Annotated in this window: 103 protein-coding genes and 1 other RNA gene (2 of these 104 running past the window's edge); 42 read left to right on the forward strand and 62 right to left on the reverse strand. The window is 59.3% G+C overall.

What is annotated here, in order from left to right; genetic code table 11:
• From smpB to B6S08_RS06135, 3 genes are all read left to right on the forward strand, one after another.
• A protein-coding gene (smpB, locus tag B6S08_RS06125) for an SsrA-binding protein SmpB (RefSeq protein WP_094199849.1) crosses the window boundary here: on the forward strand, positions 1–411 show its 3' portion. Its footprint begins 75 nt before the window's first position; 411 of the gene's 486 nt are visible here — the last part of the coding sequence; the start codon falls outside the window, past its left edge; its stop codon occupies positions 409–411.
• A gap of 49 nt (positions 412–460) precedes the next feature.
• Positions 461–821, forward strand: a transfer-messenger RNA (tmRNA) gene (ssrA, locus tag B6S08_RS06130).
• A gap of 160 nt (positions 822–981) precedes the next feature.
• Positions 982–2553 (forward strand): sensor domain-containing diguanylate cyclase, encoded by a 1572-nt coding sequence (locus B6S08_RS06135; protein WP_094199850.1) that lies wholly within the window; start codon positions 982–984, stop codon positions 2551–2553.
• Here B6S08_RS06135 and B6S08_RS06140 read toward each other — a convergent pair.
• Positions 2550–5174 carry an EAL domain-containing protein gene (locus B6S08_RS06140; protein WP_094199851.1) on the reverse strand — a complete coding sequence of 875 codons (2625 nt, stop codon included), beginning with the start codon at positions 5172–5174 and terminating at the stop codon, positions 2550–2552. The genes B6S08_RS06135 and B6S08_RS06140 overlap by 4 nt on opposite strands.
• Positions 5175–5568: 394 nt before the next feature.
• On the opposite strand from B6S08_RS06140, the gene B6S08_RS06145 reads away from it, so the two are divergent.
• Positions 5569–6168 carry a Yip1 family protein gene (locus B6S08_RS06145; RefSeq protein WP_094199852.1) on the forward strand — a complete coding sequence of 200 codons (600 nt, stop codon included), beginning with the start codon at positions 5569–5571 and terminating at the stop codon, positions 6166–6168.
• Between the two features lie 53 nt (positions 6169–6221).
• Here B6S08_RS06145 and purF read toward each other — a convergent pair whose 3' ends face one another.
• The 7 genes from purF to lrp form a co-directional block, all read right to left on the reverse strand.
• A complete protein-coding gene (gene purF / locus B6S08_RS06150) occupies positions 6222–7742 on the reverse strand; it encodes an amidophosphoribosyltransferase (protein ID WP_094199853.1) in 1521 nt (506 codons plus the stop codon).
• A 20-nt stretch (positions 7743–7762) separates the two neighbouring features.
• Positions 7763–8251, reverse strand: a complete 489-nt coding sequence (locus tag B6S08_RS06155; protein ID WP_094200564.1) for a CvpA family protein — start codon at positions 8249–8251, stop codon at positions 7763–7765.
• Positions 8252–8531: 280 nt separating this feature from the next.
• On the reverse strand, positions 8532–9830 hold the full coding sequence (gene serS, locus B6S08_RS06160; protein ID WP_094199854.1) for a serine--tRNA ligase: 1299 nt from the start codon (positions 9828–9830) through the stop codon (positions 8532–8534).
• Positions 9831–9941: 111 nt separating this feature from the next.
• A complete protein-coding gene (locus B6S08_RS06165; RefSeq protein ID WP_094199855.1) occupies positions 9942–11273 on the reverse strand; it encodes a replication-associated recombination protein A in 1332 nt (443 codons plus the stop codon).
• 9 nt (positions 11274–11282) lie between these two features.
• Positions 11283–11891 carry an outer membrane lipoprotein periplasmic chaperone LolA gene (gene lolA / locus B6S08_RS06170; protein WP_094199856.1) on the reverse strand — a complete coding sequence of 203 codons (609 nt, stop codon included), beginning with the start codon at positions 11889–11891 and terminating at the stop codon, positions 11283–11285.
• A gap of 3 nt (positions 11892–11894) precedes the next feature.
• Positions 11895–14456: a DNA translocase FtsK 4TM domain-containing protein gene (locus tag B6S08_RS06175; protein WP_094199857.1), complete on the reverse strand. Its 2562-nt coding sequence runs from the start codon at positions 14454–14456 to the stop codon at positions 11895–11897.
• Positions 14457–14619: 163 nt separating this feature from the next.
• A complete protein-coding gene (gene lrp, locus B6S08_RS06180; RefSeq protein ID WP_019935522.1) occupies positions 14620–15123 on the reverse strand; it encodes a leucine-responsive transcriptional regulator Lrp in 504 nt (167 codons plus the stop codon).
• A gap of 602 nt (positions 15124–15725) precedes the next feature.
• Here lrp and trxB point away from each other — a divergent pair.
• Positions 15726–16685: a thioredoxin-disulfide reductase gene (gene trxB / locus B6S08_RS06185; RefSeq protein WP_094199858.1), complete on the forward strand. Its 960-nt coding sequence runs from the start codon at positions 15726–15728 to the stop codon at positions 16683–16685.
• Positions 16686–16761: 76 nt separating this feature from the next.
• Here trxB and dauA read toward each other — a convergent pair whose 3' ends face one another.
• Positions 16762–18504 (reverse strand): C4-dicarboxylic acid transporter DauA, encoded by a 1743-nt coding sequence (gene dauA / locus B6S08_RS06190; protein WP_094199859.1) that lies wholly within the window; start codon positions 18502–18504, stop codon positions 16762–16764.
• Positions 18505–18611: 107 nt separating this feature from the next.
• Between dauA and B6S08_RS06195 the strand changes: the two genes are divergently transcribed.
• From B6S08_RS06195 to infA, 4 genes are all read left to right on the forward strand, one after another.
• Positions 18612–18782, forward strand: a complete 171-nt coding sequence (locus tag B6S08_RS06195; RefSeq protein WP_094199860.1) for a CopG family transcriptional regulator — start codon at positions 18612–18614, stop codon at positions 18780–18782.
• A 9-nt stretch (positions 18783–18791) separates the two neighbouring features.
• Entirely contained in the window at positions 18792–19496 is a 705-nt protein-coding gene (aat, locus tag B6S08_RS06200) for a leucyl/phenylalanyl-tRNA--protein transferase (protein WP_211284160.1), read from the forward strand.
• Positions 19493–20197, forward strand: coding sequence for an arginyltransferase (locus B6S08_RS06205; RefSeq protein WP_094199862.1), 705 nt, complete (start codon positions 19493–19495; stop codon positions 20195–20197). Before aat ends, B6S08_RS06205 begins: the two co-directional genes overlap by 4 nt.
• A gap of 75 nt (positions 20198–20272) precedes the next feature.
• A complete protein-coding gene (infA, locus tag B6S08_RS06210) occupies positions 20273–20491 on the forward strand; it encodes a translation initiation factor IF-1 (RefSeq protein ID WP_014291892.1) in 219 nt (72 codons plus the stop codon).
• Between the two features lie 150 nt (positions 20492–20641).
• Here infA and clpA read toward each other — a convergent pair whose 3' ends face one another.
• Both clpA and clpS read right to left on the reverse strand, forming a co-directional pair.
• On the reverse strand, positions 20642–22897 hold the full coding sequence (gene clpA / locus B6S08_RS06215; protein ID WP_094199863.1) for an ATP-dependent Clp protease ATP-binding subunit ClpA: 2256 nt from the start codon (positions 22895–22897) through the stop codon (positions 20642–20644).
• Positions 22898–22946: 49 nt separating this feature from the next.
• Positions 22947–23264 (reverse strand): ATP-dependent Clp protease adapter ClpS, encoded by a 318-nt coding sequence (gene clpS, locus B6S08_RS06220; protein WP_094199864.1) that lies wholly within the window; start codon positions 23262–23264, stop codon positions 22947–22949.
• 413 nt (positions 23265–23677) lie between these two features.
• Between clpS and cspD the strand changes: the two genes are divergently transcribed.
• Entirely contained in the window at positions 23678–23893 is a 216-nt protein-coding gene (cspD, locus tag B6S08_RS06225; RefSeq protein ID WP_094199865.1) for a cold shock domain-containing protein CspD, read from the forward strand.
• A gap of 70 nt (positions 23894–23963) precedes the next feature.
• Here the strand turns inward: cspD and B6S08_RS06230 are convergent, their stop codons facing one another.
• The gene (locus tag B6S08_RS06230) at positions 23964–24557 is read right to left on the reverse strand and encodes a YqaA family protein (protein WP_094199866.1); all 594 of its coding nucleotides are present in this window, start codon (positions 24555–24557) and stop codon (positions 23964–23966) included.
• Positions 24558–24662: 105 nt separating this feature from the next.
• Between B6S08_RS06230 and glnD the strand changes: the two genes are divergently transcribed.
• The 3 genes from glnD (at position 24663) to dbpA (ending at position 29900) form a co-directional block, all read left to right on the forward strand.
• Positions 24663–27293 (forward strand): bifunctional uridylyltransferase/uridylyl-removing protein GlnD, encoded by a 2631-nt coding sequence (gene glnD, locus B6S08_RS06235; protein ID WP_094199867.1) that lies wholly within the window; start codon positions 24663–24665, stop codon positions 27291–27293.
• Between the two features lie 49 nt (positions 27294–27342).
• The gene (gene dapD / locus B6S08_RS06240) at positions 27343–28374 is read left to right on the forward strand and encodes a 2,3,4,5-tetrahydropyridine-2,6-dicarboxylate N-succinyltransferase (protein WP_094199868.1); all 1032 of its coding nucleotides are present in this window, start codon (positions 27343–27345) and stop codon (positions 28372–28374) included.
• Between the two features lie 146 nt (positions 28375–28520).
• The gene (gene dbpA, locus B6S08_RS06245) at positions 28521–29900 is read left to right on the forward strand and encodes an ATP-dependent RNA helicase DbpA (protein ID WP_094199869.1); all 1380 of its coding nucleotides are present in this window, start codon (positions 28521–28523) and stop codon (positions 29898–29900) included.
• 41 nt (positions 29901–29941) lie between these two features.
• On the opposite strand, the gene B6S08_RS06250 is transcribed toward dbpA, so the two are convergent.
• On the reverse strand, positions 29942–30208 hold the full coding sequence (locus B6S08_RS06250; protein ID WP_094199870.1) for a DUF3081 domain-containing protein: 267 nt from the start codon (positions 30206–30208) through the stop codon (positions 29942–29944).
• Between the two features lie 14 nt (positions 30209–30222).
• Positions 30223–32169, reverse strand: coding sequence for an SLC13 family permease (locus B6S08_RS06255; protein WP_245849820.1), 1947 nt, complete (start codon positions 32167–32169; stop codon positions 30223–30225).
• Between the two features lie 212 nt (positions 32170–32381).
• Between B6S08_RS06255 and B6S08_RS06260 the strand changes: the two genes are divergently transcribed.
• A complete protein-coding gene (locus B6S08_RS06260) occupies positions 32382–33218 on the forward strand; it encodes a CvfB family protein (protein WP_094199872.1) in 837 nt (278 codons plus the stop codon).
• 58 nt (positions 33219–33276) lie between these two features.
• On the opposite strand, the gene B6S08_RS06265 is transcribed toward B6S08_RS06260, so the two are convergent.
• The 4 genes from B6S08_RS06265 to B6S08_RS06280 are packed head-to-tail and all read right to left on the reverse strand — an operon-like array spanning position 33277 to position 35756.
• Positions 33277–33717, reverse strand: a complete 441-nt coding sequence (locus B6S08_RS06265) for a flavodoxin (protein ID WP_094199873.1) — start codon at positions 33715–33717, stop codon at positions 33277–33279.
• Between the two features lie 11 nt (positions 33718–33728).
• The gene (gene glsB, locus B6S08_RS06270; RefSeq protein WP_370462309.1) at positions 33729–34646 is read right to left on the reverse strand and encodes a glutaminase B; all 918 of its coding nucleotides are present in this window, start codon (positions 34644–34646) and stop codon (positions 33729–33731) included.
• A 4-nt stretch (positions 34647–34650) separates the two neighbouring features.
• On the reverse strand, positions 34651–35424 hold the full coding sequence (gene truC / locus B6S08_RS06275; protein ID WP_094199875.1) for a tRNA pseudouridine(65) synthase TruC: 774 nt from the start codon (positions 35422–35424) through the stop codon (positions 34651–34653).
• On the reverse strand, positions 35421–35756 hold the full coding sequence (locus tag B6S08_RS06280) for a YqcC family protein (RefSeq protein ID WP_094199876.1): 336 nt from the start codon (positions 35754–35756) through the stop codon (positions 35421–35423). The genes truC and B6S08_RS06280 overlap by 4 nt, the downstream gene beginning before the upstream one ends.
• A gap of 86 nt (positions 35757–35842) precedes the next feature.
• Between B6S08_RS06280 and B6S08_RS06285 the strand changes: the two genes are divergently transcribed.
• The 5 genes from B6S08_RS06285 to B6S08_RS06305 all read left to right on the forward strand — a co-directional run bounded on the left by B6S08_RS06285 (position 35843) and on the right by B6S08_RS06305 (position 38655).
• On the forward strand, positions 35843–36877 hold the full coding sequence (locus B6S08_RS06285; protein WP_094199877.1) for a DUF3549 family protein: 1035 nt from the start codon (positions 35843–35845) through the stop codon (positions 36875–36877).
• A complete protein-coding gene (locus B6S08_RS06290; protein WP_094199878.1) occupies positions 36870–37178 on the forward strand; it encodes a DUF3301 domain-containing protein in 309 nt (102 codons plus the stop codon). Before B6S08_RS06285 ends, B6S08_RS06290 begins: the two co-directional genes overlap by 8 nt.
• 180 nt (positions 37179–37358) lie before the next feature.
• Positions 37359–37586: a DUF2789 domain-containing protein gene (locus B6S08_RS06295; protein ID WP_094199879.1), complete on the forward strand. Its 228-nt coding sequence runs from the start codon at positions 37359–37361 to the stop codon at positions 37584–37586.
• Between the two features lie 14 nt (positions 37587–37600).
• Positions 37601–37882: a hypothetical protein gene (locus B6S08_RS06300; protein WP_094199880.1), complete on the forward strand. Its 282-nt coding sequence runs from the start codon at positions 37601–37603 to the stop codon at positions 37880–37882.
• Complete coding sequence (locus B6S08_RS06305) at positions 37882–38655, forward strand: Zn-ribbon-containing protein (RefSeq protein ID WP_094199881.1); 774 nt, start codon at positions 37882–37884, stop codon at positions 38653–38655. Before B6S08_RS06300 ends, B6S08_RS06305 begins: the two co-directional genes overlap by 1 nt.
• Here the strand turns inward: B6S08_RS06305 and B6S08_RS06310 are convergent.
• Positions 38645–39181 (reverse strand): SecY-interacting protein Syd, encoded by a 537-nt coding sequence (locus B6S08_RS06310; RefSeq protein ID WP_094199882.1) that lies wholly within the window; start codon positions 39179–39181, stop codon positions 38645–38647. The two genes, B6S08_RS06305 and B6S08_RS06310, sit on opposite strands and share 11 nt — an antisense overlap.
• Before the next feature lie 114 nt (positions 39182–39295).
• Here B6S08_RS06310 and queF point away from each other — a divergent pair, with 114 nt between their 5' ends.
• From queF to B6S08_RS06340, 6 genes are all read left to right on the forward strand, one after another.
• Entirely contained in the window at positions 39296–40147 is an 852-nt protein-coding gene (queF, locus tag B6S08_RS06315; protein WP_094199883.1) for an NADPH-dependent 7-cyano-7-deazaguanine reductase QueF, read from the forward strand.
• Between the two features lie 82 nt (positions 40148–40229).
• Entirely contained in the window at positions 40230–42476 is a 2247-nt protein-coding gene (locus B6S08_RS06320; RefSeq protein WP_094199884.1) for a tetratricopeptide repeat protein, read from the forward strand.
• A gap of 36 nt (positions 42477–42512) precedes the next feature.
• Positions 42513–44012 carry a GGDEF domain-containing protein gene (locus tag B6S08_RS06325; RefSeq protein WP_240919647.1) on the forward strand — a complete coding sequence of 500 codons (1500 nt, stop codon included), beginning with the start codon at positions 42513–42515 and terminating at the stop codon, positions 44010–44012.
• 28 nt (positions 44013–44040) lie between these two features.
• Positions 44041–45396, forward strand: coding sequence for a nucleotide 5'-monophosphate nucleosidase PpnN (gene ppnN, locus B6S08_RS06330; RefSeq protein WP_094199885.1), 1356 nt, complete (start codon positions 44041–44043; stop codon positions 45394–45396).
• A gap of 1 nt (position 45397) precedes the next feature.
• Positions 45398–46171, forward strand: a complete 774-nt coding sequence (gene xni, locus B6S08_RS06335) for a flap endonuclease Xni (RefSeq protein ID WP_094199886.1) — start codon at positions 45398–45400, stop codon at positions 46169–46171.
• Positions 46172–46262: 91 nt separating this feature from the next.
• Positions 46263–47270, forward strand: a complete 1008-nt coding sequence (locus B6S08_RS06340) for an isocitrate dehydrogenase (RefSeq protein WP_094199887.1) — start codon at positions 46263–46265, stop codon at positions 47268–47270.
• Between the two features lie 345 nt (positions 47271–47615).
• Here B6S08_RS06340 and rlmM read toward each other — a convergent pair whose 3' ends face one another.
• Genes rlmM through B6S08_RS06360 form a run of 4 tightly spaced genes read right to left on the reverse strand, consistent with a single transcriptional unit; the run spans position 47616 to position 50599 of the window.
• Positions 47616–48707, reverse strand: a complete 1092-nt coding sequence (rlmM, locus tag B6S08_RS06345) for a 23S rRNA (cytidine(2498)-2'-O)-methyltransferase RlmM (RefSeq protein WP_094199888.1) — start codon at positions 48705–48707, stop codon at positions 47616–47618.
• A complete protein-coding gene (locus tag B6S08_RS06350) occupies positions 48704–49090 on the reverse strand; it encodes a DUF423 domain-containing protein (RefSeq protein WP_094199889.1) in 387 nt (128 codons plus the stop codon). Before B6S08_RS06350 ends, rlmM begins: the two co-directional genes overlap by 4 nt.
• Positions 49080–49691 (reverse strand): alpha/beta fold hydrolase, encoded by a 612-nt coding sequence (locus B6S08_RS06355; protein WP_094199890.1) that lies wholly within the window; start codon positions 49689–49691, stop codon positions 49080–49082. The genes B6S08_RS06350 and B6S08_RS06355 overlap by 11 nt, the downstream gene beginning before the upstream one ends.
• Positions 49688–50599 carry a transcriptional regulator GcvA gene (locus B6S08_RS06360; protein ID WP_094199891.1) on the reverse strand — a complete coding sequence of 304 codons (912 nt, stop codon included), beginning with the start codon at positions 50597–50599 and terminating at the stop codon, positions 49688–49690. The genes B6S08_RS06355 and B6S08_RS06360 overlap by 4 nt, the downstream gene beginning before the upstream one ends.
• A gap of 152 nt (positions 50600–50751) precedes the next feature.
• On the opposite strand from B6S08_RS06360, the gene B6S08_RS06365 reads away from it, so the two are divergent.
• Positions 50752–51360, forward strand: coding sequence for a DUF2726 domain-containing protein (locus B6S08_RS06365; RefSeq protein ID WP_094199892.1), 609 nt, complete (start codon positions 50752–50754; stop codon positions 51358–51360).
• Between the two features lie 86 nt (positions 51361–51446).
• Here the strand turns inward: B6S08_RS06365 and B6S08_RS06370 are convergent, their stop codons facing one another.
• From B6S08_RS06370 to B6S08_RS06395, 6 genes are all read right to left on the reverse strand, one after another.
• Positions 51447–52178 (reverse strand): 3'-5' exonuclease, encoded by a 732-nt coding sequence (locus B6S08_RS06370; RefSeq protein WP_094199893.1) that lies wholly within the window; start codon positions 52176–52178, stop codon positions 51447–51449.
• Between the two features lie 7 nt (positions 52179–52185).
• Positions 52186–54057 carry a DUF294 nucleotidyltransferase-like domain-containing protein gene (locus B6S08_RS06375; RefSeq protein WP_094199894.1) on the reverse strand — a complete coding sequence of 624 codons (1872 nt, stop codon included), beginning with the start codon at positions 54055–54057 and terminating at the stop codon, positions 52186–52188.
• A 64-nt stretch (positions 54058–54121) separates the two neighbouring features.
• Positions 54122–55759, reverse strand: a complete 1638-nt coding sequence (locus B6S08_RS06380) for a BCCT family transporter (protein ID WP_094199895.1) — start codon at positions 55757–55759, stop codon at positions 54122–54124.
• A gap of 263 nt (positions 55760–56022) precedes the next feature.
• Positions 56023–57489 carry an aldehyde dehydrogenase family protein gene (locus tag B6S08_RS06385; RefSeq protein ID WP_094199896.1) on the reverse strand — a complete coding sequence of 489 codons (1467 nt, stop codon included), beginning with the start codon at positions 57487–57489 and terminating at the stop codon, positions 56023–56025.
• The gene (locus tag B6S08_RS06390; RefSeq protein WP_094199897.1) at positions 57482–58576 is read right to left on the reverse strand and encodes an aromatic ring-hydroxylating oxygenase subunit alpha; all 1095 of its coding nucleotides are present in this window, start codon (positions 58574–58576) and stop codon (positions 57482–57484) included. Before B6S08_RS06390 ends, B6S08_RS06385 begins: the two co-directional genes overlap by 8 nt.
• Before the next feature lie 329 nt (positions 58577–58905).
• Entirely contained in the window at positions 58906–61419 is a 2514-nt protein-coding gene (locus B6S08_RS06395) for a CoA transferase (protein ID WP_094199898.1), read from the reverse strand.
• Between the two features lie 550 nt (positions 61420–61969).
• Here B6S08_RS06395 and B6S08_RS06400 point away from each other — a divergent pair.
• The 4 genes from B6S08_RS06400 (at position 61970) to gcvA (ending at position 67453) form a co-directional block, all read left to right on the forward strand.
• Positions 61970–63532 carry a BCCT family transporter gene (locus B6S08_RS06400; RefSeq protein ID WP_211284161.1) on the forward strand — a complete coding sequence of 521 codons (1563 nt, stop codon included), beginning with the start codon at positions 61970–61972 and terminating at the stop codon, positions 63530–63532.
• A 94-nt stretch (positions 63533–63626) separates the two neighbouring features.
• Positions 63627–64784 (forward strand): iron-containing alcohol dehydrogenase, encoded by a 1158-nt coding sequence (locus B6S08_RS06405; RefSeq protein ID WP_094199900.1) that lies wholly within the window; start codon positions 63627–63629, stop codon positions 64782–64784.
• 58 nt (positions 64785–64842) lie between these two features.
• Entirely contained in the window at positions 64843–66339 is a 1497-nt protein-coding gene (locus B6S08_RS06410) for a CoA-acylating methylmalonate-semialdehyde dehydrogenase (protein ID WP_094199901.1), read from the forward strand.
• A gap of 190 nt (positions 66340–66529) precedes the next feature.
• Positions 66530–67453 (forward strand): transcriptional regulator GcvA, encoded by a 924-nt coding sequence (gene gcvA / locus B6S08_RS06415; protein WP_094199902.1) that lies wholly within the window; start codon positions 66530–66532, stop codon positions 67451–67453.
• A 10-nt stretch (positions 67454–67463) separates the two neighbouring features.
• On the opposite strand, the gene B6S08_RS06420 is transcribed toward gcvA, so the two are convergent.
• The 9 genes from B6S08_RS06420 to B6S08_RS06460 all read right to left on the reverse strand — a co-directional run bounded on the left by B6S08_RS06420 (position 67464) and on the right by B6S08_RS06460 (position 79332).
• Positions 67464–68801, reverse strand: a complete 1338-nt coding sequence (locus B6S08_RS06420; protein ID WP_094199903.1) for an MFS transporter — start codon at positions 68799–68801, stop codon at positions 67464–67466.
• Between the two features lie 168 nt (positions 68802–68969).
• Positions 68970–71048 carry a BCCT family transporter gene (locus tag B6S08_RS06425; protein ID WP_094199904.1) on the reverse strand — a complete coding sequence of 693 codons (2079 nt, stop codon included), beginning with the start codon at positions 71046–71048 and terminating at the stop codon, positions 68970–68972.
• 122 nt (positions 71049–71170) lie between these two features.
• The gene (locus B6S08_RS06430; RefSeq protein WP_245849821.1) at positions 71171–72931 is read right to left on the reverse strand and encodes a BCCT family transporter; all 1761 of its coding nucleotides are present in this window, start codon (positions 72929–72931) and stop codon (positions 71171–71173) included.
• 4 nt (positions 72932–72935) lie between these two features.
• On the reverse strand, positions 72936–74042 hold the full coding sequence (locus B6S08_RS06435; protein WP_094199906.1) for a mandelate racemase/muconate lactonizing enzyme family protein: 1107 nt from the start codon (positions 74040–74042) through the stop codon (positions 72936–72938).
• 24 nt (positions 74043–74066) lie between these two features.
• The gene (locus tag B6S08_RS06440) at positions 74067–75014 is read right to left on the reverse strand and encodes a PDR/VanB family oxidoreductase (RefSeq protein ID WP_094199907.1); all 948 of its coding nucleotides are present in this window, start codon (positions 75012–75014) and stop codon (positions 74067–74069) included.
• A 76-nt stretch (positions 75015–75090) separates the two neighbouring features.
• Complete coding sequence (locus B6S08_RS06445) at positions 75091–75954, reverse strand: HpcH/HpaI aldolase/citrate lyase family protein (protein WP_094199908.1); 864 nt, start codon at positions 75952–75954, stop codon at positions 75091–75093.
• A complete protein-coding gene (locus B6S08_RS06450; protein ID WP_094199909.1) occupies positions 75951–77327 on the reverse strand; it encodes an MmgE/PrpD family protein in 1377 nt (458 codons plus the stop codon). Before B6S08_RS06450 ends, B6S08_RS06445 begins: the two co-directional genes overlap by 4 nt.
• A 12-nt stretch (positions 77328–77339) precedes the next feature.
• Positions 77340–78182: an HTD2 family dehydratase gene (locus B6S08_RS06455; protein WP_094199910.1), complete on the reverse strand. Its 843-nt coding sequence runs from the start codon at positions 78180–78182 to the stop codon at positions 77340–77342.
• Complete coding sequence (locus B6S08_RS06460) at positions 78175–79332, reverse strand: CaiB/BaiF CoA transferase family protein (protein WP_094199911.1); 1158 nt, start codon at positions 79330–79332, stop codon at positions 78175–78177. Before B6S08_RS06460 ends, B6S08_RS06455 begins: the two co-directional genes overlap by 8 nt.
• A 322-nt stretch (positions 79333–79654) precedes the next feature.
• Here B6S08_RS06460 and B6S08_RS06465 point away from each other — a divergent pair, with 322 nt between their 5' ends.
• Positions 79655–80560: a LysR substrate-binding domain-containing protein gene (locus tag B6S08_RS06465; protein ID WP_094199912.1), complete on the forward strand. Its 906-nt coding sequence runs from the start codon at positions 79655–79657 to the stop codon at positions 80558–80560.
• Here B6S08_RS06465 and B6S08_RS06470 read toward each other — a convergent pair.
• On the reverse strand, positions 80557–81444 hold the full coding sequence (locus B6S08_RS06470; protein WP_211284162.1) for a LysR family transcriptional regulator: 888 nt from the start codon (positions 81442–81444) through the stop codon (positions 80557–80559). The two genes, B6S08_RS06465 and B6S08_RS06470, sit on opposite strands and share 4 nt — an antisense overlap.
• A gap of 90 nt (positions 81445–81534) precedes the next feature.
• Here B6S08_RS06470 and B6S08_RS06475 point away from each other — a divergent pair, with 90 nt between their 5' ends.
• The 3 genes from B6S08_RS06475 (at position 81535) to B6S08_RS18460 (ending at position 84209) form a co-directional block, all read left to right on the forward strand.
• Positions 81535–82881, forward strand: a complete 1347-nt coding sequence (locus B6S08_RS06475; RefSeq protein WP_094199914.1) for an aldehyde dehydrogenase family protein — start codon at positions 81535–81537, stop codon at positions 82879–82881.
• A 9-nt stretch (positions 82882–82890) separates the two neighbouring features.
• Positions 82891–83637: a 2OG-Fe(II) oxygenase gene (locus tag B6S08_RS06480; RefSeq protein ID WP_094199915.1), complete on the forward strand. Its 747-nt coding sequence runs from the start codon at positions 82891–82893 to the stop codon at positions 83635–83637.
• Between the two features lie 212 nt (positions 83638–83849).
• Positions 83850–84209 carry a hypothetical protein gene (locus B6S08_RS18460; RefSeq protein ID WP_211284163.1) on the forward strand — a complete coding sequence of 120 codons (360 nt, stop codon included), beginning with the start codon at positions 83850–83852 and terminating at the stop codon, positions 84207–84209.
• A 106-nt stretch (positions 84210–84315) separates the two neighbouring features.
• Here the strand turns inward: B6S08_RS18460 and B6S08_RS06490 are convergent, their stop codons facing one another.
• From B6S08_RS06490 to B6S08_RS06505, 4 genes are all read right to left on the reverse strand, one after another.
• A complete protein-coding gene (locus B6S08_RS06490; RefSeq protein WP_094199916.1) occupies positions 84316–85659 on the reverse strand; it encodes an MATE family efflux transporter in 1344 nt (447 codons plus the stop codon).
• Positions 85660–85791: 132 nt separating this feature from the next.
• Entirely contained in the window at positions 85792–86037 is a 246-nt protein-coding gene (locus tag B6S08_RS06495) for a hypothetical protein (protein ID WP_094199917.1), read from the reverse strand.
• Between the two features lie 448 nt (positions 86038–86485).
• On the reverse strand, positions 86486–87514 hold the full coding sequence (locus B6S08_RS06500) for an ankyrin repeat domain-containing protein (RefSeq protein ID WP_169716365.1): 1029 nt from the start codon (positions 87512–87514) through the stop codon (positions 86486–86488).
• Between the two features lie 73 nt (positions 87515–87587).
• A complete protein-coding gene (locus B6S08_RS06505) occupies positions 87588–88547 on the reverse strand; it encodes an NAD(P)H-dependent oxidoreductase (RefSeq protein ID WP_094199919.1) in 960 nt (319 codons plus the stop codon).
• Positions 88548–88685: 138 nt separating this feature from the next.
• Between B6S08_RS06505 and B6S08_RS06510 the strand changes: the two genes are divergently transcribed.
• Positions 88686–89597: a LysR family transcriptional regulator gene (locus B6S08_RS06510; RefSeq protein ID WP_094199920.1), complete on the forward strand. Its 912-nt coding sequence runs from the start codon at positions 88686–88688 to the stop codon at positions 89595–89597.
• Between the two features lie 43 nt (positions 89598–89640).
• Here the strand turns inward: B6S08_RS06510 and B6S08_RS06515 are convergent, their stop codons facing one another.
• Complete coding sequence (locus B6S08_RS06515) at positions 89641–90798, reverse strand: iron-containing alcohol dehydrogenase (RefSeq protein WP_094199921.1); 1158 nt, start codon at positions 90796–90798, stop codon at positions 89641–89643.
• A gap of 156 nt (positions 90799–90954) precedes the next feature.
• On the opposite strand from B6S08_RS06515, the gene B6S08_RS06520 reads away from it, so the two are divergent.
• Positions 90955–91836, forward strand: a complete 882-nt coding sequence (locus tag B6S08_RS06520) for an AraC family transcriptional regulator (protein WP_094199922.1) — start codon at positions 90955–90957, stop codon at positions 91834–91836.
• Between the two features lie 241 nt (positions 91837–92077).
• Here B6S08_RS06520 and B6S08_RS06525 read toward each other — a convergent pair whose 3' ends face one another.
• From B6S08_RS06525 to B6S08_RS06545, 5 genes are all read right to left on the reverse strand, one after another.
• The gene (locus B6S08_RS06525) at positions 92078–93283 is read right to left on the reverse strand and encodes an MFS transporter (RefSeq protein ID WP_094199923.1); all 1206 of its coding nucleotides are present in this window, start codon (positions 93281–93283) and stop codon (positions 92078–92080) included.
• Positions 93284–93559: 276 nt separating this feature from the next.
• The gene (locus B6S08_RS06530) at positions 93560–93937 is read right to left on the reverse strand and encodes a nuclear transport factor 2 family protein (protein WP_094199924.1); all 378 of its coding nucleotides are present in this window, start codon (positions 93935–93937) and stop codon (positions 93560–93562) included.
• A gap of 80 nt (positions 93938–94017) precedes the next feature.
• Positions 94018–95445 (reverse strand): efflux transporter outer membrane subunit, encoded by a 1428-nt coding sequence (locus B6S08_RS06535; protein WP_169716366.1) that lies wholly within the window; start codon positions 95443–95445, stop codon positions 94018–94020.
• On the reverse strand, positions 95438–98623 hold the full coding sequence (locus B6S08_RS06540; protein WP_094199926.1) for an efflux RND transporter permease subunit: 3186 nt from the start codon (positions 98621–98623) through the stop codon (positions 95438–95440). Before B6S08_RS06540 ends, B6S08_RS06535 begins: the two co-directional genes overlap by 8 nt.
• 16 nt (positions 98624–98639) lie before the next feature.
• Positions 98640–99797, reverse strand: coding sequence for an efflux RND transporter periplasmic adaptor subunit (locus B6S08_RS06545; RefSeq protein WP_094199927.1), 1158 nt, complete (start codon positions 99795–99797; stop codon positions 98640–98642).
• 417 nt (positions 99798–100214) lie between these two features.
• Between B6S08_RS06545 and B6S08_RS06550 the strand changes: the two genes are divergently transcribed.
• Positions 100215–100871, forward strand: coding sequence for a nitroreductase family protein (locus tag B6S08_RS06550; protein ID WP_094199928.1), 657 nt, complete (start codon positions 100215–100217; stop codon positions 100869–100871).
• Between the two features lie 50 nt (positions 100872–100921).
• Here the strand turns inward: B6S08_RS06550 and B6S08_RS06555 are convergent, their stop codons facing one another.
• Genes B6S08_RS06555 through B6S08_RS06570 form a run of 4 tightly spaced genes read right to left on the reverse strand, consistent with a single transcriptional unit; the run spans position 100922 to position 102956 of the window.
• Positions 100922–101314 carry a GFA family protein gene (locus tag B6S08_RS06555; RefSeq protein ID WP_169716367.1) on the reverse strand — a complete coding sequence of 131 codons (393 nt, stop codon included), beginning with the start codon at positions 101312–101314 and terminating at the stop codon, positions 100922–100924.
• Between the two features lie 58 nt (positions 101315–101372).
• Positions 101373–101930 carry a carboxymuconolactone decarboxylase family protein gene (locus B6S08_RS06560; RefSeq protein WP_094199930.1) on the reverse strand — a complete coding sequence of 186 codons (558 nt, stop codon included), beginning with the start codon at positions 101928–101930 and terminating at the stop codon, positions 101373–101375.
• Between the two features lie 56 nt (positions 101931–101986).
• Positions 101987–102352 (reverse strand): cupin domain-containing protein, encoded by a 366-nt coding sequence (locus B6S08_RS06565; RefSeq protein WP_094199931.1) that lies wholly within the window; start codon positions 102350–102352, stop codon positions 101987–101989.
• A 19-nt stretch (positions 102353–102371) separates the two neighbouring features.
• Positions 102372–102956 (reverse strand): NAD(P)H-dependent oxidoreductase, encoded by a 585-nt coding sequence (locus B6S08_RS06570; RefSeq protein WP_094199932.1) that lies wholly within the window; start codon positions 102954–102956, stop codon positions 102372–102374.
• A 203-nt stretch (positions 102957–103159) separates the two neighbouring features.
• Between B6S08_RS06570 and B6S08_RS06575 the strand changes: the two genes are divergently transcribed.
• Positions 103160–103432 (forward strand): winged helix-turn-helix transcriptional regulator, encoded by a 273-nt coding sequence (locus tag B6S08_RS06575; RefSeq protein ID WP_211284164.1) that lies wholly within the window; start codon positions 103160–103162, stop codon positions 103430–103432.
• Between the two features lie 73 nt (positions 103433–103505).
• Here the strand turns inward: B6S08_RS06575 and B6S08_RS06580 are convergent, their stop codons facing one another.
• From B6S08_RS06580 to B6S08_RS06605, 6 genes are all read right to left on the reverse strand, one after another.
• Positions 103506–103817 (reverse strand): putative quinol monooxygenase, encoded by a 312-nt coding sequence (locus B6S08_RS06580; protein ID WP_094199934.1) that lies wholly within the window; start codon positions 103815–103817, stop codon positions 103506–103508.
• A gap of 70 nt (positions 103818–103887) precedes the next feature.
• Complete coding sequence (locus B6S08_RS06585; RefSeq protein ID WP_094199935.1) at positions 103888–104970, reverse strand: alkene reductase; 1083 nt, start codon at positions 104968–104970, stop codon at positions 103888–103890.
• Between the two features lie 138 nt (positions 104971–105108).
• Positions 105109–106083, reverse strand: a complete 975-nt coding sequence (locus tag B6S08_RS06590; RefSeq protein WP_141202178.1) for an alcohol dehydrogenase catalytic domain-containing protein — start codon at positions 106081–106083, stop codon at positions 105109–105111.
• A gap of 5 nt (positions 106084–106088) precedes the next feature.
• The gene (dkgB, locus tag B6S08_RS06595) at positions 106089–106892 is read right to left on the reverse strand and encodes a 2,5-didehydrogluconate reductase DkgB (RefSeq protein ID WP_094199937.1); all 804 of its coding nucleotides are present in this window, start codon (positions 106890–106892) and stop codon (positions 106089–106091) included.
• A 15-nt stretch (positions 106893–106907) separates the two neighbouring features.
• Positions 106908–107825: a TIGR03571 family LLM class oxidoreductase gene (locus B6S08_RS06600; RefSeq protein WP_094199938.1), complete on the reverse strand. Its 918-nt coding sequence runs from the start codon at positions 107823–107825 to the stop codon at positions 106908–106910.
• 51 nt (positions 107826–107876) lie between these two features.
• Complete coding sequence (locus tag B6S08_RS06605; protein ID WP_094199939.1) at positions 107877–109052, reverse strand: MFS transporter; 1176 nt, start codon at positions 109050–109052, stop codon at positions 107877–107879.
• 91 nt (positions 109053–109143) lie between these two features.
• On the opposite strand from B6S08_RS06605, the gene B6S08_RS06610 reads away from it, so the two are divergent.
• Positions 109144–110034 carry a LysR family transcriptional regulator gene (locus B6S08_RS06610; protein WP_094199940.1) on the forward strand — a complete coding sequence of 297 codons (891 nt, stop codon included), beginning with the start codon at positions 109144–109146 and terminating at the stop codon, positions 110032–110034.
• 24 nt (positions 110035–110058) lie between these two features.
• Here B6S08_RS06610 and B6S08_RS06615 read toward each other — a convergent pair whose 3' ends face one another.
• From B6S08_RS06615 to B6S08_RS06620, 3 genes are read right to left on the reverse strand one after another with little or no spacing between them, the layout of a single operon-like run.
• Positions 110059–111048, reverse strand: a complete 990-nt coding sequence (locus tag B6S08_RS06615) for an alcohol dehydrogenase catalytic domain-containing protein (RefSeq protein WP_094199941.1) — start codon at positions 111046–111048, stop codon at positions 110059–110061.
• Positions 111002–111211 carry a hypothetical protein gene (locus tag B6S08_RS18395; protein ID WP_169716368.1) on the reverse strand — a complete coding sequence of 70 codons (210 nt, stop codon included), beginning with the start codon at positions 111209–111211 and terminating at the stop codon, positions 111002–111004. Before B6S08_RS18395 ends, B6S08_RS06615 begins: the two co-directional genes overlap by 47 nt.
• Positions 111195–112115, reverse strand: coding sequence for a LysR family transcriptional regulator (locus B6S08_RS06620; protein WP_094200566.1), 921 nt, complete (start codon positions 112113–112115; stop codon positions 111195–111197). Before B6S08_RS06620 ends, B6S08_RS18395 begins: the two co-directional genes overlap by 17 nt.
• Positions 112116–112258: 143 nt before the next feature.
• Here B6S08_RS06620 and B6S08_RS06625 point away from each other — a divergent pair, with 143 nt between their 5' ends.
• From B6S08_RS06625 to yghU, 3 genes are all read left to right on the forward strand, one after another.
• Complete coding sequence (locus B6S08_RS06625) at positions 112259–113008, forward strand: type 1 glutamine amidotransferase domain-containing protein (RefSeq protein ID WP_094199942.1); 750 nt, start codon at positions 112259–112261, stop codon at positions 113006–113008.
• 298 nt (positions 113009–113306) lie between these two features.
• Complete coding sequence (locus tag B6S08_RS06630) at positions 113307–113981, forward strand: NAD(P)H-dependent oxidoreductase (protein WP_094199943.1); 675 nt, start codon at positions 113307–113309, stop codon at positions 113979–113981.
• 20 nt (positions 113982–114001) lie between these two features.
• Positions 114002–114294, forward strand: partial view of a glutathione-dependent disulfide-bond oxidoreductase gene (gene yghU / locus B6S08_RS06635; RefSeq protein ID WP_211284165.1) — the beginning only. The gene runs 550 nt beyond the window's last position; the window shows 293 of its 843 coding nt (coding positions 1–293); the start codon lies at positions 114002–114004; its stop codon lies off the right edge, out of view.

Here is a 114294-nt window from a genome sequence, read left to right on the forward strand (position 1 = left end):
TCCATCGAGGAAAAATTCGAGGCCGGACTCGAGCTGCAGGGATGGGAAGTTAAAGCGCTGCGCGCCGGCAAGGCCAACATCGGCGAGGCTTACGTGTTCATGAGAAATGGCGAGGCGTTCCTGTTTGCCGCCACCATTAACCCTCTCAACATGGCCTCTACCCATGTGGTCTGCGATCCGTTACGCACCCGTAAGCTGCTGCTGCACAAACGCCAGCTGGACCGCCTGACCGGCCTGATTGAACGGGAAGGCTACACCCTGGTGCCGCTGTCTTTGTATTGGTCCAAGTCCTGGGTCAAGGCCGAGATTGGCCTGGTTAAGGGTAAAAAAGCCCACGACAAGCGCCAGGACATGAAGGAGCGCGACTGGCAACGGGAAAAGGCCCGTATGATGAAACACAAGGGCCGCTAAGCAGGGCTTGTGTTTCGGCAGTAATTGCAATAAGATCAAAGTTCAACTTGGGGCTGATTCAGGATTCGACGAGATTCTCGAACTCCAAGGTGCATGCCGAGGTGCGATAGGCCTCGTTAAACAATCGCAAAAAAATAGTCGCAAACGACGAAAACTACGCACTGGCAGCTTAATAACCTGCGCAGAGCCCTTCTGCCCTAACTTGCCTGTGACTTAGGGAATCGGAAGGTCATCCTTCACAGGATCGCGTGGATGCCGTGCCTGACGGTTGAAGCGTTAAAACCAATTCAGGATAGTCTGTCTGTGGCGTGTCAGTCCGCAGCAGCTGGCGAATTTAATGACTGACTAAGCATGTAGTACCGACGACGTAGGTTTTTCGGACGCGGGTTCAACTCCCGCCAGCTCCACCAATCGATTGGAAGGCCCCTTAATGGGGCCTTTTTGTTGGCCAGTGTCCTGCCAGTGCCATCTAACCTCCTGTGTCCGGCATGGTTTTTTGAGTCCGGTTCCAGTAACATTCCAGAAAATTGACTTACGGGTTTATTTGCCCTTCCCTCAGGTTCTGCTGTCATGTCATCCAGTTCACTGCCCCGGCTCAATCTTCGCAACCTGATGCTGGCCATGGCGGTTTTCAGCGTCATCATCACCCTGTGCAACAGCTTGTACGCCACCTATGACGTGCAGCGCTCTCTGCTTATCAACAATACCCTGGAAGCCAACCGGGTGTATGCCGCCAAGCTGGCAGAAGTCACCGAAAGCGTTATCGCCGCCACCCGCCAGCAGCTGGCCTACAGTGCCGGGCAACTGGTCACCAGAATGGACGATGAGGCGGCGCTGCTCGCAGAGACGGCAAGGCTTCACCAGCAGAGTGATACCTTCAATTCGGTGGTGGTGGTCAATGCCAAGGGTGTCATTATCGCGACCTCGCCCCAGACCCTCAAGGTCAAGGGGGTTAGACTCACATCTGCGAGTGCTCGGCAGTCGCTTAAAGCCAAAACACCGCTGATCACCGATCCCTTTGTGTCCCCGGCCGGCAACTACATCATCAGCATGTCACACCCGGTGTTTGCCACCAATGGCGACTACCTGGGTTATGTGGCTGGCACCATCTATCTGGAACAAAGCAATATTCTGGGCCGAATACTGGGCCAGCATTATTATCAGGACGGTTCCTACCTGTATGTGGTGGACCGCCACAAGACCCTGATTTATCACCCCAACCCCGACCGCATTGGCGAACGCATTCGCGATAACAGCGCAATAGACGATGTGCTGCAGGGACATGAATATGCCCATCCCGTGATCAATTCCCGAGGGGTGAACATGCTGGCCGGGTTCGCCCCGGTCCCCAGCACCGGCTGGGGCATAGTGGCACAGCGCCCCAAGGCCGCGACGCTGGCCGGTATCAACGAGCACCTGTTGCGGGTAGTGTTGAAAAGCATTCCGCTGTCATTACTGACCCTGATCGGCATCTGGCTGTCGGCACTGTTTATTTCCCGCCCGCTCTGGCAACTGGCCACCTCCACCGGCCTGATGAGCAGACAGGACGCACAGGCCGACATTTCCGGTGTACGCTCCTGGTATTACGAGGCGGCCCAGCTCAAGCGTGCCATTCTGCGTGGCATAGGACGGCTGAACGATCGTATTGACCAGCTGCATACCGACAGTCACACCGATGCTCTCACCGGTCTGCTCAATCGCCGAGGCATGGAGCAACTGCTGGATAGCTACACCCAGCAACAGACGCCCTTTTCGGTCATTACCCTGGATATCGATTATTTCAAACAGGTCAACGATACCCACGGTCATGATGCCGGAGATCGGGTACTGAGCAGCCTGGCCTCGGTCATGAAAGAGCAGGCCCGCCGGGAAGACGCCCTGTGCCGAAGCGGCGGTGAAGAGTTTATGATTTTCCTGCCCCAAACTTCGGCAGACAATGCCCGTGAGGTTGCAGAGCGATTACGCCAGGGCGTGGCATCCAACCCCATGCCGGTCGTGGGCCACATAACCCTGTCGCTGGGTGTGGCACACTGGGCCGGTAACGACGAGAGCACTAAAACGGTGCTCAACAGGGCCGACCAGGCCCTGTACCGGGCCAAACGAGAAGGGCGTAACCGGGTGGCCATGGCCACCGCGGATTAGCCGTAACGGGGACTTTGCATCAGGGCCTGTAACCGCTCGGCAGGCTCGGGCCGCGACAGCAGGTAACCCTGATAACGATGACAGCCCAGCTGATACAGCTGAGTACGCTGAGCATCCGTTTCCACCCCTTCCGCAATCACTTCCAATCCCAGACTTTGCGCCATGCCGATAATGGCCTTGATGATGCCAAGGCTGTTGTCGTCATGAGGCAGGGCTTGCACAAAGGACTGATCGATCTTGAGCTGGTCCAAGGGAAGCCGCTGTAGATAAAGCAACGAGGAATAACCGGTGCCGAAGTCGTCGATGGCAAAGCGCACGCCGTGGGCCTTGAGCGCCTGCATGCGGTCAATGGCCCCGGGCATGTCGTCAAGCAGCATCGACTCGGTAATTTCCAGCTTGATACAGCCCGGATCCACGCCGGTCTGCGTAAACACCTGAAGCACCTCTTCGACGAAGCCGGCCTGATACAGGCGCGAGGCCCCGATATTTACCGACAGGGTGAAACTGCCGAATTCACTCAGCTGTGCCCAGCGCGCCATTTGCCGGCAGGCACTCTGCAGCACCATGTGATCGATACGGTTCATCAGGCCGCTGCCTTCGGCCACGTCAATAAAGGCACCGGGTGCCAGCGTACCTTGCTCCGGGTGCAGCCAGCGTGCCAGGGCCTCGGCGCCGATAATGCGCCCACGATGATCAAACTGGGGCTGATACCAGGCCACGAACTCTCCCGCATCCAGGCCACGCTGAATGTCTTCTTCCAGTCGCAGCCGCCGAGCCACCCGCTCCTGCATGCCCCGGTCAAAGAAGCACAGCTTGCCCTTGCCTTCCGACTTGGCCTGGTACATGGCCAGCTCCGCCTGTTGCACCTGTTCGTCCGGTGAGGCGTGCTGCCCTTCAAGCAGCACCATGCCCAGGCTGGCGCCACAACGCAACGCATGTTCTTCATGAGCATAAGGCTGCTCCAGCGCCGACAGCAGGGTGTATCCCAGTTGCTCCAGGTGAGCCGCGGCCTGGCGCTTGTCCGCCGGCAGGCCGGTGCTCAGCACCACAAACTCGTCACCGCCCAGCCGCGCCACCAGGTCGCCGGGGTGCATCAGGTTGCTGAGGCGCAGGGCCGCCTGCTGCAATACCTGATCCCCCACCGACAGCCCCCAGAGATCATTGATGTGCTTGAACTTGTCGAGATCGATAAAGATCAGGCCGCTCAAGTCCCGCGGCACGTCGATAAGCTCCGCCAGACGCTGATACAGAAAGCGTCGGTTGGGCAGGCCGGTCACCCCGTCATAAAAGGCCAGGTGATTGATGCGCTCCGCATCCTTTTTACGCTGGGAAATATCGTTGATGGACGCCACATAATGGCTAACCTCTCCCTGTACGTCGCGCACTGCACTGATCGACAGCCACTGGGGATAAACATGCCCCGACTTGCGCCGGTTGAGTATTTCCCCCTGCCAGTGGCCATGGTCGTGAATATGGCGCCACATCTGCCGGTAGAATGCACCGTCGTGCTGGCCGGAGCCCAGCATCGCCGGCGTATTGCCAATGACCTCCTCCACCCCGTAACCGGTGATCTCGGTAAAGGCCCGGTTTACCCGCAAAATACGGGTCTGGGCATCGGTGATCATCATGCCCTCAAAACTATCAAAAGCCACCGCCGCGATACGCAGTTCGGTTTCATTGCGCTCCCGTTGAGTGATGTCGCGGGTCAGCACCACCGCAGCAGGCCCTTCGTTCAGGGGCGCCTCCATGGCCTGAGCCCGGCTTTCAAATACTCGCCGGTCGTCTCCCTCGCCCAGCTCATACACCAGCCGCTGACAGCCCTGTTGCGTCAAGGTACGCCGAATAAAGTCCTGGAAACGCCTGGCCAGTGCCGGCTCAAACAGCTGGGGTAAAAGCTTGCCAATCACGTTGTTGGCCACGGGGTAAGGCTGTGCCGAGGATGAAGCCATCACCTCCAGACATCGGCCCTGCTCGTTCATCACGAACATCAGATCCGGCAAGGCGCCGGTAATGGCGCGCAGGCGGGCTTCGCTGTGCTCAAGCAACGCCTGCTCCCGCTGGCGTTGCTCGGCATCGTGCAAAATCAGGGTAAGGATAAGGGTCAGCGGTACGACCACCGCCAGATAGGGCCAGATATACTCAGGCATCAGTTCCCGCTGCACCGGCGTCATCAGGGCCGCGATCAGCAGCAGGCTGGCGGCATGCAATACCAGCACCGCCGGCAGCAAGTGCCACAGGTTGATGCGCAGCCAGCCCCGGCCAACTCCGTGACGAAAGGCCAGTCCCAGGACCAGGGCAAATCCGATATTGAGTACTCCGCTAAAGGCACCGGCTCCGCCGATCCAGAGTCGGCACAGGGCCGCCATCAGCGCCGCCAGGGCGCCAGACAAGGGACCGCCGAACACCCCGGCCACAAAGATCACGCCGCTGCGGGCGTCGAGCAACACGCCGGGCGCCACGGTAAAGGGCAGCAGCATGCAAACGATGGCCGCCAGACCAAACCAGAATCCTGTGGTCACTATGGCCAGGCGCGGATGGTGACGGCCCTTGCGCGCATTCAGGGTCAGCAACCAGCCCATGGCCAGCAACACCACGGCCTGTTGAATCACGATATTAAGCATTTACATTCATATTCAAATACAGCATCGGTCGGCCATATGTAGCAGGCAGAGCAAAAGGCAAAACCGGCATTGCCATTTTCAAGCCGGAAGGCGAACTCGCAGTTTATCAGATTACGGCGTTAATACAGCAACTTAGCCGCCATCCTTCTCACATAATAAGAACCTGGGCAAGATTAGCAGCATCATCGCCGGCAATCAAAACGTCCCTTTTGAAATACCAGCAGCTATTGCCACCGTCGACATCAGAAAAATCGATCCTGTGGTTTATACGTAGAAAAACTTGACGCTGGCCCTGGGCTGGCCAATAACTAATCAGAGGCGGGACGGCGCCGGCCGTTTCAACTCAACACTCGCTGTCAGCCATTTGGCTACGGAACTTTTGGGGGAATGAGCCATGATTTTGAACCACATCTGGGGTCTGTATGCCCACCCCAAGGATGAGTGGCATACCATAGATGATCACCATGAAAGCCTCAGTTACAGCCTGACCCACCTGATTTTCATCGCCCTGATCCCGTCGGTATGTACCTTTATTTCGGCCACTCTCATCGGCTGGCATTTTGGTACCCAGAACACCATCATGATGACCACCCAAAGTGCGCTGATCATGTCGGTGGGCATGTACTTCACCCTGATTGGCGGGGTCTTTGCCCTGGCCTACCTGACCTTCTGGATGGCCAAGACCTTTGGTGCCAACCCGACCTTCACCCAAAGCATGGAGCTAGCCGCCTACACCGCCACCCCGCTGTTTATGACCGGCCTGGCGGTCCTTTATCCGGAGCCGGTGTTCCTGATGATGGTGGGCCTGGCGGGCCTGGCCTATTCGGTCTACCTGCTGTATTCCGGCGTGCCGATTATCATGCACATTCCCGAAGAGCGCGGCTTTATTTACGCAAGCTCGGTGGTAACCTGCGGCCTTATTCTGCTGGTGTGCATCATGGTTGGCTCTGTGATTGTATGGAGCTGGGGGCTGGGACCCATCTATACCAACTAAGGCAAAATGACGAGCATAAAAAAGCCGGGGCATCCCCGGCTTTTTTTGAGGCCTTAAGACTGGCCTTCGTTGTACATTTCCAGGTGACTGTTATCGATGCTGTCCTTTTGTTTGGCCGCATCGTTGCGCTGGGAATTAAGGGCGTCCAGATATTCCTGGTTAACGTCCTTGGTTACGTACTCACCGGTAAATACCGAGGTTTCAAACCGGCGCAACTCCGGGTTGAAATGACGCACCGCGTCTTCCAGATCTTCCAGCTCCTGGAAAATAAGGCCGTCGGCACCGATGAGCTTGCAAATTTCTTCCGACTCACGACCATAGGCGATCAGCTCATTGGCCGAAGGCATGTCGATGCCATAAACGTTCGGGAAACGAATTTCCGGAGCGGCAGAAGCGAAATACACCTTTTTGGCACCGGCGTCCCGAGCCATCTCGATGATCTGCTCGGAGGTGGTGCCGCGCACGATGGAGTCATCCACCAGCAGTACGTTCTTGCCGGCAAATTCCGACGGAATGGCATTGAGCTTGCGGCGCACCGACTGCCGGCGCTGCTGCTGGCCGGGCATGATGAAGGTACGGCCGATATAGCGGTTCTTCACAAAACCCTGGCGGTAAGGCAGCTGCAGGTTATGCGCGATTTCCAACGCGATGTCGCAGGAGGTTTCGGGAATGGGAATAACCACGTCGATATTGAGATCTTCCCATTCACGGGCAATCTTGGCGCCCAGCTTCTGGCCCATACGCACACGGGCGGCATAAACAGAAACCTTGTCGATAAAGGAATCCGGACGGGCGAAATAGACGTATTCAAAAATGCAGGAATGATGCTGGGGCTCGGCGGCGCACTGCTGGGTAAAGAGTTCACCCTGCTCGGTGACGTATACCGCCTCACCCGGGGCCACGTCGCGGATCAGGGTAAAGCCAACCGCATCCAGGGCCACGCTCTCGGACGCCACCATGTATTCGGTGTTGCCGTCTTCGGCATCGCGCTTGCCCAGCACCAACGGGCGAATGCCGTTGGGATCCCGAAACGCCAGCATGCCGTGGCCGATGATCACCGCCACCGCCGCGTAGGCGCCACGCACCTTCTCATGCACTTTGGCCACGGCGGCAAACACGTGTTCCGGCTCCAGGTGCAGCTTCTGAGTCTGCTGATCCAGCTCGTGAGCCAGCACATTGATCAGCACTTCCGAGTCGGAGGTGGTGTTGATGTGGCGGCGAGCCACGCGAAACTGCTCTTCCTTCACCTCATCGGCGTTGGTCAGGTTGCCGTTGTGGGCCAGGGCAATACCAAAGGGCGAGTTCACATAAAATGGCTGGGCCTGGGCAACACTGCTGCTGCCGGCGGTGGGATAGCGGACGTGGCCGATGCCGACGTTACCGATGAGACGCTCCATGTGGCGTTCTTCAAACACGTCCCGCACCAGGCCGTTGGCCTTGCGCTGACGAAAGGTGTCACCGGAGATGGTGACGATGCCGGCGGCATCCTGTCCTCTGTGCTGAAGTACCGTAAGCGCATCGTACAGCGCCTGGTTGACCGGGGTCGTACCTTGAATACCGACAATCCCACACATGTCCAAATTTCCTCGAATTACTATAGCTTGGGGGGTAAAAAGCTGGATGAATTCTGCAGCATATTAAAGAACCACTGGATCACGATACCAAACTCGGGGATGAGCACCGACTGTTTCCACCACAGGCTTTGGGGAAAGGCGGTCAGGGTATCGATAAACAGCAGCAGCGCGGCGACGATAAACACGCCACGCACGGCGCCAAAACAGACGCCCAGCACCCGGTCGGTGCCCGACAGGCCGGTACGGGTGACCAGCTCGCCGACGATGTAGTTGACCAGGGCGCCCAGGATCAGGGTAAGCACAAACAGAATGGCAATGGCGGCGCCATTGCGGAACAGCGGATCGGTAATGTCGAGAAACACCGCCAGATCGGCGTAAAAACGGCTGGCGATAAAGAAGGCGGCCACCCAGGTGGCAAGGGACATGGCTTCCTTGACGAAGCCCCGGACCAGGCTGATGAGGGCCGACAGGCCGATAACGCCGAGTATTACGTAGTCTATCCAAATCATCATGTTAGTGCCGAAGCCCTCCTGATTGCCGCGCATTCTATCAAACCCACCCGGTAAAAGGCGACGAAAATGCGGATAAACTTCATTCAAGATGAAACTATCGCGGGCAAGGAGCGACGTCTGCAGACGCAGGTCGGCACCTATCGCGTCCAGCCCGGGAGGTAAGACGGCGACGTGGGAATGCGCGGCCGGTTGCGTATCCCTGCGGGCTAACGTGGCGAGCGGCAGCCAATAAAAAAGCCGGGGCAATACCCCGGCCTTGCTGCCTTCACGGTGCCTCTCAGCCGATAAACTCCAGGCCACCCATGTAGGGCTTGAGCACCTCGGGCACACGAATGCGGCCGTCTGCCTGCTGGTAATTTTCCAGCACCGCCACCAGGGTGCGGCCCACCGCCAGGCCGGAGCCGTTCAGGGTATGCAGCAGCTGGGGCTTGCCGTCGGCGCCGCGTACCCGGGCCTGCATGCGGCGGGCCTGGAAGTCGCCGCAGTTGGACACGGAGGAGATTTCCCGGTAGGTGTCTTGGGCCGGCAGCCACACTTCCAGATCGTAGGTCTTGGTGGCGCCAAAGCCCATGTCGCCGGTGCACAGGGCCATCACCCGATAGGGCAGCTCCAGGCGCTGCAGCACCTTCTCGGCGTGGCCAACCATCTCTTCCAGCGCGTCCCAGGAAGTGTCGGGGTGCACCAGCTGCACCATTTCCACCTTGTCGAACTGGTGCATGCGAATAAGCCCGCGGGTATCGCGGCCGTAGGAGCCGGCCTCGGAGCGGAAGCAGGGGGTGTGGGCGGTGAGTCGCATCGGCAACTGGGCCGGGTCAAAGATCTCGTCCCGGCCGATGTTGGTCAGGGGCACTTCGGAAGTGGGGATCAGCGAGAACCGACGCACCTTGCCTTCCTCATCACCCTCGCCCTCGATGGCGGTGTGGAACAGATCGGCGGAGAACTTGGGCAGCTGGCCGGTGCCGTACAGGCTGTCGCTGTTCACCAGGTAGGGTACGTAACATTCGGTGTAACCGTGCTCGCTGGTGTGCAGATCCAGCATAAACTGGGCCAGGGCCCGGTGCATGCGGGCGATTTGCCCCTGCATGATCACAAAACGGGAGCCGGACAGCTTGACCGCACCTTCAAAGTCGAGGCCGGCCAGGGCCTCGCCCAGGGCCACGTGATCCTTGGGCTCAAAGCCCAGTTCGGTAGGCTCGCCCCAGCTGCGCACGGTGACGTTGTCGTTCTCGTCCTTGCCCACCGGTACCGACTCGTGAGGCAGGTTGGGAATGGCGGCGCAAAAGGCCTGAATGTCGTTCAGCAGCTGATCCAGCTCCACCTTGCAGCCATCGAGCTCGTCATTGATGGCGGTGACCGCCGCCTTTAGCGGGGCAATGTCTTCGCCGTTACGGGCGGCCTGGCCAATGGCCTTGGAGCGGGCATTACGCTCCGCCTGCAGCTCCTGAGTGCGGGCCTGCAGGGTTTTGCGGCGCTCTTCCAGGCCGTTGAACAGGGCGGTGTCGAGGGTGAAACCACGGCTAGCCAGCCGCGCGGCCGTGTCGTCAATGTCGCTGCGCAGGTATTTGGGATCCAGCATGAGTTACCTTAAATTCGTGTGATGCGTTTTCACGCGGGCTCTTGAAATCGGTTCGGGCCACAGTTTATCAGCATCCTCGCCGGCGGGCCAAGGCAAGCGGGGCCGGTTCGGCTACCGCTTGTTGCCGGCCTGCTCGTCAAGCTTGCTGAGGTAGTCGAGCTTGGCCTGTATTTTCTTCTCAAAGCCCCGCTCATTGGGCTCATAGTAGCGCCGCCCAATCATGGCCTCGGGCAGATAGGTCTCGCCGGCGGCATAGGCACCGGGCTCGTTGTGGGCGTAGCGATATTCGGTGCCGTGGCCCAGCTCCTTCATCAGTTTGGTGGGGGCGTTGCGCAGGTGCACCGGCACCTCAAAATCGGGCAGCTCGCGGGCATCCTTCAGCGCCGCCTTCCAGGCGGTGTAGAGGGCGTTGCTCTTGGGGGCACAGGCGAGATAGACAATGGCCAGGGCAATGGCCCGCTCCCCTTCCGCCGGGCCCACCCGGGTAAAGCAGTCCCAGGCCGCCAGCGCCACGTCCATGGCCCTGGGGTCGGCCAGGCCGATGTCTTCCGAGGCAATGGCCAGCAGCCGGCGGGCAATATAGAGGGGATCGCAGCCGGCGGTCACCATGCGCGCATACCAGTACAGGCCGGCATCGGGGTTGGAGCCGCGAATGGACTTGTGAATGGCGGAGATTAAATCGTAATAGAGATCGCCCTGGTTATCGAAGCGGGCCAGCCGCTCGCCGGTCACCTCCGCCAGCAGCGCCTTGTCGATGCGGCGCACGCCGTTGTGCTCCTCGGCCATGTCCGCCAGCAGCTCGAGGTAGTTGAGCGCCTTGCGGCCGTCGCCGTCCACCAGCTCGGCCAGCGCCCGCTGCACCCCCTCGGCCAGCTCAATGCCCTGCCCCGCCAGGCCGCGCTGGTCGTTGAGGGCCTGATTAATCATGGCTTCCACATCCGCGGTTTCGAGGCGCTTGAGCAGGTAGACCCGGGCCCGGGACAACAGGGCGTTGTTCAGTTCAAATGAAGGGTTTTCGGTAGTGGCGCCGATAAAAGTGACGGTGCCATCCTCGATATGGGGCAGAAAGGCATCCTGCTGGGACTTGTTGAAGCGGTGCACCTCGTCCACAAACAGAATGGTGCGCCGCCCGGCCAGCTTGTGCTCCCGGGCCCGCTCGATGGCGGCACGAATGTCCTTGACTCCGGAGGTGACCGCCGATACCCGCTCCACCTGGGCATCGCAGTAATGGGCCGCCAGCTCCGCCAGGGTGGTTTTGCCGGTGCCCGGCGGCCCCCACAAAATCATGGAATGGCAGTGACCGCCTTCCAGCGCCCGGCGCAGCGGCTTGCCCGGCCCCAAAATATGCTGCTGGCCCAGATAGTGCTCGATGCGCTCGGGGCGCATGCGCGCCGCCAGCGGGCGAAAGTCGTCCTGCTCGAAGTCCAGGCTCAGGGTACTCATGACCTTTCCTTACCGCTGATCGTCCACCATCACGCCGGGCGGCGGGGTGAAGCGAAAGGCACTGGCAGCAAGCGTGGGGCTGGTGTTGAACCGGCTCAGGGTAAACTCGCTGCGCTGGCCGCCCGACTCCACCACGGTAAAGCGCGACAGCCGGCCCTGATTGTCAAAGCGCAGGGTAAAGCGCTGTATCAGCTCAGCCGGATCCTTGCTGGTCACCACAAAACTGCTGCCCTGCTGGCTGACCTTGTAGCCCTGCCAGCGCGAGCGATCGGCCCCCGAAATCAGCAGAAACGGCGTATTCTTCACCGCCTGAGCCAGGGGCAGTATGCTCACCTGCTCCACAAAGGGGTCGTACATCCACACATCGGTGCCGTCGGACACGATCAGGCTCTCGTCGGGCGAGGTGGTGTGCCAGCGAAAGCGGTCGGGCCGGGCCAGCTGCATGCTGCCCTCGGCCCGTTGCATGGGGGCACCGCTTTCGTCATAGACCTGCTGGCTGAAGTCGGCGGAAAACCGCCCCAGGGCCGACAGCCTCTGCTGCAGATCGCTCGCCGCATCGGCCAGCACCTGGGTGCTGCTGGCCCACAACATCAGTCCTGCCGTGATCAGTTTTTTCATGGTTTATCCTCTCGCCGGCGGTGGCGCCAGCACTTCCCGTTGACCGTTGCTGCCCGCCGGGCTGACGATGCCCTGGGCTTCCATCTGATCGATGATACGGGCAGCCCTGTTGTAGCCTATCTTGAACTTGCGCTGCACACTGGAGGTAGAGCCACGGCGCGACTCTACGACAAAAGCCACCGCATGGTCGAACAGCTCGTCGAGCTCACCGTCGGCCCCTTCCGGCGCCTCGCCCGGCAACAGACCGTCGGTGCCGACGTCGCCGCTGAGAATGTCCTCGATGTAATCGGGCTCGCCCCGCTCCTTCCAGGCCGCCACCACCTTGTGCACCTCGTGATCGTCCACAAAGGCGCCATGCACCCGGGTGGGGTTGCTGTCGCCGGCGGGCAGGTAGAGCATGTCGCCCATGCCCAGCAGCGATTCGGCGCCCTGCTGGTCGAGAATGGTGCGGGAGTCGATTTTGCTCGACACCTGGAACGACATGCGGGTGGGGATGTTGGCCTTGATCAGGCCGGTGATCACGTCCACCGACGGCCGCTGGGTCGCCAGGATCAGGTGAATGCCGGCGGCCCGGGCCTTCTGGGCGATACGGGCGATCAGCTCTTCCACCTTCTTGCCGACGATCATCATCATGTCGGCGAATTCGTCGATTACCACCACGATATGGGGCAGCTTTTCCAGCGCCGGCGGACAGGTGTCCATCGACTGGGTGGGCTGCCACAGCGGATCCCGCAGCGGCTCGCCGGCGTCGATGGCCTCCTGCACCTTGGCGTTGAAGCCCTTGAGGTTGCGCACCCCCATGGCCGACATCAGCTTGTAACGGCGCTCCATCTCGCCCACGCACCAGCGCAGGGCGTTGGCCGCCTCCTTCATGTCGGTGACCACCTCGGTGAGCAGGTGGGGAATGCCCTCATACACCGACAACTCCAGCATTTTGGGGTCGATCATGATAAAGCGCACCTCTTCCGGGGTGGCCTTGAACAGCATCGACAGGATCATCACGTTGACCCCTACCGATTTGCCCGAGCCGGTGGTACCGGCCACCAGCACGTGGGGCATCTTGGCCAGGTTCACCACCACCGGATCGCCGGCAATGTCCTGCCCCAGCACCATGGTCAGCGGGTGCTGGCTGTGATGGAACAGCTCGGTGTCGATCACCTCGCGCAGGTACACGGTCTCGCGCCGGGTATTGGGCAGCTCCAGCCCCACGTAGGGCTTGCCGGGAATGACTTCCACCACCCGCACGCTGATGGCGGACAGGGAGCGGGCCAGATCCCGGGCCAGGTTGGTGATCTTGCTCACCTTGACCCCGGGCGCCAGATCCAGCTCGAAGCGGGTGATCACCGGGCCTGGATAGACCCCCACCACATTGGCCTGCACGTTGTAGTCGGCAAGCTTGGCTTCCACCAGTCGGGCAATGCGTTCCAGCTCGGCCTCACTCACCGCGTGCTGACGTGGCTTGGGCGGGTCCAGCAGGGTCACTTCCGGCACCGGGCTGAGCTGGCTGGCGGGGGCCTTGCGGGCCGGTGGCGCCGCCGGGCGCACAGGCTCGGCCGCCGCCGGCGCGTCGTCTTCGTCCTCGTTCAGCCAGGGCAGATCCAAGGCCTCACCCGGGTCTTCATCATCCTCATCCAGGCTCCAGCCGTTGGCTTCGGCCAGCGTGGCCACCGGCGGCTCATCGTCGTCATCCAAGGCACTCATAACCGGCTCCTGCCTGCGCGGTGGCAGCTTTTTCTGCGGGGCCAGCCGGGGCTCCGCATGGTGTGACGCCGGTGCCAGCAGCGGATCCTCATCGTCCGGCTCAGAGTCGTCTTCCTGCTCGGACTGGCCAAGGCGATCGCGGAAACGACGCCAGCCGGCAAAGCCGGCTTCCCGGGCCGGCGGCTCGGCCACCGGAGCCGGCTTGCTGACGGCTGCCGTAGCGGGCTCGCCGCCGCGACGGCGGCTCTGCCAATCGGCAATGCGCGCCGGCAGGCTCGACAGCCAGCTCGGCGCTTCCAGCACCATGGCGCCGAGGCGCTCCACGATCAGCAGCCAGGACCAGCCGGTAAAAAAGGTGACACCGGTGGAAAAACAGCACAGCAGCATCAGGGTGGTACCCAGGCTGCCAAACACCGGATTCAGGGCCCCGGCCAGCATGTCGCCAATCAGGCCGCCGGCAGAAAAGTAGTAAATGTCGCCAATGTTCATGCTGGCCAGCGCCAGCAGGCTCAGCAGCACCATCAGAAACCCGATGATGCGCAGGCTCAGGGTCAGGTAGCAGATATCGATCAGCCCCTTGGGCCGCCACAGCGTTACCCAGCCCACAAACACCATGAAGGGCGGCAGCAGGTAGGCAGAAAAGCCAAAGGCGAACAGCAGTATGTCGGCCAGCCAGGCCCCGGCCGGGCCGGCAGCATTGCGGATGTCACCGCCCCAGGCGGTTTGTGACCAGCCCGGATCGGATGGGTGATAAGACACCAGCGACAGCATCATGAACACGGCCAGTACAATGATGGCTATCAGACCGGCCTCAAAGAGACGCTGCAAACCAGACATGGGAGTAAACAGCTTTTTCTCCGCCAAACGTCCGCTCCTCGTTATTATGATTGTGCTCAGGTTATCAGGATAGGGCGACGAAAAAAGTCGCCACCATACAACGACAAACGAGCGGCCTGGGCCGCTCGCTGGGTGTGGTGTTCGAGTCCCGCCGGCATAAAAATACCAGAGCCGGGCACAATAGCACAGCTTAACGGGTGTTGATCACCAGTCGGTTGCTCTGCTTGACCTCTTCCATCACCACATAGGTTCGCGTGTCGTTCACACCGGGCAGTCGCAGCAGGGTCTCCCCCAGCAGCTTGCGGTAGGCAGACATGTCAGCCACCCGGGTTTTCAGCAGGTAGTCAAAATCCCCCGACACCAGGTGACACTCCTGGATTTCTTCCAGCTTCTGCACCGCGTCATTGAACTCGTCAAACACGTCCGGGGTGCCCCGGTTCAGGGTGATTTCCACGAACACCAGCAGTGAGGCGTCAAGAAACTGCGGGTTGAGAATGGCGGTATAGCCTTCGATGTATCCCTGCCGCTCCAGCCGACGTACCCGCTCCAGGCAGGGTGTGGGGCTCAGGCCCACCCGCTTGGACAACTCCACATTGGAGATACGGCCATCCTGTTGCAGTTCGTTAAGTATGTTGCGGTCGATGCGATCAAGCTCCTTGAGGGGGCGATTGTTCGCATCCAATACTTCATCCATCCTTTGGCTCATTTCGCTAGATTCCACTTTTGGTTCCGGACTAGTCACCCCCGCCTCTGTTCGAATCGGGAGTGGTTCAGGCAATATTGTCTTGACCGGGACGAACCCCGATTCGGTGACGGCTGCGATAAGGAAAATAAAAATATGAAATTATTGATTACATATACAAAAAGCAGCAAACAGAAGCTTAACATGATAAACCGCAAACAGGTAGCACATATGTTTGTCATTAAGGTAAAAAAAGCGTCAAACTCCAGTTTGCAGAAATACTGTCAGCTAATTGCCCTGAAACGACCCATTTTTAGTTTCATCTAAAGCAGCGCCACAGATCCCTCTAAAAAACTCGTGCACCTGCGGCTTGGCCAGGTGTATACCCCGGACATGGCCGCCCCTGGACAGCATTTTCTCTGGCAAGACGACGGAGGCAGCCGCACTTAAATTGATTGCAGTTATATTGCATAAGAATTCGTTATAACACTTTTCTCCGTGTATCGCCCTGCACGACGGAGAATCAATGCCGTCACGCTTTATTCCCCAAGGCCTATCCCCTACAATCGAAAGCCATATTTTCGTCGCCTACTTTCCCAAGCTTGGAGAAACACATGAGTCAAGCCAAACACGCCAAACTGCTAATTCTGGGCTCAGGCCCCGCCGGTTATACCGCCGCCGTTTATGCCGCCCGGGCCAACCTCAGCCCGGTGCTGGTCACCGGCATTCAGCAGGGCGGCCAGCTGACCACTACCACCGAAGTGGAAAACTGGCCCGGCGATGCAGAAGGCCTGACCGGTCCGGCGCTGATGGAGCGAATGAAGGAGCATGCCGAGCGCTTTGAAACCGAGATTGTGTTCGACCATATCAACAGTGTGGAGCTGAGCCAGCGCCCCTTCCGCCTGCGGGGCGACAGCGGCGAGTACACCTGTGACGCCCTGATCATTGCGACCGGAGCCTCGGCCAAGTACCTGGGGCTGCCGTCGGAAGAAGCCTTTCAGGGTCGCGGCGTGTCGGCCTGCGCCACCTGCGACGGCTTTTTCTACCGTAACCAGAAGGTCGCCGTGGTAGGCGGCGGCAACACCGCCGTGGAAGAGGCCCTGTACCTGTCCAACATCGCTTCCGAAGTGCACCTGATTCACCGTCGCGACCAGTTCCGCTCCGAGAAGATCCTGATCGACCGGCTGATGGACAAGGTCAACAACGGCAATATCGTGCTGCACACCGACCGTACCCTGGACGAAGTGCTGGGTGACGACATGGGCGTAACCGGCGTACGGCTGAAGGACACCAGATCCGACGCCATCGAGCAGCTGGACGTGGCCGGGGTCTTTATCGCCATCGGCCACCAGCCCAACACCGGCATTTTTGCCGAGCAGCTGGAAATGGAGAACGGCTACCTCAAGGTGCAGTCCGGCCTGCACGGCAATGCCACCCAGACCAGCATCGAAGGCGTGTTCGCCGCCGGCGACGTCATGGATCATGTGTACCGTCAGGCCATTACTTCCGCCGGCACCGGCTGCATGGCCGCCCTCGACGCCGAGCGCTACCTGGACGCCCAGGCCCAGCTGTAACACCGAACGCGGTCATCGCGGCTGCCTTTGGCTGAAAGATAAAAACGGCGCTGTCTGCACAGCGCCGTTTTTTTGCTCAGGCGGTGCGAGCCGGTGCCGGGCGGTGTTGCCGCACATGGTCCAGCGCCTGCGGCAGGGTAGGATAAAAGGACAGCTCGCCATTCGCCGAAGCCAGGCCGGCGCGGACCAGGACTTGCCACGGCTGAAACGGCAGATCCGCCACTACCACCTTCATGCCTCTGCGGCCACACTCGCTCACAAAACGGCTCAACGCCGACAGGCCACCGGCGTCCAGTACCGGCACCGCATCCATGCTCAGCACCACGCCATGATGATCACGGGTCAACAACGCCAGCTCACCAAACACCCTGTCGGCGGCGGCAAAAAACAGCGGCCCATTGATGCGGTATACCGCCCAGCCCACCGGCAAGGCCTCGGGCACCAGTCCCGTATGGTGGGAAATGTCGCTCACTCGAGTCATTTCGGCGATGTTTTTCACAAACAGTACCATGGCCATCAGCATGCCGGCGGTAATGGCGATCACCATGTCCAGGGCAATGGTCAGGGAAAAGCAGGTCAAAAATACCAACACATCGCCCCTGGGAGCGGTTTTAAACAAATGCACCGCCTTGTGCGCTTCGCTCATGTTCCAGGCCACCACCAGCAACAAGGCTGCCATGGCCGGCATGGGCAGATAGGCCAACCAACGGGCCAGCAACACCAACCCCGCCAGTACCACCAGGGCATGCACCATGGCCGCCACCGGTGACACTGCGCCGGCCCTGACATTAGCGGCCGAACGGGCAATGGCAGCGGTGGCGGGGATGCCACCAAAGAAGGGCACCATCAGGTTGCCAATGCCCTGCCCCAACAGCTCACTGTTGGCACTGTGGCGCTGACCGGTCATGCCGTCCAGCACCACGGCACACAGCAAGGATTCGATTGCCCCCAACATGGCAATGGCAAAGGCTCCCGGCAACAGTTCCTGCATCAATGCCCAGCTCACCCCGATGGCGTCACCATGGGGACCCGGCTGTTGCCAGGGCCAAACCAGGGCGGGCAGTACCGGCGGAATGCCCGCCCCCTGAGTGCCATCGGGCAGCAAATAGCTGAACCGGCTGCTGATGGTGTCTATGGCCAGCCCCTGTTGATTCAGCCACGCCGCCGCCAGTCCGGCCAGCAACACTGCCGGCAGATGCGGGGGTACACCGGTGTTCAGGCGAGGCCAGAGCAGCATGATGGCCAGGGTAACCCCGGCCACCAGCAGGCTGGGCCAGTGCAGCTCCGGCAGATGCAAGGCCAGCGCTCCCAGCCGGGGCAGAAATGCCTCGGGCAGGCCGTCCACGGTCAGCCCGAAGAAGTCCTTCAGCTGCAAGCCGGCAATCACCACGGCAATGCCGGCGGTAAAGCCCAGAATCACCGGCTCGGGCATGTATTCCACCAGACGCCCCACGCGTAACAACGCCATCACGACCAGCAGAACACCGGCCATCAGGGTGGCCAGCAGCAGTCCGCCCAGGCCATGCTGTTGCGCAATGGGATAGAGGATCACCACAAAGGCGGCGGTCGGGCCGGAAATGCTCAGCCGGGAGCCGCCGGCAAGGGCGATAACAAAACCGCCAACAATGGCGGTATAAAGCCCATACTGGGGCGCCACACCACTGGCAATGGCCAGCGCCATGGCCAGGGGAATGGCGATAATGCCGACGCTGATCCCGGCCAGCACATCCCTGAACAAATGCGTCCGGCCATATCCCCGGCAACTCTCTCTCAGCGCATGGCCGGGACGAAGGGAAAACAGGTGGGCACGGTGGGGCATGGCGGGCTCCGGTAACAGGTTGAAACATGAGCGGATATTCAGTGTAGGCGCGTCTGCAACACATTCAATGTTAATATGATTAACATGTGATGTACGCTGGAGGTTATATGGAACACCGTACCGCCCGACTGACCCTGCTTATCGACCCGCGCAAAAAGGCGCTGTTTGAACAACTTTGCGCCGAAGAAGACGTCACCCCGTCCCAGAAGGTGCGGCAGTTCATTCGTGAGTATATCGAGCAGAAGGCCGGTGAAGACTGGCACGCGTCTTCATCCTGAACCGGAGCCATGACCATGTATCTGACGCAACTGGATCACCGGCTGTGGTTTCCCGAGCCGGACCTGGCCCTGGCCGATCCCGAGGGCCTGCTGGCGGTGGGCGGCGATCTGAGTCCCGAGCGGCTGCTGCTGGCCTACCGCATGGGCATTTTTCCCTGGTTTGACGAGTCTCAGCCGCCGCTGTGGTGGTCGCCCAACCCTCGTGCCGTATTGGTGCCCGCCGAGCTGCATGTCAGCCGCAGCCTGGCCAAACTGGCACGCCAGCAACGCTACCGGCTGACGGTGAACCACGCCTTTGAGGCGGTCATTCGCCACTGCCGCGAGCTGCGTGAAAGCGGCCCCGGCACCTGGATCACGCCGGATATCGAGCGCAACTACTGCCAGCTGCACCACCTGGGCCATGCCCATTCGCTGGAAGTATGGGACCAGCACCGGCTGGTGGCCGGGCTCTACGGCATTGGTCTGGGCCGGCTGTTTTGCGGTGAGTCCATGTTTCACCTGGTCAGCAACGGCTCCAAGCTGGCCATGCTGGCCCTGTGCCGCCATTTTGCCGCTCACGGCGGTGAGCTGATCGACTGCCAGCTGCCCAATCCGCACCTGCAAAGCCTGGGCGTGGTGAGCTGGCCCAGATCCCGCTTTCTGCATAAACTCAAAGGGCTGCAACATCCGTCCATGTCCGCCACCTGCTGGCAACCAACCGAGCTGAGCCTATGAGGGAAGTCAATCTGAAGGTGGGGCTGACCCCCAAACACCCCTGCAGTTACCTGCCGGGCCGACTGGAGCAGTTGCTGGTGCTGCTCGACCGCGAGCTGCTCTGCCCGGAAGGCTATGAACAACTGCTGTCGGCGGGCTTTCGCCGCAGCGGCTCCGATATCTACCGGCCCCGCTGTCAGGCCTGCCAGGCCTGCGAGTCGTTGCGAATTCCGGTATCCGACTTTATGCCGGGTCGCAGCCAGAAACGCATTTTGCGCAAAAACCGGGATCTCGACATACGCCTCAGCCAGCAGGACAAACCGGAATACTTCGAACTATACCAGCGCTATATCAGTTGCCGGCACCAGGACGGCAGCATGTATCCGGCCAGCCACCAGCAGTACGACGGCTTTTTGCTGTGTCAGTGGCTACCGCCGGCCTTTCTGGAAATCCACGCCGGTGAGCGGCTGATCGCAGTGGCGGTCATCGACATACTGAGCCACTCCCTCAGTGCCATGTATACCTTCTACGACCCGAAGGAAGAGCGGCGCTCTTTGGGCAGCTTTGCCATTCTCTGTCAGATTCAGCTGGCTCAAAAGCTGAACAAGCAATGGCTGTATCTGGGCTACCAGGTCGACGGCTGCCGCAAGATGAACTATAAGCAACGTTTTCGCCCCCACGAACGGCTGGTTGGCGGCCATTGGCGGGCGATGAAAGACTGAGCATAAACTTTACACTGAATGCGAAATCCGGCATGATCCCTGCCGTTTTATTGCCTGCGTTAACAAGAGGACTCAATGGCTAAAGAAGACAGTATTGAAATGCAGGGGACCATTCTGGAAACCCTGCCCAACACCATGTTTCGCGTTGAGCTGGAAAACGGCCATGTGGTCACCGCTCACATCTCCGGCAAGATGCGCAAGAACTACATTCGCATTCTCACCGGTGACAAGGTCACTGTCCAGCTGACTCCCTACGACCTGTCCAAGGGTCGCATCGTCTTCCGCTCTCGCTAAGTCGTCACTCCCCGTTTCGGTTGAGGCAACAGGCTTAACAGCCAGGGGCGAAGCTTCGCCCTTCATCGCCAGGCACTGCTCCGTTTTCGTTGGAAGAAAAAATGCCCGGCGCCGTAAACGGCGCCGGGCATGTTGCCTTTCATTACCGGCTCAGTGCGCCAGGGACGCCTCCGACTGAAACTCGAAGTGCAACTGCTCGTTGCGCAACGTCACCCGAACCACACCGCCGCCGACCAGCTCGCCAAATAGCAGCTCGTTGGCCAGGGGCTTTTTCAGCTGTTCCTGAATGACCCGGCCCATGGGGCGGGCACCCATTGACTTGTCATAGCCCTTTTCCGCCAGCCAGTGGCGAGCCTGCTCGCTGACCTCCAGTGACACCCCCTTGGCATCCAGCTGGGCCTGCAACTCCACAATGAACTTGTCCACCACTCGGTGAATAATGTCCATATTGAGGTGGTTGAACCAGATGATATGGTCCAGCCGGTTACGGAACTCAGGGGCAAAGGTGCGGTTGATTTCGGTCATGGCATCATGGCTGTGATCCTGTTGCTGGAAACCGATGGACTTGCGCACGGTTTCCTGCACCCCGGCGTTGGTAGTCATCACCAGGATCACATTGCGGAAGTCCGCCTTGCGGCCGTTGTTGTCGGTCAGGGTGCCGTTGTCCATCACCTGCAGCAGAATGTTGAACACATCCGGGTGCGCCTTTTCGATCTCGTCCAGCAGCAGTACCGCATGAGGATGCTTGATCACCGCATCGGTCAGCAGGCCGCCCTGGTCAAACCCCACGTAACCCGGAGGCGCCCCAATCAGTCGGGACACCGTGTGGGCTTCCATGTACTCGGACATGTCAAAACGAATCAGCTCAATGCCGAGAATGCGCGCCAGCTGCTGGGTCACCTCGGTCTTGCCCACCCCGGTGGGGCCGGCAAACAGGAAGGAGCCGATGGGGCGCTTCTCGTTGCCCAGGCCGGCACGGCTGAGGCGAATGGAGTCGGTCAGCACTGAGATGGCCTTGTCCTGACCAAACACCACCATTTTCAGGTTGGGCTCCAGGTTCTTCAGCGCCTCCTTGTCGGAGCTGGATACGGACTTCTCCGGAATGCGGGCGATCTTGGCAACAATGGCTTCAATGTCACCCACCCCTATGGTCTTCTTGCGCTTGGACGGCGGCATCATGCGGATCTGGGCGCCGGCCTCGTCGATGACATCGATGGCCTTGTCCGGCAGGTGCCGGTCATTGATGTACTTGGCCGACAGCTCGGCCGCGGCCCGCAATGCCTTGGTGGTATAACGCACATCATGATGCGACTCGTAGCGGCTTTTCAGCCCCTGCAGAATGCGGGCGGTGTCGTCCACCGACGGCTCGAGAATATCAATCTTCTGAAAACGCCGGGCCAGGGCCCTGTCCTTTTCAAAGATCTGGCTGTATTCCTGATAGGTGGTGGAGCCTACACAACGGATCTGGCCACTGGACAGCAGCGGTTTCAGCAGATTGGCGGCATCCAGCTGGCCGCCGGAAGCGGCGCCGGCACCGATGATGGTGTGAATTTCATCGATAAACAGAATGGCACCTTTCTGTTTCTCAAACTGCTTGAGCACCGCCTTGAAGCGTTTTTCAAAGTCGCCCCTGTACTTGGTACCCGCCAGCAGGGAGCCCATGTCGAGGGAGTAAATGGTGCTGTCGGCAATAATTTCCGGCACGTCGTTGTGTACAATGCGGTAGGCCAGCCCCTCGGCGATGGCGGTCTTGCCCACTCCGGCTTCACCCACCAGCAGCGGGTTGTTCTTGCGCCGGCGGCACAACACCTGAATGGTGCGGTTCAGTTCCTGATCCCGACCGATCAGCGGATCGATACGTCCGTCCTTGACCCATTGGTTAAGGTTGATGACAAAGCCTTCGGTCTGGTTGCTGGCCGCCTCATCGTTGTGCTCTTCCTGACGGGATGACGAGGCGTCTTCCTGTTCGCCGTCCTTGCGGACGCCATGGGAAAGAAAATTGACCACGTCGAGCCGGCCCACGCCGACCTTTTTCAGCAGATAGGCGGCCTGGGACTCCTGCTCGCTGAAGATGGCCACCAGCACGTTGGCGCCGGTAACCTCGGCGTTGCCCGAGGACTGCACATGAAACACGGCTCGCTGCAGCACCCGCTGAAAGCCCAGGGTAGGCTGGGTTTCGAGATCATCATCGCCCACCGGAATCAGCGGCGTGGTCTGTTCAATAAAGCTGCGGGTTTCCCGCTGCAACAGCTCCAGATCGGCGCCACAGGCCTGCAACGCTTCCTTCGCCGCGGGGTTTTCCAGCAACGCCAGCAACAGGTGCTCCACCGTCATGAACTCATGGCGGGATCGACGGGCATCGTTGAAGGCATCATTCAACGTGCTCTCAAGATCTTTGTTCAACATAGGCACCTCCCCTAAGAAACTCCGGTCACCCTTTTGCTCGGGTCATGTCTTACGCCTGCTCCATGGTGCACAACAACGGGTGTTCGTGCGTACGGGCAAACTTGTTTACTTGCGCAACCTTGGTTTCCGCAATCTCTGCGGTAAACAGTCCGCAAACCCCCTTCCCCTGGTAATGTACCGCCAGCATGACCTCGGTGGCCTTGTCGACGTCCATGGCGAAAAATCGCTGCAGTACTTCCACTACAAAATCCATGGGGGTGTAATCGTCATTATTCAAGATAACCTTGTACATAGGAGGGGGCTGCAACGCAGTTTCTTCCGCCTCCCTTACCTGCTCCTCGACGGTCTGCTGTGTTCTTCTGCCCATATAATTACTCTAAATCACGGTGTTGGATCCTGCTACAGCGGAACGGCATTTGGCCTTGTTTCAGACTGTGGCTGTGATCTGCGCCGAATGTTTTGGTGTCGCCCGAAGCCATCATGTCGACCACCACGGCAACCACTCCCGTCTTTCACCCTACCGCCTGGACCGGGGCTGTCAACACATCCTCGGGGTCATGCGGAAAGACTGGCAAAACGGGACACTTTCGCAAAAAGCCTCTCGCTCCCCCCTTGACTCCCCCACCGGTTGCACTAGAGTGAGTAGTGGCAATCGGTGGTAGTTTCGTTCGAAGCTTACTGCGAGCGGTTTCATTCGGCGATAAATCAACGCCAGTTATAATGGGCCGCAGCCAGTTTCTCAATGTTGTTTAGGATGTTTGAGTAAAAGGACGCACGAGTATGACAACCGGAACGGTTAAATGGTTTAACAACGCCAAAGGGTTTGGTTTTATCTGTCCGACGGAAGGGGGCGAAGATGTCTTCGCGCACTTTTCCACCATCAAGATGGAGGGCTATCGTACCCTGAAAGCAGGCCAGGTCGTTCGATACGAAACAGAAAAAGGCCCCAAAGGCAACCATGCGGTAAGCATTGAGCCTGCAGGAGAGCCGGCATAATAAAGCACGGGATGGTACCCCATCCTTCTGAAAAGAGGCGCCAACAGGCGCCTCTTTTTCGTTTTGTGGCTCAGTCGTTCAACCAGAAGCTCAGCCCAAATCCCAGCAAGGCCAGCCCCAGCAGTGCCAGCCCCAGCGGGCGGGCATGATGGCGCCACAACCGCAGCGCCTGTTTGCCGGTCAGCCGCACCAGCAAGGCCAGGCCGTAATAGCGAATGCCCCGGCCTATGGCCGATGCCAGCATAAACAGGCCCAGCGGATAATCGCCGGCGCCGGCGGCCAGCATGGCCACCTGAAAGGGCACCGGCGTAACCGCCACCGTCAGAATGGCCATAAACCCCCGCTCGGCGAGCTGCCGGGAGAAGTCATCAAACTGTTCGGCACTGCCCAGAGGGGTCAGCAGAGAATGATCCAGGCTGTCAAACAACCAGGCACCGGCACCGTACCCCAGCAACGCGCCGCACAGGCAACCGGCCAGGGTCACCCCGGCCAGCAGCCACAACCGCTGTCGTTCAATCAGCAACAACGGGATCAGCACCAGCTCCAGGGGCACCGGCAGCATCAGCGCCTCCAGCAACGACAGCACAAACAACAGTGGCAACAGCCAGAATGAACCGGTGAAACGCCGAATCCAGGCCGGCAGCGCATTGTCGGGTTGAGTCATGATGGCTCCGCAAACGGTTGACACAAGCTTCGGGCCGGCGTGCTTTTCCCGGCTCACGGGCTCTGTTAACTTAAACAACACCAGCCCAAAAAGGAAATCGCCCCCATGGAAGCCAGCCCGCTTGCCCCCGCCCTGTTGTCTCCCGATGAACTGACCCTGGTCCGCTGCCGCGACATGCTGGGCCAGTTACAGGACTGGCTGGAGCAACGCTTTCAGTCCGGTGACGATGTCACCGAACTGGTATGCACCCGTTCCCAGCACATGGATCAACTGCTGACCGGACTCTGGGCCCGGCACGGTCTGCATCAGCAACCGGATCTGGCGCTGGTGGCGGTGGGGGGATATGGTCGCGGCGAGCTGCACCCCTGCTCCGACATCGATCTGCTGATACTGAGCCGTCATGCCTTGGACGAGGCCCTGATCGAGCGCGTTTCCGATTTTGTCACCCAGCTCTGGGATCTGCGCCTGGAAGTGGGCCACAGCGTGCGGTCGGTGGCCGAATGCGTCGCCCAGGGTGAGCAAGACATCACCGTGGCCACCAACCTGATTGAGGCGAGGCTGATCACCGGCTGCTATCACACCTTTGCCGCCCTTACCCAGGCCACGGCGCCGGACAAATTCTGGCCCAGCCAGGCCTTTTTCGAGGCCAAACGCCAGGAGCAGGAACTGCGTCACCGCCAGTTTCGGGATACCAGCTACAAGCTGGAGCCCGACATCAAGAACAGTCCGGGTGGCCTGCGTGACATTCAGACCATCAGCTGGGTTGCCCGTCGTCATTTCGGCGCCACCACCCTGGGGGAAATGGTCAGCCACGGCTTTCTCAGCGAGGCTGAGTTTGCCGAGCTGCAGGACTGCCAGACCTTTTTGTGGAAACTGCGCTTTGCCCTGCACACCGTCACCCGCCGCCCCGACAACCGTCTGTTGTTCGACCGCCAGCGCGCCGTGGCCGCGGCCCTGGGCTTTGCCGGCGAGGGCAACGAGTCCATCGAACACATGATGAAGCGCTACTATCAGACGGTGCGCCGGGTGGCCGAGCTGAACGAGTTGCTGTTGCAGCTGTTTGACGAGGCCATTCTCGGCCATATCGCCATGGACGTAAAAAGCCTGACCCCGGAATTCCGCCTGCGCGGGCGATTGATTGACGTGGTGGATCCCGAGCTGTTTATGCGGGAGCCGGCGGCCATGCTGCGGCTGTTCTACCAGATCGCGGTGCACGGTCAAATCGCCGGCATCTACTCCACCACCCTGCGCGAACTGAGGGATGCACGCCGCCGGCTGCCGGGATTTCTGTGCGAACGGGCCGACTGCCGCCGCCTGTTCATGATGTTGCTTCGCCATCCCGGCAGCGGCCGCCTGGCACTGACCCTGATGCACCGCTATGGCATTCTCGCCGCCTATTTTCCCCAGTGGAACAAGATTGTCGGCCAGATGCAGTTCGACATGTTTCACGCCTACCCGGTGGATGAGCACACGCACCGCGTGCTGAAAAACATCGCCCGTTTTCGCGATGCCGACCGCCGGCGCAGCCACCCACTGTGCCATGAGATCAGCAACCGGCTGCGCAAGCCTGAGCTGCTGCTGCTGGCGGGACTGTTCCACGACATTGCCAAGGGCCGGGGGGGCGATCATTCCACCCTGGGTGCCGATGACGCCCTGGCCTTTTGCCTGGACCATGATCTCGACCGCTCCGACGCCCGCCTGGTGGCCTGGCTGGTGCGCTGGCACCTGTTGATGTCGGTCACCGCCCAGCGCCGGGATATTCACGATCCGGACGTGATCCGCGAGTTCGCCACTCAGGTGCGGGACGAGCTGCGCCTGGACTTTCTTTACTGCCTGACCGTGGCCGATATCTGCGCCACCAACGACGGCCTGTGGAACGACTGGAAGGGCAGCCTGTTGCGCGAGCTGTATTTCGCCACACAAAAGGCCCTGCGCCGTGGGCTGGAGAACCCACCGGACCTGCGCCTGCGCATTCGCGAGAACCAGCAGCAGGCCCGCCGCCTGCTGGAGCACATGAACAGCCCCACCGAACACCTCAAGACGCTGTGGTCACGGCTGCCCGCGGATTACTTTCTGCGCCACAGCCCGGAGCAAATCGCCTGGCACAGCAGCCATATTCTGGCTCACGACGATCCACACCGGCCCCTGGTGCAGATCAGCCAGCAACCGGGCCGGGGCGGTAGCGAGCTGTTTATCTACAGCCCCGACTCCCCCAACCTGTTCGGCCGCGTGGCGGCGGCCCTGGATCAGAAAAACCTCAACATTCACGACGCCCAGATCATGACCTCCAAGGACGGTTATGCCCTCGACACCTTTATCGTGCTGGAGCCGGATGGTCAGCCGGTAAGCGGCGACCGCCTGAACGAGCTCTGCTCCGGCCTGAGCCTGGCGCTCAACAGCCGCACGCCACCGGTGGCGCGGCTGCGCCCGCCCTCGCGCCGGCACCGGGAGTTTCATGTGCCCACTCAAGTGCACTTTCTGGACCCGGCGCGCAGCAGCAAACGCACCCTGATGGAGGTGATCGCCCTCGACACGCCCGGCCTGCTGGCACGCATCGGTGCCGTGTTCAGCCGCCAGGGCCTGAACCTGCACGCCGCCAAAATCACCACCATCGGCGAGCGAGTGGAAGACTTTTTCAGCCTCACCAACAGCGACGATCGGCCATTAACTGAGCAGGAGTGCACTCGGCTGCGGGAAAAATTGGCAGATGAACTCAACCATGGCGGCAAAATATGATAAAACGGGCACCAATTCAGGAATCCGACACATTTATGGAGTGAACACCATGGCAAACTTTGCTTTCGGTCTGGGCGTGGGTACCAAATCCGCCAAAGGAGAATGGCTCGAGGTTTATTACAACCAGCCGCTGCTGAACGCCGATGAGGCCCTGATCAAGGCCGTGGCCGACCAGACCGGCTATCAGGGTGGCAACGCCGCCATCGAGCTGGATGCCGCCCGGCTGAGCGAGCTGAAGGCCGCACTGCTGTCGGTGGACGCCACCGCCCAGGCCGAGATCGCCGAAGTGCTGGAAGGCAGCACCCAGCCGCTGGTGCTTACCATTCTGGAAACCGACGCCGCCCCTGCCAGCACCGCCGAGGTGTACCTCAAGCTGGCCCTGCTGTCACACCGCCTGGTCAAGCCGCACGGCCTGGATCTGTCCGGCATGTTCGGCCTGCTGCCCAACGTGGCCTGGACCAGCGAAGGCGCCATTGCCGTGGATGAGCTGGCCAAACGTCAACTGCAGGCCCGCGCCCAGGGTCGCACCATCAGCGTCAACTCCGTGGACAAGTTCCCGAAAATGACCGACTACGTCGTGCCCGCCGGCGTGCGTATCGGCGACGCGTCCCGCATTCGCCTGGGTGCCCACGTGGGTGAAGGCACCACCGTGATGCATGAAGGCTTCATCAATTTCAACGCCGGCACCCTGGGTGTGAGCATGGTCGAAGGCCGCATCTCCGCCGGTGTGGTGGTGGGCAACGGCTCCGATCTGGGCGGTGGCTGCTCCACCATGGGCACCCTGTCCGGCGGCGGCAACATCGTCATTTCCGTGGGTGAAGGCAGCCTGCTGGGCGCCAATTCCGGCCTCGGCATTCCCCTGGGGGATCGTTGCACCATCGAATCCGGCCTGTACATCACCGCCGGCGCCAAGGTGACCGTGCTGGACGATCAGAACAATGAAGTACAGACCGTGAAGGCCGCCGATCTGGCCGGCAAAACGGATCTGCTGTTCCGCCGCAACTCCCAGACCGGCCGCATCGAGGTGAAGACCAACAAGTCTGCCATCGAGCTGAACGCCGAACTGCACAAGCACAACTAAGCGGCCAGAAGGCCCAATGATGCAAACGGCGCCTCGGCGCCGTTTTTGTTTTACCGACCAGAAAAACACCACTCACCCCGCATTTCTGCTATGATGCGCGCCCGGCCGCTTCGGCCCTTTCATTTCATCACACAGCGAAGCCTTCCGTGACCAACACCGACTTTTCCACCCTGCCCCTGGGCTCTGCCTTGCTCGACAACCTCGCCACCCTGGGATATACCCGCATGACCCCCATTCAGGCCCAGGGCCTGCCGGCGGTGCTGGCCGGCGAAGACGTGATCGCCCAGGCCAGTACCGGCAGCGGCAAGACCCTGACCTTTGGCCTCGGCCTGCTGTCCCGGCTCGACGTCAGCCTGAACCGGGTACAGGCCATGGTGCTCTGCCCCACTCGGGAGCTGGCGGATCAGGTGGCACGGGAGCTGCGCAAACTGGCCCGGGCCATGGCCAACGTCAAACTGGTGTCACTGTGCGGCGGCTCACCCACCGCGGCCCAGACCGCCACCCTGGCGTTTGGCGCCCATATCGTGGTGGGCACCCCGGGGCGAGTGCTCAAGCACCTGCAACAGGGCAGCCTGAACCTGGACGCCCTCAACACCCTGGTGCTGGACGAGGCGGACCGCATGCTCGACATGGGCTTTGCCGATGACATACGCAAGGCGGTGGCCTTTACCCCGGCCGCACGCCAAACCCTGCTGTTTTCCGCCACCTATCCCGACGGCATTGCCGAGCTCAGCCAAGGCCTGCAGCGCCAGCCCCACACCATCTCGGTGGCCGAGGAGCCGAGCAGCGACAACATCGTCGAGCTGCTGTTTGAAACCCGCCCCGATCAGCGCAAGACTGCCCTGGCCACCCTGCTGGCACACTACGCCCCCGCCTCGGCGGTGGTGTTCTGCAATACCAAACGGGCCTGCCAGGAAGTGGCCGACCACCTCGGCACCCTGGGTTTTGCCGCCCTGGCGCTGAACGGTGACCTGGAGCAGCGGGAACGGGATCAGGTGCTGATCCGCTTCGCCAACGGCAGCGCCAATATTCTGGTGGCCACCGACGTGGCCGCCCGCGGCCTCGACATCAAGGAGCTGGCGGCGGTGATCAACTACGACATCACCCAGGATCCCGAAGTGCATGTGCACCGCATCGGCCGCACCGGTCGCGCCGGTCAGCAAGGCCTGGCGTTGAGCCTGTACAGTCCGCAGGAAGCCTTTCGGGTCAACATGATTGAGGAATACCAGCAGGCACCCATGGCACAGGGTTCACTGGCGGCACTGAACGGCCAGGCCGCTCCGCGCCAGCCGGAGATGGTCACTCTCAATATCGCCGGCGGCCGCAAGAGCAAGATTCGCGCCGGCGACATTCTCGGCGCCCTCACCAGGGACGCCGGCCTTGCCGGCAACCTGGTGGGCAAGATCGACATCGCCGAAATGCAGTCCTATGTGGCGGTACACAAGGACGTGGCCCGGCAGGCGCTCAGGCACCTGCAACAGGGCAAGATCAAGGGACGCAGCGTGCGGGTCAGCCGGCTGGGCTGATGGCCAAACGCCGCCCTGGGTCCAGGGCGGCGTTTGCCGGATCAGGACTCGTTGAAGTGGCGATGAATGTAGTCAACCTTTGACATGAACTGCTCCTTGAGGGTCGCACTGTCATACTCGAAGTGATAGCTCTGATGGAAGTTGAGCTGTAAGGTCACTCCACTGCCCGACAGCACCACGCTGTAACCGTCAAAATCGCTGGTGGCCACTATGCCTTCCAGCATGTGCCCGTCTTCATAGGGCTCGCCAAAACGGCGAATCTTGTCGAACACTTCCAGGATCACGCGATTATCCAGTTCGTTCTGCATCTGTTTCTCCTCATTTAAAGCGGCCAAATCCACAACAGCATGGGCACGCTGATCGCCACCACCAGCAGCTCCAGTGGCAGCCCCAGCCGCCAGTAATCCCCGAATCTAAAGCCGCCCGGACCCAGGATCAGCGTATTGTTCTGGTGGCCGATGGGGGTCAGAAAGGCACAGGAGCCGCCGATGGCCACCGCCATCAGAAAGGGATCCGCACTCACCGCCAGCTGGTTGGCGGCCCCGAGCGCAATGGGACACATCACCGCCGCCGTGGCCGCGTTGTTCATCAAATCCGACAGCGTCATGGTCACCACCAGGATCAGCACCAGGGCCACCAGGGCACTGCCCTGGGCAATGCCGTCGAGCAGCAGTCCCGCCAGCAGGCGCGCCGTTCCCGTCGATTCCATGACGTCCGCCACCGGGATCAGCGCCCCCAGCAACACCACCACCGGCCAGTCCACGGCGTTGTATACCGAGCGCGGCGGCACGGTGCGAAACACCATGGACGCCAGTACCCCGGCGGCAAAAGCCACCGCCGCCGGCAACCAGCCCAGGGCCGCCACCGTGACCGAGGCCGCCATAATGCCGGCGGCGGTCAGCGCCTTCTTCTTGTCGGGAATACGCAGCTCCCGCTCCGCCAGGGGCACACAGCCGGTGCTGGAGGCAAACTCGGCAATCAGCTCGGGCGTGCCCTGCATCAGCAGCAGATCGCCGGCGCGAAAGGCCAGCGCCCGCAACCGCTTGAAGGAACGCTGCCCCTGGCGGGATACCGCCAGCAGGTTCACACCAAACCGGGTGCGCAGCTGAATGCCCCGAGCGGTGCGGCCCAGCAGCTCCGAGCTGGGCAGGATCACCAGCTCCATCAGCACCACCTCGTCATAGCCGTCAACCTCGGGCTTGTCCTTTTTCTCTTTCTTGTCCTTTTTGGCCCTGGCTTCATCGTCCTGCTCGGCGGCGCCTTCGGGATCGGCATTGCCCTTGTCTTTTTCCTTCTCTTTTTCTTCCTTTTCTTTTTCCTTTTGCCGCTCTTCCTTGGTGGCCTGGGCTTCTTCCAGCTTGAGCCCCAAACTCGACAGGGCATGGGACAGGGTATCGGCTTCCGCCTCCAGCATCAGAATGTCGCCGGCCCGAGTGCGCCGGCGCGGGCTGGGCGTCATCACCCGTACCTCGTTTCGCACCAGCCCCAGCACCTGAGCATCGGCTTCCACCAGCGCCAGCTCCAGCTCCCGCAGGGTAAGCCCTTCGGCCTTGCAGCCCGCCGGCACCCTGGCCTCGGTAATGTAGGCGCCGGACTCAAAGCCTTCCATGCCCGCCTGCTTGCGCTCGGGCACCAGTCGCCAGCCCACCAGGGCCACAAAGGCCACACCCAGGGCCGCCACCGCCAGTCCCACCGGGGTGTAGTCAAACATGCCAAAACCATCGGCACCGCTGGCCTGGCGAAAGCCCGATACGATCAGGTTGGGCGGGGTACCGATAAGGGTGGTCATGCCCCCCAGTATGGTGCCAAAGGCCAGCGGCATCAGAATGCGCCCCGGTGGCAACTGCTGCCGTCGGGCCATCTGCAGCGCCACCGGCATCAGCAGCGCCAGCGCCCCCACGTTGTTCATAAAGGCCGACAGCACCGCCCCCAGTCCGGTCAGGGCCACCATGGCCAGCACGGTGCCGGACTGGCTGGGCAGCAACGTGCGCGCCAGCACGTCGACCGCCCCAGAACTCTGCAGCCCCTTGCTCAGCACCAGCACGCAGGCCACGGTGATCACCGCCGGGTGCGCCAGTCCTTCAAAGGCCTGTTCGGCGGGCACCAGGCCGGCGAGAATACAGGCCAGCAGGGCGCCGGCGGCCACCATGTCGTGTCGCCAGCGCCCCCACAAAAACATGCCCACGGTGGCGACCAGTATGACGAGAATGGTGATCTGCGCCTGCTCCATGATTTCCGCTCCTGAAATGGGCACATCCTGTGCCGCCATGGCGACCGGAACCACCCCGCCAGCAGGGGCCGGAACACCGACAGATTTTGCCCGAGTGTAGCAGTCATTCCCCGGCTGCTGACAACAGAAAAATGATAATACCTTGAATATAAAGGCGTAAAACGAATTTACCGGCAACCGGCCGCCATCGTCGTGGTGTTTGTGGTGCGGGCAGGCTAAGATCGCCCTTTTTGACGACGACGGTGACCTCCATGATCAAGCTTGGCGACAACAACTCCCTGCCCCTGCTGCGGCTCGACGACAAGGGCGGCTGGCTGGACGGCGGCGACTTCGGCGAGCTGTTTCTGCCCAAGAGCCAGCTGCCCGCCGGCTGCCGGCCCGGCGCCGGCGTGGAGGTATTTGTCTATCTGGATGCGGATCTGGAGCCGGTTGTCACCACCAGCCGCCCCAAGGCCAGGGTGAACCAGTTCGCCTCACTCAAGGTGGTTACGGTCAACCGCCTGGGGGCCTTTCTCGACTGGGGCATGAAGAAGGATATTTTCGTGCCCGCCCGCAATCAGGCCCAGCCCATGCAGGTGGGCCGGCATTATGTGGTGCGGCTGTCGCTGGATCACGAGGGTCGTATGGTGGCCACCAGCAAACTGGAGCCCTTCCTGAGCAAGGAGCTGCCCCGCTATCGTGCCGGCGACGAGGTCGACCTGCTGATCGTGGCCGGCACTCCCCTGGGGCTCAAGGCGGTGGTGGATGGCCAATACTGGGGGCAGCTGTTCAAATCGGAGCTGCCCGAGCGACTGCCGATGGGCAAGAGCCTGCGCGGCTACATCAAGCAGGTACGGGACGACGGCAAGCTGGATCTGACCCTGTTCAAACCCGGCCCGGGCAAGACCGACGAGGCGGCGGACAAGGTGCTGGCCCGGCTGGAAGCCGCCGGTGGCCGGCTGGCGGTGAGCGACAAGACCGATCCCGATACCATTTACCGCCAGTTCGGCATCAGCAAGGGCACCTTCAAAAAAGCCATTGGCGGCCTCTACAAGCAGGGCAAAATTGTCATTGAAGCGGACGAAATCCGGCTGTCGGCTGAGAAGTGATGAGGAAAGGAGTGTGGGCGGCCATGCCCACCTCCTGCCGCAAGGCGGTACCCCGGTTTTAAATCCTGTCCATCCAACCCTTGAGCCAGGCCAACGCCGGCACTTCCGGCTCCAGGGTTTCGGTGGCATCCACCAACAGGCGGTCGGTCACCGCCTGCGCCTGCAGTTCCTGCAGCTGTTCATCAAGCTTTTTGCCGGCACCACAGAAGTCCTCGTAGCTGCTGTCGCCCAGGGCCACCAGGGCATAACGCACCGCGGGGATAGGCGGGCAGGCTTCGCGCAGTGTCTCAAACAGCGGCACCAGGTTGGGCGGAATGTCCCCCTGACCGGTGGTGGAGGTGACAAACAGCCAGAAATGAGACGGATCCAGATCCGCCAGCTCCGCATCTTCATGCAGGGTCACGCCGTGCCCCGCCTTGACCAGTTCTTCTTTCAGGGTTTCCGCCACCAGCACGGCCGAGCCGTAAACGGTGCCAATAATAATATCCACTGTTGCCATACTTCCTCCTGTCAGAAAAGTCGTAAGTCCAGGGCTCGGGACAGCTCCTCCAGCGCCCAGATCCCCGCCACCGAATTACCATAACCATTCAGCTCCGGCGACCAGACGCACACCGTAAAGCGTCCCGGCACCACCGCCACTATGCCGCCCCCCACACCGGACTTGGCCGGCATGCCCACCCGGTAGGCAAAGTCTCCGGCCGCATCATACAGCCCCGAGGTAAACAGCAGGGCATTGAGTTGCTGTGTCTGCAGCCGGGGCAGCCACTGCTCACCCGTCATCACGCAGCGTCCGCCGTTGGCGAGAAAGCTGAAGGCGCGGGCCAGATCCACGCAGTTCATGGACAGGGCGCAGTAGCTGAAGTAGGCCCTCAGCACCTCGTCCACCTCATTGTGGAAATTACCAAAGCTCTTCATCAGGTTGGCCATGGCCGCATTGCGAAAGCGGTGCTCGTATTCGGAGTTGGTGACCTTGTGATCGATGCGTATGCCCGTATTGCCGGCCCTTAGCCGCATCGCCTCCAGAAACGCATGCACCGGTGCCGACAGCCGGGAGCTAAGTGCGTCCACCACCACCAGGGCGCCGGCATTGATAAAGGGGTTGCGTGGAATGCCCTGCTCGAATTCCAGCTGTACCAGAGAATTGAAAGCATTGCCAGATGGCTCCTTTCCTACCCGTTGCCACAGTTCGTCGCCATAACGCTGCTGCGCCATGGCCAGGGCAAAGGCCTTGGAGATGCTCTGAATGGAAAATGGCTCCTCGGCATCACCACTGCAATACAGCTCGCCATCCAGGGTACAGATGGCCATGCCAAAGCGCCGGGCGGGCACCTGTGCCAACGCGGGAATGTAATCGGCTACCTTGCCCTGGCCAAAAAATGCACGGGCCTGAGCGTCAATCCGGTCGAGTAAAGGTTGAAGTGTCACGATACGCCTAACCCGCTGAAAGCGCGGATTCTACCTCGCTCTCCCTGCTCGCGGCGAGCGCCCTTTCCCAACCAAATTCACAAATAAGCGAACGCCAGGTTGTGTCCAGCGGCGCGTCAAGCCGCAGTGGCATGCCGGTCACCGGATGCGTCAATTGCAGCCGGGCGGCGTGCAGCATCAGCCGGTCGCACTGGTACTGCTCGCGAAAAAAGCGGTTGTGACGGCCGTCGCCGTGGCTGGTATCGCCCACGATGGGGTGGCGCAGGTGGGCCATATGCCGGCGCAGCTGGTGCTTGCGACCGGTTTCCGGACTGAGTCGCACCAGGCTGTAGCGACTGGTGGCATGCTTTTTCGACACCGCGAAGGGCAACTCTACCCGAGCCAGCTCCTGCCAGCGGGTAATGGCCTCCTGGGGCGGCTTGTCGGCATCGGCGAACTTGTCGGCAATGTCGTCGAGCTCCCGGGTCAGGGCATAGTCGAGCCGGCCCTCGCCTTCGAGGTAACCCCGTACCAGCGCCAGGTAGGTTTTGTTCACCCGGCGCTCGCCAAAGGCGTCGGTCAGGCTGCGGGCCACCTCGGCGCTTTTGCCGAACAGCAGCAGGCCGGAGGTGGGCCGGTCCAGCCGGTGCACCGGAAACACGTGGCAGCCCACGGCGTCCCGGGTCAGTTGCATGGCAAAGCGGGTTTCATGGCGGTCGAGCCAGCTGCGGTGCACCAGCAGGCCGGGCTCCTTGTTGACCGCCACCAGCCAGTCGTCTTCGTACACCAGTTCAATGCTCATGACTCACGCACCACCGGCCGGCCGCTCAGGGCTTCATCCAGGCGGGCGATGGCCTCGTTCAATGCACTCGCATCTGCATTCACCCCCTTGAAGCTCTCCACCGCCACGGGATAGACGGCAATGCGGCCGGGCAGCGGACTGCCCGCCGCCAGCATGGCTCGCAACCGCGGCAGCAGCACAAACTGCAGCCACTGAGGCAGGCTAAGGGTGTCGATGCAAAATGGCTGGGTACTGGCCAGTGCGGCCGCAGAGGGGGGCTCGCTGTCCCACCAGCCAAGGGTTTTCAGCTCCTGTTCAATGTCGAGCAGCAGGCGGGAAATGTCGGCGGTCATTGAGCAAACTCCGAGTAAAACGGCCCGCTACTATACCATCCCGGCCGCCGACTCCCTATAATTCGCCCTCAAGACAGGAGGAGCCCATGCACATAGACACACTCAGCGACTTTTTGACCCAGGCCGGCACTGACTTTCGCCTGTTCGATCTGGGCCGGCGCCTGCAGCCCCTGGCGCAGGACGATTTTGCTGCCATCGAGGCCGGCCGCCGCCCCTACCCCTGGCCGCTGCAGCGCCACGCCTGGCTGGCGGTGTGTTACTGGCAGCAACAGGGTGGCCAGCCCTATGTGTGGTTCCTTAAAATTCCCCTGGACGAGCGCGGCCTGTTCAACAACGCCGCGGTCAAGCATTTCCTGTCGGCGCTGGTGGAACAGCTCGGTGGTGACATTCATGCGCCGCTGACCGAGGAGCAGCAACAACGGCTGGCCGATACGCCCTTTACCTTTCAGCCGCCCCAGGACAAGCTGGCCGCCTTTCATGCCCGCCTCAGCCTGAGCCTGGGCCATGCGCCCTCGGCCTTTTACCAGGGCGTGCTCGACTACCTGGACAGCCCCGATACCCACGACTGGCAACGGCTGGGCCTGCAAGGGCTGGCGGACGTGGCCGCCCGGCTCGACACCGATGCCACGCTGACCAAACGAGTGCAGCAGCGACTGTGGCAACTGCCGGCACCGGTGCAGCAGGCGCTGCTGGCCCAGTGCGAACACCACCCCCTGCCCCAGGCCCTGGCCAAAACCATGATTGAAGCCATTAACGGTGAGCAGGAGCGCGCCGGCCCCGATGAAGAGCGCATTGGCCTGCTGCTGCGCGCCACCGCCGGCTGCCCCCCCTTTCGCGAGCGCAGCGTCAAGCTGGCCAGCCTGATGAGCCTGAATCCGGGCCCCACCCTGATGCTGACCCTGGCGGCCCGGCTGTGGCAGGAGCTGACCGATGAAACCCTGCTGCTGCAATACCTGACCCTGCTGGCAGAGCAGCACGGCGAGCTATTCAACGGCCTGTTTGCCGAGCTGGTGTCGGTGCCGGCGCTGCGTCCGCTGATCCTGGCCAACCTGCACAACCCCGAGCTGCCCGCCCCGCTCAAACAGGCCCTGGGCAGCCTGTTTAGCGCCGCCCGTGGCTGAGCTGCTCGGGCTGCTGGCGCTGTTTCTGCTGGGCGCCGGGGTCTGGCAACTGCGCCGCCAAAGCGAGTTTGCCGGCCGCTGGCTGCAACACTATTGCAAGCGCCAGCAGTTTCAGTTGCTGAGCATTTACCGCTACCGTTTTTGCTGGCGTAAGGGCCGGTTACTGGCCCATTTTCGTTTTGAATTCAGCCACGACGGCGTGCAGCATAACGAGGGCGAGCTCTGGCTTGCCGGCCTGCGGGTGGTGGAGGTCTCGGTGCCGGTGCTGCGAGAGCCGCCGGGCCCCTTTGAGGAGCTATAAGCGTTAAGTGGTCGGCTTAACGTGGTGTTGATTGAAGATTCCGCTTGGTGACTGCTAATGTGGCGTTCCTGGTGAGATGGCCGCCGGCCTGCGCCGGAGTGACAAGGTTCGGGGCCAGCGACTATCTTTCAAACAACGCCACTTACGGCTGATGGCTTACCGCAAAAACAGGAGGTCAACATGGAGCATATTGTTCACCCGTTCAGCGAACTGTTTGAACAACTGGGACTGGATGCCAGCCACAAAGGCATAGAGCACTTTTTGCATAATCACCGACTGCCACCCGAAGTGGAGCTGGTCGAGGCGCCATTCTGGAGCCATGCCCAGGCCAGTTTTCTGAAGGAAGGACTGCAGGAAGATTCGGACTGGGCCGAGGTGATCGATCAGCTCAACGCCAGTCTGAGATAACCAACGGAGTTTTCATGTCTCAGGACATTATTGATGCCATTCATCGCCTTGCCGCCGACGGCAAGGCCATTACCACCGCCACGGTGCGGGCGCGGCTGTCGGGCCCGGTCAACATGGCCGAGCTGATCAGCCTGGTGAACCGCTATCGCCAGTCGCCGGAATCGCTGCCGGCCGAGGTAGCCGCACCGACCCCGGCCCCAGCCACCTCGCCGACGGAGGATCGCCTGGCGGCGCTGGAAGAAAAGGTGCGCCTACTGGAAGCCCGGCTGGCGCGGTTAGAGGAGCCCGGTGCCTGATGTGGGTTTGTGAACTTCAGTTTGACTGCTACCAGGACACCGGGCTGGCCGAGGCCGAACAGGCGGTGCGCCAGCTGCTGGATGCCCTGCGTTACAACGGCCAGATCATCGGCCGGGAGTTTCCCACCGTTATTCATCAGGGTTGGCTCACCAGCCGAGTGGTGTGCCCGGAAGCCGACAGCCTGCACCCGCGCCATCACAGCCGCCAGGTGGAGCTGGCGGTGGAGCGGCTGCATCAGGCCGGGCTCACCAGCCCCAAGGTGAACCCGCGCGGGCCGGATCTCAACTCCGACACCACAGACGAAGCCCACCAGCCCGAGTGGCAGGTGCTCTATACCAGCTACCTGCATACCTGCTCACCGCTGCGCTGCGGCGAGCACTTTGCCCCCATTCCCCTCTATCGCATTCCGCCGGTGGCCAACGGCGACTTCAAGCAGGTGGTGAAATGGCAGGAGGACTGGGAGGCCTGCGATCAGCTGCAGATGAACGGCTCCATTCTCGAGCATGGTGCGGTACAGGAGCTTTCCACCGCCTCCAGCCTGCTCAGCAGTCGTGGCCGGGATCTGGCCAAGCGTATCGAATACCTGACCAAGGTGCCGACCTTTTACTATCTGTACCGGGTGGGCGGCGACAGTCTGGCGGCGGAGCAGGCCCGCCCTTGCCCTGGCTGTGGCGGTGACTGGCGCCTCGACGCCCCGCTGCACGATATTTTCGACTTTTTCTGCGAGCCCTGCCGGCTGGTGTCCAACCTGTCCTGGGATTTCAAAGACTGACCGGCTCGGCCCGGTGCAGAAAGGTGGCCAGATCCGGCGCCAGCTCACCAATCGCCCCCTTGCCAAGGCGCTCCAGCAACACGGCGCCGCTGGCGTTGTCCAGGGTCACCAGTCGGTGCTCGTCCCGGCAGGTGGCGATAAACCAGGTGGCCGGCAGCCCCAGCTTGCGCTGCATCAGCTGATGGCCAATCTGGTTTTGCTGCAGCCGCTCAAAGTCGGCCGAATTCCAGGGTTGCAGCAGGGTCACAAACAGTCCCTTGTAACACAGGGGTAAATGCCCGGCGTAATAATGGCCGAACAACCCCGTCAGCGAGGCGTGCACCGGCATCTCCAGGGCATGGCCCAGGTTGTCAAAGCTGCCCGGCTCGGGGCGTAAGAAAGGGCGCCAGGCCACCCGGCCGCCGTGGGCCGGCAGCAGCTCGGCCGGGGACGGCTCGGCGGCATCATGCTCGGCCAGGGGCTGGCCATAACACCGGCGATACTGCTCAAACAGGGCGGCCAGTGCTGGCACCTCTTGATTCTCCATGGCAAAGCCTCACAATACGGAAATGTAAACAACGAATAATACCGAGATGGTTCCAATCGCCTATGGCGAAGGCCATGTCGCCGGCCTGTTTCATTTTACCAACCGGAACTTCAAATGACACCAGAGCAGAAATACCAACAGAGCCCCGCCCTCGCCGAGCTGCCCCTGGGCAAACACAGCGACTATGTCAGCGAATATGATCCGTCTCAGCTGCAGGCGGTACCCCGCAGCCTGAACCGGGACGATCTGGGCCTGGATGCCACTGCCCTGCCCTTTTCCGGCGAAGATCTGTGGAACCTGTACGAGCTGTCCTGGTTGAATGCCCGGGGCAAGCCGATGGTGGCCATGGGCGAGGTACGGGTGCCCGCCAACAGCACTAACCTGATTGAGTCCAAGTCATTCAAGCTCTATCTCAACAGCTTCAATCAAAGCCGCTTTGAAAGCCTGGCGGCGGTCGAGGAAACCCTGACCCGGGATCTCTCGGCCTGCGCCCAGGGCCGGGTCAGCGTCAGCCTCTATGAACTGCAATACGCCCCCGCCCAGTTTGGCCGCCTGCCCGGCCACTGCATCGATCAGCTCGACATCGATATCGACCGTTACCAGCCCGACGCCGACCTGCTGGCCAATGCCACCGACGCCGACATCGTCAGCGAAACCCTGCACTCCCACCTGCTCAAGTCCAACTGCCTGGTGACCGGCCAGCCCGACTGGGGCAGCGTGATGATCCGCTATCAGGGCCCGCGCATTCACCAGGACGCCCTGTTGCGCTACCTGGTGGGTTTTCGCCAGCACAATGAGTTTCACGAGCAGTGCGTAGAGCGCATTTTCATGGATTTGATGCAGCATTGCCGGCCCGAGGAGCTGACCGTCTACGCCCGTTATACCCGCCGGGGCGGCCTCGACATCAACCCCTACCGCAGCAATGTGGCCGGCAAGGCCGCCAATGTGCGCCTGCTGCGTCAGTAACCCGGGCCACCTTGAGGCTGGACGCGGACCGGCGAGGTTCGTAAACTGCCCTACCGGCTAGCATTTTTGGTATGGCTTATTTGTGATTCTGTCTGTCGCCGTTCTGGTGTCGCACCTGGCGGGTGCGCCCCCTCTGTCCACTTATCAACCCGAGCCCGCCGAACTGCAGCGGGCCCGGCAGCTGATGCTGAGCCGGCCCAATGAGTGTGTGGCCTTTACCCGCCATTTTCTGCAACGCCGGGAAGCCAGCCCCGGCGCCATGTTCAATTCTCGCCAGGAGCCGGACCGGCTCGAGCAGGCCAAACAGTACCGTACGCGGGGGCAGACCTTTACCGCCTGGCAGCTGCAGGCCCTGTGTCAGGCCAACGAAGGCCTGTTGCTGCCCGCCGATGCCAGCATCAATCACGCCATCTCCCTGGCTCGCCAGCACCGTCAGCATGAGGCCCTGGTCGCCAGCCTGCTGATCAAGGCCAAGCTGGCGCTGGCACGCCAGCAACCGGAGCAGGCCGAACGACTGCTGCAAGAGGCCGGGCAGGTCCCCCTGCCGGCTGCTCACGGACTGCGGGGCGATCAGCAACTGTTGCAGGCGGCGGTGCTGCTGCGTCAGCAACAGTTTGATGAGGCCCGCCAGACCTTTGAGCAGGTGCGACTGCAGGCCATGCAACAGAGCGACAACCCGCGCCAGGCCTGGGCCAATTTTCTGCTTGGCGAATATTACCTGCAGCTGCAGCAGGACGAGCTGGCCCTGTCCCATTTCGTGGAATCACTGGAGTTGCTCAAGGGCCGACGCCAGTTCTACCTCAAGGCCCTGGCCGCCAAAAAGGCCGCCGCCATCTACGCCGCCCTGGGGCAACACGACAAGGCGCTGCAATACGCCAATCAGTCCACCACCGAATTCGAGCAGCTGGGCAACAGTCCGTTGCTGATAAGCTCACTGGTTAACCTGGGCCGAGTAACCCGCTCCGGTGAAGATGCCAACCTGGCGCTGGTGTATTTCTTCAATGCCCTGGAGCTGGTCAAGATTCAGGACGACGTAGAGCAGCAAACCCGGCTCTATCTGGAAATCGGCCAGTCCTACCTGCAGCTGGGCAGCCTGAACGATGCCCAGTATTACCTCGACAAGGCCCGCCGCGGCTTTGAGCGCAGCCGGGATCTGCCCAGCCAGGTCGACGTGCTGCTGCAGCTGGGCCGGCTGCACCTGACCCAACAGGAGTTCGGCCTGGCGCTGGTGCGGCTGGAGCGGGCCCGCCAGCTGGCCGAGCAGCAGGAAGATGTGTTGCGGCTGATGGAAAGCCACCGGCTGCTGGCCCAGCTGTTTGAAACCAGCGGCAACATGACCGAGGCGCTGCGCCACCAGAAGGCCCTGCATGCCTTCTTCAAACAGGCCACCACCGTCAACCGGCTGCTAACCCAGAGCCTGGTGCAAAACAACGATCAGCAACTGCAACAGGAGCGAGAGTTGACCGAGCTGGGCCGGCGCAGCGAACGGCTGCTGCAGGACAGGGAACGCTTTGCCCTGCTCGCCGCCGGACTCAGCCTGCTGCTGCCACTGCTGCTCTACGGCATGCTGCGCAACCTGGTACGCAACCGCCGCCTGCTGCAACAGAATCAGGAGCTGCAACAAGCGCTGATGGTGGAGCCCGGCACCGGCCTGCCGAACTGGCGCCAACTGATGCAGCGCTTGCCCCAGGAGATGGCCCGTCAGCAACTGCGTTCGGAACAGTGGTATCTCAACGAAGAGTACCGCCCCTTTGACGACAAGATTTACTACCTGCTGCTGCAGGTGCCGTTTATGGTGGATTTGCGGGAAAAAACCGGCCTGAGCCACGCCACCGAAATTCAGCGCCAGCTTGGCGATTACCTGCGCGGCCGCATTCACCCCCGCGCCCGGCTGTATGACCTGCGCGACGGTGAGTTTATCTATGTGATCCCCCAGAAAGAGGTAGCGGATCTGCAACAGACCCTGAGCGCCCTGGCCCGCATGTTTGCGGAATTTCCCTGCTCGTTCGAACTGGATCGCCGCCTGGCTACCGGCATTATCGGACATCCCTTCCTGCCCAAGTCCCCCCATGCCCTGGACGACATGAAGCTGGGCGACATTCTCTACCTGGCGATGGCCGCCGCCCACCAGCTGACTCAGGTCAGCAATGAGCCGGCGTGGGTGGAGCTGGTGGCGGTTGACTGCCAGCAGGCGGCCTTTTTCAATGGAGACGTTCGACTCTGTTGCATTCAGGGTATAATGAAGGGATTGGTCAAGGTAAACAGCTCGCACAAGAAGCAACAAATAGACTGGCAGGCGCTGATGCCGCCCCTGCCCACTCAAGGCTAAGGGTGTTGCGGCACCGGCAGACCTCAATGGTGATAAATGAACAAGCTGAACGAACGAATGATGCTGCAGGAGCTGACCGCCGTAATAGCCGGACTGGGAAACATGGTCGAGGCACTGGAGGCGCTCCCGGAGCAGACGGACAGCGACCAGGACGGGCGCGGCCTGCTGGTACAGTGGCATAAACTCTTTCAGGGTCAGGGCAGTCAGGAACAGGGGGGACCACGCCCGCCCGAGCTGACGCAACTTCTGGCTGGCCTGCAGCAACACCTGGCCAGGCTGAGGCGCTATCACCAGCAATCGGGCCGCCTGCAACAGGTGCTCAACGAGCAGATGCTGCAGGCGGCCCAATGCCTGAGCCGTCTGCCGCAGGTGCCGGCACGGCTGCAAAGCCTGCTGCCTGAGCTGGAAACCCCGGACGCCGGCGGCCTGCACCACCTCGGGCCGCTGTTTGAGTGCTACCAGCAGAGCCTGGAGCTGGCGATGCGCGAAGCCCGGCAGCAACGCCAGTTTCGTGCCGATTTATGCCAGCGGCTGTTGCAGCTTATCGACGAGCTGGACTACAACGGCACCTCGGGCGAGGAAATCAGCAGCATTCAGCAGCGCCTGCTGAGGCAACCCGAAAATACCGTGCTGGCGGATCTTTGCCTGCGCCTGATTGAACTGGTCATAGAAGGTTGCCGCAGCGAGCGGCAACACTCCACCCGTTTTCTGGCCCGGCTCAACGACAGCCTGGAAGACATGCAGAGCCACTTTTCCGCCTCGGTGATTGAAGGCCGCAATCTGGCCAGCGACCGGGCCCGGGACGATCGCAGCCTGGCCGGCGAGCTGAAGGCCATGGGTGAGAGCCTGGGCCGGGCAGACAACTCGCGGCTGCGCGAGGAAATTGCCGAACGGGTGCACAGCATCACCCAGTTGCTCAGCCACCACGAACAGTTGCAGGAGCGGGAGCAGGCCCTGCTGCAACGGCTGAACGAGGTGGAGACCCGGCTGCACAGCATGCAGCACGAAGCCGCAGAGTATCGCCACCGGCTCACCAGCCAGAACCAGAAGCTGCTGATTGACCACCTGACCCAAATCTACAACCGCACCGCCCTCAATGAGCGGCTGGAGTCGGAATATCGTCGCTGGCTGCGCCACGGCGACCCCCTGGCCATCGTTTTGCTCGATATCGACCATTTCAAGGACATCAACGACAACTTCGGTCACCTCGCCGGTGACAAGGCCCTGCGGGTGATTGCCCGTACCATTCGCGAAAACTTGCGGGAAACCGACTTTGTGGCCCGCTTTGGTGGTGAGGAGTTTGTGGTGCTGATGCTCAATGTGGACCCCGGGCTGGTGTCCCGGCCACTGGAGCAATTGCGCAAAAAGATAGAGAGCATCCCTTTTCGTTTCAAGGATGAGCGGGTTACCATCACCATATCTATCGGCGCCACCCTGCTGCAGGCAGGCGACAGCACCACCTCCGCCATGGAGCGCGCCGATCAGGCCCTCTATCAGGCCAAACACGCGGGGCGCAACCGGCTTATCATCGACTGAATTGTCGTCATCATATTAGGGATACCCGATGATTACCCATATCAATCCGGTCGGCAGCATGAACCTGCTGTCGCAAATCGAAGTCGATCGCCTCAAGCAGTCCGCTTCGGGCAACCTGTACCAGCTGTTCCGCAACTGTGCGCTGGCGGTGCTCAACTCGGGCAGCCAGACCGACAGCTCCAAGGAAATTCTGGAGCGCTACAAGAATTTCGACATCAACGTAATCCGCCGCGAGCGCGGCATCAAGCTGGAGCTGTTCAATCCGCCCGAGCACGCCTTCGTGGACGGCGAAATCATTCGCAGCATTCAGGATCACCTGTTTTCGGTGCTGCGCGACATCATTTACGTCAACAGCCACCTGCAGGCCAATCCTCAACTGAACCTGACCGCGTCCACCCATATCACCGATCTGGTGTTTTCCATTCTGCGCCATGCCCGGGCCATTAACCCGGGCGAAGATCCCAGCCTGGTGGTGTGCTGGGGCGGTCATTCCATCAGCCCGTCGGAGTACCAATACACGCGGGAAGTGGGCAACGAACTGGGGCTGCGCGAGCTCAACATCTGCACCGGCTGCGGTCCTGGCGCCATGGAAGGTCCGATGAAGGGTGCCGCCGTGGGCCATGCCAAACAGCGCATTACCGGCAGTCGTTACGTGGGCCTGACCGAGCCTTCAATCATCGCCGCCGAGCCGCCCAACCCCATCGTCAATGAGCTGGTGATACTGCCGGATATCGAAAAGCGCCTGGAAGCCTTTGTGCGCCTGGGTCACGGCATTATCGTGTTCCCCGGCGGCGTGGGCACCGCGGAAGAGATCCTCTACATTCTGGGCATCATGATGCACCCGGAAAACCGTAATCAGCCGGTGCCCATCGTATTGACCGGCCCCAAGGAAAGCGCCAGTTACTTTCGCAGCGTCGACGACTTCATCGGCAATACCCTGGGGCCGGAAGCCCAGTCGCTGTACCAAATCATCATTGATGATCCGGCCGAGGTGGCCCGTCGCATGAAAACCGCCATGCCGCTGGTGCGGGACTACCGCAAGTCGGTGGGCGACGCCTATTCCTTTAACTGGTCGCTCAAGATTGAGCCCGAGTTTCAGCTGCCCTTTGAACCCGATCACGACGGCATGGCCAACCTCAACCTGCACTGGGATCAGGCGCCTCAGCAGCTGGCCGCCAACCTGCGCCGGGCCTTTTCCGGCATCGTAGCGGGCAACGTCAAGGAAAGCGGCCTGCGCGCCATTGAGAAAAAGGGGCCTTTCCTGATCAACGGCGATCCCCGGCTGATGAAAATGATGGACAAGCTGCTGCGCCAGTTTGTGGAGCAGCAGCGCATGAAGCTGCCCGGCTCCGCCTACGTGCCCTGCTATCGCATCAATCGCTGAGATGGCCGTGCAGCTGCTGATCCTCGATGCCCTGAACCTGATCCGCCGGCTGCACGCCGTCCAGCAGGGCCAGCATGAACAACCGGCCGCTCAGCTGGCGGCCACCGAGGCCGTCCTGCTGCAGGCCACCGGCAAGCTGCTGGCCCGCTTTCGGCCCAGCCATGTGGTGGCGGTGTTCGACGGTGCCCCGACGGGCTTTCGCCACCGCCTTCACCCCGACTACAAGGCCAACCGTTCGCCCATGCCCGAAGCCCTTGCGGGCCACCTGGGCGAACTGCAACGAGCCCTGCTGCGCCAGGGAGTGGACGCCCTGTTATCGGACAACGAAGAGGCGGACGACCTGGTCGCCACCCTGGCCCGCCGGCTGTCGCGACACGGCGGCCACAGCACCATAGTGTCTACCGACAAGGGCTTCTGCCAGTTGCTGAGTCCTGGCATTCGGCTGTGGGATCACTTTGGCCAGCGCTGGCTCGATGAGGCGCATGTGCGGCAAAAATTCGGGCTCGAACCTGGCCAGCTGGTGGATTACTGGGCGCTGACCGGAGTGTCCGGCAGCGGTATTCGGGGCGTCCCCGGAATTGGCCCCAAGCGGGCACAAGCGCTGCTGCACCAGTTCGGTGATCTGGATACCCTGCTCGCCAGCCCCGGCCAGTCCAAAGAACAAAATAACGTGCAGACGCACAAAAATGAGGCACTGATGGCACGTCAACTGGTCAAACTGGTGGATGATATTGAGCTGGGGGTAAATTTACAGCAACTTAGATATCACTATTAGACCAAAGAGCCATAGGCAAAATAGGTATAAAATGTTATAAAGTGGCTGCAAAATACAATATAACTCGACCACTGACAACGGAAGCTGCCCCATGAATAAACGCAGTATTACCGTGATCCCGGGGGACGGCATCGGTCCCAGCATTATCGATGCCGCCCTGCGTATTCTGGATCACGCAGGTTGTGACTTTCACTACGACTACGCCGACGCCGGCCTGACCGCCCTGGAAAAACACGGCGAGCTTCTTCCCCAAGCCACCCTCGACCTTATCGCCGGAAATAAAATCACCCTCAAGGGTCCTCTCACCACGCCGGTAGGCGGTGGTTTCACCTCGATCAACGTGTCCCTGCGCAAGCTGTTCAACCTCTACGCCAACGTGCGCCCCGTGGTGTCGTTTGAGGGCACCAAGAGCCGCTTTGAAAACATCGACATCATTACCATTCGGGAAAACACCGAAGGCATGTATTCGGGCGCCGGCCAGAAGCGCACCGAAGACAACAGCAGCGCCGAGGCCATGAGCATCATCACTCGCGAAGGGGCCGAGCGCATCGTCAACTTCGCCTATGAGCTGGCGCGCAACGAAGGCCGGAAAAAGGTCACCGTGGTGCACAAGGCCAACATCCTCAAGTCGACCTCCGGACTGTTTCTGGAAGTGGCCCGGGAAGTGTCAAAGCGCTACCCGGACATCGAAACCGCCGAGATGATCGTGGATGCCGCCTGCATGAACCTGGTGATGTACCCCGAACGCTTTGACGTCATCGTAACCACCAACCTGTTCGGCGACATTTTGTCGGATCTGTGTGCCGGTCTGGTGGGTGGTCTGGGCATGGCCCCCGGCGCCAACATCGGCAAGGATGTGGCCATTTTCGAGGCGGTGCACGGCTCTGCGCCCGATATCGCCGGCCAGAACATCGCCAACCCCTGCTCGGTGATCCTGGCCTCCATTCAGATGCTGGAGCATCTGGGCATGGCCGACAAGGCGGCGCAAATTCGCAATGCGGTGCGCAAGACCATTGCCGATGGCAAGACGGTCACTCGGGATCTGGGCGGCAACGCCAGCACCACGGAATTTACCGACGCCATTATCGCCAACCTCTGAATACCAGCTGGAAGCGAGAAGCTGAAAGCCGGAAGTAAAACGGCGCTGTGAAAACAGCGCCGTTTTTTATACGTGGTTTAGTAAGGCTGGTAGCGGCCGCGTAGGTTGGAATGAGCGAAGCGAGTTCCAACATTCCGCAGGCGCCTTCATGTTGCGATTCGCGATGCTCATCGGCAACCTACGCTGACTTCTCGTTCTTCGAAGGAAAACAGTACCACCGCCGCCTTCGTGTTGCTGGAAAGCAGGCCTGGATGACCGGCGACGCCGGTATGCGCCAACTAAAGTGGCGCCGACAGGCCGCGCCACTTACAGCTGAAAGCTTACGGCTGACAGCTCCCCGAAGGGTCAGGCTTTGGCCTCGAGTTTGGCCACCTTGCGCGGCTGGCACACATGCACGGTGATCTCTTCCCGATCGTGATAAAGCTGCTTGGCCTGGATCTGAAAGCCGCCCAGCTGATCGAGTTTTTCCTGCAACTGCTGCAGGTTGTACACCGCCTCGGCGTAACGCTTTTTCATCGGCAGCTTGAGGTTGAAAATGGCTTCCTGACAGTCTTCCTCCAGCAGCCAGTCGGCCATCAGCGCCACCACTCGGGCCGGCTTGTCCACCATGTCGCACACCAGCCAGTACACGTTCTTGCGGCTGGGTCGCCACTTGAAGCCATCTTCCCGGTAGTGCTTGACCTGACCGGTGTCCATCAGGCTCTGGGCCATGGGGCCGTTGTCGATGGCCGCCACCATCATGCCTCGGGCCACCAGTTGATAGGTCCAGCCACCGGGGGCGGCGCCCAGATCCACGCCACGCAGGCCAGAGGTGAGCCGGGTATCCCACTCTTCCCGAGGAATAAACACGTGAAAGGCTTCTTCCAGCTTGAGGCTGGAGCGGCTGGGCGCGTCGGCGGGAAAGCGCAACCGGGGAATGCCCATGTGAAAGGGCGACTGGTTGTAGGAATAGGAATAGCCCAGCATCACTCGGTTGTTGGCGGTAAAAAACAGGTGCAGGGTGGGCCGGTTGCGGGCCTCGGCCCGGGTCAGCACCCCTTTGCCACGCAGGGCCTGACGTGCCGGCACGGTAAACTTGCGGCAGAAGCGGGACAACTCCTTGCCGTCGTTGGTATCGGCGGTTTCCACTCGAATATCACCGCACAGGGGCATGCCTTCGGCGGCGTCCAGCAGCGGACTGATGCGATCGTCCAGGGGCAAGTCGGCCAGCTCGGCCCACACCACCAGCATCTGGCGGGCAAAGATCAGCTCGCGGAACGGCAGCTTGCGCGCCAGTAAATCGCCGTCTTCCGGCTGAAAGCACTCATACACCACATAGCCGCTGTCGTCCTTGGCACGGGCAAAGCCGGGGCAGCCCATCTGCCCGGCCCGGTCCTGAATTTCGGCCGCCGCCTCTTTTTCAAATCCGGGACGGCAATATATCAACAACTGTTTCATTCAGACCTCAACCAGATGCGACCGGCCAGCAACAGGCACAGCCAGCCCACCATCAAACTCACTCCCCCCAGGGGAGTCACAAAACCAATTCCCCTGGCGCCAAACAGCACCAGGGCATAAATACTGCCACTGAACATCAGTATGCCCAGCACAAAAAAGACGACGGCGGCGTTCAGCGCCGCCGTGACACGCCGCTTCAACATCACCGCCAGCAACAGCAGTGCCAGGGCATGCAGAAACTGGTACTGCACCCCGGTATTGAAGGCCGCCACCAGCGCCGGTGCCGTGCCTCCGGCCGCCAGGCCATGGGCGCCGTAGGCACCGAGGGCGGTGCCGGTCAGGCCAAACAGCGCCGCGCCATAAAAGGCGAGATTAATGCTCATGAATAAAGTGCCTCATGCGCTCAATCACTCCCGCCAGGTTGCTCTCAAGGGTGGCGCCTGACGCCTTGCGCGGCTTGAAGCCATGATCGCCGTCGGTCACCCAGTGGGTAATGACGGTATCGGCCAGATCATACTCCGCCACCGCCTCGCGGTTGCCAAAGGTATCCCGCTCGCCCTGCAGCAACAGGGTGGGCGTGCCTATGGTGGCCAGGTGCTGGCCGCGAAAGCGGTCCGGCTTGCCCGGCGGATGAAAGGGAAAGCCCAGCAGCAGCAGGCCGGCCGGAGCCAGCTCATCGGCCACCAGCGAGGCCATGCGCCCGCCCATGGACTTGCCCGCCAGAAACAACCTGGGATGAGCGAACTCACCGGCCAGTTGCCGCCAGCAGTCCAGCAGCACGGGTTCGCGATCCGGCGGCCGGCGGCGACCGTCGGCCCGGGTCTTCTGCATATAGGGGAATTCAAAGCGCAGTACCTGAATGTCCTCGCAGGCCAGGCCCTCGGCCAGGGCCTGCATCACGGCGTGCTCCATGCCGGCGCCGGCACCGTGGGCCAGCAGCACTCGACTGGCAGCGCCGTCGGGGCCGTTTTTCAGTATCTTCATGGGTTCATGGTCTTCTGTTTTTGTTCCTGCTCTAACAAGGCCAGCATCCACTCGCGAAAGGCGGCGATCTTGCCAAGGCCGGCCTGGGACTCGTGACTCACCAGGTAATAGGCGTTTTTCGACATCAGCACCTGTTCAAAGGGGCATACCAGCCGGCCGGCGTCGATTTCCGGCTGGGTCAACACACTGTGGCCAAGCGCCACGCCCTGGCCGTGAATGGCGGCCTGAATCACCATGGAGGAATGGCTGAAAATCGGCCCCTGGTTAACGTTGGCCGCCTGAATGTCAAGCTGTTTGAACCAGGCCTTCCAGTCGCGCCGAGAGGTGTCGTGCAGCAGGGTATGACGGGTCAGATCCTCTGGGACCTTCAGCGGCCGGGTGCCCATCAGCAGCATGGGCGAACATACCGGAATCAGGTATTCCGCGTGCAGCTTGTCGGCACGCAGCCCGGGCCAGCTGCCCTTGCCGTAATAGATGGCCACATCCACGTCATCGGTGAGCGAGCCTTCGTCCAGATCCACCGCCTTGATGCGCACGTCAATGTCCGGGTGCGCCTCACTGAAACGCACCAGCCGGGGCACCAGCCACTGAATGGCAAAGCTCGGCTGCAGGCTGACGGTCAGTGCGCCCTTGGCGCTGCGCGCCAGCAGTCGCTCGGTGGCATCGGAGATGGCGGTGAAGATATCCTTTATCTCCAGAAAGTAGCTCTGCCCTTCCTCGGTCAGCAGCAACGAGCGATTGCGCCGGCGAAACAGCTTGATCCCCAGAAACTCTTCCAGCCCCTTGATCTGGTGACTGATGGCCGCCTGTGTGACAAACAGTTCTTCCGCCGCCCGAGTAAAACTCAGGTTGCGGGCGGCGGCCTCAAAGGCCTTGAGCGCATTAAGCGGGGGTAATCGCCGGGACATGCAAACCTCTGGCTGCGGTTAATGGCTGTGGATTATAGGGGCCCGAGCCGGCGCATGCCAGCGGCGACCGACGGCGAACAGTTCATTTTCCTGCACAGGCTGAGTAAACTGCATGACAACCCGTTATTCCCTTCGCTCCGGATTGCTTCCCGATGATCGATATGTTGCCCGTTTCCCTGCTCGACTGGCTGGTGTTTGGCCTGGTCACCCTGTTGGTATTGCTTGTTCTATTCAGCCTGCTGCGCCGCATCTGGCGCGGCAGGCCGGGCAAAAGGTATGTGCAAAAACTGATGTTTACTCCCGAAGCCGCCACCGCCCTGAAACTGCTGGAGCAGGCATCCGCCGACCGACTGCGGGTGTTTCCCTCGGTGCCCATGACAGAAGTGCTGGAGCTGGCACCCGAGCTTGGCAAGGCCCACCGGGAAAGGGCCTGGCAGGACATCTACGGGGAAAAGCTGGATTTCGTGCTGTGCTCCCCCGACGATCTGCGCGTGCGCCTGGTGGTGGCCCTGATGGACGACAGCCTGAGCCAGGCCGACGGCCGCCATCGTCATGCCCTGCTGGCCCGCATTGAAGACACCGGCCTGCCGGTGGTGCACCTGTCCCCCAAGGGCTGGCCCACGCCCGCCGAGTTACGTGACGAGCTGCAATCCCTGCTCAGGCCCGCCGAGGTGACGCCGCCCCTCGGCGGCGGCCGCCAGGAGCCGGTGCTGAGCCTGCCCGACGAAGACCACGACGACGAACCCCGCTTTCGGTTATAGCGACTCTCGTAGGTTGTGATAAGCGAAGCGAACCACAACATGAAGCCGCCGGCCAATGCAGGCGGGCAGCCAGCGCTCCACAAGATCTACAGCCATAATTCGCTGAGCGGGGTATCCGGGCTGTAATGGTGGGCCACCTGGGCCTGCAACAGCTCGGCGGTGGCCAGGGCATCGCTCAGGGCATGGTGGGGCGCATAGTAAGGCAGGTGATAACGCTCACGGCTGGCGGCCAGCCGAATGGACACCGGCTTGTGACCGCGCAACCTGGCCCACAGGCCCAGCCGACGCGGATGAAAGCGGGTTTCCAGCTCCATGGTGTCGATCACCGGAAAACGAATGTCTTCATACAGCCTGGCCTTGAGGGCGGTGGCAAAAAACACCTGTTCGATGCGCCGGTAGTGCACCACCACCACCCTGCCCGCCAAAGCGGCCAGCAGATCGTCGAGCACCTGCAGCAGATCCGGCGCTTCCTTTACCTCGGAATGGGTAATGCGATGCAGGGCCACGGTCTCGTTCGCCATGGGCTTGTGCGGATTGAGGATCCAGTGGGCGGCGTCGCGGCAGCGAATGCGCTGCAGACTGAAGGGCACCAGCCCCACGCTGACGATGGCGTCCTTTCTGGCGTCCAGCCCGGTGGTTTCAAAGTCCAGTGCCACAAAGGGCACTTCGGCCAGGGGCGTATCGGGGGCCGGCAGCCCGGCCCGGTAAAAACGCTGCAGCCGGTAGTCCCGGGCGGTGCGCGCCCGCTCTTCAAACAGCGCCGGCCAGTCGGGAGCATGGGCCGACTCCGTCAGGGAAGAAGGTCTCAGATATACCATAACGTCCTCAGGACGCCCGTCCGGGCTGATAGCGGAATTTCAGAAACTTCTGGGCCTGGCTCAGGATCTGAAAGGCATCCTTGAGGTTGCGCCGCTCGAAGTCGGACAGGTTTTCCGGCTCGATATTGTTGTCGGGCTCCCTGCCCGCCTCCACGTCCATGGCCTGGTGGCGAATGCGTACCATGGCAATAAACTCCATGGCATCACGCAGATCCGGCCCACGGCCCCGAGGCAGAATATCGGCCTCAATCACGTCATTGAGCCGCTCAAAGGAATTGCGCGCCTTGGAGCCCACCGCTAGGGCATGCACGCGTATCAGATCCGCCAGCGGCGCCGTGCCCCGGCGCTTGAGGTTGATGGAGTTGTTGTGTTTGCCGTCCTGCTCCATCACGAACTCCTTGAAAAAGCCGAGTGGCGGCGTGCGCAGCAGGGCGTTGCGGGCCATGCTGGCCAGAAAGCGCGGGCTGCGCTTTGCCCGGCGCAGGATCAGCCGGTTGAGCTGCTCGGCCCATTCCAGGTGGCCATAGACGCCGTCGAGGTCAAAAAAGATGTTGCTGTTGAGCAGGGAGCGGGCACTGGGGTTGTCGATCCAGTCCATAAAGCACAGTTCCCACTCCCGCCTGGTTTTACGCCACTCCGGGTTGCTGGCCATGATGTCACCACTGCAATAGCTGTAGCCACAGGCGGCCAGGCCGTCGCACACAAACTTGGCCAGGGCGGCGAAATACGCATTGTGGGCTTCGGCATCGTAGCCGTTATCGAGAATGATGGCGTTGTCCTGATCGGTCACCACCAGCTGCTCGTCCCGGGCCATGGAGCCCAGCGCCAGAAAACAGTAGGGCACCGGCGGCGGCCCCAGCTTTTCTTCCGCCAGCTCCAGCAGCCGCTGTTTGAAACTGCGCCCGATCACCGCCATGGCCGAGCCAATCATGTGGGAGTTGGCGTCTTCATTGACCATGCGCACAAAGCAGGCACGAGCATCATCGGCGATGGTGGCCAGCTCATCGGCATCCTGGGCCCGAAAGATATGGCGCACCACAAACAGGCTGTTGCGGGACTCATGACGCATGACGTCCGACAGCGCCACCACTCCCACCGGCTTGCCCCGGTGCAGCACCGGCAGGTGGTGCAGGTTGTAGCGCAGCATGGTGAGCATGGCCTCAAACACGTACTGATCGCTTTCGGCGGCCACCAGTTCGGCGGACATCACCTCGCCCACCGGCGTGCTCGACGGCAGCTCTTCCGCCAGCACGCGAGTGCGCAGATCCCGGTCGGTGATAATGCCGGCCACCTCGGCGTCGTCCTCGCCGCCTTCGTGGAGCACCAGAATGGACGATACCCCTTCCTCGGTCATCTTGCGGGCGGCGTCAAACACGCTGGCCGAGCGGCCGATGGACACGGTGTCCCGGGAAATCAGCTCGCGCACACTGGAGGTCATCAGCTCGTTGGCCCCCTGGTGGCGGGATACCGCATGGCGCAGTCGAGTGCTTTCCCCGACCTCAACAAAGTCGGAAAACGCCTCGTGGTGTTCATAGAGCTCGTTGAATACCGACTCCGGCAGGCAATAGATCAGGGTGTCCTCCAGCGCCGAGGCCGGCAACCGGTTCTTGTTGTGCATCAACAATCCCATCTGACCAAACAGGTTGCCTTCGCTCAGCCGGTTGTGCAGCTCGCCGTTGCGCCGGTAAAGCTCCACCGCGCCGCAGCGCACCAGATAAAGGTCATGCACCGGGTCACCGTATTCAAGAATGCGCGTGCCGGCGCGGTAGTAGGCCACTTCCACCTCGGTGGCAATGCGCTCCAGCACTTCCTCCGGCAATTCCTTGAACGGATACCACTGGCGAATAAAGGCCAGTACTTCCAGCTGCTCCGCTTCCATTGTTCTCTCCTGCAAAGCGAAAAAAAGGCAGCACTCAGGCTGCCTTGATAATGAGTGAACCGCCTTAGTCGCCCCTCGGCTCCGACATCAGCCCCTTGATCAGGGCCACACAGGAGATCAGCAGCACTATGGTAAAGGGAAAACCGGTAGACACCGACATGGCCTGCAGGCCGGCCAGGCCACCGCCCAACATCAGGGCGATGGCCACCAGGCCCTCAAAGGTGCACCAGAATACCCGCTGAGGCTTGGGCGCATTGACCTTGCCGCCGGCGGCGATGGTGTCGATCACCAGGGAGCCGGAATCGGATGAGGTTACGAAGAACACCACCACCAGCACGATGCCGATAAAGGAGGTAATGGCGGTCAGCGGCAGATCCTCCAGCATCACAAACAGCTGCAACGGCAGATCGGCGTCGGCCACCGCCTGATAGCCTTCGCTTACCAGCTGGTGAATGGCGGTACCGCCAAAGGCGCTGAACCACAGCATGCAGGCGGTGGTGGGCACCAGCAGCACCGCCACCAAAAACTCGCGCACGCTGCGGCCGCGGGAAACCCGGGCGATAAACATGCCGACAAAGGGTGACCAGGAAATCCACCAGGCCCAGTAGAAGGAGGTCCAGCCCTGGGAGTAATTGGCGTCTTCACGACCAAAGGGCATGGACAGCGCCGGAAAATACTCAAAATAGGAGACGATGTTGGAGAAGAAACCACTGAAGATCATCAGGGTCGGTCCCACGATGATCACGAACACCAGCAGCAGTGCCGCCAGTGTCATATTGATCTCCGACAGTCGTTTCACCCCGGCATCCAGACCGGCCAGCACCGATACCAGGGCCACCGCGGTGATCAGAATCACCAGGACCACCTGGGTGGTGGTGGTATCGGGAATACCGAACAAAAAGTTCAGCCCGGCAGAGGCCTGAGCAGCGCCATACCCCAACGACGTGGCCAGACCAAACAGGGTGGCCACCACCGCCAGAATGTCAATCACATGGCCCGGCCAGCCCCATACCCGCTCGCCCAGCAGCGGATAGAGCACAGAGCGCATGGTCAGCGGCAGGCCCTTGTTAAAGGAGAAAATGGCCAGCCCCAGCGCCAGCACCGCATAGATGGCCCAGGGGTGCAGCGCCCAGTGATACAGGGTGGCGGCCATACCCAGCCGAGTGGCCTCGGCGGCGTCACCGGCGGCGGCCCCCAGCGGCGCCCAGTCGGTACGCACGCCGTTTTCCACCGTGGTGCCGGCCATGGAGGTACTGAAATGGGAGAGCGGCTCGGAAACGCCAAAGAACATCAGGCCAATGCCCATGCCGGCGGCAAACAACATGGAAAACCAGCCCAGGTAGGTGAAGTCGGGCGTGGCCTGGGTGCCACCAATACGCACTCGGCCCAGAGGAGAGAGGATCAGTCCCAGGCACACCAGCACAAAGATATTGCCGGCACTCAGGAAAAACCAGTCCAGGGTCGAGGTCAGCCAGCCGCGCAGGCTGCTGAACATGGGACCCACCTGATTTTGAAACGCCAGGGTGAGAAAGACAAAGGCCACAATGGCCAGTCCGGAAATGAGAAAGACCCGGTTGTGAATGTCGAGTCCGAATGGCCCTATCTGCAGGGCAATGTTGTCCTGCCCTATCTGATAATCCGTATCAATGGGATTGGCCTTGCCCTCGGGGGCGATAACATCGTGGTTATCCTGTTCTGCCATGAAAGTACTTCCTTTATAAAGGGAATATGTTGTTTTCAACCTGCAAATGGTAGCACAGGCAGGGAGGCAAATGGGATTCATCAAGCACACTCGGGCAGGAATTAAACAGGGTAAAAATCAACCCCGGCGGGCTGCTTCGACCTCGTTATTTTGCCAGAATGAATGACCACCACGCCGGCAGAAAGCCATAAAAAAACCCCTGGCTGCAGGCAAGCCAGGGGAAATACAACAGATAGGGCAGTCAGGGTAAAAACCGATACAACTTACTGCTTGATGGCGATACCAATGTTCTTGGTTTGCACATAGTTGAGCAGGGCCTCACGTCCTTTTTCACGACCATACCCGGACTTGCCATAGCCACCAAACGGGGTTTCCACACCGCCGGCATACCATTCATTGACAAAAATCTGCCCGGCCCTCAGGTCACGAGCCACCCTCATGGCCCGATTCACATCGGCGGAGTAGACGCCGCCGACCAGGCCATAATCGGTCCCGTTGGCAAGGGCAATGGCTTCTTCTTCGGTGCTGAACTTCAATACCGCCACCACGGGACCAAATACCTCATCCCGGGCAATTTCCATGTCGGGGGTGACCTCGGCCACCACGGTCGGGGCCAGGAAATATCCGGCCTGCTCGATCCGTTGGCCACCCGCGGCAATGCGGGCTCCCTGCTCCTCGGCAAGCGTGCACATGGCCTCGGCCTTGTCGCGCTGCTGCCGGGAGATCATGGCGCCCATGTTGGGGCCAAACTCCGAAAAGCGGCGGCCTTCGCCCACACTCAGCCGGCTTGCCATGTCGGCTACCCGAGTGACCACCTGGTCATAGACCGACTCATGCACGATAAGGCGGGACATGGCGGAGCAGACCTGACCGGCATTGAAGAAAATGCCCCAGCGCACGTCTTCTACCAGGGCGTCAATATTCGCGTCATCAAACACCAGGGCCGCCGATTTGCCGCCCAGCTCCAGCACGCAGGGCACCACGTTTCTGGCGGCCGCCTCGGCGATGGCGATGCCGGTCGGCACCGAGCCGGTGAACACCAGCTGATTGATATCGGGGTGTGCCGACAGGGCCGCCCCCGCTTCTTTGCCATAGCCGCACAAAATATTCAGGGCGCCGGCCGGCAGACCCACATGCTCTGCGGCCCGGGCAAGGTAGCCCACCGACAGCGGATCCAGCTCCGGGGTCTTGACCACACAGGTATTGCCCGTGGCCAATGCCGCCGATACCGAGCGGGCCGTCATCTCCAGGGGGTAATTCCACGGAATAATATGCGCGGTCACGCCATAGGGCTCATATACGGTAAAGTCGTAATACTGCCCGCCGAGGGGAATGGAGCGTCCCTCCATGGTCTCGGCCTGATTACCGTAATATTCGAAATAGCGGGCGGCACTTTCGACTTCCAGCTTCGCTTCCCAGTAGGGTTTGCCTGCATCCAGGCACAGCACTTGCGCGATTTCGTCGAGGTTATCCAGCAGGTACTGACCCATGCGCTGCACCAGCCTACCCCGCTCCACCGGCACCATGTGCCGGAATTCCCCCTGCTGATGGCAACGCTTTGCCGCCTGCACGGCCAGATCCACGTCTTCGGCAGATGCGCAGGCCTGAGTGGCAATCACTTGGTCGGTACCGGGATCGGATACCGGTACCGGGCTTGCCTGACCGTCAACCCAGGCTCCGTCGACAAAGTTAAGCCAGTGCTCGCGGGGCAGTGTCCATTGTTCAGTCATTGATAGCTTCCCTTACCCAGTTATGAATGGCGACCAGTGAGTGCTCTGACATCACGCCTTCTTCCGGATCGACCACCAGCGGGCCGCCCCGATAACCTCGGCTGTTGAGGCCGCGTTGTACCGACTCAACCAGTACCAGGTCCTCCGCGACCGTAGTGTCGTGATCCTGCTTGGCCAGCTGACGAATCACATCCGACTCTTCCCCACCTATGGTGTACCAGCCGCGATAAACCAGTACCTTGTCAACGGCAACCGGCCGCCAGTGATAGGTGTTCAGCACGTTGCCGGGATAAACCTGGAACGAAAAGCCGGGCCACAGGAACCAGGACTTGTAGCGGGTGGCATAGGCATTCGAGGTCGGATCAACCGGATAGGTCATTCTCTCAAGGTTCTGACACTCGGTAGTATGCTGCAGGGTATGGCCCACATGCTTGACGTTGTAAGTCTCGGGCTTTATGACGCCATCGACAAAGGTCTTGTGATTGGCCCCGCAGTGGTAACACTCGGAGTAGTTCTCGACAGAGACTTTCCAGTTACAGTTTTCAAAGATTTCAACAAACTCAAGGGGTTTGAGTTCGTCGATATGGGGCACGTACTCACGCAGCTCGTCACGAACGCCCGGAAACACCTCATCCATCGGCTTGGCATTCGGGTCCAGGTTCACGAAGATAAAACCGCAAAAGATTTCAGTGCTCACCTGGGGCAGGCAAATCTTGCCCTTGTCCAGCCCCCTGACCGAGTCCAGGTTGGGACCATTGCGCAGTTGTCCGGTGAGATCATAACCCCAGGTGTGGTAAGGGCATACCAGCATGCGCGTGTTGCCCGACTCGTTCTGTACTATCTCGTGGCCTCGATGCTGGCACACATTGTAGAAGGTGCGAATGTCGCCCTTGCGGTCACGCACACAGAACAGGCTTTCTCCGGCAATCTCCAGGCGAAAGTAATCACCCTTGTTAGGAATTTGTGATATGTGCCCCGCAAACTGCCAGGTAGTCGCCAGCAGTGTCTGCTTTTCTTTTTCATAAATGGCAGGATCGTTGTAGTACTTGGGCTCGAGAGCAAAGATCAAGCTGTCGTGATTACTCATCGCTAATATCTCACCTAAAAATAAGCACTTAAGTCATTACTGACTAGGTTTCACCGCATACATGCCCTTCTGCATCCATGCACGATCACGAAGATACGTCAGCGCCATCAATAAAAAAATTTATTTTTAGCTAACAGTTCATTTACTTTTATTAACCAATATCATCACACGAACAGCGAGGGCCTCGAAGACATGCTCTGGCCGCAACGAAGCCTGTGCCTTCCCCCTTCAAGCAAGGCCTTGACCCAATAAAAACTGCCAGCCGGGTTAGCCCCGGCTGGCAGTTTTATAAACAACGGTTTTTACGGTGAGTCTCGAACGCTGGCGGCTCAGCTGGGCAGGTATTCCCTTCCCCAGAACTCGCCGGCAATGCGGGCCGCCAGCATGTCATCTATCTGCTCTGCGCTGTACCCCAGCCCCGCCAGTATGGTGCGAGTGGAGTGGCCAAACTGCTCGGTTGGGGTGAGCGCAACCAACGGCGCCTCGGCAGGCCGAATCGAGTAATGATCGATCTGGGTGACCTTGTGGCCGCTGGGGTGGTTATCGTAAACCGAAAAGGCGTAGCTGCCCCTGTCGGTACCTACCCGGCCGTCGGCCTGACGGCTGTATGCTTCCCGCAGCTCTTCAATGCTGAGCGGCCTGGCGGCGGCGATATCGGCCTCGTGCAGCATCTTGACCCAGTAATCGGCACTGGCCGCGCGAAACGCCTCGGTGAGAAACAGGCCAAGGTCAGTTGCCTTCTCGATGCCTGCCAGTCCTTCGACCGCGGCCAGCTTATCAAGCTCGCTCCAGCCGGCATCCAGGTATACCCAGCCGTCACTGGCCTGGTAGAAGTGGGACAAGGGGTGATTCCCCAGCGCTTGCCGGCCGGACGCTTCATCAAAGGGCGCCCGCCCCTGATAGTCAAAGGCAAACGAGACCTGGGCCAGGTTGGTGATGGCCGACAGCGAGGTTCTGGCGCGAGAAACGGCCCCGGTTTTCAGCTTGTGATAAAGCGCAACCGCCATGCCCAGGCCGCCGGCAAAACCACAGTTCACATCCAGGGTGCCCAGGTGGGCATGCTCTTCCGGCGTGCTCGGCCCCCCAAAGCGGCTCATGATGCCGCTGTTGGCCTGAATGATGTCGTCATAGCCGATATAGTCGGTCTTGGGGCCGCGCCGTGGGCCCCCCAGGCAGTCGAGGCGGCAGAACAGCACACCCGGATTGATCGCCTGCAGGCTGTCATGATCCAGCCCCAGGGGGCGCATTTGCCGCTCCGGGGCATTGATGACCACCATGTCCACGGAACGCACCAGCCGGTTAAACACTTCCCGGCCTTCAGGGGTGGTGATATCCACCAGGACACTCTTTTTACCCATGCCGGTCTGAAAGCTGAACAGGGTGCCGATCAGCGGATCATAAAACGGGGTCACCGGGTCCAGCTTGATCACCTCGGCGCCAAAGCGTCCGAGAAAGGCGGTGGAGTGAGGACCGGCAATCACGTTGGTCAGATCCAGCACCTTCAGGCCATCCAGCCAGCCTGATTGCCGAGCCGGCGCTATCTCCGCACCCTGAGGACGGGTAATCACCTCCCGCTGCGCCACCAAAGTCAGCTCGGCGAGCGCCTGCTCAAAGCTGACATTGGCCCTCGGACGGGGAGACAGCATCTGCTCGGCACACTCTTCCAGCCAGGCGATGGGGCCGGGTTGCTTCATCGATCCGAACTCCGGATCCTGCACCTCCACAATCAACCCGGCGGCATTGGTATGCTCGTCATTGACCCACTCCTGCGTGGTTCTGTGGGGAGCGCCGGGAATCTGACCTTCTCCAAAGATACGCCCCCACTCGGTCGAGGTTTTGGTCAGAAAGACATTCTTCATGCGGGCGGAAATAATATCGGCCCACTTTTTAGGCAGGGGATAGACACCGATGGAGGTTTCACCGCTCCACTCGGCAATGGGCAGGAACAGGTCCTCTACATCCGGCAAGCCATCGGCGACCAGCTGCTCATAGAGTCCCAGCGCCTTCAGGCAGCGCTTGGCGTGATGACGGTGGGACGGGCATACCACATAAAACATGCGGCCATCGGCACACTCGTAAGTGCGGTAAAAGGGATCCAGGTATTCCTGCAGATCCTCATAGCTCACGTCCATGGGCCGGTTGGCTGCCCGGCGACGCTCAATCTCCTCTTCCCGCATGGTCTTGTAGCGCTCGGGCATGCCTTCAATCACGATGGAGTTGTAGGACAGGCCCTCCATCAGTGCGGCGGCAATGGGCACCTCAATGGCATCGCCGCGGCCGGATTTTTCCCGGGCCAGCAGGGCCATGACCACCGAGCTGGCGGCCAGGGTGGTGGCATAGGCCGATCCCAGAGGCAAGGGGGAGAAACTGGGATTCAGCCCCATAAGTACCCGGTTGAACCCCATGTCGGTAAAGGCACCCGAGGTGGCGGCCACCACGGCCTCGGTGGCTTTCCATTCGCGGCGCAGTTGATCATTGCTGGCAAATCCCGGCAGCGACAGGGTAACCAACTCCGGACGCGCGGCCCGCAATTGCTCAAAGTCGATGCCCAGCCTTTTCATGACGCCGGGCCGAAAGCTTTCAATAACCACGTCGGCCTGCTCAATCAATGCCAGTGCCCGCGTTAATTCGGAAGCTTGTTTCAGATCCAGGCGAAGGCAGCTTTTGTTGCGATTGAGAATGGCATTGGCCGGATGATCCCATTGCGGGCCGGCGGGCGGGTCGATATGCACCACGGTCGCACCGAGATCCGCCAGTATCATGGCCACTGCCGGACCGGCAATCTGCTGACCAAAATCCACAACACGGACACCCGACAACGGCAATGAATGAGTTTGTTTCATGTTTATCTATCCTTGTGATTCAACTTGCCTTGAACCCTACCGCTCATTGGCCTCGCCAATGCAACTGAGTCGGCACCGGTGAACTGAAATAAGTTATGCCTGCTTGGCAAGGGGATACTAGATTTGGGGCAACACCGAAAACCAGCAATAAAAAAAAGGCCTGAGCCCTCATTTTATTTATTGCTCGTGTTTAATAGCCCGTGTCGTTGCGGGTATCGCCACAAAACCCGGCGACAGAGGCAATCCCATCAACCCCAGGCCAGCAAAGGCTTTCAGCAGTAACTGAGGCGCCCAACACTCGGTACCATGGTGAGGCAGCCACGGGGGCCGGCAAGACCAAGCCATAAATTATCTATGGTCTGAGACGTTTTTTTTATTGCTTTCCATGGCTCGGCGACTGAACAACAATCGCTGAGTCACCAGGATTGCAAGTGTCGGTGAATATATGCCGGCCTTGATGAATGGACGTCGCCCCTGTTATTCACGGCGAACCATGAATTTCAGCGAACACAAATGAGAGGACTTCATTTTGGAAAAGGGTAAAGGATTATTGGAACATGAACATTCCGTGATGGTGCTGGGCTCGGCCTTGTTGGTGCTCTCGGTGGTATTATTTACCTCCATCAACCCCGAACTGGCCAATGCCATTTATAACACCGCCAAGGGCTTTATTGCCGAAGAGCTGGCCTGGTATTACATCGGCTTAATCAGCTTCACCTTGTTTTTCTCCATCTGGATCATCTTCAGCCGTTACGGAAAAATAAGGCTCGGTAAAGATAGCGACAGGCCGGAGTTCAGCAACTTTTCCTGGTTTGCCATGCTGTTTGGTGCCGGCATTGGTATCGGCATTTTGTTCTGGAGTATTGCCGAACCGATTAATCACTTTCAAGGCAATCCGTTTATTGCGAAAAGCGATAACATGACGACCGCCGCGGCCCAGGTTGCCATGCGTATCTCTATTTTTCACTGGGGCCTGCATGGCTGGGGATTGTTTGCGGTGATGGGGCTGATCCTGGCCTATTTCTCCTATCGCAAAGGGCTGCCGCTGTCTATCCGCTCCAGCCTTTATCCGGTATTTGGTGAACGCATCTATGGTCCCATTGGGCACCTGGCCGATCTGCTGGCCGTTTTCGGTACCGTATTTGGCATTGCCACCTCGCTGGGGCTGGGGGCACAGCAAATCAACGCGGGCTTGCAGTACCTGACCGGCATTGACGTATCAAGTGCCAACCAGGCGGTACTGATCGCCATTATTTCAATCATTGCCACCGTGTCGGCCCTTACCGGGGTTCAAAAAGGCATTCGTATTCTCAGCGAGCTGAATATGCACCTGACGGTACTGATCCTGGTGCTGTTTATTGTGTTCGGCCCAACCGCCTATCTGCTGGGCGCCTTTTTTACCAACATGGGCGACTACCTGGTGCACGCGGTGGAATTGGGGTTCTGGGTTAATCCGAACCCCGAGGATCCCTGGCAGGGCTGGTGGACCCTGTTTTACTGGGGCTGGTGGATTGCCTGGTCTCCCTTCGTTGGCATTTTCATTGCCCGCATCTCCAGGGGACGGACCATTCGGGAATTTGTGCTGGGCGTGTTGATTGCGCCCACCGTGCTCGGCGCCTTCTGGATCACCATGTTTGGCAACACCGCCATTTTTATGGAGCTGTTCGGTAATGGTGGTGTGGTGAACGCCGTCAACGAAGACATCACCATGGCCCTGTTCAAGACCATAGAGTTTCTGGAGCTGGGTCAGGCGCTGACGCTGCTGCTGGCGGTGGTCTGCACCATCATGCTGGTCACCTATTTCGTGACGTCTGCAGACTCGGCCACGCTGGTGATCTGCACCCTAGTAGCAATGGGGCAGGAACACCCGCCGGCCCGTTACCGCGTGTTCTGGGGGGCGGCCATTGGTGGCGTGTCTGCCGTGCTGCTGTTTGCCGGCGGGCTGACGGCACTGCAAACCGCCTCAGTGGTGGCCGCCCTGCCCTTTTCGGGCGTGATCATCATGGCCATCTATGGCTTGTGCAAGGCACTCAAGGCCGAAACCGACACGCAGGCCCGTCCATCGGATCAGGCATTCCAGGCCGACACCATAAAAGTGCCCAAGGGGGTTTGAGCACTACGGGAATGAGCGCGGGCCGAGTGGCCCGTGCCCAAAAACCATCCACACTCATCATGCAAACCATGGTTTAACAGGAACGGAGTTTTCCATGTCAACACAGGTCATTCTTCCGCGCATCATGCAGGTTGGCGAAGGCGCCAGCCATGAGCTTCCCGATGTACTGAACAGCCTCGGCTGTTGCCGGCCCCTGATCATCACCGACAAAATGATGGTAGAGCTCGGCTATGCCGGCCGCATTCAGGCGTCGTTGTCCCAACAGGGCATCGCTTCTCATGTGTTTTCCGACACCGTGCCCGAGCCCACCGTCGGTTCGATTCAGGCCGGGGTCAGTGAGGTGCAGGCGGGCAATTATGATTGCATCATCGCCCTGGGCGGGGGCAGCCCCATCGACAGCGCCAAGGCCATTTCCATTCTGGGCAAGCACGGTGGCCACATGCGGGACTATAAATTCCCCCGGGTGGTCATTGAAGCCGGACTGCCGATCATCGCCGTGCCCACCACCGCCGGCACCGGCTCGGAAGTGACCCGCTTTACCATTATCACCGATGAAGACACCGACGAAAAAATGCTGTGCGTGGGCATTGGCTTTATGCCGGTCGCGGCCCTGGTGGATTACACCCTGACCCTGAGCCTGCCGCCGCGGATCACCGCCGATACCGGCATTGATGCCTTGACCCACGCCATTGAGGCTTACGTCAGCAAAAAGGCCAGCCCCTACAGCGACAGCCAGGCGCTGTCGGCCATGCGCCTGCTGGGCCCCAACCTGCGCCGGGCCTATCACAATGGCAATGACAAGGCGGCCCGCGAGGCGATGATGCTGGGCTCCACCCTGGCCGGCGTGGCCTTTTCCAATGCCTCGGTGGCCCTGGTTCATGGCATGAGCCGCCCCATTGGCGCCGCCTTTCATGTGCCCCACGGCCTGTCCAATGCCATGCTGCTGCCCAGCGTCACCCGGTTCTCAATTCCCGCCGCCCCGGCCCGTTATGCCGAGTGCGCCCGGGCCATGGGCGTGGCCAACGTCAACGACAGTGACGAGCATGCCAACAACATGTTGTTGCAGGAACTCTACGCCCTGAATGAAGAGCTGCAGGTGCCGACGCTGGCCGAGTATGGCATTGCACAGCACGCCTTTTTTGACCTCATGCCCACCATGGCCGAGCAGGCGCTGGCATCCGGCTCACCCAACAACAACCCAAGGGTGCCGGGCGTTGACGAGATCGTCGAGATCTACCGCCAGCTCTGGTAGTTGACACATCGCCCGGGCAATAACTCCACCCCTTATTCATAACAACGAGGAAAATGACATGACCACCATAGGACATCTCATCAACGGCCAGCTGGTCACCGAAAACACACGCAGCCAGAACGTATTCAATCCCGCCACCGGGGAGATCGGCAAGCAGCTTGATCTCGCCTCCACCAAAACGGTAGAGCAGGCCATCTCTGCGGCACAACACGCCTTTCCCACCTGGCGCAATACACCACCGCTGAAGCGGGCGCGGGTCATGTTCCGCTTCAAGGAGTTGCTGGAGCAGCACGCCGATGAGATCTGCAGGTTGATCGGCGAGGAGCATGGCAAGATTGCCCATGACGCCATGGGTGAGCTGCAGCGGGGCATAGAAAACGTGGAATACGCCTGTGGCGCCCCCGAGCTGCTCAAGGGTGAGCACAGCAGGAATGTGGGCCCCGGCATCGACTCCTGGAGCGAGTTTCAGCCCATGGGCGTGGTGGCGGGCATTACGCCGTTCAACTTTCCGGTGATGGTGCCGTTGTGGATGTTTCCCATGGCCATCGTGTGCGGCAACTGTTTCGTGCTCAAGCCGTCCGAACGGGATCCGTCATCCACCCTGTATATTGCCCAGCTGCTGCAGGAAGCCGGCCTGCCCGACGGCGTGATGAACGTGGTCAACGGCGACAAGGAGGCCGTCGACGCCCTGCTGCACGACGACCGGGTCAAGGCGGTCAGCTTTGTCGGATCCACCCCCATCGCCGAGTACATCTACCGTACCGCCAGCGCCAACGGCAAGCGCTGCCAGGCCCTGGGTGGCGCCAAGAATCACGCCATTGTGATGCCGGATGCCGACATGGACAACGCGGTCAATCAGCTGCTGGGGGCGGCCTTTGGCTCTTCCGGCGAACGCTGTATGGCCTTGTCGGTAGCGGTGGCCGTGGGCGATGCCGCCGGAGACGCGCTGGTGAGCAAAATGACGCAAGCCATGCAAAAGCTCAAGGTGGGCCCCAGCACCGACAGCGGTAATGACTTCGGGCCGGTGATCACCCGCCAGCACCAGGAAAAGGTGATCGGCTACATCAACAGCGCCGAACAACAGGGGGCCACCATCGTCGTGGACGGACGCCAGCCGAAGGTGCCCAACCATGAAAATGGCTTTTTCGTGGGCGGCACCCTGATCGATCACGTCACCCCCGAGATGACCAGCTACCAGGAAGAGATTTTCGGGCCTGTACTGCAGGTGGTACGGGTCGCCACCATGCAGGATGCCATGGATTTGATCGATGCCCATGAATACGGCAATGGCACCTGCATATTTACCCGCGACGGCGAGGCGGCCCGCTACTTCTCCGATAACATTCAGGTGGGCATGGTGGGCATCAATATTCCCCTGCCGGTACCGGTGGCCTATCACAGCTTTGGCGGCTGGAAGCGCTCCCTGTTCGGTGATTTGCATGCCTATGGTCCCGATGCCGTTCGCTTTTATACCAAACGCAAAACGGTCACTCAGCGCTGGCCGTCCGCAGGCGTACGTGAAGGGGCCGAGTTCTCCATGCCGACCATGAAGTAACGCCTTGCAACGGGATTAACCAAACAATTTGAGCCGCATCTCCTTTGGGACATGCGGCTCTTTATTTTTACGGTTATCGCCCCGAGGATAGGAAGGCCGGCGCCGATGACACATGAGCGGCGCCGCCAAAAGCAAGGTCGCTTGGCACACCATAATGGCTTTAAATGAAGCCTGGTCAGGGAAAGACACCATGAAGAAACGGCTTCCGCCACTCAACTGGCTTCGCTCCTTTGAAGCCGCCGCCCGCCACCTGAGTTTCACCCATGCCGCCAGTGAACTGAATCTGACCCAGGCCGCGGTCAGTCAGCAGGTCAAGGGCCTGGAGTCCCAACTGGGTACCTCCCTGTTTAAACGCCTGCCCCGAGGCCTGGAGCTGACGGATGCCGGACTGGCCTATTTACCGGCCATTCATGAGGCCATTCAACGGCTTTCCGTGGCCACCGATGAAATTTTTGGCCAGGGCCGCACCCATCAGCTAACGCTCAGGGTGAATCTGGTGTTTCTGACCTCCTGGCTGGCACCTCGCCTTGCCCGCTTCAGGGCGCGCCACCCCGAGATAGGACTGCGCTTCACCAGTAACATCTGGGTAGGGGAAACGGACAAGGAAGCGGACATGGAAATCCGCTATGGAAAAGGCACCTGGCCCGGCCTGACGTCTGACCGGCTGACGCAAGACGAATTGTTTCCGGTCTGCAGCCCGAGCCTGGTGGAGGGAGCCTCGTCCCTGGCGTCCCTTGAGGCGCTGGCGCGCTACCCGCTACTGCATGTTATCGGTTATGAAGAAGGCTGGGGCTACTGGCTGAATCAGACCGGCCATGGCCACGTGGACACTCCCAACGGGCTGCAGTTCGACACCCTGATTTCGGCCATGGAAATGGCCGCCCAGGGGCTGGGATTTGCCCTGGGCAGAAGCTCGCTGGTGGAAGGCATGATAGCCAGTGGCCGGCTGATTGCTCCCTTCAGCCAAAAGGTAAAAACCTCGGAGGCCTTTCACCTGGTTTACCCCATGGATCAGTATATTCACCCCCATGCCGAGATCTTCCGCTCATGGATACTGGAAGAAGCCGCAGACCATGAACGGGAGCACCCGTCGCCCACCGCCACCCCGGCTTGACGGGTTCACGCTAACCTTCATTGCCCTTGCTCAGACATTCCCCCGCCTTCGGCTCCTGGTGCGGTTCTTGCGGCTCATGATCCCTGAAGATGTTTTCGATGGGCGTTTCACAAAAGTCATCGTTTCGAGGGTCAATATCCGAGATAACATGAACGTCCGGACTGGTGGACACGAAGTGCTCCTGTCCTTCCAGGGGAATGGGTGGCTGACGGTACTGGCGATACAGGGTATACACCGCCATGAACACCAGGGTCAGGGACAGGGTATGAAACAAGGCTTCGGGACCGTACGACTCCATCAGCAAGGAGACAAAGAAAGGCCCCAACACGCTGCCAAATGCATAGCTCAGCATCAGCCCCGAGCTGGCGGTAATCACCTGGGATCGGTCCACTATGTCATGGGTAATCGCCACCGCGATGGGATAAATGGTTGAGCCCAGTCCCATGCACACGCAGATGGCCGCCAACCTCAAGAGGAAGCTTTCATTCGCCAGGAAGGCGTTGGCAAGGCAAGCCACCACCGTCAGCAGGGTGACGATCAGCAACACATAACTTCGCTGCAGCCGATCGCAAATCCAGCCAACCGGCCAGGCCGTCAGCATGGCGGCCAGGATGGCGCCAAACATGTATAGGGCAATCTCGTCATTGCCAAGCCCGGACAAGCTGGCGAACAGGGGCACCAGGCCAAAGAAGGTGCCCAGAAAAATCCCCACGATAAAAGAGGCCACCATGCCCAGCGGTGCGGTATGGAATAGCGCCCACAAAGACATTTTGCTTTGCACCTCAACCAGTTCCGGTGAGTGCATTCTCGACAGAGACAACGGAATAATGGCGGCCATGATCAAAATGGCAGACACCGACAGCAGCAGGTTGTCTGCAGGCTCGCCAAGGCCCAGCAGCAGCTGCCCGGCGGCCGAGGAACAGTACACCGCGACCTGATAGAGTGAAAAAATCTTGGCGCGATTGGCATTGGATGCCACCGCACTAAACCAGCTTTCAATCACAATATAGAGGGAGGCTATCGACAGCCCACCCACCACCCTGAGTCCGCCCCAGAGCAACAGGCTGTCTGATACCGAATAGAGCAATGCCGACATGGCCGCCAAAGATGCAAAGACGGAAAAGGCCCTGATATGCCCTACCCGCTTGATAACCTTCTCGGCATAGCAAGAGCCAATCACGAACCCCGCCGAATAGCACACCATGACCAGGCCGATACTGGAGGAGCTCGCCCCCAGGGCACTGAAGCGAAGGCCAAGCAGGGTAACGAGAAAGGCATTACCCACGAGCAGGAGGACAAGGCTGGCAAACAGTGCCAGCAGGGAAATAAAGATCAACCTCATTTGCATCAAACGTCCATGTCGTCGTCATTCACACATAACCGCATTAACCCTTGCTAATGCGACATATAGAATCTGCGGGACAATAATCAGCACACTCCCGGCGCCCTGCTTACTCCCAAAAGCATGGGCCTTGCCTGATGGCAAGGCCCATGGGATTATTTACCACAGTTAACGTTACATGTTAACTACAGGTTTACCTTGTTCCAGAATCCGGGTTTTGATGTCGTCGGAAACCGCCGCAACCGTGGCCTGACGACCGGCATGACTGGTGTGAGCCCGGTGCCCAGCTTCACTGATGTTATGCAGGAAATGCATGTGCTTCTGAAACTGACTCAGCACGTCGGCAATCACGCTGTCCTGGCTCCAGCCCATGATGCTGTAGCCCTTGCCACCTTCGGCCAGGTGCACCTCTGCCCGGTAATAGGTGCTGGCTGACGCGCCTTCCATCGCCACCGGCGTGGCGTGCTCGACCAGGTGAACTTCATAGCGGAAGTCATAATCGCTGCCGTTGCGAATAACGATCCTGGCAAAGCCGTCCCGGCCCTCAACCGATGCCTGCAGCTCACGATCGGCCGAGTAGGCATTGATCTCCTCGACGACCATGTTCAGTGCGCTGGTCACAGTACCATTCAGGTAACCCTCGGCCTCTTTGGCATTGGGAAAGGTAGTCATATTCTGCAGTTGGGTACGCCAGTTAGGCGCGTGCCCCTGGGGCAGGTAGGCGGTAAAGGAGAACGCTTCCTGCTTGTGATAATCCACAATCAGCACCTTGAACAGGCCGTAGATGGCAAACATCAGAATAATGCTGACCGGCAGTGCGGACACTATCGTCATGGTTTGCAAGGCACTGAGGCCGCCGGCATAAAGCAGCACAAAGGCAACAACACCTATGGTTGACGTCCAGAACACCCGCATCCAGTTAGGCGGATTGTCGGCACCATTACAGCTGAGGATGTTAATCACCAGCGAACCCGAATCCGCCGAGGTGACAAAAAAGATCACGATAAGGCAGACGGCAATCGACTGGGTCAGGGTGCTGAACGGCAGCTGCTCCAGGAAGACAAACAGGGCGACGGACACATCATTGGTCACCTGTTGCCCCAGCTGGGTCAGGCCACTGTCCAGGATCAGGCTGATGGCGTTATTGCCAAAAATGGACATCCACAGCGCAACAAAACAGGTGGGAACCAGCAGCACCCCCAGCACAAACTCTCGAATGGTGCGTCCGCGGGAAATTCTGGCGATAAACATGCCCACAAAGGGACACCAGGCAAACCACCAGGCCCAGTAGAATACGGTCCAGCCGCCAATCCAGCTGGTTTCTTCGTAGGCATAGAGGTTAAAGGTCTTGCCCATCAGGCTGTTGAAATACTCGCCCAGATTCTGCACAAACATATTCATCACCGGCACCGTGTTGCCGGCAAACAGCACAAAAAGCATCAATATCACGGCAATCGTCATATTGATGTTGGAAAGAATTTTTATGCCTTTGTTCAGGCCGGACACGACCGATAGGGTAGCCAGCAGGGTCACCAGCATGATCAATACCGACTGCACGGTCAGCGAGGCCGGTATTGCCGGCACCAGATGATTGATGCCGGCATTGATTTGAATGGCACCAAATCCCATGGAGGTCGCCACCCCAAACAGGGTGCCGCAGATGGCAAAAATATCGACAACATCGCCAATGCGGCCATAAATTCGTTCCCCGATCAACGGATACAGCACGGAGCGAACCATAAGGGGCAGCCCGTGCCGATAGCAATAAACCGACAGGATCAGCGCGATGATCACATAGATGGCCCAGGCGTGAAATCCCCAATGAAAAATGGTGATATTCAGTGCCTCTTTGGCGGCTTCCCGCGTGCCACCCTCCATGACCGGCGGATTCAGAAAGTGCATTACCGGCTCCGCCACCCCATAGAAGACCAGGGCAATTCCCAGGCCCGCCGAAAACAACATGGCAAACCAGGTGGGGCGGCTGTATTCGGGCTTGGCATGATCCGGCCCCAGCTTGATATCCCCATAGCGTGACAAGGCAAGGTAGATACAGATGAGGAAAATAAAGCCCCCCATCAGTATGTAATACCAACTGCCAAAGTCCGTTATTCCCTTTTGGACCGCATTAAAGGTTTGACTGGCCACATTCGGCCAGAACAATGAGAAAAACACGATCAGGCTGGCAATCACGGCGGAGCCGTAAAATACCACGGCGTTTAATCCGGGCTGAAACTCTTTACTGTTACTTTGCATATAAAGCTCGACTGTAGTGAGTCCGAACATACGGGCAATGATGAGCGTTTCACCAGGCTTCAGGCCTGATAAAGCCCGAAGCCTGCCATCGCAGGCTTCGGCATCATCACCGGCAATACGGTTTATTTATGCTTCAACAAAACAGGTTTATTTCCCTGAGCTATTTTTCCCTTCACAGGCTCATCCCTGAGTCCCTTGATAACAGAATAAGAGGCAACCAGCAGTACAATGGCAAAGGGAAGCCCGGTGGACACCGTCATGGCCTGCAGCGCACTCATTCCGCCGCCCAGAATCAGTGCCACCACCACCACACCCGAGCTCATGCACCAGAATACCTTCTGGGGGATCGGCGTTTCCATCTTGCCGCCGGCCGCCATGGAATCCAGCACCAGAGCGCCAGAGTCTGCCGAGGTAATAAAGAAGATCACAATCAACATCATGGTGATGAAAGAGGTGATTTCGGCCAGTGGCAAGCGGTCAAGCATTACAAACAGCTTGAGGGGCAGGTCGGCTTCCTTCAATGCGGTGTAGCCGCCATTGAAATACATATCCAGTCCCAATCCACCAAACACACTGAACCACAAAATGCAGACCGATGAGGGTATCAGCAGCACGGCAATCATAAATTCGCGCACCGTCCGTCCTCGGGAAATACGGGCGATAAACATGCCAACAAAGGGACTCCAGGCAACCCACCAGGCCCAGTAAAAGGCACTCCAGCCCGCCGCGAAATTCTGATCGCTCCGGCCAAAAGGATTGGACAGCTCGGGCAGAAAACCCAGATAGGCGATGAAAGAGTCACCAACGCCACCTATTATCTGCAAGGTGGGTCCCACCATCACCACCAGCAGCAGCAAAATTGCGGCCAGTATCATATTGATTTCAGATAGCTTCTTGATGCCAGCCTTGATTCCCAGCAATACCGAGACCAGGGCGCCTCCGGTGATCAGTATGGCAATGATGATCTGGGCCAGATCTCCATCGGGCAGGCCGAACAGGTAGTTCAGGCCGGAAGCGGTCTGTGCCGAGCCAAAGGACAGGGTGGGCGCAATACCAAAGATCGTCGCCACGATGGCCAGCACATCAATCACATGCCCGGGCCAGCCCCAGATACGCTCACCCAAAATCGGGTAAAACATGGAGCGCATGGTCAGCGGCAGGCCTTTGTTAAAGGCGAACAGCGCCAGGGCCAGGGCCATAAAGGCATAAATACCCCAGGCGTGCAGGGCCCAGTGATATGCCGACGCCGCCATGCCCACACTGCCCGATGCGACGACATCTCCCGGAGTGCCTCCCAGCGGACTCCAGTCTGATCTGATGCCCTGTTCATTGACCACTGCCCCACCGTAGGAATCAAGGGCATGGGTCAGGGGCTCGGACACACCGAAGAAAATAAGACTGGTCCCCATTCCCGCCGCAAACAGCATCGAAAACCAACCCAGGTAACTATAATCCGGTTTTGCATCCGTCCCGCCCAGCCTGACACTGCCCAGCCGAGTCACGGTCACCAGAATACAGACGAGCAAAAAGATATTGGCGGCCATAATAAAAAAGCCACTCAATTCAACCGTCAACCAGTCTCTCATGGTGACAAAAATAACTTCGGCAAGATCCTGAAACACGATAGAAAAGAACGCTATCGACAATACGATAATACCGGCGGTAATAAATACTCGATTGTGTACATCAAAGGAAATGGGGCCAATGCTTGATTTTATATTATCCTGGCCAAGTTCATAGTCTGTTTCAATACTGTTTACATGGCCATCGGGCGAGATCACTTTCTCTTTGTCAGTCATTTCAAAGACTCCTTCATACTTAAAGCAAGTATTCCGAATAATCTTGATAAGGCGATTCATGCCTGAGCTGGCATGAATCGCCATGAGATCAGGAAATTACAAACAGGGGCTCTCCGAGCACACTTAGATAAGGAGACACTCCCAGACCCGGCGCATCGGTCACTGATGCAAAGCCTTCGCTGACAAAGTAACTTTCGTGGGACAGTTTGGGGCTGACATAATCGGCCAGATTGCACACGTTCATAATGGCGCCCTGCTCTGTCGAGGTAGCAAGGTGCATTAGGGCACTGGTGGTGATGTCACTGCCCCAGGTGTCTTCAATGACCATTTTGGTGCCAATTTCCAGGCACAGATCGCGAGCCCGGCGGGTGGCACTGATACCACCAAACTTGGACAGCTTCAGTGCCGCCGCATCCATGCAGCCCAGCTGATGCCCATGCAACAGGCTGTGAATATCATGCACGCTCTCATCCAGCTTCATGGGCAGGCCCGTGGTTTGCCGCACCACATTGCAACTCTCGATGGTGGCGCAGGGCTGCTCCAGCATCACATCCAGTGATGACAAGGCGCGACCGGCACGAATGGCATCCAGCTGACTGGCGCAGCAGTTCCAGTCGCCAAATACCAGCGGGCCAGTTCCCACGGCGGCCCGCACCGCTTCCATTCGCTCCACATCCCGGCGCCAGTCATTGTCACTACCGAGCTTGACCTGGAATTGACGGATCCCTTGCTGATAACCTTCTTTGGCGATATCGGCCATTTTTTCCGGGTCGCTGCAGGTAATGGACTTGTATAACGGCAGCTTTTCGGTTTGCAGGCCGCCAAGCAGGCGGTACAGCGGCAACCCCGCTTCCTTGGCGGTCAGATCCCACAGCGCAATGTCGATGGCCGACTTGGCGTAAACGTGCCCGATCAGGTGCTTGTCCAGCTTACGCATCAGTGCTTCCGGACCAATGGGATCCGCGCCGATCAGCACCTCGGCCATTTCCGAAATGGCAGGAATGACGCCATCGGCATAGGCGGGCAAATAGTGCGGAATGGGACAAACCTCACCCCAGCCACAAATACCGGCATCCGTGTCGATTCTGACGATAATGGACGGTACCGAAAGGCAGACCTTGCCACCGGCCATGTAATAGGGCACATGGCTTTCCAGAGCGATTTTCCACACACTAACTTTGGTAATAGTTGTCATGATGTTCATCCATGAAGGTTGATGTTAGATATCAAGCACCAAAACGTCAGACTTTGCCCGTGACACACAAATACACATGCAATCGCCTTCGGCTTTTTCTTCGTCGTCGAGTACGTTGTCCCTGTGATCTATTTCTCCATCCAGCACATCGGTAATGCAGGAACCGCACAAGCCGGATGAGCAGCCGTAATGAATATCAAACCCCTTGTCCTTGAGCACGGCAAGAATGGTCTGGTCGGAAGGAATTTCTATGTTTTCACCACTTGAATTAATCACCACGGTAAAGGGAGTATTTTCAACATCCCCTTCCGTGGCCGGTGCGGCGAATCGCTCAAAATAAACGGTGCCGCGCTTGTGTTCGGCGCTGACCGTTTGCAGGCGATTAAGCAGGGGCTCGGGGCCGCAGATGTAGTAATGACAGTCTTCGGCTTGAGCCAGTACAAAGGCGTCAAAATCAAGAAAACCGTCTACCTCATCGCAATGCAGGTGGTAATTGTCGCCCAGCTCCAGTTGGTTGAATAAAGCATCAAAGGCGGCATGCTCATGGCTTCTGACCAGGTAATAAACACTGAAGTCACGACCGGCTTTCTTTAATTCACACGCCATGGAGTAAATGGGCGTTACCCCAATGCCGCCGCCTATCAGCACGATGGGCTCATCACTGCTCTGCAACGCAAAGTTATTGCGTGGGCCGCCAATCTCAATTTCAACCCCCAGCTCAAGCTGATGCATCGCCAGCGAGCCGCCCCGGCCATTGTCCTCACGCTTTACCGCGACAGAAAACGATGTTCCGTCGTCCTGCCATTCCCAGACCGAGTAGTTTCTGACCAGATCGGGGCCCAGAAAAACGTCCACATGACATCCGGCTTCAAATGACTCGAACGCGCCATCTATCGCCTCAAAGGTAAAGTTGCAGATTTCATCACTGAGATAATTCTTTTTTGCCAAACGGGCACGAATAGTATCAGCCATGATGTCACTCCTCTTACATCACCAACAATTCAACTCACAATTATCATTTCGGGAGAACATGATGATTGCGCCTCGTTTACTGTTTGTTTTCCCGGGCGGCCACCAGCGCCAGTCGTGCCAGCAGCTTTTCCGCCCGCCGTGCCACCGGCAGATCGATCATTTTGCCGTCCACGGCAATGGCCCCCACGGCATCCCGGCTGGCCTGGGCGAACGCCTCAACAATGCGCCGGGCCAAAACCACTTCTTCCTCGCCGGGAGAAAACACACGGTTAAGCACCTCAACCTGGGCCGGGTGAATGGCAAAACCGCCGGAAAAACCAAGGGGCAACGAGCGGCTGACACTGGCCTCAAAGGCGGCAATGTCGCGAAATTCGGCAATGCTGCCCACGTAACCCAATACCGCAATACCGGCGGCCTTGCAGGCAATGTTCACCTGCATGCTGGGCACCAGCAGGCTGTCCCAGCAGGGGGTCATTTCCATATCAAAAGACAGATCTTCCGTGCCCACGCTCAGCGCCAGCAGGCGGGGGTGTGCTGCCGCGATCTCCGCCGCGTTCAGCAAACCCGCCGGGCTTTCAATCAGGCCGATAATGCCAATGTCCGTTTCGTCCAGGGCGCTGGCCAGGGTTTGCACCTGCAGCGCACTTTCCACCTTGGGCAGCACCACCAGATTGGCGCCGGCGCCGATAACGGCCGGCAGATCCAGGGCCAGCAGATCGTTGGGGGCATTCACCCGCACCGCCGCGTCCTTGCCGGCCTGACGAATTTGTTGGCAGTGCATGGCCAGCGCCTGGCGCGCCTGGGGCTTGGTGGCCGCCGGTACCGCGTCTTCCAGATCCAGTACGATCACATCGGCACTACCCGCTACCGCCTTGCCCACCAGTTTTTCGTTTTGTCCGGGTACATACAAAAGAGAGCGCATGATTCCTGGCGTTTTCATTTGCTTTCTCCCGCCGCCTGCTGAGCGGTCACAAACAGGGAGGTTCGCACCAGCGGCGCCGTTTCATCATCCCGCAGCAGTGCCTTGGCCAGTTCGAAGGGCAGGCCGCAGTCATGTACCTTTTGCAGCAGCTGTGCTTCGGTCATCGGCATATCGGCTCCCCCCGGCACCGCCAGGCCTTCATCCACCAGTTGCTTGCCACTTTCCAGCGTCACCACCAGGGTTTCGGGGCTGGTGGGGCCGATATCACCGGAGTGCCCAGCCGGCAGCTCGTAAAGGTCCAGTTCAACCAGGCCGGTCAACTGGCGCCGCGCCTGATCACGAAACGCCCGTTCGTTAAAGTCATCCGGCGTCACATGACCACAGAGCAGGCCGGCGGCCACGCAATAAGGAATGGAGAAACGGGCCTCGGCATCGTTTTCAGGCAGGCCAAAATGAGCCACCTGATGGAAAGGCCGCGGCATGCGATACTGCACCTGAACGATGGCGTCGCCCGGCGTCAGTTGCGCAGAAATCCGCTCGGCGCTCATGATGGCGCGCTGGGTATAGGCGCAGCTGGGCCACAGCTTGCGAATCACCGGATACAGCCGCACTCCCTGCCCCAGCTCGGCGCGGGCCATGGCCTGAGAAAACCCGGGTGAGTCCGAGGTGCCATAAAGGCTGATAAAGCCGGACGGAATATCCCAGAGTTCGGTATTGGCGGTGGCCCCGGCCTTGGCCATCAGGGCCGCCCGAAGGCCGGCCTGGGCGGCCAGGCCTTCGTGAATGGCCTTGGCGTGAGAGCCGGTCTGGCGCAGGGTGCCTGCCGAGGAGCTGGCCGCCAGCGCCATGGCATGGGCCATGCGTTCGCGGTCAAGCCCCAGGGCACGGCTAACGGCCGCCGCCACGCCCACAGGGCCCAGGGTCAGGGTGGAGTGCCAGCCCTTGTCATAGTGGCCATAACCCAACGCCTGCCCCATTTGCACAATGGCTTCATGGCCGACCAGCCAGGCATCACAGACTTCCCTGATGGACAGCCCACGGGCAGACGCCAGGCTGAACAGGGCACTGAACAGCGGGCCGCTGGCATGGCTGGAGCCGGACAATTCATAATCGTCAAAGTCCAGGGCATGCACACGGGCCCCGTTCAGCAGGGCGGCACCACTCAGGGTATGACCCTGTCCGCCACCGACAGCCACCACGCTGCCACTGTCTCCATCCTCCTGCAGGGCTGCCGCCACCGCCAGGGGCTGGTGCATGTCCTTACCCAGGAACATACAGGCCAGGGTATCTACCAGACTGAAACGGGCGACGGCCCGGGCCTCCTGGCACAGCGCCAGCTCGGGAGCCGTTGCCCAGGTGCAAAACTGTTCGGAAAAAGCGGATAGGGTCATGGGAATACCTTGTTACTGTTCCAGAAAGACGGCTTCAGCCTGCATCGCCAGCGCGTTGTCATGGCGTCGGGCCCAGAGCTTCATCACGTTACCTTCGCGCCGGCCTTCAATCTTGAAGGAATGGTTGGCGGTGATCGGCGCCAATCCCTTGAAGCTGAAGCGGGCGGGCTGACGTCCCATGGTGCGCGTGGCCAGATCAACCAGCAGGGTGGCGGTCAGCGGACCATGGAATACCAGGCCTTCGTAACCTTCTACATCCCGGGAGTAGTCCACATCGTAATGAATACGGTGGCCATTAAAGGTCAGGGCCGAATAGCGATACAGCATCACCTCGGTGGGAGACACCGTCTCGACCACATCGGCGTCGTCGGGCGCCAGTTTGGGAGCGGGCTGCGGCGCATCGGCGGCGGGATCTTCGCGGTAAACAATGTCCTGCTCCTCGGTGAAAGCCAGGTGACTACCGGAATAAATCTCGTGCAGCACGGTCACAAAGCACAGGGCACCGGTGCGGCCTTCCTTGTGGGTAATGTTGCTGATGGTTGACACCTTGCGAACCGGCTCCCCCATGCGCAGCGGCGCCAGAAACTCAAAACGTCCACCCGCCCACATCCGCCGGGGCAGGTCTACCGGGGGCAGAAAACCGCCCTTTTTCGGGTGACCATCCCGGCCCAGCAGGGATGCCGGTTTGGCTTCCAGAAAATACAGCCAGTGCCACAGGGGCGGCAGTTCATCGCCTTTTTTCAGCAGCGCGTCCCGATCCAGGGTGGCTTCCATAAAACGGGCCGGTTGCAGGCGCAGTTCGTCCTCAAAGGTTTCACTGCGGCCCAGCCAGTTCATTACGTTACTTTCAGACATTGAAGGCTTCCTTTTGCTGCTGCTTGGTAAACTCCTGACGCACCCGTTCGGTATCGGCGCCGGTCGCCGGAGCATGGCCTGATTCGTGGTGAGGGATGGCGTCCAGCCAACGAATGGGGGCCGCCGGAATGCTGACGGTAGCGCCGTTGTCGGTACCGACTTCCCGACGGCGCAGGGCCGGATGCTGCCCCAGCTCGGCCACGCTGTTTACCGCGCCAAAGGCGATGCCGGCTTCGCTCAGTCGAGCCTTGAATTCATTCTGGTCAATGGTGCGGGTCACCCCGGTGATCAGCTGTTCCAGCTCCTCACGGTGGCGAACCCGCTCGTTGTTGGACTGAAAACGTTCGTCCTGAGCAATGGCGGCATCACCCAGCACGATCTCGCAGAAACGCGGCCATTCCCGATCGTTTTGAATGGAAATCAGGGTCAGCGCGCCTTCACGGGTTTCAAATGCGCCATACGGAGCCATGCTGGGGTGTTTGAGGCCCACCCGTTTCGGCGCGCCCTTGCCATATTCCTCGTGCATAAGCGGCACACTCATCCAGTCGGCGGCAACGTCAAACAGCGAAACCGCCAGGGCCGAGCCTTCACCGGTACGCTCCCGTTTCATCAGGGCCTCAAGCACGGCGGCATGGGCGGTCATGCCCGCGCCGATATCACAGATGGACACTCCGATGCGGCCCATCTCATTCACCCCGCCGCTGATGCCGGTCAGGCCGGACTCCGCCTGGATCAGAAAGTCGTAGGCCTTGAGGTGGCGTACCGCCTCACTCTCTCCGTAACCGGTAATGTCCAGGGTGATCAGCCGAGGGTAATCGCGGCGCAGCCGCTCGGCGCCAAACCCGGCCCTGGCCATGGCGCCCGGCGCCAGGTTCTGAATAAAGACATCGGCCTCGGCCAGCAACTGCTCAAGCAGCTCGGCATCGTCCTGTTCACGAAAATTAAGGACCACCGACTCTTTGTCCTGGTTGGTCCAGGTGAAATAAGAGCTGGCGCCCTTGGCCGCCCGATCATAGCCGCGGGCAAAATCGCCCTCGGCCCGTTCCACCTTGATGACCCTGGCACCGGCCTCGGCCAGCCTGGCCGTGCACAGTGGGGCCGCCAGGGCCTGTTCAATGGATACAACCAGCAAACCTTCCAGTGGTCGCATAAACCCTCCCGAGGATGTAAATAAACAACCCATAAAGCGCACATTTAGTTAACTAATCGGCTACAGGAGGGACTATAAAGACCACGAAAGGGAAAATAAATTGACTTTTTGTTTGCTTGTTGTAAACGTTTTTTTTACAGTTGGAATCTCACCGACATGCCTGGAATGCTGGATATATTGGCTTAAGCATCAAGGTGTTAGGCTTTATTTTTACAACCAGCCAGACCAACCTGGTTCAAACTCGACCGGGTGGTAACACTCCCATAACCCGCGCCCTTGATGACAAGGCGTCCAACATTCGCCGCTCAGGAGTGATGACAGAATGTACAAGTTTCCACCTCTTTATGCGTTACGGGTATTTGAAGCGGTGGCCCGCCTGGGGGGGGTTCGGCAGGCGGCCCAGGAACTGTGTGTGACTCCTCCGGCGGTGAGCCACCAGCTGGCCAAGCTGGAGGAATACCTGGAGTCCCCCCTTTTTATACGCAAAGGCCGCAATCTGCTGTTGACCGAGGTGGCCCGCGATTACCTGACCGAGATTCGCCCCAGCCTGCAGGCCATCGGCCGCGCCACGGCCATTGCCTCGCAGAAGAAAAACCGTGAAACCCTGACCATAGCCGCGCCCCCTTCATTAACCACCAAGTGGCTGATTCCACGACTGGCCAGCTTCTTTGCCACCTGCCCTCAATACGATGTTCGCCTGCTGGATCGCATGATTCTGGAGCCGGAAGAAAAGGGCATCGATATCGCCATTGAATACCGCTTTGAGGCCGATCCCCATTTCAAGACACACCAGTTGCTTGACGATGAGATCGTCGCCCTGGCGAGCCCCGAGTATGTAGAGAAACACCAGCTGAACAGCATTGAGGGCCTGCGCGGGCTGACACTGATTGAAACCGAACGCCGCCTGAACTCGTGGAAGTCCATTCTGGCGGACTTTCCCTGGGTCAGGGATCAGCCGTTTTTATCGATGGGTTACTCCCTGCATGCCTTTGAAGCGGCGGCCCAGGGGCTTGGCGTGGCCCTGGGCAACCGGGTCAATGCCCAGGGCATGCTGGCCGCCGGCGAGCTTTGTATTCCGTTCGACATTGATGACTCCCAGCTGCCTCCCCTGCCTCGTTACTATCTCAGCATTCCGCCCCATAAGGAGCGGTGGGCTCGTGTGGCCACCTTTGTGGAGTGGCTGGAAAAAACGCTGAAGTCCGAAGGGGTCGACGGTAAGGAAAGTTAACGGACAAACAACGCCTTCAGTCGCTCAAGCATCCATGTATGCAGGGGACTGTGTCGCGTGCGGCTGTGCCAGGCCACAATCACCTCGAACTTGGGAGTCAGGGTGTCCAGCTGCAACGACGCCACCTTGGGATTGGGCAGCAGCCTGGAGGGATAAAATGAAATCATGTCGGTAGCCCCAATAATATCGGGGGCAGCCGAAAAGCTCGGTACCGACATCACGATATTGCGTTTCAGGCCTTGCAGGGCAAACCATTCATCATGAGAGCCGCGCAGGTTGGCCCGAGAGGGCGACACGATAAGCTGCGGCAGCCGCGCCACTTCCTCCAGGGTCCAGGTTTTTTCCAGGCGTTTGGAGTGGCGGGCCGTAATGCAGATATGCTGCTCTTCAAACAACACCAGATAATGAATGGAAGCGGGAATAAAGGGGGGAAAGCTCAATGCCAGATCGATCTCCCCGGTGGCCATCAACTGTTCAAGGTTATCTGACACAAAATCACGTACGATGATTTTCATATTGGGCGCATCGGCCCGCACGCTTTCCAGAAACCGCGGCAAAATGGCCTGTATGGCGTAATCATTGGCGCTGATACAGAAAGTGCCCTGGTAGCGTTCGGGTTCAAACTGCCCTGCGGTCAACAGATCATCAACCTCGCTCAGAATACGCGAAGCCTTGAGCCCCAGCTGCTCGGCCAGCGGAGTCGGCACCATACGGTTGCCCTGGCGTATAAACAGCCGATCGCCAAACAGGGCGCGCATCTTGCGCAACTGCTCGCTGATGGCCTGCTGGGTCAGTCCCATTTTCCCGGCGACCCTGGACACGCTGCGCTCCTGCAGCAATGACTGCAACACCCTGAGTTGCTTCAGATCAAACTCACCACTCACAGTTGTACCTTTAACAAGCCACCCTTGTTTCAAATTGTATCATGGCGTTTGTACCATATCGGCCCACCACCATTCATTAGGGTGAATGTCATGACTTCCTTGTTACAGTCGTTCAATCCTGTCACTGGCGATGTGCTGGGTCAGGTTGCAATAACGCCGGCGTCGGTGATGCCCGAGATCATCGCCAATGCCAAACGGGCGGCGCAGTCCTGGCGCCGTCTGACTACCTCAGAGCGCGTGCGCCTCGTTCAGGCGGCGTTTGCCCCCGTCATCGACAGGGCGGAAGAACTGGCTACACTGCTCGCCCAGGAGATGGGCAAGGATCTGCGCCGGGCCATGTCGGAAGTGACCGGTACCGCCTATGCCGCCGATTACACGGCACAAGAAGCGGGCGCCGCCCTTGCCACACGCACGCTGAACGCAACCACCCGGCTGCAATATCAGCCCCTGGGTGTCGCCGCAGTGATCTCCCCCTGGAATTACCCGCTGGCCATGGCCGGCAACCTTATCGTGCCCGCCCTGGTGGCGGGCAATACCGTGGTGTTCAAGCCTTCGGAAGAGACTCCGCTTATCGCCCAGGCCCTGGTTGATATTCTCAACCAGACCCTGCCCGCACATGTACTGCAGATCGTGCACGGCAACGAAGAGGCCGGCAAGGCACTGGTCAACAGTGACATTAACCTGATCGCCTTTACCGGCTCGGTGGCCGCCGGAAAAGACATTATGGCCAGCGCCTCATCGGGCCTGAAACGCCTGGTGATGGAGCTGGGTGGAAATGACCCCATGATCGTCATGAACAACGCCAACATCGAAACGGCCGCCCACTTCGCGGTCGCCAGCAGCCTTGAGAATACCGGCCAGATGTGCACCTCCACCGAACGCATTTATGTGGCGTCCGAGGTGGCGGATGCCTTCATCGAGCGTGTTGTGCAACTCGCCGCCCGCTATAAGGCGGGCCCCTGGAACGAGCCGGGCGTCAAGCTGGGCCCCCTGGTCAACCAAAGGCAGCACCGGCATGTTATGCACCATCTGCAGGATGCCATCGGCAGGGGGGCCCGGCTGCGGCTGGGCTCCGTCGAGCAGGCGCCGCCTTATATTTCGCCCGCGGTGATCACGAATATCACGCCAGACATGCTGATTGAGCAGGAAGAAACCTTTGGGCCGGTGATAGCCATCGGTACCGTGAAGGGGCTGGATGAGGCAATAGCCCGGGCCAATCACTCCCCCTACGGCTTGGGTGCCGTGGTGTTTGGCGGTGAAGGCGCCGAACAGGTGGCGGAGCAGCTGGAAGCCGGCATGGTCGCCATCAACAGCGGCGTAGGCGGCACCGGCGACAGCCCCTGGGTCGGGGCAAAACACAGTGGTTATGGTTTTCATGGCTCGCCGGACGGCCACAGGCAGTTTGCCCAGGTCAGGGTGCTGAGCCGACGCCGTTAGGAGAATAACATGAACATCAATGATTTCTACGTGGTGGCCAGGGAGCCTGGCGCCGAGCATTCGGCCCTGCCCACCAGGGCAAGTGACCGCACCAACCCGGCCCAGTTACTCGACAAGGTTGACTGGGACATTCAGCGTCGAGAGATACCGGAAGTGCCCGGCGCCTTTCAGATTCTTAACGTGCTTTCCCGGGAAGAGTGCGAGCGCCTGATTCAAATTTCGGAAACCCTTGGTTACCTGGAAGACGCCGCCGTCTCCCTGCCCCGCTCGGTTCGCCATAACCACAGCCTGACCTGGGTGGTGGATGAGGCAACCGACAACATCATCTGGGAACGCAGTCGGCCTTTCATGGGTGACCCCGAGGGCATCTTTAATGGTAAACGGCCGCTGGGTATCAATGCCCGGTTCAGGTTCTACCGCTATGGCGAAGGTGACTTCTTCAAGCCCCATATCGACGGAGACTGGCCGGGCAGCCGCGTCATCGATCGCACCCTGGTCGGCGATGCCTACCCCGATCGCTGGAGCAAAATGACGTTCCTTGTGCTGCTTTCGGACGAGTTTGAAGGAGGCGCTACCGAATTCTGGGTTAACGAGCCGCATTCCCGGCAGACCAGCAAGGTGGGTGTTCGCACGCCGGCGGGCAGCGTGTTATGTTTCCCTCACGGCAGACACCCCATGCACTGCCTGCACAGCTCGGAGACCATCACCAAAGGGGTCAAGTACATCATTCGCTCCGATGTCCTCTTTGAGGTGTGACCCGGTTTAGCACATTTACCTTTGGGAGCATCCATGAATAAGCAACGTCTGCTGGCCGCGGAAAGCGAGTTTTTAACCCTCTACCCCGGCGGATTCTCCCACCCCCTGATGGTTCGTGAAGGAAAAAGCATCAGATAGCTCAACGCACGGCGCAGGCACAGCAGTGTTTTGCGCCCGAATGCTTTTCCCGGCCACAACAGGTGGCCGAAGACATGGTCAAACTGATCAGCCGCTCCTCCATGGTCTCCATGTTTGAAAAACCCAGACTCAGGGACTGGGTCAGGGCCATGACCCATCATGAAAGAGAAAGCTACTCCTTTGCCCTGAATGACATGCTGCACGGGGATCAGAAATACGGCTTTAACATCATGCTGGACCTGCTGCGCCCCGCCCGGCTGGCCAAGTGGTCATTGATGACCATTCTGCCTTATTACTATACGCCCCGGGCGGAGGTCTTTGTTAAACCCACCACCACCAAAGGGGTTATTCGCTTCTTTGAACTGCAGGGGCTGATTTATAACCCAACCCCAAGCTATCCGTTTTACACCGCCTATCGTGAGCAAATCATTTAAATGAGAAACATGGTGGATGCCTCGCTGCAGCAGGATAATGCCGCCTTTACCGGATTCCTGATGATGTCCACCAAAACACTCGGCTAGCCATGTCCCCAGGCTGGGCTTATATGGTGACTCGCCCTGACGAGCCCATGGCACGCGCGGCCGGCTCCATGGCATGTTTTTTGTACATGTACCAGCTCATCAGGCCGGCCAGCACGTTTCCGAATGTGGCCCCGAAAAACAGCCCGCGCAAACCGTACAGCTCGGATCCAAGCCAGATCAGGGGCAGGTAGCAGCCCAACAGGCGCAATGCGGAAATAACCAGCGCCAGCCTGGGCTTGCCCATGGCATTGCACACCGACACCATGATCATGCAAAGCCCCAGGGCACCATAACTTATCGGCACCAGCCAGAGGTATTCAGCCAGAATGGCCGCCGTGGCCCCGTCACTGATCAGCACTCGACTCAGGGGAGCCGACAGGGCGGCCAGCAGCGCGGCCAGGATCAGCTGCCACAGCACCACGAACTTCACCGCCTTGCCCACCAGCAGCCGAATCTGCTCAAGGTCATTGCTGCCACGCAGTCTGCCTATCATGGGCGGCATCGCCATGGTCAGCGCCAGTACCACAATGATGGACATCAGCTCAATACGACTGCCCAGCCCCCAGGCCGCCACCGCGTCCTCGCCATTCACGGCCACAATGGCCGTGGCCAGCATGGCCGACAACGGCGGCACCAGCTGACTCAGGGTGGAAGGCACCACAAAGGAGATGAGACGTGTCAGCCCGGCGCGAATGCGGACCACGCTGCCGGGCAGTTGGACCAACCGCAGGCGCGCCATGCTGACCACGAGAATGAGGCAACCGGCACCATAAGCACAAATGGTGGCCCAGGCCGCACCGGCCAGGCCCATGTCCAGGACAAAGATAAATAATGGGTCCAGCACAATATTCAGCAGGCTGGTCAATACCATCACCATGCCTGGCAGCATGGTTTTGCCATTAGCCCGAAAAATGCTGTAGCCAAAATACAACATCGCCCCCAACCAGCAGCTGCCGAGCCACGGCAGCCAGTATGCCCGCACCAAAGGGTAAAGGGCCTCACTGGCCCCCAGCGCGGAGAGGATCAGTTGCTGGCCAGCCCAGATCAGCAGACAAAGCACAAACACCACTGCGCCGCCGGTTGCCAGCACCAGGCTGCCCAGTTGCCGGGCATTGCCCTGCTTGCCGGCTCCCAGGGCGGTGGAAATAATCGTTGTGGTGGCGATACCCAGGCCAACCTGTATGCCGATGATGAGCTGAAACACAGGAATGGTGAACCCCACCGCCGCCAGGGGCTGGGTGCCCAGCTGGCCAATATAGGCACTGTCTACCAGCTGGCTGCTCATGGTGGCCAGCACGCCAATCAGCATCGGCCAGGTCATGCGATATAACTGTCTGCCCAGTGACTCGCCGGGTTTACTCATGCTCTACCTGTTCAGCTCGCCCAAAAGGGCATACAGTATCAAATTCATCAATGGCTTGCTCCAGTGCCTAACACCAAACAAAAAATGCACCGCTCAGGGTGCATTTTCGTTATTCGGCACTGGTATTCACGCTTAGCCTCGGGCCTTGCGCTGTTCTTCCATGCGCTTTTCGTGTCGATCGATGCCATCGGTACCATTTTGCAGGTGCTGGCTGGAAAGCTCCTGACCTGACTGTACTGCAGTGAACTGTGCCTTTTCGGCCTGGGATGCTCGCAGTTCGGCCATACGTTTCTCATGGCGGTCAATGCCATCGGCATGGGCGGCGCCCATGGCAAACAGGGACAACAGGGCTACGGCGGGCAGGACTTGTTTATGCATAATTATTTCTCTACTCAAGATTTGGTTAACAGGATTTATTGCTACCCCGCTATGATATTTGAACAGAGGTGAGGCTGTGTACCCGCTACCACTTTGGAATTATTGTGACAAAAAGTTGAAACAAACTCAGCCTAGTTATAGCGATGCACTAGTATAAACCTGCCCCATTAAGGTTTATATTCCCAGCATTATCAAGGATGTAAAGGGCTAAGGAGCGCGAAAAAGGTAGCTCCAGGCCGTTAAACCTCTATAACAATTAGAATATCAATACGCAAAGTTTAAACTTTTTGTTTAAATAGCTTTTCCAAATAGTAGATCACTGAAGGAAGGGAACTCTGTCCAGTTTGTGCAATCTGTCAGGCGCCAAACATACACTTCCAGCCGGACTACTTACTTTGGATTAACAAGCATGGTCAATCAGGTGACCCGGTGATCACGCAGGCTACGTTTACTCCTTGAAAGACGCCTCGATACTCTCATACCGATAACGCGTTGCCAGTGCTTCCGGGGTGTCCTGTTCATAGGTTTTCAGTGAGGTATCCGCCCCCGCCTCCAGCAGTACCCTGGCCGATTCCGCATTGCCATGCCAAATGGCATCGTGCAGCGGCGTATAACCATTATTCGGCCCCTGATCATTCAACACCCTGTCGGCGAGGCGGTCATTGACCAGCAGCTTCAAAATTTCGGGGTGCCCCATATAGGCGGCTTTATGCATGGCAATGGCATTCATCGGATAACCGGTAATGGTTTGATCCGCGCCATACTCCAGCAACACCTTGACCACCTCGGTATCGCCTTCACGGGAAGCCACCAGCAATGGTGTATGCCAGTCGTTCCTGTTTGAAAAGACCGGCCGGCGCTGATTAACGTCGGCCCCCTGCTCCAGCAGCACCTTGATACGTGACGCCTTTTCGGCACTCGACAGCGTGGTGTCATCCAGTGTGTTCAGAATGTGCTGTCCTTCCAGCAGTGCCTGTTGCTCATCACGCTTGGCCACAAAACGCTGCTTCAGTTGTTCATAGAGCCTGGCTTCATGGGGCTCAATATTTCTGTCCCAGCCGCCAACCATGTCTTCGGCTTTGGCACCGACACGCGTGGTCAGCTCAATGTTCAGCTCGGGGTAGCCAAACAACACATCAAGGTTCTCGGCTTTGGAATACCAGCTGGCCTTCATCAGGGGAGTAAACCCCGATCTGGGGGTTTGCAGATTGATGAAGGCTCCCTGATCCAGCAGGTATTTAAGGATTTCAGGATGATCGGACTGGGCCGCGATATGGACGGGCGCGTTGCCCATTTTACGGTCCAGCTGATTCACATCAGCCCCACTTTCCACCAGGGTGCGGACCTGCGCCAAGTCTCCCGCGATCACCGCCTGATGCAGTGAAGGCAGCTTGCTCTCAGGGTTCACATCTGCCACCGAGGCGGTCGAAAAGGTGGCAAAGGCCGTTAATATCAGAGGTTTCAGTCGTCTGTTCATGATTATGTCTCGGTATCCAAAAATTACGGCTTCGGCAAGGGCGTGTTCCGGCCGGTCCGGGTATCTTACAGGCTCAGCCAACCGGCACGACCCGATAGTTGTGAATGGTGACTCGGCCCTGTTCGTCGAGCCTGACCTGCCAGATTTCATTTACCAGCAAATCAATCGGCTCCCCCTTGAGATCGGAGTCTGCAAAGGTATCGGCGAGTAACCGAATTCTCAGCTCAACCTGATAATCGTCGCCATCGGGCTGGATGGTTACCTGCTCAACCCGATGATCACAGCCGGGTTTAAAGACCTTTCGCACGATCGCATACCAGTCACGAAAGCCATCGTGCCCCAGAAACCGGCCTTCGGGCATATTCCAGTCTACGTCTGCCGCCAGCCGGGCGGTGAAGTACTCACTGGCCTCGGGCAGCTGATCAAACTGCTCGAACCACTCACTCACAAACCGGCGAATGCGCTCTTCATCGGATTCAAGCACTTCCTGCAGGGCCGCCAGCAACCGCCGAGCATGACTCTCGGCCCGCTCCTGCACCTCTTCCAGCTTGTTGTAAACGCCGGGAATGTAGACCATGCGGTAAGTAGCAATGGGCGGCTGATATGCCATGCCGGCCAGATAGGCGGTCTGTTGCAGCGGCCGCAGCATTTGTTCGATGGTAAAGTGGTTGTACCCCAAAGGCTGATAAGACGCCGCGGGGCCGCCCACGGTCAGCGACAGGAACAGCGCCTTGCCTTTCAGCTTGTCTCCTTTGGAGCCAAATGCAAAGTCGTAGGCCAGCACATCGTCAATCCACTTTTTCAGCAGCGCCGGCACCGAGTACCAGTAAAAGGGAAACTGCAGCACAATGGCATCCGCCGCCAACAGCGCCTGTTGCTCGGCGGCCACGTCAATCTGATAGTCGGGATAAAGGGTGTCCAGGCAACGAACATCCACGCTGTCCAGGGAGCCGGCCAACCGCTCGATGATCAGCTTGTTGGTATTGGATTGCTGAAGGTTCGGGTGACCGGAAATAACAACGACATGACTCATATCAACTCCACCATTGACCAGGTATGAACAAGAAACAGCTGGAGTTTATATATGTCGATTGATAATGTTTAGGCGACCAACACCCACATAACTGTTAGCCAAAAACTAACAGTCAAATTCACCCTTTGGCTGGAACCGATGAAAGGCAGCACCTTCAATCAGTTGAGCATCTTTCAAACCATCGTCAGGGAAGGCAGCATTCGCGGCGCGGCCCGCAAGCTGGAGATGGCCCCCCCGTCCGTCAGCCAGGCCCTCAAGCAGCTCGAAACCGAGCTCAAGTTGCCGCTGTTTACCCGCAGCACTCGCCGCATTGAGCTGACCGAAGCCGGCCAGATGCTCTACGACAACACCGCCGATGCCGTATCAACCCTCGATTTCGCCCTGGAAAGTGTTCAGGATCTGTCGGTTGAACCTTCCGGCAATGTCAGCATCACGCTGCCACGGTTTGTTTTTCAGTTCTTTTTACGCCCGGTTTATGCGGAGTTCTGCCGGCGTTACCCGGATATTCAGCTGGAGATTTCCGTTTCCGATGAATCCGTCAATCTTCTGGGCACCGGCCATGATATCGGTATTCGCTTTGGCGATCGGGTCGAGCCCGGCATGGTGGCACGTCAAGTAACGGCCCCCATGCAGGAAGCTCTGTTTGCCTCAGATGCCTACCTGGAGCGCCATGGCGAGCCGGCCTCCCTGGAGGATCTGCGCCAGCATAAACTGATTCAATATCGCTTTATTGCGTCCAATCAGCTGGCCCCGCTCAAGCTACTCAACGACGGTCAAACCACCACCGTCAATATGCCGGTGGCACTGGTGGTGAATGACACCGACGCCATGGTCGATGCCGCCGAGAAGGGGCTGGGCATTGGCCGAATCGTCACTCCCATGGTGGCCGAGCACTTCGCATCGGGCCGTTTACGCCCGGTACTTCAGCCCCATTGGTACCCTTATTCCGGCCTGTTTCTCTACTTTGTGCGCAACAGCCAAAAAGCCCGCAGGTTGCGGGCTTTGATTGACTTTTTGGTCGAAAAAGGTCGTCTGCTGCACGGCGCCTGAAAAGGCAGGCCCTCAAAGAAGCCTGCCCGGCGCGCCCCATGACTTACAGTGCGGCGTGCAGAATTTCCCGGCTGACGACGGGAGTCAGATCGCCGGTTTCAGACAGCGCCACCATGCCGTGATCGGTCAGGGCCCTGATGACATCATCAATCTGCTCGGCGCTCACACCATAGTCGGACAGTCGGGTCTTGACACCCAGAGACTCAAAAAATGCCTGAGTCCGCTCAATGGCCTGTTCAATGCGCTGCTCGTCGCTGCCTTCACGAATCTCCCATACCCGCTCGGCATATTGCAGCAGTTTGGCACCTTTCTGGCCCTTGCGTACACGCCACAATGACGGCAGCACGATGGCCAGGGTCTGGGCGTGATCGATACCAAACAGCGCGGTCAGCTCGTGGCCGATCATGTGGGTGCTCCAGTCGTGGGGCACACCGGCACCAATAAAGCCGTTCAGGGCGCAGGTGGCACTCCACATCAGGTTGGCCCGGGCGTCGTAGTCGGTGGGGTTTGCCAGGGTTTGAGGACCCACCTCAATCAGGGCACGCAGAATGCCTTCGGCGGTGCGATCCTGAACTTGGGCACCCACCGGAAAGGTCACATACTGCTCCACCACATGGACGAAGGCATCCACAATGCCATTGGCCACCTGGTGCGCGGGCAGGGTGAAGGTCAGGGTCGGATCGAGGAATGAAAACCGCGGAAACAGCAGCGGGCTCATTACCGGAAACTTGCCGCCTTCGTGGCTGACCACGGCACCCATGTTCATTTCCGAGCCGGTGGCCGGCAGGGTGGCCACGGTGGCCAGCGGCAGGGCTTCGCTGATCGGAATCGGGGTGAAGCCGCTCTTCAGCAGATCTGTTTCCTCACCGGCATAGGGCGCCGCGGCGGCCACAAACTTGGTGCCGTCCATCACGGAGCCACCGCCGACCGCCAGCAGAAAATCCACGCCGTCACGGCGCACCATTTCCACCGCCTTCATCAGGGTGTCGAAACGCGGGTTCGGCTCAATGCCGGCAAACTCGGTGACCCGGCGCTGGCCCAGGCCCTGACGCACCTTTTCCAGGGTGCCGTTGCGCTGCACGCTGCCACCGCCATAAAGCACCATGACATGGGCGTCGGCAGGCACCAGTTTATCCAGCTCGGCCAGCCGGTCCTGTCCAAAAACAATGTGGGTCGGGTTGTGATAATCAAACTGTTGCATCAGTAGGCCTCCGTTAAGTGAACGACGGCCATTTTAAGGATGCGAGCAGGGTTTTGAATGGGCATTACTGCCTTTGTCATGCCTAAAACTATCAACCCTGGTTTTTTTTGATATAGTAGAGAACTCAGCTTTCCAGCCCCTGCGAGCATACCGCCGATGAATGAACTGGTTCACTTACTGGATGCCCTCTCCCCTCAAGAAGGCTTAAACGGCACAGCGCTGGCCGGTGTTAGCGTATATCGCGCCAGCAAGTCGGTGCCAAGAGAGCCCATGTGCTATACCCAGGGCATTATTCTGGTGGCACAAGGGGCCAAACAGGTTCATCTTAACGGTCGTGTCTATGACTACAATGCCAACAACTACCTGGTAATGACCCTGCCCATTCCTGTCGAGTGTGAAACCCTGGTCACGCCCGGCGAGCCCTTGCTGGCCCTGCTGCTCGACATTCGCATGGACATGCTGCAACCGCTGATCCGGCTGATGGATGAGCACAACCGGCTGCCGCCCGAGGCCAATGGCACCGCGCAGCCCGGGCTCTATGTCAGCCGGGTCACCGAGGGGCTTTCCGCCGCGGCCGTGAGACTATGCCAGTGCCTTGAGTCTCCCCTGACCGCCTCCGCCCTGGGAGAAGGGGCGCTGCGTGAAATTCTGTATTTGATCCTGACCGGTGAGCACGCCTCCCCGCTGTTCGATCTGGCCCGGCACAACACTCAGCTGGCGAGAATGGAACGGGTGCTGAAACATATGCACGAACATTATCAGGAAAGTCAGGAGGTCGATCAGCTGGCGGTGCTGGCCGGCATGAGCACGTCATCGTTTCACCGCCATTTTCGCCAGGCGACCGGCTCCCCGCCCCTGCAATATCTGAAGAAACTGCGGCTGACCCGGGCTCGGGAGCTGCTGCAAGACAAAGACGTCAAGGTCAAGCAGGCCGCCGCCGAAGTGGGCTATGAAAGCCCCACCCAGTTCAGTCGTGAGTTCAAGCGCTACTTTGGCGTGCCCCCGCAAAGCAGTGCCGGCGTATCACCACCGGTGTGAGGCATTCGAAACCGTGCACGGCGCTTTCGGCGCCGCACACCGGCCATTGTGATTGCAGGCATTCTTGAGCAAGAAATCGTGCGAATTAACCAGCTGTTTCATGGCTAAAATCATAATGTGAACATACATTGGCGTTAAAAAAGCCAGCATTCAATGAATGCTGGCTTTTTCCGTTGAGTTGGTTACCGCAGGCGCCCGGTATGGTTCATTTTTATGGGAGCCTGGTTTGGCGCCTACCCCCTCAGTTGTTTAATACCACATTCGGGCCTGCCGGCACGCTCTCCCGCTGGCGAGACAGTAATTTGGCACTGGCAGCCCAGATAACAAATCCGCCGGCAAACAGAATGGCAGACACATAACCCGACTCATGTATTTCTCCGCCGGCGGCAATGTAAAGACCGCCTACCCAAGGGCCGATGGCATTGGCGGTATTAAATGAACACTGCACTATTGCCCCTATCATGGCCTGCCCGTTTGGCGCGGCTTCCATCAGCAGAGATTGAACAATGGCCGCCAGTCCAATGGTGCAACCAATAAAGAACACCACCACACACAATAGCACCATGCTGCTGCTGACAAACACATACAGCAGGGAAAAGAACGCCGCCAAGGCCAGAACCACCCCTGTGGTCATCACCGGCTGGCGGTTGCCTATTTTACCCAGCACGACATTGCCCACCGTGCTGCCAATACCAAACACCACCATAGCGATGGACACGGCATAGGCGGGTGCCTGGGTGTGTTTTAAAATGGTATCGGCGACATAGGTGTACATACAAAAGATGCCACCGAAGCCGACGATGATCATCGCGATGATCGACCACACCGATTTACTTTTAAAAACCCCCAACTCATTCGCCAGCGTCACTCGGGTTTTATTGGGTTCATTGGGCAGCCTGAACATCAACAACAAGGCGATCAGCGAAATAAATGAAACCAGCGCCAGGCAGTAACGCCAGCTTAAGTTCTGGCCGATAAGAGTGACCAGGGGAACCCCGATAATGGTGGCAATGGTCAGCCCCATAAATACTTTGGATATATAGGAAACCCTTTCATTCCTGGGGGCAATTTCTGCCGCCATAATGGCCGCCGTGCCAAAGTAACAACCATGGGGCAGCCCGCTCAGAAACCGGGAAAGTACCAGTTGTTCAAGTGTTTGTGCCAATGCGCCCAGACCATTGAACACCAGCATCATGGCAACAAATAACATCAATGCCTGGCGCTTTCTGATATTGGCCGTCAACAACATAAACACCGGCGCGCCTACCACCACCCCAAGGGCATAAGCACTGATCGCATAGCTGCTTTGTGCCGGTGTTGAACCGAATGCGTCGGTAAACAGGGGAAGCATTGGCATCATGGCAAATTCGGTCAGGCCCAATATGAAGCCGCCCAGCGCCAGCACAAACAGAATTGATTTCTTTGAATGTAACGAACTCTGGTTCATCAAACGTATCTCTGCAACGACATTAGGTTATTACACCTCAAAAATTTAAACATACCCGCAACAACACCAAAACACCCTTTCGGGAGTCCCATAATCTAGCCCTGTCAGCGTCATTGCCGCGCAAGATACCAGCCTGTAAAGCACAGAGACAACAGGTGCCGAGTGATGATAGCGCATTAGCGCACAAGAAGGTTTCGATTAAATGAAAGGCTGCCATTTTAGGCAGCCGTGCAGCATTTTAAATGGGCATTACTGCCTTTCTCATGCCTATATCTATCAGTCGATATGAACCGCCGTTTTATTGGTGATCAGCCACCGTCCATTCACCTCCAGCATGTTGTGAAAATCAACAAATGAGGCCGCCGGATCGGTCAAATTGTTAAAATTCATGATAACATTCGCCGCACTGCCTACCTGATTAATCGACACGATTTGAGCATCAATGTCCCATCCGGTGCGGGACCAGCTCTCAAAACAGTCTGTCAGCAAATATTTATGCCGCTTGCCACTGGCATCGATGAAGAAGATCCAGGCGTCTTCATCAAACGCCGATTTGAACTTGTCGACATCCCCTTTCCAGCCTTCCACATACAAGTTGATAACATCGATGATTTTTTGATAATCCGGCACGGCAGAAAGACCTTTTTCTGTCATAAATACCCCCTATATTGAGTGCTGACCATAACGAAAAAAAGCCCGCCATAAGGCGGGCAAAGCACTGTCCATAACCATACTTACAATAAATTTATCCAGTGACCGGGAAAGGCCCGCTGCAACTCGCTGAAGGCTTCCAGCAGCCGGCTGTTGGCGTCGATAACGCCGGCCTCGGAGGTCAGCAGATCCCGCTGGGCATCCAGGAAGTCCAGATAGGGAATCATACCCTCTTCATATCTGGACTCGGCCTGTTCATAGGCGCTGCGGGCATATTCCTGCCGGCGCGTCAGCGCCAGCATTTGCTGCTGCTGGGCCTGCCAGTCCTGAACCGAGCGGTCGGCCCGGTTCAGCACACGCAGCCAGGTCTGCTCGAACTCGGCCAGCACGGCCCGCTCTTCCAGCTTCTGGGCATCCAGGCCGTCTTTCAGGGCCGACAGGTTCAGCAGGGACCAGTTCAGTTGCGGGCGAATACCCAGGTTTTCATCGGCGCCCCCCAACCCCAGGCTGGTACTGCTCATCCAGCCCAGCACACCACTCACACTGATGCTCGGAAAGAGCGCCGCCTTGGCCTCGTCAGACAGGGCCACCGCCTCGGCCACTCGAGCTTCGGCCAGCCGTATCTCCGGTGACTGGCGCAATGCCTGCTCGGGCTCGTGGATTTGCAACTGCAGTGATGCCAGTGCCGGCAGACCGGCGGCCGACACCTGCTCCCGCACTTCGGGCAGGGTTATCCCCGTCAGAATGGCCATGGCGTCCTGATACTGGGTTCGAAGCACTTCCAGTTCCGGGCGACGAGCACGATATTCATACCGCAGGGCCTGAGCCCGGCTCAGCTCCAGGGGCGTCGACAGCCCCTCTTCCACCCGCAGTGTCAGCACATCCACGCCTTCATCAAGCAACGTCAGCTGCTTGTCGAGCAAGGCCAGTTGCTCTTCCGCGCCCATCAGCCGGGTATAGGTAGCCACAACGCCGCTGACCACATCGGCCATGGTCTGAGCCTCAAAGGCCTGACGATGTTCAAGGTTTGCCTGGGCCTGTCTCACACGGGCGCGAATGCGGCCAAACAGATCCAGCTGCCAGTCGGCGGCCAGTCCCAGCGTGGCACTTTCCTGACGGACCACATTCAGGCTCTGAGGGTCCTGCTGGCGGGTCAGGGATACGTTGCCGGCAACGCCTCCCTGGGGCCGCAGTTGGTCACGGCTCACCCGCAGGCGTTCCATGCCGGCCTCGAGGCGCAAGGCCGCCGCCTCGAGGTCGTGATTGTTGGCCAGGGCCTGTTCCACCAGGCGGTTCAGTTGTGCATCGCCATAGGCATGCCACCACTGGGCGGCCGCCTCGGCCTGCTCACCGTTCAGGCTCACCTGCTCGGTAATCTGTTGCATCACCTGCTGATTGGGAGCCGAGGGGGCTTCATGCTCTGTGGTCACGGCACACCCCGCCAGCAGTACTGCGATGGCGGTCAGGGTCGGGATTCGACCCAGGGCCACAGTTTTAGTGCGCTTACGCATGCTCGGCCTCCTGACGGCTGGTCTTCTCGGTGTTCTCATTGGTCGCGGGCTTACGCTCCAGGGCGGTCATGGCCATGTAAAATACCGGCGTAAACAGCAGGCCAAAGACGGTCACGCCAATCATGCCCGAGAATACCGCCACACCCATGGCCTGGCGCATCTCGGCACCGGCACCACTGGCCAGTACCAGGGGGACCACACCGGCGGTAAAGGCGATGGAGGTCATCAGTATCGGCCGCAGACGCAGGCGACAGGCTTCCAGAATGGCTTCCAGCCTGGAGTTGCCCTCGTTACGGCTGTCCCGGGCGAATTCCACCATCAGAATGGCGTTCTTACAGGCCAGGGCCACCAGAACAATCAGCGCAATGCGGGTGAAGATATCGTTAGCCCCGTCCATCAGCCAGATACCAGCCAATGCCGACAAGATGGTCATGGGCACGATCAGAATGATCGACAGCGGCAGGGTCAAACTTTCGTACTGCGCCGCCAGCACCATGAACACCAGCAATACCACCAGCGGGAAGATATACACCATGGTGTTGCCCGCCAGGATCTGCTGATAGGTCACCTCGGTCCACTCAAACTCCATGCCCTTGTCGAGCTGTTCGTTCAGAATGCGCTCAATCGCCTGCTGCGCCTGGTCAGAACTGTAACCGGGAGCCGGGTTGCCGTTCAGTTCGGCGGTCGGATAACCGTTATAGTGCATTACCCGATCCGGTCCTATGGTGGACTCCACGGTCAGAACCGAGCCCAGGGGCACCATGTTACCGGCCGCATTGCGCACCTTGAGCCGCAGGATCTGCTCGGGGTCCACACGATACTCGGCATCGGCCTGGGCATTCACCTGGTAGGTTTTGCCAAACAGGTTGAAATCGTTCACATACAGCGAGCCCAGGTAAATTTGCAAGGTGTCGAACACCTGCTCCAGGGGAATGCCCTGCAGCATGGCCTGCTCACGGTCGATCTCGATGTCCATCTGCGGCACCTGAATACGGAAGCTGGAATACAGTCCGGTCAGTGCGGGATCCTGGCGCGCCGCGTCCAGTACCTTTTGCAGGTTGTCGAACAGCGCCTCAAAGCCCAGGCTGGCCCGGTCTTCAATCTGCAGCTTGAATCCACCCGTGGTGCCCAGACCCAGAATGGGCGGCGGCGGGAACACGGCCACAAAGGCCTCGTCAATGCTGGCAAACTGACCATTGAGCTGGCCGGCAATGGCATTGGCAGACTGGCTTGGATCCTTACGCTCGTCAAAGTCCTTCAGGGTAACGAACACGATGCCGCTGTTGGGGCTGTTGGTAAAGCCGTTCACCGACAGTCCGGGGAAGGAGACGGTTTGCATCACACCCGGGGTTTTCAGGGCAATTTGCTCCATTTCCCGCACCACCGACTCGGTTCTGTCCAGGCTGGAGGCGTCGGGCAGCTGCGCTACCGCCACCAGATACTGTTTGTCCTGCAGGGGAATAAAGCCGCCCGGTACCGCATTGAACAGGGTAACGGTTCCGCCCAGCAGGCCGACGTAGACCACGCCCACCACCACACTCAGGCGAATCAGCTTTTTCACCCCTTTCTCGTACATACGACCACCGCGCTCGAACATGCGGTTAAAGGGAGCAAACAACCAGCGTCCAAAGAGGGCATTCATGCCGTGCGTCAGCCAGTCGGGCTTGGCATCGTGGCTACGCAGCAGCAGTGCAGACAGTGCCGGAGACAGCGTCAGCGAGTTAAAGGCCGAAATCAGGGTAGAGATGGTAATAGTCAGCGCAAACTGCTTGTAAAACTGACCACTCAGGCCCTGAATAAACGCCGTGGGAATAAACACCGCACACAGCACCAGTGCAATCGCGATGATGGGACCGGTTACCTCGGTCATGGCCTGACGAGTGGCTTCCACCGGCGACAGCCCGTTGCCGATATTACGCTCCACGTTTTCCACCACCACGATGGCGTCATCCACCACAATGCCGATGGCCAGTACCAGGCCAAACAGCGACAGGGTATTGATGGATACCCCCAGCCACTGCATGACCGCAAAGGTACCAATCAGGGACACCGGCACGGCAATCAGCGGAATGATGGAGGCACGCCAGGTCTGCAGGAACAGGATAACGACCACTACCACCAGTACAATGGCTTCCAGCAGGGTGTCGATAACGGCATCGATAGAGCCACGCACAAACACGGTCGGGTCGTAGGCGATGCGGTATTCCACGCCAGCGGGGAACTGCTCAGACAGTTCATCCATGGTGGCCCGTACCTGATCCGAGAGCTCAATGGCATTGGCGCCGGGGCGCTGGAAGATCGGCATGGCGACGGCGGTCTGCCCATTCAGCAGGGAGCGCAGTGCGTAGGTTTCCAGGCCAAGCTCAATGCGCGCCACATCCTTCAGGCGAGTGATGGCGCCGCTGGGGTCCACCTGCACCACGATATTTTCAAATTCTTCGGTGCTTTCCAGACGACCTTTTACGTTCAGCAAAACCTGGAATTCACTGTCGGTACTGACCGGCTGGGCACCCAGGCTACCGGCGGCAACCTGCTGGTTCTGCGCGCGAACGGCCTGCACCACATCACCCGGCACCAGGCTGCGAGAAGCCAGCGCTTCAGGATCCAGCCACAGGCGCATGGAGTATTTGCCACCACCAAACATCTGCACATCACCCACCCCGGGCAAACGCGCCAGCTGATCCTTGATGTAGATATCGGCGTAGTTGGACAGATAGCTGGTTTCCCGATCCCCTTCAGGTGAGATCAGATGCACCACCATGGTCAGGTTGGGCGAGGATTTTTCCGCCACTACCCCCAGGCGCTGTACTTCCTGCGGCAAACGCGGCAGGGCACTGGTCACCCGGTTTTGTACCTGAACCTGAGCCCGGTCCAGATCCGTGCCCAACGAAAAGGTCAGGGTCAGGGTCATGCGACCGTCTGTGGTGGCCTGGGAGGACATGTACAGCATGTTTTCAATGCCGTTCATTTCCTGCTCCAGCGGTGCCGCCACGGTTTCGGCGATCACCTTGGGGTTGGCGCCCGGGTAGTTTGCCGTTACCACTACGGTGGGCGGCACGACCTCGGGATATTCACTGACCGGCAGCTGGAACAGCGAGATGCTGCCTCCTACCAGGATCAACAGTGACAGCATGGCCGCAAATATCGGCCGGCTGATAAAGAAATGGCTGAATTTCATGACGTCTCTAATCCGATTATGCAGACGGTTCGGCGGCGGACTGGGGCTTGGCCAGGGTCAGGTTCTGGGTCTCAATTTCAACATTCTGCGGCGTGACCGGCATGCCCGGGCCTACGCGGGCCGGTCCGTTGGCGGCAATGCGCTCTCCCGGCTCCAGACCGGCTTCCACCACCCGCAGCGTGCCTTCACGACGACCGAGTTCCACCTGGCGGTACTCGAGCACATTCTCGGCATTCACCACCAGTACAAAGCGGTTTTTCAGATCGGTGCCCACGGCGCGATCCGGCACCATGACGGTGGGGCGGCTGTCGGCGGCCTTGAGGCTGATGCGGGCAAAGGCGCCCGGACGCAGCTGGGCGTCTTTGGCGGTAAAGACCGCACGTACACGCAGGGTGCCGGTCTGTTCATTGATCTGGTTATCAATGAAGTCCAGTGCACCGGTGTGCTGTTCGCCATTGCTGCCGGCCAGGGCCAGGGTTGCCTGGGTTTCGCCATTGTCGGTGACATTGGAAAATGACGCATTCCAGGTACGCTCATCCACGTCGAAATAGGCGTAGAGACGGTCCGTGGCCACCAATGAGGTCAGCACGCTCTGGCCCGCCTGCACATTGTTGCCTTCGGTGATAAAGGCATTGGAAACCTGACCATCGATCGGCGCCCGCACCTCGGTAAATTCCAGGTTCAGACGAGCGGCCTGCAGGGCAGCCTGCACCGAGGCCAGCTCGGCCCGACGCTGACTGGCCAGCGACAGGCGGGATTCGGCCTGCTCTGCCGAGATGGCATTACGGCCTTGCAGGCGCTTGGCGCGCTGAGCCTCGGAGTTGGCCTGATGCAGCGCCGCCTGGGCCCGGTTCAGCTCGGCTTCAAGGCGGGCCACCTCGGCCGCAAAGGGGCGCGGGTCGATGCGAAACAGCAGGTCACCCTGTTTTACATGGCTCCCTTCGCGAAATTCCACCGACTCGATAACGCCGGAGACACGAGGCCGCAGTTCAACCTGCTGGGGCGACTCCAGTCGAGTGGTGAAGGTGTATTCGGGGCTGTATTGGGCGTACAACACGGCGGCAACGTCCACCGGCTGGGCGGCAGGCGTTGCTTTTGCGGTCGACTCCGCTTCGGCGAAGCATCCCGCCAGTACAGCGGTAAACAACAGACAGGACAGTAAACGAAATTGCATGAGCCTCGCTCCGGTTGAGGGTTGGCGATCCAGTAAATTACGGAGCGCAAGTATCCGGAAGTTGGCTTCAACTCTGTAGCGGGTTGTTGGTTAAATTGGCTTAAACAAAAAGTTGAAGCATACCCGTTCGGGACATGGTCATGGCTTCAAATGGAAAGATAACAATGAGGGCGGCCTGCTCAGGGAAGTCTCAAAGGGAGACCATTTCGCCGATTGATGAATAATCATACCGTTTTCCCCTCTCAGGGATTATCAAAAGATTTTATAAAGTTATTCAACGGCGCCCGGCTTTTTATTCTTCGTAATTCAAATAGAATGGCCCCACTCCGCAGCAAACACTGCCATGTCGCCACCGGGCATCGCCCAGGCCGACCTTCACATACCGTATTTTCTGAACATCATTACTCGGGGAGAACCATGTCTCATCAAATCATCAAGGACCTTAACCGTCGCTACACCGTCAAGAAATACGACAGCAGCAAGCGCATTCCGGCCGAGGATCTGAACATTGTGCTGGAGGCGCTGCGCCTGTCTGCCTCCTCCATCAATTCCCAGCCCTGGAAATTCATCGTGATCGAAAGCGATGAAGCCAAGCAGCGCTTTCACGAGACCTTTGCCAACAAGCACCAGTTCAACCAGCCCCATGCCAAAGAAGCGTCACACACCATACTGTTTGCCTATGATCCGCACTTCACCAAAGACAAATACCGCAAGCGGGTGGATGTCGAGGTCTCTTCCGGCCACCTGCCCGAAGAAATGTACGACAAAATGCTGGGGGCCTACGCCTTTGCCGAGGCCAACACCGATGAGAACGGCTTCAACGGCCACTGGACCAAGTCGCAGATGTACCTGGCCCTGGGCAACACCCTGCACACCCTGGCACGCCTGGGTATTGACTCCACCACCATGGAAGGCGTTGACTCCGAGCTGATTGACGAACAGTTCAAGCACGAACTGGACGGCTACGTCTGCGAAGTGGCGCTGGCCATGGGCTATTACAAGCAAGGCGAAGACTTCAATCACGGCCGGCCCAAGGCGCGTCTGGCCGCCAAAGACGTGATTGTGATGCTCTAACCCGGGTTATCAATACTTCCCCCGATCATCGGGGGAAGTTCGCGTTTATCTCATCGTTTCGGCAACCCGTCATTAATGTCTATGATCCTGCGGTCATAGAAAAAATGGGCCGTTGACTCAAAGCCATCGGGCAAAGGGCCCGGGTTGCAGCGCTGGAACAACAGCTGAGACACCAGCTTCCATCCCATGGCATTGGTGTTATACATCACATCGCCACAATGCTTGCAAAAGATGCGCGTCATGCGCTTGCGAGGATGCTGAAATTCAATAACATCCTCCTTGCCTCGCGTAATGGCGACCTGGTCCGCTTGCCAGGCCAGCACCGAGTGGTACGGTACCTGCAGCAGCTCACGGCAATCCTCACAATGACAGTAGCCATGTACCTTCGGCTGCCCCGTCATGGTGACTTCTACCGCCTCACAGTCACAATGGATGGTATGCATGTGGCTCATCATTTTCCCTCCACTCACGGGTTATCGCTGGTTGCTCACACCAAGGCCTTCAGCGCTCGGCCGGATGAGTCCATGCGTAGGGTTGCATTGCCGCATCCACCTCGGTGTGCGTCAGCGCATTGGTAAAGTTGGAAATCAGCTTTGAGGCCAGTCCGGTCAGGACTTCAAGCGCCTGCCGACGGGTGAAGCCGGCGTCCAGAAATGCCTGCAGTTGCTCGTCCCCGATATGCCCGCGTTGATCCAGCAGCGCTTTGGTAAAGTCATGCAGCGCCTGCAAACGCGCATCGGGAATACGGGTGCCTTCGCGCAACGCCTCAATCACCTCTTCCGGCATGCCTGCCGATTTCATCATCCAGGTATGGCCGGGCACGCAATAGTGGCAGTTGTTTTCAAAGTTGGAGGTCATAAAGACCACCTGCTGCTCCAGGGGAGTCAGGGTGGTCTTTTTCATAAACAATGAAAAAGTCGTGTTGTAGGCCTCATAGGTCGCCGGCGCTTCCGCCAGAATTTTGTGCAGGTTGGGGATCATGCCGAATCCTTTTTTTGACTCTTCCATCAGTGGCTTGGACTCTGCCGGCGCGGTATCAATTTCATAGTACTCAAACATAACAACACCTCTACTGATAACAGACGTTTATAACGGTTGCACAACCACGATATTGTTCAGTGCTTTTCTTCCACTATGATGGCCACAACGGGGGTATCGCCCACGTTCGTTACCTGATGAACCCAGGCTTGATGCCACATCACGTGACCGTCCGGGATCTCCGCCTCAAACACCTCCCCTTGCTCATCGATTCGAATTTTTCCACCGGACTGAAAGTAGACGGTTTCATTATTGTGTCGATGAATGGTGTCGGCTTCCCCAGGCTCCAGCTCCATCCTGAGCACCATGACACTGTCATTTTCAAATATCAGTTCATACTGCTCCGGCGAGGCGATATGGGCCGCCTCCTGGGCGCCGGCCACCGAAACGAGGCCGGCCAGCGCGATGGCTCCAACGATAACTCTGCTCAATACCTTGTTCATGGCTTTTGCCTCTCGTTTATCAGAAGTGCGCGTCAATGTGCTGCTGGAAACGCTCAAAGTCTTGTTCGACACTGGCATTCTTCATCACGTCGAAACAGGCAAAGGTCGGCAGCGGCTCCATGGCAAAGAAGCGGAAGTTCATGTGCATCGGGAAAAACAGATCATCCACACTCTTGCCCTGGAACAGGTACTCGCTTTCGTCGTTAAAGGATTCTGCGGGCGCGTTGAAGGTCAGTGACAACATGTATTTCTTGCCCTGCAGCGTGCCGCCGGCACCGTAGTTTTCCTTGGGCGCATCCTGGTGGCGGCCATCCCCGTTGCACAGGGCCCCGCCCATGCCGGCGGTGTAGACCTCATCCATGTATTTCTTGAAGGACCAGGGCACCATCATCCAGTTAACCGGGGACTGCAGCAAAATGATGTCGGCCCACTGATGATTTTCCAGCTCCAGCTCTACCTGCCACTCATCGTCCACAGTCACAATGCGGGTACTATGGCCCTTGGCACGGATCAGTTCGTCGGCCAGTTGGGTCAGGGAGCGGTTCAATCGGCCCTGTGCAAAGGGATAGTGGCGGTGGGCATTGATGATCAGCACATTACTCATGGTGTCGTCTCCTGGGTAAGTTTATGGTAACTTTTGCTTACCAGGTGTATTATGGTTACCTTGAAGCTCGGTTCAATTAGTTAACTTTTGGTAACCTGGCGGGCTCAAAGGGGGTTAAATTGGAAAGCATTGTAGAAACAGATGGTTATGGCAGAAAAAAAGTTATCAATCCCTGCATGGAGCCCTGCGCCATCGAGAAAGGCATGCGCCTGATCGGAGGAAAGTGGACGGGATCCATCATCTACCACCTCAAGGATGGCCCGGTGCGCTTCAACGATCTGAACCGCATGCTGGGCGGCGCCAGCAAGAAGATGATTGATCAGCGCCTGAAGGAGCTGGAAAGCAGAGGCATGGTGGTCAGGCAGGTCTTGAGCGAACGCCCGCTGGCGGTGACCTACTCACTGACGGCGTTTGGACACAGTGCCCTGGACCTTCTTGAGCAATTACGCGTGTGGTCGGAAGTGCACGAGCTGTAATGCCGCAGATAAAAAAGGCCGGTGATGAATAATGATTCATCACCGGCCTTTGCACAGCCATCACTAGAAAGCGTTAAGCGCTTGCCCCCAGTACCTTGATGCTGACCTCTTCCACCAGGGAGCTGACCGCCTCCTGATAGCTTTTCATGTGTGGGGTTGCCAGGTGCGCATCCAGGTGCGCCACCGACGCCCATTGCTCCATCACGACAAGGGTGTCTTTACCAAGTGTTTCCTGAATCGGAATGTCGGTGGCAACATGCTCGACCGGCGCATATTCAAGGCAACCCTCTTCATCCAGCACCGCGGGCCGAATGCGCAGCAGCTCACTCAGCACCTTTTCCCGTTGCCCCGCCTTTGCATTGATGGTGGCAATGACATAAATCATGTTATTCGTCTCCTTGGCACAAGCAGCTTGTGCATCACAACCAACAGGAGCCGAAGCTCCCGCCTTGATATCAGGCTTCCGCCAGCGCTTCCAGGGTGGGGTAATCGTTATAACCCTCGGCCCCCTGGCTGTAAAAGGTGGTCGGGTCGGGCTCATTGAGCTCGGCACCGGCCTGCAGACGCTCCACCAGATCCGGGTTGGCAATAAAGGGCACGCCAAAGGCAATACCCTGTGCCTGACCGGATTGAACGGCGGCATTGGCTTCCTCGCCGTCATAACCCATGTTCAGGATCAGGTTGCCCCGATAGTGTTCACGGGCGGGGGTGACCACATCGCCTTGCTGCTCGCCAAGCACGTCGCCGCGCATCAGGTGCAGATAGGCCAGGTTGTAGTCATTCAGGCGCTGCGCCATCCAGGTGATCAAGCCGACCGGATCGCTGTCTTTCATGCTGTTGAAGCTGTTCAGCGGCGACAGACGCACACCCACCCGCTCACTGCCCCAGACGCCCACGACGGCATCCAGCACTTCCAGCAGCAGTCGGGCACGATTTTCTATCGGACCACCATAAGGGCCGGTGCGCTGATTGCCGCCGTCACGCAGGAACTGATCCAGCAGATACCCATTGGCACCGTGCACTTCCACGCCATCAAAACCGGCGCGTTTGGCATTTTCGGCGGCGATTTTAAACCCTTCAACAATGGCCGGAATCTCGTCATCGCGCAGTTCACGGGGCACGGTGTAGGCCTTTTTCCCTTCCGGGGTATGCACTTCATCATTGGTGATGGCTACCGCACTGGGGGCCACCGGCACCCGGCCTTCATTGAGCAGCGGGTGACAGGCACGACCACCGTGCCAGATTTGCAGAAAAATCTTGCCGCCGCGGGCGTGCACGGCGTCGGTAACCTTTTTCCAGCCGGCCACCTGGGCGTCAGAATAGATGCCCGGCTCACGCCAGAACGCCGAGTTGCCTTCCATCACCATGGTCGCTTCGGCAATCAGCAGGCCGGCGGACGCACGCTGGGCATAATGCTCCACGATCAGGTCGGTAGGAACATGGTCGGCATCGGCGCGAATACGGGTCAGCGGGGCCATCAGCACCCGGTTGTTCAGTTCAACGGCACCAAGCCGAATCGGCGTAAAGAGATCTGTCATTGGAATCCTCGCTATCGTTACAGGCAGGTTCTGCCTGCCAAAGGCACGGCCATATTGCGCCAGAACCTGCCTCGACTGTGTAGTCATGTCGGCTTTGGAACCATCATGAATGAAAGTTGAAGCCAAAGCCGATGTTACTTAGCCCAGCTCAATACCGTATTTCAGGGCCTTGCGATGGCTCTTGAACTCCAACAGGGCAGCATCAAGGCGCTCAAAAGGTTCAACCAGCATGTCGGGGCCTTTCAGGCCGCCCTGATACTGCTGGTGCAGCAGTCGCTCGCCTTCACGGGCAAAGCGTTGCCACTGGGCCTCGGAGCCGGTGCCATGAAGGGCATTGAGCGCCACTTCGTGCTGTGAAATCGCCGTGGAGAACAACGGCACCACGGCCTTTTCCAATCGACCCATAATGCAGATGAGGTGGCCATTGGCTTCAACGTAAGAGGCCAGTGTTTCGGCATGGGCCGCTCCCACGGTGTCGAATACCGCGAAATAGCGCGCTTCAAGCTGGCTGGCCGACTCCACACAACGATGGGCGCCCAGCTCCATCAGGCTGTCATGTCTGGCACCGGAGGCGATGACGGTGATATGAAAGCCACGGGCCCTGGCCAGCTGGACCAATATACGACCAACGGCGCCAGAGGCGCCGGTAATCAGGATCTCTGCATCCAGTGGTGTTGGAATTTTCTCAATGGCCTGCCAGGCCGTCATCACCGGGCAGGGAAAGGCAGCGGCCTCACTCCAGGACATCCGTTCGGGCATGCGCATGATGGTGCGGGCATCAATGGCGGTATATTCGGCAAAGCTGCCATTTCGAAGCAGGGACTGGTGGTAACACACCGGTACTCCCAGCCAGTGGCGCAGCGATTCATCGCCAACCGCCACGACCACACCGGCGCCATCAACGCCGGGAATGTGCCCGTCGGACCACTGCTCTCCCAGTGCGGCATCAATGAATTTCCAGTCGACCGGGTTCAGGCCGATCGCCTTGTTGGCGATCAGAACGTCCCCCGGACCAGGATCGGGCATGGCCTGAGTGGCAAGGGAGATGGCACGTTCGGATTTGGCCCAGATCCAGGCCTGCATGCTGTCGGGCAAGGATTCCATCGTGATCATGTGATTCAGTCCCATTGCGGTGCAAAGTCAGGGTTGGCAATGCGCTCGCCTTGCTCAAGGGAAGCGATGTCGGCCATGTCGTCGTCGTTCAGCTCCAGGCGCAGGGCGTTCAGGTTGGTTTCCAGATTCACCCGCTTGGTGGAGGAAGGAATGGTGACCAGCCCCTGCTGCAGTTGCCAGGCCAGCACCACCTCGGCCACCGACACCTCATGGCGCTCGGCAATGCGTTGCAGCACGTCGTCTTTCATTACCTTGCCAACGGCCAGGGGCATATAGCCGGTCACCTGAATGTTGCGGGACTGGCAGTGCTCGATAACACGGCGGTTTTGCAGGTAGGGGTGCACCTCGACCTGGTTGGTCAGAATGCTGCCCTCGCCCAGGATCTCAATGGCCTGATCCAGCTGTGCATTGGTAAAGTTGGACACACCGATAAACCGGGTCAGCCCGCGGCGCTGGGCCTCGGCCAGCTGCGGCAGATAAGTGTCCATGGCCACCTTGCCGCTGACTTCCGGCCAGTGGATCAGCAACAGATCAACGGCCTCTACCTGAAGCTTGCGCAGGCTTTCTTCCACGCTGGGAATAAAAGCATCTTCACCCAGGTTTTCCAGCCACACCTTGGTGGTCAGGAAGAGCTCATTCCGGGCAATGCCGCTGTCGGCAATCGCCTGGCCCACTTCGGCTTCATTACCGTAAATCTGTGCGGTATCGATATGACGAAACCCGGTCTCCAGCGCCATGCTGACCGCGTTGTAGGCATCATCCCCTTCCAGACGAAAGGTTCCCATTCCCAGAGAAGGCATCATATTCATTACGGGCAACTCCTGTTATTGCGAGTGAAACAGCGGCAAAACACGCTCGCCGATGTCGTGAAAAGTGTTATCCAGTGGTCGTTGATTGCGGCGCACATGCAGACCGATGTGATCCACCCCGGCGGATTTCATGTCTTCCAGTTCCTTGATCAGGCCGTTAATGCCGGTGCTGATGCCGAAGTGGTGTCGCCGTATGGGGGCGTCCACATCCCCGACCAGATCCAGGTGAATAAAGCTGATGTAGGGCTTGTCTCCCGCAACGCGGCGCCAGAGCTCAACCCGTTTGACGTGATCCTGCGGCGTGCCCGGATAGGCCAGCCAGCCCTGCATATGCTCACCCACCCAGGCGGGGCTTTGTTGTGCCAGTCCGGCCACCAGCAAGGGCGGCTGGGGCGCCCTGGGCAGCACCTCCATGCCGCTTGCCAGCGCGCCGTCCTGGTCGCCACGAAGCACGCTCACGGCGTCGCGAAAGCGCTCACCCCGGCCGGGAAAGTCCACCCCGAAAATCGGGTATTCACTGGGGCGGTCACCGCTGGCCACCCCCAGCAACAGGCGATCGCCGCTCAGTGCCTGGACTGTGGCGGCGGCCTTGCGTACCAGCCAGGGCTGGCGCAGCGGCAGCACCACGGCGGCGGTGCCCAGCAGAATCTGCTGCGTGTGTGAGGCCAGGTAGCCCAGGTAGGTAAAGGTTTCGAACACCTGGGCGGCATCACCGAATTTCGGGTCGTACAGGGGCACATCGCGCACCCAGGCCGCTCTAAATCCCAGTTGATCGGCCAGCCGAATCAGTTCGGCGTGTCGTTGCATGTCCGGCACACCAAAAGGGCGGCCATCCTGCCGACGGCGCGTGTCGCCCTCGGCAGACCAGTCATTGTCGAGGGGCAGTTCCAGTCCGATGGAAAAACCGCCTTGGGTCAGTTTTTCAATGCTCATTATAAAAACTCCCGGGCGAAGCCTGGCTTCGCCCTTGTTTACATTTCAGTCTCAGGCGGCTCGTGCCTCGGCACGCTTGTCGAGGGAGCCGGAAAAGCGGGTCAGCACCAGTGCCAGCAGCACGATCAGGGCGCCAATCCAGGCGGTGTCCATCAGCGACATGCCTTCGATAATCACGCCACCCAGTACCGAACCAAAGGCAATACCCACGTTAAAGGCGGCGATGTTCAGGCCGGATGCCACATCCACTGCCTCGGGGGTGTATTTTTCGGCCAGTTGCACCACATACACCTGAAGCCCGGGCACATTACCGAAGGCGAACGCGCCCCAGACCAGAATGGTCAGCACCGCGGCCACCGGGTGTACGGCGGTAAAGGTGAAGACCAGCAGGATCAGCGCCAGCGCCGCAAAAATAATGTTCAGTGCCTTGATGGGGCCCAGGCGATCCGCCAGACGACCACCCCAGATATTGCCGATGGCCACCGATACGCCGTATACCAGCATGATGAGGCCGATGGCACCGGACTCGAAACCGGACACCTGCTCCAAAATCGGCGCCAAAAAGGTGAAGGCAGTAAAGGTGCCGCCATAGCCCACGGCGGTCATGGCATACACCAGCAGCAGGCGCGGCTGAGTCAGCACCTTAAGTTGCTGGGAAATACGCGCCGGCGGTGCCTGCTTGAGGTTTTTCGGTACCAGCAGGGCGCTGCCGATAAGGGCAATCAGGCCCAGTGCCGCCACCACCATGAAGGTGGCGCGCCAGCCGAAGCTTTGGCCGATCCAGGTGCCCAGGGGCACGCCGGTCACCAGGGCCACGGTCAGGCCGGTAAACATGATGGCAATGGCGCTGGCTTCCTTGTCTTTGCTCACCAGGCTGGTGGCAATGGTGGAGCCAATCGAGAAAAACACCCCGTGAGCCAGGCCGGTAAGAATGCGCGCCATGATCAGGGAGTTATAGCCCGGTGCCATCCATGCCAGCAGGTTGCCGATCACAAACAGCGACATAATGACCATCAATACGTTTTTACGTTGCCAGCGTCCGGTCAGTGCGGTCAGCACAGGTGCGCCCACGGCCACACCAAGGGCATAAAGGCTGACCAGCAGGCCGGCCGATGGCAGGGATACACCCAGATCCTGGGCAATGGTGGGTACCAGTCCGACAATCACAAATTCGGTGGTACCGATTGCAAATGCGCTTAGGGTCAGCGCAAGAAGAGCAATAGGCATAACAGTCTCCGCTATGAGTTAGGTTGCTGCGAAGTATGCCCACTGGTATCTTTTACAAAAACAGCACCATCAACAAAATACCTTTGCAAAAATGGCAATAGTCTCTCGTACCGAAGATCTGGAAATTTTACTGACCGTGATCGACAGCGGCAGCCTGTCGGCGGCGGCCCGCATTCTCGACATTCAGGTGGCCCGCGTATCCCGAGCCCTGAGCCGGCTGGAAAAGGAACTGGACTGCACCCTGCTGAACCGCACCACGCGCAAACTGGAGCTGACCGAAGAAGGCCGCCTGTTCAGTGATGAGGTCAGGCAGGGACTGGATCGGCTGGCCAAGGCCGAAGAAAACCTGAAGGCGTTGCGGGGCATTCCGGCGGGGCGACTGCGGGTGGATGCGGTCACGCCCTTTATTCTGCATCAGCTGGTGCCACTGGTGCCGGGCTTTCGCGAGTGCTTTCCGCAGATTGAACTGGAGCTGGTCGCCAGCGAAAACATCATCGACCTGATTGAACGCCGCACCGATCTCGCCATTCGCATCGGCGCCCTGCAGGACTCCAACCTGCATGCCCGTTTTCTGGGGCGCAGCCCGCTGCATATGGTGGCCTCGCCGGCCTACCTGGAACAACACGGCACACCCCAGACCCTGGATGCACTGTTTCACCACCAGATCATCGGCTTTGCCGATGCACCCCACCTCAACCGCTGGCCACTGTCGCCCCCGGTTACCGTGGTGCCCAACCTGTCCAGCAGCAGCGGCGAGACCATTCGCCAGCTTTGCCTGGCCGGACAGGGCCTGGCATTACTGTCCGACTTCATGATCTGTGACGCGCTGGCCAGTGGCCGACTGGTCAAGGTACTGGACGGCTACATCGTTACCCCCAATGACCGTGAGCTGATTCATGCCGTTTATTACCGCAATACCACCCTGTCCAGCCGCATCACCGCGTTTCTCGACTATATTGCCCCTCGCCTGAAGCTGAAATAAGCGGTGTAGCAAGGGGCAGTGGACTCAGCCCGAAATGGTCGCGACAATCTTGCCCACGGTACGTTGCTGACGCATTTCCATCAGGGCATCCCCTATGTCCGATAGCTCGATCACTTGCAGTCGAGGGCAAATAATCTGCCCGGCTTCCAGCAGGGACGAAAAGGCCTTGCCGGCCTGAACAATGGTATTGCGGCCGTGTTCACCATTTACATGGCCGGAGCCCAGGCTAAGCTGGTGAAAGCTCAATCCTTTTCCGAACGCATCGGAAAAGGCTTGGCCGTTGATGGTATCCACCAGCTCCACCATGTGCCCTTCATAGCCGAGCACATCGGCAGCCAACGCGGCATTGGCTCCGCCCACCGCATCCAGTGATGCTTCCATCCCTTCCGGGCCGGCAACCTGTAGTACGCGCTCCAGCAAATTACTCTGCCGGTAATCCAGCGGATGGGTCGCTCCGAGCGAACGCAGGTAGTCATGATTGGCCGCCGATGCGGTGGCGACAATGGTGTCGATGCCAAAGTACCTGGCCAGCTGAATGGCAAAACCCCCAACCCCGCCAGCGCCACCGGCCACAAAGAGATTTTTGCGCTCGGCAATGTTCAGTTTGTCGACCAGGGCACGATACGCCGTCCAGCCCGCACAGGGAGTGGCTGCCGCCTGCACCGGATCCACCGCGGGGTGAGTCACCAAGGTACGGGCGTCCTGCAGGGCATATTCGGCAAAACCACCATGATGGCGTCGCATGTTGCCGTGATAGAGCACTCTGTCTCCCACCTTCCAGCCCGTTACCTTGCTGCCGACGGCACAAATCTCTCCCGACACATCCAGGCCACCCACAAACTGGTCATCCATCTGCTCCACCATGGCATGCCAGAGGTTCACCTTGGCATCGACCGGATTCAGGCCCACGGCATAAACCTTGATCAATACGTCATAGTCCGTTTGCAGCCTGGGCACGGCCAGCTCATCAAGACGAAATTGATCCTGTTGTTTTTGGTAGGTAATCGCTTTCATGCCTGTTCCTGTTTTCCCGTAAATCATGCGCCACCCGTCCGATCGCCTGACGACGCACGATGATGGCAAAGGTTATGCCTAAAAACGGTACCGCCGAGCGGGCCACATCAAAAGCGGCGCTTACCGAACTTTGCGGAAAAACTGTTTCAACCGTTTTTTTCATCCTGCAACACATCACGTATTTGCTGCCTCAGCCAACCACGAAGGGGATCCTCATGAGTTCGCCGATGCCAGGTCTGCAATATATCGACCGTCGGCATGGGCACAGGACAAGGGTGGCTCACCAGATCGGGCGCCCTGCGGCAGGCCTGCTGTGCCACCGAATTCAGGCAGGTGATCAGCAGGTTGCTGCCCTCTATCATGGATGCCGGTGACAAAAAGCTTGACAGCCCTGCCACCACCCGGCGCCGGTGCCCCATTCCCTGCAATACCCGGTCTACCACACCGTCAAGATCACCGGTCAGGGTGGTGACCAGATGATCGCAGGCCAGAAAGGCCGGCAGGTCCAGTGCGCCTTTGATGGCGCTGTTGCTGCGACTGGCCAGCACCGAGAAGCCTTCCTGGTGGATTTTTTGCTGATAAAAGGTGTCGGGTAATTGCTCAAAAAAGCCCGCGATGGCGATATCACAGGCGCCGGTTTCCAGCTCGTTTCGAGGCAGCTTGCCCCGCGTGTGATGAAATACCAGCTGAAGGTTGGGAGCCTGCTTCCTGACTCGTGGCAGCAACACGGGCATCAGCAGTTGTTCTATGTAGTCGGTGCTGAAAATATGCACCCTGTCTTCACGCAGCAGGAAGCTGTCTTCGTCGCAATAGTCATAGAACGACTCCAGTGACTGAACCAGTTGCTGAACCAGTGGCGCCAATTGATGGGCCCGGGGCGTGGGCGTCAGCCCCCTGGGAGCACGGGCAAAGAGGGGATCGTCAAACTCGCTGCGCAACTTGACCAACTTGTGGCTCAGTGCCGGCTGACTCAGGTTCATGCGCTCCGCGGCCAGGGAGACACTGCGCTCCTCATACAGAACCTGAAACAGCTTGAGTAAATTAAGATCCTTGCCAGTGATATTCATTTTTTGAATCACCGATATTAAAACAACAAATTTAATTTATATCACTCATCCTCCTAGCATGACCAGCCATGGATAGCGGCCAACCCTCGCGGTTTGCCGAGTGCGACTCAATTTCCCCCTTTACTCACCAAAAGGAAAACACCATGCGTAAATTCTTCACGCTGTTGGCGACACTGTTTTTTGTGTCTTATACCACCCTGGCCTCTGCCGCGCCTCGCGTACTGATAGTGGTGACCAGTCATGATCAGATGGGTAATACCGATGAAAAAACCGGCCTGTGGCTGGCGGAAATGACCCACCCCTATCACGAGCTCAAGCAGGCCGGCATTGACGTTGACATTGCCAGCATCAAGGGCGGCGCGGCCCCCATCGATCCCCGCAGCCTGGCCGATGACGACGCCATCAACCATGAATTCATGGCCAGCCCCGCAACCCGTACCCTGCTGGACAACACCCTGGCGCTGGCCGATGTTAACCCCGAGCAATATCAGGCCATTCTGTTTGCCGGCGGGCATGGCAGCGTGTGGGATTTTCCCAAGAGTGACGCCGTCAATCGTATTGGCGCCGCCATCTATGAGCAGGGTGGTTATGTCGCCGCCGTGTGTCACGGCCCCGCCGCCCTGCTCAACATTGTTGACCAGGATGGAAACCCGATAATCGCGGGCAAAAAAGTGGCCGGCTTCAGCAACGTAGAAGAAGCAGCCATTGAACTGACAGAGGTTGTGCCTTATCTGCTGCAGGATGAACTGTCACGCCTGGGTGGCATTTATCAGGAAGGCGGCAAGTTTGAGCCCTTCGTGGTGCAGGATGGCCGCCTGATCACCGGCCAGAACCCCCAGTCTGCAGCCAAGCTGGGCCAGGTAATGGCGCAGGCGTTGTCCGCTAATATGTAAATGCCCGGTGCATGCCGGAGTCAGGATCTCTGGCCCCGGCATGCCGTTACAGGCCATGCATTGCCCCAAATGGTATCAACTTTTCGTTACAGCCGATTAAACCGGCACTGGGGTACACACTTAAAAAGTGCTCCCTATGATGAGTCGGATTACCCTTATATTTATCATGACACGGGATCCGATCACCAAGGCAGCTCGAGTCGCTTAAACTTCAGGTTGAAGCCATTTTAAACACCAACCCGCTACACGAGCCCTGCCCTCTTATCCTACGCTGTCTTCGAAATATGGAGACCAATGTATGAAAGTTTTAATCGTCTACTGGCATCCGGAGCCGGCCAGCTTCAACGCCGCCATGCTGCGCACCGCCAGTCGAGTACTGACCGCCGAAGGGCAAGAGGTACAGATTTCCGACCTGAACGAGATGGCGTTCAACCCGGTCTCGGGCCGTCATAATTTTATCACCACGGCCAATCCGGATTACTTCAAGCAGCAGGACGAAGAGGCCCATGCCGCCAGACATGATGGCTTTGCGGAAGATTGTCAGAGCGAGCGTCAAAAACTGGCATGGTGCGATCTGCTGATTTTTCAGTTCCCCCTGTGGTGGTGTGGCATGCCCGCCATGATGAAGGGTTGGGTAGACCGTGTGTTTACCTGTCAGCACGACGACGAAACCAAATATCGTTGTGATGCGGCCCCCTTCAGGGAAAAACGCGCCATGCTGTCGTTGACCACGGGAGGCCCGGCCTCACAGTACTCCGCCGACGGCCCCCTGGGCGCCATGCCGGAAGTCTTAAGCCCCATACACAAGGGCATGCTGGCCCTGGCCGGCTTTCAGGTACTGGAACCCTTTGTCGCCTATCAGCCAGCCTGCCTGTGTGAGCATGGCCGCATAGCGTTGCTTGAACAATACACGCACCGGCTGCAAGGGCTCGAACAGGAAGCGGCCATTCCCTTTCCCTCTTTATGTGATTGAACCATCAGGAGACTGCCATAATGACGACCCCTTACACTCCGCCCACGGTCTGGACCTGGGACAGCAGCAACGGCGGCGAGTTTGCCCATATCAACCGCCCCGTGGCCGGGGCCACCCATGAGAAAACCCTGCCGGTGGGCAAACACCCGCTGCAGCTGTATTCCCTGGCCACGCCCAACGGCGTCAAGGTGACCATAATGCTGGAAGAGCTGCTGGCCCTGGGCCACAGCGGCGCCGAATATGACGCCTGGCTGATTCGCATCGGTGAGGGAGACCAGTTTTCCTCCGGCTTTGTGGACGTGAACCCCAACTC

The organism is Oceanimonas doudoroffii (assembly GCF_002242685.1).
Classification (GTDB): Bacteria; Pseudomonadota; Gammaproteobacteria; order Enterobacterales; family Aeromonadaceae; genus Oceanimonas; species Oceanimonas doudoroffii.

What these genes read in the sequence shown, in the direction of transcription:
- B6S08_RS06135 (WP_094199850.1), top strand. Translation starts at nt 982, where the DNA reads ATGTCATCCAGTTCACTGCCCCGGCTCAATCTTCGCAACCTGATGCTG.
- B6S08_RS06140 (WP_094199851.1), bottom strand. Translation starts at nt 5,174, where the DNA reads ATGCTTAATATCGTGATTCAACAGGCCGTGGTGTTGCTGGCCATGGGC.
- B6S08_RS06145 (WP_094199852.1), top strand. Translation starts at nt 5,569, where the DNA reads ATGATTTTGAACCACATCTGGGGTCTGTATGCCCACCCCAAGGATGAG.
- purF (WP_094199853.1), bottom strand. Translation starts at nt 7,742, where the DNA reads ATGTGTGGGATTGTCGGTATTCAAGGTACGACCCCGGTCAACCAGGCG.
- B6S08_RS06155 (WP_094200564.1), bottom strand. Translation starts at nt 8,251, where the DNA reads ATGATTTGGATAGACTACGTAATACTCGGCGTTATCGGCCTGTCGGCC.
- serS (WP_094199854.1), bottom strand. Translation starts at nt 9,830, where the DNA reads ATGCTGGATCCCAAATACCTGCGCAGCGACATTGACGACACGGCCGCG.
- B6S08_RS06165 (WP_094199855.1), bottom strand. Translation starts at nt 11,273, where the DNA reads ATGAGTACCCTGAGCCTGGACTTCGAGCAGGACGACTTTCGCCCGCTG.
- lolA (WP_094199856.1), bottom strand. Translation starts at nt 11,891, where the DNA reads ATGAAAAAACTGATCACGGCAGGACTGATGTTGTGGGCCAGCAGCACC.
- lrp (WP_019935522.1), bottom strand. Translation starts at nt 15,123, where the DNA reads ATGGATGAAGTATTGGATGCGAACAATCGCCCCCTCAAGGAGCTTGAT.
- trxB (WP_094199858.1), top strand. Translation starts at nt 15,726, where the DNA reads ATGAGTCAAGCCAAACACGCCAAACTGCTAATTCTGGGCTCAGGCCCC.
- dauA (WP_094199859.1), bottom strand. Translation starts at nt 18,504, where the DNA reads ATGCCCCACCGTGCCCACCTGTTTTCCCTTCGTCCCGGCCATGCGCTG.
- B6S08_RS06195 (WP_094199860.1), top strand. Translation starts at nt 18,612, where the DNA reads ATGGAACACCGTACCGCCCGACTGACCCTGCTTATCGACCCGCGCAAA.
- aat (WP_211284160.1), top strand. Translation starts at nt 18,792, where the DNA reads ATGACCATGTATCTGACGCAACTGGATCACCGGCTGTGGTTTCCCGAG.
- B6S08_RS06205 (WP_094199862.1), top strand. Translation starts at nt 19,493, where the DNA reads ATGAGGGAAGTCAATCTGAAGGTGGGGCTGACCCCCAAACACCCCTGC.
- infA (WP_014291892.1), top strand. Translation starts at nt 20,273, where the DNA reads ATGGCTAAAGAAGACAGTATTGAAATGCAGGGGACCATTCTGGAAACC.
- clpA (WP_094199863.1), bottom strand. Translation starts at nt 22,897, where the DNA reads ATGTTGAACAAAGATCTTGAGAGCACGTTGAATGATGCCTTCAACGAT.
- clpS (WP_094199864.1), bottom strand. Translation starts at nt 23,264, where the DNA reads ATGGGCAGAAGAACACAGCAGACCGTCGAGGAGCAGGTAAGGGAGGCG.
- cspD (WP_094199865.1), top strand. Translation starts at nt 23,678, where the DNA reads ATGACAACCGGAACGGTTAAATGGTTTAACAACGCCAAAGGGTTTGGT.
- B6S08_RS06230 (WP_094199866.1), bottom strand. Translation starts at nt 24,557, where the DNA reads ATGACTCAACCCGACAATGCGCTGCCGGCCTGGATTCGGCGTTTCACC.
- glnD (WP_094199867.1), top strand. Translation starts at nt 24,663, where the DNA reads ATGGAAGCCAGCCCGCTTGCCCCCGCCCTGTTGTCTCCCGATGAACTG.
- dapD (WP_094199868.1), top strand. Translation starts at nt 27,343, where the DNA reads ATGGCAAACTTTGCTTTCGGTCTGGGCGTGGGTACCAAATCCGCCAAA.
- B6S08_RS06250 (WP_094199870.1), bottom strand. Translation starts at nt 30,208, where the DNA reads ATGCAGAACGAACTGGATAATCGCGTGATCCTGGAAGTGTTCGACAAG.
- B6S08_RS06255 (WP_245849820.1), bottom strand. Translation starts at nt 32,169, where the DNA reads ATGGCGGCACAGGATGTGCCCATTTCAGGAGCGGAAATCATGGAGCAG.
- B6S08_RS06260 (WP_094199872.1), top strand. Translation starts at nt 32,382, where the DNA reads ATGATCAAGCTTGGCGACAACAACTCCCTGCCCCTGCTGCGGCTCGAC.
- B6S08_RS06265 (WP_094199873.1), bottom strand. Translation starts at nt 33,717, where the DNA reads ATGGCAACAGTGGATATTATTATTGGCACCGTTTACGGCTCGGCCGTG.
- truC (WP_094199875.1), bottom strand. Translation starts at nt 35,424, where the DNA reads ATGAGCATTGAACTGGTGTACGAAGACGACTGGCTGGTGGCGGTCAAC.
- B6S08_RS06280 (WP_094199876.1), bottom strand. Translation starts at nt 35,756, where the DNA reads ATGACCGCCGACATTTCCCGCCTGCTGCTCGACATTGAACAGGAGCTG.
- B6S08_RS06285 (WP_094199877.1), top strand. Translation starts at nt 35,843, where the DNA reads ATGCACATAGACACACTCAGCGACTTTTTGACCCAGGCCGGCACTGAC.
- B6S08_RS06295 (WP_094199879.1), top strand. Translation starts at nt 37,359, where the DNA reads ATGGAGCATATTGTTCACCCGTTCAGCGAACTGTTTGAACAACTGGGA.
- B6S08_RS06300 (WP_094199880.1), top strand. Translation starts at nt 37,601, where the DNA reads ATGTCTCAGGACATTATTGATGCCATTCATCGCCTTGCCGCCGACGGC.
- B6S08_RS06305 (WP_094199881.1), top strand. Translation starts at nt 37,882, where the DNA reads ATGTGGGTTTGTGAACTTCAGTTTGACTGCTACCAGGACACCGGGCTG.
- B6S08_RS06310 (WP_094199882.1), bottom strand. Translation starts at nt 39,181, where the DNA reads ATGGAGAATCAAGAGGTGCCAGCACTGGCCGCCCTGTTTGAGCAGTAT.
- queF (WP_094199883.1), top strand. Translation starts at nt 39,296, where the DNA reads ATGACACCAGAGCAGAAATACCAACAGAGCCCCGCCCTCGCCGAGCTG.
- B6S08_RS06325 (WP_240919647.1), top strand. Translation starts at nt 42,513, where the DNA reads ATGAACAAGCTGAACGAACGAATGATGCTGCAGGAGCTGACCGCCGTA.
- ppnN (WP_094199885.1), top strand. Translation starts at nt 44,041, where the DNA reads ATGATTACCCATATCAATCCGGTCGGCAGCATGAACCTGCTGTCGCAA.
- xni (WP_094199886.1), top strand. Translation starts at nt 45,398, where the DNA reads ATGGCCGTGCAGCTGCTGATCCTCGATGCCCTGAACCTGATCCGCCGG.
- B6S08_RS06340 (WP_094199887.1), top strand. Translation starts at nt 46,263, where the DNA reads ATGAATAAACGCAGTATTACCGTGATCCCGGGGGACGGCATCGGTCCC.
- rlmM (WP_094199888.1), bottom strand. Translation starts at nt 48,707, where the DNA reads ATGAAACAGTTGTTGATATATTGCCGTCCCGGATTTGAAAAAGAGGCG.
- B6S08_RS06350 (WP_094199889.1), bottom strand. Translation starts at nt 49,090, where the DNA reads ATGAGCATTAATCTCGCCTTTTATGGCGCGGCGCTGTTTGGCCTGACC.
- B6S08_RS06355 (WP_094199890.1), bottom strand. Translation starts at nt 49,691, where the DNA reads ATGAAGATACTGAAAAACGGCCCCGACGGCGCTGCCAGTCGAGTGCTG.
- B6S08_RS06360 (WP_094199891.1), bottom strand. Translation starts at nt 50,599, where the DNA reads ATGTCCCGGCGATTACCCCCGCTTAATGCGCTCAAGGCCTTTGAGGCC.
- B6S08_RS06365 (WP_094199892.1), top strand. Translation starts at nt 50,752, where the DNA reads ATGATCGATATGTTGCCCGTTTCCCTGCTCGACTGGCTGGTGTTTGGC.
- B6S08_RS06370 (WP_094199893.1), bottom strand. Translation starts at nt 52,178, where the DNA reads ATGGTATATCTGAGACCTTCTTCCCTGACGGAGTCGGCCCATGCTCCC.
- B6S08_RS06375 (WP_094199894.1), bottom strand. Translation starts at nt 54,057, where the DNA reads ATGGAAGCGGAGCAGCTGGAAGTACTGGCCTTTATTCGCCAGTGGTAT.
- B6S08_RS06380 (WP_094199895.1), bottom strand. Translation starts at nt 55,759, where the DNA reads ATGGCAGAACAGGATAACCACGATGTTATCGCCCCCGAGGGCAAGGCC.
- B6S08_RS06385 (WP_094199896.1), bottom strand. Translation starts at nt 57,489, where the DNA reads ATGACTGAACAATGGACACTGCCCCGCGAGCACTGGCTTAACTTTGTC.
- B6S08_RS06390 (WP_094199897.1), bottom strand. Translation starts at nt 58,576, where the DNA reads ATGAGTAATCACGACAGCTTGATCTTTGCTCTCGAGCCCAAGTACTAC.
- B6S08_RS06395 (WP_094199898.1), bottom strand. Translation starts at nt 61,419, where the DNA reads ATGAAACAAACTCATTCATTGCCGTTGTCGGGTGTCCGTGTTGTGGAT.
- B6S08_RS06405 (WP_094199900.1), top strand. Translation starts at nt 63,627, where the DNA reads ATGTCAACACAGGTCATTCTTCCGCGCATCATGCAGGTTGGCGAAGGC.
- B6S08_RS06410 (WP_094199901.1), top strand. Translation starts at nt 64,843, where the DNA reads ATGACCACCATAGGACATCTCATCAACGGCCAGCTGGTCACCGAAAAC.
- gcvA (WP_094199902.1), top strand. Translation starts at nt 66,530, where the DNA reads ATGAAGAAACGGCTTCCGCCACTCAACTGGCTTCGCTCCTTTGAAGCC.
- B6S08_RS06420 (WP_094199903.1), bottom strand. Translation starts at nt 68,801, where the DNA reads ATGCAAATGAGGTTGATCTTTATTTCCCTGCTGGCACTGTTTGCCAGC.
- B6S08_RS06425 (WP_094199904.1), bottom strand. Translation starts at nt 71,048, where the DNA reads ATGCAAAGTAACAGTAAAGAGTTTCAGCCCGGATTAAACGCCGTGGTA.
- B6S08_RS06430 (WP_245849821.1), bottom strand. Translation starts at nt 72,931, where the DNA reads ATGGCGATTCATGCCAGCTCAGGCATGAATCGCCTTATCAAGATTATT.
- B6S08_RS06435 (WP_094199906.1), bottom strand. Translation starts at nt 74,042, where the DNA reads ATGACAACTATTACCAAAGTTAGTGTGTGGAAAATCGCTCTGGAAAGC.
- B6S08_RS06440 (WP_094199907.1), bottom strand. Translation starts at nt 75,014, where the DNA reads ATGGCTGATACTATTCGTGCCCGTTTGGCAAAAAAGAATTATCTCAGT.
- B6S08_RS06445 (WP_094199908.1), bottom strand. Translation starts at nt 75,954, where the DNA reads ATGAAAACGCCAGGAATCATGCGCTCTCTTTTGTATGTACCCGGACAA.
- B6S08_RS06450 (WP_094199909.1), bottom strand. Translation starts at nt 77,327, where the DNA reads ATGACCCTATCCGCTTTTTCCGAACAGTTTTGCACCTGGGCAACGGCT.
- B6S08_RS06455 (WP_094199910.1), bottom strand. Translation starts at nt 78,182, where the DNA reads ATGTCTGAAAGTAACGTAATGAACTGGCTGGGCCGCAGTGAAACCTTT.
- B6S08_RS06460 (WP_094199911.1), bottom strand. Translation starts at nt 79,332, where the DNA reads ATGCGACCACTGGAAGGTTTGCTGGTTGTATCCATTGAACAGGCCCTG.
- B6S08_RS06465 (WP_094199912.1), top strand. Translation starts at nt 79,655, where the DNA reads ATGTACAAGTTTCCACCTCTTTATGCGTTACGGGTATTTGAAGCGGTG.
- B6S08_RS06475 (WP_094199914.1), top strand. Translation starts at nt 81,535, where the DNA reads ATGACTTCCTTGTTACAGTCGTTCAATCCTGTCACTGGCGATGTGCTG.
- B6S08_RS06480 (WP_094199915.1), top strand. Translation starts at nt 82,891, where the DNA reads ATGAACATCAATGATTTCTACGTGGTGGCCAGGGAGCCTGGCGCCGAG.
- B6S08_RS18460 (WP_211284163.1), top strand. Translation starts at nt 83,850, where the DNA reads ATGGTCAAACTGATCAGCCGCTCCTCCATGGTCTCCATGTTTGAAAAA.
- B6S08_RS06490 (WP_094199916.1), bottom strand. Translation starts at nt 85,659, where the DNA reads ATGAGTAAACCCGGCGAGTCACTGGGCAGACAGTTATATCGCATGACC.
- B6S08_RS06495 (WP_094199917.1), bottom strand. Translation starts at nt 86,037, where the DNA reads ATGCATAAACAAGTCCTGCCCGCCGTAGCCCTGTTGTCCCTGTTTGCC.
- B6S08_RS06500 (WP_169716365.1), bottom strand. Translation starts at nt 87,514, where the DNA reads ATGAACAGACGACTGAAACCTCTGATATTAACGGCCTTTGCCACCTTT.
- B6S08_RS06505 (WP_094199919.1), bottom strand. Translation starts at nt 88,547, where the DNA reads ATGAGTCATGTCGTTGTTATTTCCGGTCACCCGAACCTTCAGCAATCC.
- B6S08_RS06510 (WP_094199920.1), top strand. Translation starts at nt 88,686, where the DNA reads ATGAAAGGCAGCACCTTCAATCAGTTGAGCATCTTTCAAACCATCGTC.
- B6S08_RS06515 (WP_094199921.1), bottom strand. Translation starts at nt 90,798, where the DNA reads ATGCAACAGTTTGATTATCACAACCCGACCCACATTGTTTTTGGACAG.
- B6S08_RS06520 (WP_094199922.1), top strand. Translation starts at nt 90,955, where the DNA reads ATGAATGAACTGGTTCACTTACTGGATGCCCTCTCCCCTCAAGAAGGC.
- B6S08_RS06525 (WP_094199923.1), bottom strand. Translation starts at nt 93,283, where the DNA reads ATGAACCAGAGTTCGTTACATTCAAAGAAATCAATTCTGTTTGTGCTG.
- B6S08_RS06530 (WP_094199924.1), bottom strand. Translation starts at nt 93,937, where the DNA reads ATGACAGAAAAAGGTCTTTCTGCCGTGCCGGATTATCAAAAAATCATC.
- B6S08_RS06535 (WP_169716366.1), bottom strand. Translation starts at nt 95,445, where the DNA reads ATGCGTAAGCGCACTAAAACTGTGGCCCTGGGTCGAATCCCGACCCTG.
- B6S08_RS06540 (WP_094199926.1), bottom strand. Translation starts at nt 98,623, where the DNA reads ATGAAATTCAGCCATTTCTTTATCAGCCGGCCGATATTTGCGGCCATG.
- B6S08_RS06545 (WP_094199927.1), bottom strand. Translation starts at nt 99,797, where the DNA reads ATGCAATTTCGTTTACTGTCCTGTCTGTTGTTTACCGCTGTACTGGCG.
- B6S08_RS06550 (WP_094199928.1), top strand. Translation starts at nt 100,215, where the DNA reads ATGTCTCATCAAATCATCAAGGACCTTAACCGTCGCTACACCGTCAAG.
- B6S08_RS06555 (WP_169716367.1), bottom strand. Translation starts at nt 101,314, where the DNA reads ATGCATACCATCCATTGTGACTGTGAGGCGGTAGAAGTCACCATGACG.
- B6S08_RS06560 (WP_094199930.1), bottom strand. Translation starts at nt 101,930, where the DNA reads ATGTTTGAGTACTATGAAATTGATACCGCGCCGGCAGAGTCCAAGCCA.
- B6S08_RS06565 (WP_094199931.1), bottom strand. Translation starts at nt 102,352, where the DNA reads ATGAACAAGGTATTGAGCAGAGTTATCGTTGGAGCCATCGCGCTGGCC.
- B6S08_RS06570 (WP_094199932.1), bottom strand. Translation starts at nt 102,956, where the DNA reads ATGAGTAATGTGCTGATCATCAATGCCCACCGCCACTATCCCTTTGCA.
- B6S08_RS06575 (WP_211284164.1), top strand. Translation starts at nt 103,160, where the DNA reads ATGCGCCTGATCGGAGGAAAGTGGACGGGATCCATCATCTACCACCTC.
- B6S08_RS06580 (WP_094199934.1), bottom strand. Translation starts at nt 103,817, where the DNA reads ATGATTTATGTCATTGCCACCATCAATGCAAAGGCGGGGCAACGGGAA.
- B6S08_RS06585 (WP_094199935.1), bottom strand. Translation starts at nt 104,970, where the DNA reads ATGACAGATCTCTTTACGCCGATTCGGCTTGGTGCCGTTGAACTGAAC.
- B6S08_RS06590 (WP_141202178.1), bottom strand. Translation starts at nt 106,083, where the DNA reads ATGATCACGATGGAATCCTTGCCCGACAGCATGCAGGCCTGGATCTGG.
- dkgB (WP_094199937.1), bottom strand. Translation starts at nt 106,892, where the DNA reads ATGAATATGATGCCTTCTCTGGGAATGGGAACCTTTCGTCTGGAAGGG.
- B6S08_RS06600 (WP_094199938.1), bottom strand. Translation starts at nt 107,825, where the DNA reads ATGAGCATTGAAAAACTGACCCAAGGCGGTTTTTCCATCGGACTGGAA.
- B6S08_RS06605 (WP_094199939.1), bottom strand. Translation starts at nt 109,052, where the DNA reads ATGCCTATTGCTCTTCTTGCGCTGACCCTAAGCGCATTTGCAATCGGT.
- B6S08_RS06610 (WP_094199940.1), top strand. Translation starts at nt 109,144, where the DNA reads ATGGCAATAGTCTCTCGTACCGAAGATCTGGAAATTTTACTGACCGTG.
- B6S08_RS06615 (WP_094199941.1), bottom strand. Translation starts at nt 111,048, where the DNA reads ATGAAAGCGATTACCTACCAAAAACAACAGGATCAATTTCGTCTTGAT.
- B6S08_RS18395 (WP_169716368.1), bottom strand. Translation starts at nt 111,211, where the DNA reads ATGAAAAAAACGGTTGAAACAGTTTTTCCGCAAAGTTCGGTAAGCGCC.
- B6S08_RS06620 (WP_094200566.1), bottom strand. Translation starts at nt 112,115, where the DNA reads ATGAATATCACTGGCAAGGATCTTAATTTACTCAAGCTGTTTCAGGTT.
- B6S08_RS06625 (WP_094199942.1), top strand. Translation starts at nt 112,259, where the DNA reads ATGCGTAAATTCTTCACGCTGTTGGCGACACTGTTTTTTGTGTCTTAT.
- B6S08_RS06630 (WP_094199943.1), top strand. Translation starts at nt 113,307, where the DNA reads ATGAAAGTTTTAATCGTCTACTGGCATCCGGAGCCGGCCAGCTTCAAC.